Origin of the sequence: Halomonas daqiaonensis, from assembly GCF_900109725.1 — a bacterium.
Taxonomy (GTDB): Bacteria; Pseudomonadota; Gammaproteobacteria; order Pseudomonadales; family Halomonadaceae; genus Halomonas; species Halomonas daqiaonensis.
The window spans coordinates 1-112,301 of sequence record NZ_FOBC01000011.1 but is presented as its reverse complement, the minus strand read 5'-3'; the positions used below and the strand labels follow the sequence as shown (position 1 = coordinate 112,301).

Annotated in this window: 105 protein-coding genes, 1 tRNA gene, 3 pseudogenes and 1 riboswitch (1 of these 110 running past the window's edge); of the genes and pseudogenes, 48 read left to right on the top strand and 61 right to left on the bottom strand. The window is 64.3% G+C overall.

Features of this window, described 5'->3' with window-relative positions; genetic code table 11:
* The 14 genes from der to BMY30_RS10585 form a co-directional block, all read right to left on the bottom strand.
* Positions 1-396, bottom strand: partial view of a ribosome biogenesis GTPase Der gene (gene der, locus BMY30_RS10650; protein WP_089713426.1) — the 5' end (the start) only. The gene continues 1,014 nt to the left of window position 1, outside the view; only the first 396 of its 1,410 coding nucleotides appear in the window; its start codon is at positions 394-396; the stop codon falls past the left edge of the window.
* Positions 393-1,553, bottom strand: coding sequence for an outer membrane protein assembly factor BamB (gene bamB, locus BMY30_RS10645; RefSeq protein ID WP_089713424.1), 1,161 nt, complete (start codon positions 1,551-1,553; stop codon positions 393-395). The genes der and bamB overlap by 4 nt, the downstream gene beginning before the upstream one ends.
* A complete protein-coding gene (locus tag BMY30_RS10640) occupies positions 1,550-2,206 on the bottom strand; it encodes a YfgM family protein (protein ID WP_089713422.1) in 657 nt (218 codons plus the stop codon). The genes bamB and BMY30_RS10640 overlap by 4 nt, the downstream gene beginning before the upstream one ends.
* A 28-nt stretch (positions 2,207-2,234) precedes the next feature.
* Positions 2,235-3,563: a histidine--tRNA ligase gene (gene hisS, locus BMY30_RS10635; RefSeq protein WP_280140889.1), complete on the bottom strand. Its 1,329-nt coding sequence runs from the start codon at positions 3,561-3,563 to the stop codon at positions 2,235-2,237.
* Positions 3,564-3,595: 32 nt separating this feature from the next.
* Positions 3,596-4,711, bottom strand: a complete 1,116-nt coding sequence (gene ispG / locus BMY30_RS10630; RefSeq protein WP_089713421.1) for a flavodoxin-dependent (E)-4-hydroxy-3-methylbut-2-enyl-diphosphate synthase — start codon at positions 4,709-4,711, stop codon at positions 3,596-3,598.
* 10 nt (positions 4,712-4,721) lie between these two features.
* On the bottom strand, positions 4,722-5,741 hold the full coding sequence (locus BMY30_RS10625) for a RodZ domain-containing protein (protein ID WP_089713419.1): 1,020 nt from the start codon (positions 5,739-5,741) through the stop codon (positions 4,722-4,724).
* Between the two features lie 48 nt (positions 5,742-5,789).
* Positions 5,790-6,518, bottom strand: a complete 729-nt coding sequence (gene pilW, locus BMY30_RS10620; protein ID WP_089713418.1) for a type IV pilus biogenesis/stability protein PilW — start codon at positions 6,516-6,518, stop codon at positions 5,790-5,792.
* A 121-nt stretch (positions 6,519-6,639) separates the two neighbouring features.
* Positions 6,640-7,767: a dual-specificity RNA methyltransferase RlmN gene (rlmN, locus tag BMY30_RS10615; RefSeq protein WP_089713416.1), complete on the bottom strand. Its 1,128-nt coding sequence runs from the start codon at positions 7,765-7,767 to the stop codon at positions 6,640-6,642.
* Positions 7,768-7,828: 61 nt separating this feature from the next.
* On the bottom strand, positions 7,829-8,257 hold the full coding sequence (gene ndk, locus BMY30_RS10610) for a nucleoside-diphosphate kinase (protein ID WP_089713414.1): 429 nt from the start codon (positions 8,255-8,257) through the stop codon (positions 7,829-7,831).
* Positions 8,258-8,445: 188 nt separating this feature from the next.
* Positions 8,446-8,772: a HesB/IscA family protein gene (locus tag BMY30_RS10605; RefSeq protein WP_089713411.1), complete on the bottom strand. Its 327-nt coding sequence runs from the start codon at positions 8,770-8,772 to the stop codon at positions 8,446-8,448.
* 25 nt (positions 8,773-8,797) lie between these two features.
* Positions 8,798-9,955, bottom strand: a complete 1,158-nt coding sequence (locus BMY30_RS10600; RefSeq protein WP_089713409.1) for an aminotransferase class V-fold PLP-dependent enzyme — start codon at positions 9,953-9,955, stop codon at positions 8,798-8,800.
* A 57-nt stretch (positions 9,956-10,012) separates the two neighbouring features.
* Positions 10,013-10,480, bottom strand: a complete 468-nt coding sequence (gene iscR, locus BMY30_RS10595) for a Fe-S cluster assembly transcriptional regulator IscR (RefSeq protein ID WP_089713407.1) — start codon at positions 10,478-10,480, stop codon at positions 10,013-10,015.
* A gap of 82 nt (positions 10,481-10,562) precedes the next feature.
* Complete coding sequence (gene cysE, locus BMY30_RS10590; RefSeq protein ID WP_089713405.1) at positions 10,563-11,441, bottom strand: serine O-acetyltransferase; 879 nt, start codon at positions 11,439-11,441, stop codon at positions 10,563-10,565.
* Positions 11,442-11,523: 82 nt separating this feature from the next.
* Complete coding sequence (locus tag BMY30_RS10585) at positions 11,524-12,270, bottom strand: RNA methyltransferase (protein ID WP_089713403.1); 747 nt, start codon at positions 12,268-12,270, stop codon at positions 11,524-11,526.
* Positions 12,271-12,415: 145 nt separating this feature from the next.
* On the opposite strand from BMY30_RS10585, the gene BMY30_RS10580 reads away from it, so the two are divergent.
* Positions 12,416-13,210 carry an inositol monophosphatase family protein gene (locus BMY30_RS10580; RefSeq protein WP_089713401.1) on the top strand — a complete coding sequence of 265 codons (795 nt, stop codon included), beginning with the start codon at positions 12,416-12,418 and terminating at the stop codon, positions 13,208-13,210.
* 193 nt (positions 13,211-13,403) lie between these two features.
* Here BMY30_RS10580 and secF read toward each other — a convergent pair whose 3' ends face one another.
* The 5 genes from secF to queA form a co-directional block, all read right to left on the bottom strand.
* The gene (secF, locus tag BMY30_RS10575; protein ID WP_089713399.1) at positions 13,404-14,327 is read right to left on the bottom strand and encodes a protein translocase subunit SecF; all 924 of its coding nucleotides are present in this window, start codon (positions 14,325-14,327) and stop codon (positions 13,404-13,406) included.
* A gap of 9 nt (positions 14,328-14,336) precedes the next feature.
* Complete coding sequence (gene secD, locus BMY30_RS10570) at positions 14,337-16,187, bottom strand: protein translocase subunit SecD (protein ID WP_089713397.1); 1,851 nt, start codon at positions 16,185-16,187, stop codon at positions 14,337-14,339.
* A 150-nt stretch (positions 16,188-16,337) separates the two neighbouring features.
* Complete coding sequence (yajC, locus tag BMY30_RS10565; protein ID WP_089713395.1) at positions 16,338-16,673, bottom strand: preprotein translocase subunit YajC; 336 nt, start codon at positions 16,671-16,673, stop codon at positions 16,338-16,340.
* 66 nt (positions 16,674-16,739) lie between these two features.
* Positions 16,740-17,858: a tRNA guanosine(34) transglycosylase Tgt gene (gene tgt / locus BMY30_RS10560; protein WP_211607303.1), complete on the bottom strand. Its 1,119-nt coding sequence runs from the start codon at positions 17,856-17,858 to the stop codon at positions 16,740-16,742.
* A 66-nt stretch (positions 17,859-17,924) separates the two neighbouring features.
* Entirely contained in the window at positions 17,925-18,980 is a 1,056-nt protein-coding gene (gene queA / locus BMY30_RS10555; RefSeq protein ID WP_089713391.1) for a tRNA preQ1(34) S-adenosylmethionine ribosyltransferase-isomerase QueA, read from the bottom strand.
* Between the two features lie 139 nt (positions 18,981-19,119).
* Here queA and BMY30_RS10550 point away from each other — a divergent pair.
* From BMY30_RS10550 to BMY30_RS10540, 4 genes are all read left to right on the top strand, one after another.
* Positions 19,120-19,206 (top strand) — tRNA-Leu (locus BMY30_RS10550).
* Between the two features lie 262 nt (positions 19,207-19,468).
* Positions 19,469-19,630, top strand: coding sequence for a hypothetical protein (locus tag BMY30_RS18175; RefSeq protein ID WP_244516186.1), 162 nt, complete (start codon positions 19,469-19,471; stop codon positions 19,628-19,630).
* Positions 19,631-19,634: 4 nt separating this feature from the next.
* Positions 19,635-19,802, top strand: coding sequence for a type II toxin-antitoxin system RelE/ParE family toxin (locus tag BMY30_RS18170; RefSeq protein ID WP_244516185.1), 168 nt, complete (start codon positions 19,635-19,637; stop codon positions 19,800-19,802).
* Positions 19,799-20,104, top strand: a complete 306-nt coding sequence (locus BMY30_RS10540) for an addiction module antidote protein (RefSeq protein ID WP_089713389.1) — start codon at positions 19,799-19,801, stop codon at positions 20,102-20,104. The genes BMY30_RS18170 and BMY30_RS10540 overlap by 4 nt, the downstream gene beginning before the upstream one ends.
* A gap of 132 nt (positions 20,105-20,236) precedes the next feature.
* Here BMY30_RS10540 and BMY30_RS10535 read toward each other — a convergent pair whose 3' ends face one another.
* The 3 genes and pseudogenes from BMY30_RS10535 to BMY30_RS18485 all read right to left on the bottom strand — a co-directional run.
* Complete coding sequence (locus tag BMY30_RS10535; RefSeq protein ID WP_089713387.1) at positions 20,237-21,310, bottom strand: sensor domain-containing diguanylate cyclase; 1,074 nt, start codon at positions 21,308-21,310, stop codon at positions 20,237-20,239.
* Between the two features lie 176 nt (positions 21,311-21,486).
* Entirely contained in the window at positions 21,487-24,471 is a 2,985-nt protein-coding gene (locus BMY30_RS10530) for a bifunctional diguanylate cyclase/phosphodiesterase (RefSeq protein WP_244516184.1), read from the bottom strand.
* A 64-nt stretch (positions 24,472-24,535) separates the two neighbouring features.
* A pseudogene (locus BMY30_RS18485) lies at positions 24,536-25,126 on the bottom strand (PAS domain-containing protein); the annotation flags it as partial.
* Positions 25,127-25,590: 464 nt separating this feature from the next.
* On the opposite strand from BMY30_RS18485, the gene BMY30_RS10520 reads away from it, so the two are divergent.
* On the top strand, positions 25,591-26,979 hold the full coding sequence (locus BMY30_RS10520; RefSeq protein ID WP_089713382.1) for a hypothetical protein: 1,389 nt from the start codon (positions 25,591-25,593) through the stop codon (positions 26,977-26,979).
* Positions 26,980-27,115: 136 nt separating this feature from the next.
* Here the strand turns inward: BMY30_RS10520 and BMY30_RS10515 are convergent, their stop codons facing one another.
* The 9 genes from BMY30_RS10515 to BMY30_RS18155 form a co-directional block, all read right to left on the bottom strand.
* The gene (locus BMY30_RS10515; RefSeq protein WP_139195513.1) at positions 27,116-27,829 is read right to left on the bottom strand and encodes a trypsin-like serine protease; all 714 of its coding nucleotides are present in this window, start codon (positions 27,827-27,829) and stop codon (positions 27,116-27,118) included.
* 9 nt (positions 27,830-27,838) lie between these two features.
* Positions 27,839-29,224 (bottom strand): trypsin-like serine peptidase, encoded by a 1,386-nt coding sequence (locus BMY30_RS10510; protein ID WP_139195512.1) that lies wholly within the window; start codon positions 29,222-29,224, stop codon positions 27,839-27,841.
* Between the two features lie 343 nt (positions 29,225-29,567).
* Entirely contained in the window at positions 29,568-31,790 is a 2,223-nt protein-coding gene (locus BMY30_RS10505; protein ID WP_089713375.1) for a hypothetical protein, read from the bottom strand.
* On the bottom strand, positions 31,787-32,545 hold the full coding sequence (locus tag BMY30_RS10500) for a hypothetical protein (RefSeq protein ID WP_139195511.1): 759 nt from the start codon (positions 32,543-32,545) through the stop codon (positions 31,787-31,789). The genes BMY30_RS10505 and BMY30_RS10500 overlap by 4 nt, the downstream gene beginning before the upstream one ends.
* A 20-nt stretch (positions 32,546-32,565) precedes the next feature.
* The gene (locus BMY30_RS10495) at positions 32,566-34,839 is read right to left on the bottom strand and encodes a VWA domain-containing protein (RefSeq protein ID WP_089713371.1); all 2,274 of its coding nucleotides are present in this window, start codon (positions 34,837-34,839) and stop codon (positions 32,566-32,568) included.
* 84 nt (positions 34,840-34,923) lie between these two features.
* Positions 34,924-35,298, bottom strand: a complete 375-nt coding sequence (locus BMY30_RS10490) for a hypothetical protein (RefSeq protein ID WP_089713369.1) — start codon at positions 35,296-35,298, stop codon at positions 34,924-34,926.
* A 162-nt stretch (positions 35,299-35,460) separates the two neighbouring features.
* Positions 35,461-36,177, bottom strand: a complete 717-nt coding sequence (locus BMY30_RS10485) for a Crp/Fnr family transcriptional regulator (RefSeq protein WP_089713367.1) — start codon at positions 36,175-36,177, stop codon at positions 35,461-35,463.
* A 223-nt stretch (positions 36,178-36,400) separates the two neighbouring features.
* Positions 36,401-36,832 (bottom strand): Crp/Fnr family transcriptional regulator, encoded by a 432-nt coding sequence (locus BMY30_RS18160; RefSeq protein ID WP_244516182.1) that lies wholly within the window; start codon positions 36,830-36,832, stop codon positions 36,401-36,403.
* Positions 36,780-37,121, bottom strand: coding sequence for a cyclic nucleotide-binding domain-containing protein (locus BMY30_RS18155; RefSeq protein ID WP_244516181.1), 342 nt, complete (start codon positions 37,119-37,121; stop codon positions 36,780-36,782). Before BMY30_RS18155 ends, BMY30_RS18160 begins: the two co-directional genes overlap by 53 nt.
* Positions 37,122-37,446: 325 nt before the next feature.
* Here BMY30_RS18155 and BMY30_RS10475 point away from each other — a divergent pair, with 325 nt between their 5' ends.
* The 6 genes from BMY30_RS10475 to BMY30_RS10445 all read left to right on the top strand — a co-directional run bounded on the left by BMY30_RS10475 (position 37,447) and on the right by BMY30_RS10445 (position 46,578).
* Complete coding sequence (locus tag BMY30_RS10475) at positions 37,447-39,330, top strand: sensor domain-containing phosphodiesterase (RefSeq protein WP_089713365.1); 1,884 nt, start codon at positions 37,447-37,449, stop codon at positions 39,328-39,330.
* Positions 39,327-40,853, top strand: coding sequence for a GGDEF domain-containing protein (locus tag BMY30_RS10470; protein ID WP_211607302.1), 1,527 nt, complete (start codon positions 39,327-39,329; stop codon positions 40,851-40,853). Before BMY30_RS10475 ends, BMY30_RS10470 begins: the two co-directional genes overlap by 4 nt.
* Positions 40,854-40,948: 95 nt before the next feature.
* Positions 40,949-43,378 (top strand): sensor domain-containing protein, encoded by a 2,430-nt coding sequence (locus BMY30_RS10465; RefSeq protein WP_089713361.1) that lies wholly within the window; start codon positions 40,949-40,951, stop codon positions 43,376-43,378.
* A 137-nt stretch (positions 43,379-43,515) separates the two neighbouring features.
* Positions 43,516-45,162, top strand: a complete 1,647-nt coding sequence (locus BMY30_RS10460) for an ATP-binding protein (RefSeq protein ID WP_089713359.1) — start codon at positions 43,516-43,518, stop codon at positions 45,160-45,162.
* A gap of 223 nt (positions 45,163-45,385) precedes the next feature.
* A complete protein-coding gene (locus BMY30_RS10450) occupies positions 45,386-45,661 on the top strand; it encodes an Hpt domain-containing protein (RefSeq protein WP_089713357.1) in 276 nt (91 codons plus the stop codon).
* 44 nt (positions 45,662-45,705) lie between these two features.
* Positions 45,706-46,578, top strand: a complete 873-nt coding sequence (locus BMY30_RS10445; protein WP_089713355.1) for a diguanylate cyclase — start codon at positions 45,706-45,708, stop codon at positions 46,576-46,578.
* Between the two features lie 31 nt (positions 46,579-46,609).
* Here BMY30_RS10445 and BMY30_RS10440 read toward each other — a convergent pair whose 3' ends face one another.
* Both BMY30_RS10440 and BMY30_RS17845 read right to left on the bottom strand, forming a co-directional pair.
* Positions 46,610-47,215, bottom strand: a complete 606-nt coding sequence (locus tag BMY30_RS10440; protein WP_089713354.1) for an exopolysaccharide biosynthesis protein — start codon at positions 47,213-47,215, stop codon at positions 46,610-46,612.
* Entirely contained in the window at positions 47,205-47,360 is a 156-nt protein-coding gene (locus tag BMY30_RS17845; protein WP_170840117.1) for a hypothetical protein, read from the bottom strand. Before BMY30_RS17845 ends, BMY30_RS10440 begins: the two co-directional genes overlap by 11 nt.
* 176 nt (positions 47,361-47,536) lie before the next feature.
* Here BMY30_RS17845 and BMY30_RS10435 point away from each other — a divergent pair, with 176 nt between their 5' ends.
* Together BMY30_RS10435 and BMY30_RS10430 are read left to right on the top strand one after the other, a co-directional pair.
* Positions 47,537-48,154 (top strand): LysE family translocator, encoded by a 618-nt coding sequence (locus BMY30_RS10435; RefSeq protein WP_089713352.1) that lies wholly within the window; start codon positions 47,537-47,539, stop codon positions 48,152-48,154.
* A gap of 91 nt (positions 48,155-48,245) precedes the next feature.
* A complete protein-coding gene (locus BMY30_RS10430; protein ID WP_089713351.1) occupies positions 48,246-49,478 on the top strand; it encodes an EAL domain-containing response regulator in 1,233 nt (410 codons plus the stop codon).
* On the opposite strand, the gene BMY30_RS10425 is transcribed toward BMY30_RS10430, so the two are convergent.
* Entirely contained in the window at positions 49,418-51,070 is a 1,653-nt protein-coding gene (locus BMY30_RS10425) for an isovaleryl-CoA dehydrogenase (protein WP_089713349.1), read from the bottom strand. The genes BMY30_RS10430 and BMY30_RS10425 overlap by 61 nt on opposite strands.
* Positions 51,071-51,191: 121 nt before the next feature.
* Here BMY30_RS10425 and BMY30_RS10420 point away from each other — a divergent pair, with 121 nt between their 5' ends.
* The 5 genes from BMY30_RS10420 to BMY30_RS10400 all read left to right on the top strand — a co-directional run bounded on the left by BMY30_RS10420 (position 51,192) and on the right by BMY30_RS10400 (position 56,271).
* Positions 51,192-51,740, top strand: a complete 549-nt coding sequence (locus BMY30_RS10420; protein ID WP_089713347.1) for an NUDIX hydrolase — start codon at positions 51,192-51,194, stop codon at positions 51,738-51,740.
* Positions 51,737-52,663: an AAA family ATPase gene (locus BMY30_RS10415; protein ID WP_089713345.1), complete on the top strand. Its 927-nt coding sequence runs from the start codon at positions 51,737-51,739 to the stop codon at positions 52,661-52,663. Before BMY30_RS10420 ends, BMY30_RS10415 begins: the two co-directional genes overlap by 4 nt.
* Positions 52,660-53,616: a DUF58 domain-containing protein gene (locus BMY30_RS10410; RefSeq protein WP_170840116.1), complete on the top strand. Its 957-nt coding sequence runs from the start codon at positions 52,660-52,662 to the stop codon at positions 53,614-53,616. The genes BMY30_RS10415 and BMY30_RS10410 overlap by 4 nt, the downstream gene beginning before the upstream one ends.
* Complete coding sequence (locus BMY30_RS10405; protein WP_089713343.1) at positions 53,613-55,724, top strand: transglutaminase TgpA family protein; 2,112 nt, start codon at positions 53,613-53,615, stop codon at positions 55,722-55,724. The genes BMY30_RS10410 and BMY30_RS10405 overlap by 4 nt, the downstream gene beginning before the upstream one ends.
* 61 nt (positions 55,725-55,785) lie before the next feature.
* On the top strand, positions 55,786-56,271 hold the full coding sequence (locus BMY30_RS10400) for a glutathione peroxidase (protein ID WP_089713341.1): 486 nt from the start codon (positions 55,786-55,788) through the stop codon (positions 56,269-56,271).
* Positions 56,272-56,313: 42 nt separating this feature from the next.
* Here the strand turns inward: BMY30_RS10400 and BMY30_RS10395 are convergent, their stop codons facing one another.
* The gene (locus BMY30_RS10395) at positions 56,314-56,703 is read right to left on the bottom strand and encodes a DUF7079 family protein (RefSeq protein WP_089713339.1); all 390 of its coding nucleotides are present in this window, start codon (positions 56,701-56,703) and stop codon (positions 56,314-56,316) included.
* A 195-nt stretch (positions 56,704-56,898) separates the two neighbouring features.
* Between BMY30_RS10395 and fabV the strand changes: the two genes are divergently transcribed.
* The 3 genes from fabV (at position 56,899) to BMY30_RS10380 (ending at position 59,460) form a co-directional block, all read left to right on the top strand.
* Complete coding sequence (gene fabV / locus BMY30_RS10390; protein ID WP_089713337.1) at positions 56,899-58,095, top strand: enoyl-ACP reductase FabV; 1,197 nt, start codon at positions 56,899-56,901, stop codon at positions 58,093-58,095.
* A 66-nt stretch (positions 58,096-58,161) separates the two neighbouring features.
* Positions 58,162-58,374, top strand: a complete 213-nt coding sequence (locus tag BMY30_RS10385) for a hypothetical protein (protein ID WP_089713335.1) — start codon at positions 58,162-58,164, stop codon at positions 58,372-58,374.
* Between the two features lie 108 nt (positions 58,375-58,482).
* Positions 58,483-59,460 carry a GlxA family transcriptional regulator gene (locus BMY30_RS10380; RefSeq protein WP_170840115.1) on the top strand — a complete coding sequence of 326 codons (978 nt, stop codon included), beginning with the start codon at positions 58,483-58,485 and terminating at the stop codon, positions 59,458-59,460.
* Here BMY30_RS10380 and BMY30_RS10375 read toward each other — a convergent pair.
* Complete coding sequence (locus BMY30_RS10375) at positions 59,432-60,088, bottom strand: class I SAM-dependent methyltransferase (protein WP_089713333.1); 657 nt, start codon at positions 60,086-60,088, stop codon at positions 59,432-59,434. The two genes, BMY30_RS10380 and BMY30_RS10375, sit on opposite strands and share 29 nt — an antisense overlap.
* A 233-nt stretch (positions 60,089-60,321) precedes the next feature.
* Between BMY30_RS10375 and BMY30_RS10370 the strand changes: the two genes are divergently transcribed.
* The 7 genes from BMY30_RS10370 (at position 60,322) to BMY30_RS10340 (ending at position 68,551) form a co-directional block, all read left to right on the top strand.
* Positions 60,322-61,536, top strand: a complete 1,215-nt coding sequence (locus tag BMY30_RS10370) for an aspartate aminotransferase family protein (protein WP_089713331.1) — start codon at positions 60,322-60,324, stop codon at positions 61,534-61,536.
* Between the two features lie 50 nt (positions 61,537-61,586).
* On the top strand, positions 61,587-62,675 hold the full coding sequence (locus tag BMY30_RS10365; RefSeq protein WP_089713329.1) for an arginine N-succinyltransferase: 1,089 nt from the start codon (positions 61,587-61,589) through the stop codon (positions 62,673-62,675).
* Positions 62,675-63,721 carry an arginine N-succinyltransferase gene (gene astA, locus BMY30_RS10360; RefSeq protein WP_089713327.1) on the top strand — a complete coding sequence of 349 codons (1,047 nt, stop codon included), beginning with the start codon at positions 62,675-62,677 and terminating at the stop codon, positions 63,719-63,721. The genes BMY30_RS10365 and astA overlap by 1 nt, the downstream gene beginning before the upstream one ends.
* Positions 63,721-65,190 (top strand): succinylglutamate-semialdehyde dehydrogenase, encoded by a 1,470-nt coding sequence (astD, locus tag BMY30_RS10355; protein ID WP_089713325.1) that lies wholly within the window; start codon positions 63,721-63,723, stop codon positions 65,188-65,190. The genes astA and astD overlap by 1 nt, the downstream gene beginning before the upstream one ends.
* A complete protein-coding gene (gene astB / locus BMY30_RS10350; protein WP_089713323.1) occupies positions 65,187-66,566 on the top strand; it encodes an N-succinylarginine dihydrolase in 1,380 nt (459 codons plus the stop codon). Before astD ends, astB begins: the two co-directional genes overlap by 4 nt.
* Positions 66,567-66,680: 114 nt before the next feature.
* Positions 66,681-67,433 carry a trimeric intracellular cation channel family protein gene (locus BMY30_RS10345; protein WP_089713321.1) on the top strand — a complete coding sequence of 251 codons (753 nt, stop codon included), beginning with the start codon at positions 66,681-66,683 and terminating at the stop codon, positions 67,431-67,433.
* Complete coding sequence (locus BMY30_RS10340; RefSeq protein ID WP_244516180.1) at positions 67,430-68,551, top strand: DUF3541 domain-containing protein; 1,122 nt, start codon at positions 67,430-67,432, stop codon at positions 68,549-68,551. The genes BMY30_RS10345 and BMY30_RS10340 overlap by 4 nt, the downstream gene beginning before the upstream one ends.
* Here BMY30_RS10340 and BMY30_RS10335 read toward each other — a convergent pair.
* From BMY30_RS10335 to BMY30_RS10310, 6 genes are all read right to left on the bottom strand, one after another.
* Positions 68,542-69,354, bottom strand: coding sequence for a PEP-CTERM/exosortase system-associated acyltransferase (locus BMY30_RS10335; RefSeq protein WP_089713320.1), 813 nt, complete (start codon positions 69,352-69,354; stop codon positions 68,542-68,544). The genes BMY30_RS10340 and BMY30_RS10335 overlap by 10 nt on opposite strands.
* A 54-nt stretch (positions 69,355-69,408) precedes the next feature.
* Positions 69,409-72,237 carry a bifunctional diguanylate cyclase/phosphodiesterase gene (locus BMY30_RS10330; RefSeq protein WP_089713318.1) on the bottom strand — a complete coding sequence of 943 codons (2,829 nt, stop codon included), beginning with the start codon at positions 72,235-72,237 and terminating at the stop codon, positions 69,409-69,411.
* Between the two features lie 33 nt (positions 72,238-72,270).
* Positions 72,271-73,494, bottom strand: coding sequence for a hypothetical protein (locus tag BMY30_RS10325; protein ID WP_244516179.1), 1,224 nt, complete (start codon positions 73,492-73,494; stop codon positions 72,271-72,273).
* Positions 73,463-73,906, bottom strand: a complete 444-nt coding sequence (locus BMY30_RS10320) for a hypothetical protein (protein WP_211607300.1) — start codon at positions 73,904-73,906, stop codon at positions 73,463-73,465. The genes BMY30_RS10325 and BMY30_RS10320 overlap by 32 nt, the downstream gene beginning before the upstream one ends.
* A gap of 370 nt (positions 73,907-74,276) precedes the next feature.
* A complete protein-coding gene (nhaD, locus tag BMY30_RS10315) occupies positions 74,277-75,704 on the bottom strand; it encodes a sodium:proton antiporter NhaD (protein WP_425283436.1) in 1,428 nt (475 codons plus the stop codon).
* 180 nt (positions 75,705-75,884) lie between these two features.
* A complete protein-coding gene (locus tag BMY30_RS10310) occupies positions 75,885-79,322 on the bottom strand; it encodes a hypothetical protein (protein WP_089713312.1) in 3,438 nt (1,145 codons plus the stop codon).
* 141 nt (positions 79,323-79,463) lie between these two features.
* On the opposite strand from BMY30_RS10310, the gene BMY30_RS10305 reads away from it, so the two are divergent.
* Positions 79,464-80,171 (top strand): DUF3581 domain-containing protein, encoded by a 708-nt coding sequence (locus tag BMY30_RS10305; protein ID WP_089713310.1) that lies wholly within the window; start codon positions 79,464-79,466, stop codon positions 80,169-80,171.
* Between the two features lie 9 nt (positions 80,172-80,180).
* Here BMY30_RS10305 and BMY30_RS10300 read toward each other — a convergent pair whose 3' ends face one another.
* Positions 80,181-81,077 carry a universal stress protein gene (locus tag BMY30_RS10300; RefSeq protein ID WP_170840114.1) on the bottom strand — a complete coding sequence of 299 codons (897 nt, stop codon included), beginning with the start codon at positions 81,075-81,077 and terminating at the stop codon, positions 80,181-80,183.
* Positions 81,078-81,257: 180 nt separating this feature from the next.
* Here BMY30_RS10300 and BMY30_RS10295 point away from each other — a divergent pair, with 180 nt between their 5' ends.
* Together BMY30_RS10295 and BMY30_RS10290 are read left to right on the top strand one after the other, a co-directional pair.
* A complete protein-coding gene (locus BMY30_RS10295) occupies positions 81,258-82,226 on the top strand; it encodes a magnesium transporter CorA family protein (protein WP_089713306.1) in 969 nt (322 codons plus the stop codon).
* Between the two features lie 95 nt (positions 82,227-82,321).
* The gene (locus tag BMY30_RS10290; protein ID WP_089713304.1) at positions 82,322-83,554 is read left to right on the top strand and encodes a DUF3422 domain-containing protein; all 1,233 of its coding nucleotides are present in this window, start codon (positions 82,322-82,324) and stop codon (positions 83,552-83,554) included.
* An 88-nt stretch (positions 83,555-83,642) separates the two neighbouring features.
* Here the strand turns inward: BMY30_RS10290 and BMY30_RS10285 are convergent, their stop codons facing one another.
* The 5 genes from BMY30_RS10285 to BMY30_RS10265 all read right to left on the bottom strand — a co-directional run bounded on the left by BMY30_RS10285 (position 83,643) and on the right by BMY30_RS10265 (position 87,793).
* On the bottom strand, positions 83,643-84,680 hold the full coding sequence (locus tag BMY30_RS10285; protein WP_170840113.1) for a GGDEF domain-containing protein: 1,038 nt from the start codon (positions 84,678-84,680) through the stop codon (positions 83,643-83,645).
* Between the two features lie 216 nt (positions 84,681-84,896).
* On the bottom strand, positions 84,897-85,670 hold the full coding sequence (locus BMY30_RS10280; protein WP_089713299.1) for a DUF1499 domain-containing protein: 774 nt from the start codon (positions 85,668-85,670) through the stop codon (positions 84,897-84,899).
* Between the two features lie 79 nt (positions 85,671-85,749).
* Complete coding sequence (locus BMY30_RS10275; protein ID WP_089713297.1) at positions 85,750-86,367, bottom strand: TPM domain-containing protein; 618 nt, start codon at positions 86,365-86,367, stop codon at positions 85,750-85,752.
* A gap of 62 nt (positions 86,368-86,429) precedes the next feature.
* The gene (locus BMY30_RS10270; protein ID WP_089713295.1) at positions 86,430-87,176 is read right to left on the bottom strand and encodes a TPM domain-containing protein; all 747 of its coding nucleotides are present in this window, start codon (positions 87,174-87,176) and stop codon (positions 86,430-86,432) included.
* Entirely contained in the window at positions 87,173-87,793 is a 621-nt protein-coding gene (locus BMY30_RS10265) for a LemA family protein (protein WP_089713293.1), read from the bottom strand. Before BMY30_RS10265 ends, BMY30_RS10270 begins: the two co-directional genes overlap by 4 nt.
* A 178-nt stretch (positions 87,794-87,971) precedes the next feature.
* Here BMY30_RS10265 and nfsA point away from each other — a divergent pair, with 178 nt between their 5' ends.
* Positions 87,972-88,703, top strand: a complete 732-nt coding sequence (nfsA, locus tag BMY30_RS10260; RefSeq protein ID WP_089713454.1) for an oxygen-insensitive NADPH nitroreductase — start codon at positions 87,972-87,974, stop codon at positions 88,701-88,703.
* Positions 88,704-88,712: 9 nt separating this feature from the next.
* Here nfsA and BMY30_RS10255 read toward each other — a convergent pair whose 3' ends face one another.
* From BMY30_RS10255 to BMY30_RS10235, 5 genes are all read right to left on the bottom strand, one after another.
* Positions 88,713-89,240, bottom strand: a complete 528-nt coding sequence (locus BMY30_RS10255) for a YgjV family protein (protein ID WP_089713290.1) — start codon at positions 89,238-89,240, stop codon at positions 88,713-88,715.
* Positions 89,241-89,296: 56 nt separating this feature from the next.
* The gene (locus BMY30_RS10250; protein ID WP_139195510.1) at positions 89,297-91,942 is read right to left on the bottom strand and encodes a hypothetical protein; all 2,646 of its coding nucleotides are present in this window, start codon (positions 91,940-91,942) and stop codon (positions 89,297-89,299) included.
* Positions 91,943-91,967: 25 nt separating this feature from the next.
* Positions 91,968-92,831 carry a fimbrial biogenesis chaperone gene (locus BMY30_RS10245; protein WP_211607298.1) on the bottom strand — a complete coding sequence of 288 codons (864 nt, stop codon included), beginning with the start codon at positions 92,829-92,831 and terminating at the stop codon, positions 91,968-91,970.
* An 86-nt stretch (positions 92,832-92,917) separates the two neighbouring features.
* Positions 92,918-93,388 (bottom strand): DUF4402 domain-containing protein, encoded by a 471-nt coding sequence (locus BMY30_RS10240; RefSeq protein ID WP_089713286.1) that lies wholly within the window; start codon positions 93,386-93,388, stop codon positions 92,918-92,920.
* Positions 93,389-93,647: 259 nt separating this feature from the next.
* Positions 93,648-94,208 (bottom strand): DUF4402 domain-containing protein, encoded by a 561-nt coding sequence (locus tag BMY30_RS10235; protein ID WP_170840112.1) that lies wholly within the window; start codon positions 94,206-94,208, stop codon positions 93,648-93,650.
* Between the two features lie 132 nt (positions 94,209-94,340).
* Positions 94,341-94,429: riboswitch (cyclic di-GMP riboswitch) on the bottom strand.
* 622 nt (positions 94,430-95,051) lie between these two features.
* Here BMY30_RS10235 and BMY30_RS10230 point away from each other — a divergent pair.
* Entirely contained in the window at positions 95,052-96,758 is a 1,707-nt protein-coding gene (locus BMY30_RS10230) for an OmpA family protein (RefSeq protein WP_139195508.1), read from the top strand.
* A gap of 228 nt (positions 96,759-96,986) precedes the next feature.
* On the opposite strand, the gene BMY30_RS10225 is transcribed toward BMY30_RS10230, so the two are convergent.
* Entirely contained in the window at positions 96,987-98,519 is a 1,533-nt protein-coding gene (locus BMY30_RS10225) for a WG repeat-containing protein (RefSeq protein ID WP_089713280.1), read from the bottom strand.
* 55 nt (positions 98,520-98,574) lie between these two features.
* Positions 98,575-99,177 carry a hypothetical protein gene (locus tag BMY30_RS10220; protein WP_089713278.1) on the bottom strand — a complete coding sequence of 201 codons (603 nt, stop codon included), beginning with the start codon at positions 99,175-99,177 and terminating at the stop codon, positions 98,575-98,577.
* A 224-nt stretch (positions 99,178-99,401) separates the two neighbouring features.
* On the opposite strand from BMY30_RS10220, the gene BMY30_RS10215 reads away from it, so the two are divergent.
* The 3 genes from BMY30_RS10215 to BMY30_RS10205 are packed head-to-tail and all read left to right on the top strand — an operon-like array spanning position 99,402 to position 101,340.
* On the top strand, positions 99,402-100,427 hold the full coding sequence (locus tag BMY30_RS10215; protein ID WP_089713276.1) for a DUF3137 domain-containing protein: 1,026 nt from the start codon (positions 99,402-99,404) through the stop codon (positions 100,425-100,427).
* Complete coding sequence (locus tag BMY30_RS10210; RefSeq protein ID WP_089713273.1) at positions 100,428-100,952, top strand: metallophosphoesterase family protein; 525 nt, start codon at positions 100,428-100,430, stop codon at positions 100,950-100,952. It begins immediately after the preceding gene.
* A gap of 43 nt (positions 100,953-100,995) precedes the next feature.
* Positions 100,996-101,340 (top strand): hypothetical protein, encoded by a 345-nt coding sequence (locus tag BMY30_RS10205; RefSeq protein ID WP_089713271.1) that lies wholly within the window; start codon positions 100,996-100,998, stop codon positions 101,338-101,340.
* Positions 101,341-101,377: 37 nt separating this feature from the next.
* Here BMY30_RS10205 and BMY30_RS10200 read toward each other — a convergent pair whose 3' ends face one another.
* From BMY30_RS10200 to BMY30_RS10175, 6 genes and pseudogenes are all read right to left on the bottom strand, one after another.
* Positions 101,378-102,379: an ion transporter gene (locus BMY30_RS10200; RefSeq protein WP_089713269.1), complete on the bottom strand. Its 1,002-nt coding sequence runs from the start codon at positions 102,377-102,379 to the stop codon at positions 101,378-101,380.
* A gap of 101 nt (positions 102,380-102,480) precedes the next feature.
* Positions 102,481-103,335 (bottom strand): sirohydrochlorin chelatase, encoded by an 855-nt coding sequence (locus tag BMY30_RS10195; protein ID WP_089713267.1) that lies wholly within the window; start codon positions 103,333-103,335, stop codon positions 102,481-102,483.
* 108 nt (positions 103,336-103,443) lie between these two features.
* Positions 103,444-103,731, bottom strand: coding sequence for a sll1863 family stress response protein (locus BMY30_RS18565; RefSeq protein ID WP_089713451.1), 288 nt, complete (start codon positions 103,729-103,731; stop codon positions 103,444-103,446).
* A gap of 12 nt (positions 103,732-103,743) precedes the next feature.
* Positions 103,744-104,061 (bottom strand): annotated as a pseudogene (gene hmuQ / locus BMY30_RS10185) (heme-degrading protein HmuQ); the annotation flags it as partial.
* A gap of 159 nt (positions 104,062-104,220) precedes the next feature.
* Positions 104,221-105,381, bottom strand: a complete 1,161-nt coding sequence (locus BMY30_RS10180; protein ID WP_089713265.1) for an MFS transporter — start codon at positions 105,379-105,381, stop codon at positions 104,221-104,223.
* The gene (locus BMY30_RS10175) at positions 105,378-105,944 is read right to left on the bottom strand and encodes a TetR/AcrR family transcriptional regulator (protein ID WP_089713263.1); all 567 of its coding nucleotides are present in this window, start codon (positions 105,942-105,944) and stop codon (positions 105,378-105,380) included. Before BMY30_RS10175 ends, BMY30_RS10180 begins: the two co-directional genes overlap by 4 nt.
* A 180-nt stretch (positions 105,945-106,124) precedes the next feature.
* On the opposite strand from BMY30_RS10175, the gene BMY30_RS10170 reads away from it, so the two are divergent.
* The 11 genes and pseudogenes from BMY30_RS10170 to BMY30_RS10130 form a co-directional block, all read left to right on the top strand.
* A complete protein-coding gene (locus BMY30_RS10170; protein ID WP_089713261.1) occupies positions 106,125-106,373 on the top strand; it encodes an HP1242/YdcH family protein in 249 nt (82 codons plus the stop codon).
* Between the two features lie 50 nt (positions 106,374-106,423).
* On the top strand, positions 106,424-107,131 hold the full coding sequence (locus BMY30_RS10165) for an aspartate/glutamate racemase family protein (RefSeq protein ID WP_089713259.1): 708 nt from the start codon (positions 106,424-106,426) through the stop codon (positions 107,129-107,131).
* An 82-nt stretch (positions 107,132-107,213) separates the two neighbouring features.
* On the top strand, positions 107,214-108,452 hold the full coding sequence (locus tag BMY30_RS10160) for a Fic family protein (RefSeq protein ID WP_089713257.1): 1,239 nt from the start codon (positions 107,214-107,216) through the stop codon (positions 108,450-108,452).
* Positions 108,439-109,584, top strand: a complete 1,146-nt coding sequence (locus BMY30_RS10155) for a GGDEF domain-containing protein (RefSeq protein ID WP_089713256.1) — start codon at positions 108,439-108,441, stop codon at positions 109,582-109,584. The genes BMY30_RS10160 and BMY30_RS10155 overlap by 14 nt, the downstream gene beginning before the upstream one ends.
* Before the next feature lie 196 nt (positions 109,585-109,780).
* Positions 109,781-110,038 (top strand): virulence RhuM family protein, encoded by a 258-nt coding sequence (locus BMY30_RS18150; protein ID WP_244516178.1) that lies wholly within the window; start codon positions 109,781-109,783, stop codon positions 110,036-110,038.
* A gap of 5 nt (positions 110,039-110,043) precedes the next feature.
* Entirely contained in the window at positions 110,044-110,265 is a 222-nt protein-coding gene (gene rhuM / locus BMY30_RS18145; protein ID WP_244516177.1) for a RhuM family protein, read from the top strand.
* Between the two features lie 75 nt (positions 110,266-110,340).
* Positions 110,341-110,601 (top strand): type I restriction endonuclease subunit M, encoded by a 261-nt coding sequence (locus BMY30_RS10145; RefSeq protein ID WP_089713253.1) that lies wholly within the window; start codon positions 110,341-110,343, stop codon positions 110,599-110,601.
* A gap of 82 nt (positions 110,602-110,683) precedes the next feature.
* Positions 110,684-111,013 carry a DUF427 domain-containing protein gene (locus tag BMY30_RS10140; protein WP_089713252.1) on the top strand — a complete coding sequence of 110 codons (330 nt, stop codon included), beginning with the start codon at positions 110,684-110,686 and terminating at the stop codon, positions 111,011-111,013.
* 95 nt (positions 111,014-111,108) lie between these two features.
* Positions 111,109-111,573, top strand: a complete 465-nt coding sequence (locus tag BMY30_RS10135; RefSeq protein WP_139195507.1) for a hypothetical protein — start codon at positions 111,109-111,111, stop codon at positions 111,571-111,573.
* Positions 111,574-111,667: 94 nt separating this feature from the next.
* Positions 111,668-112,021: a hypothetical protein gene (locus tag BMY30_RS17635; protein WP_139195506.1), complete on the top strand. Its 354-nt coding sequence runs from the start codon at positions 111,668-111,670 to the stop codon at positions 112,019-112,021.
* A gap of 100 nt (positions 112,022-112,121) precedes the next feature.
* Positions 112,122-112,301, top strand: a pseudogene (locus tag BMY30_RS10130) (IS1634 family transposase); the annotation flags it as partial.

Below are 112,301 nucleotides of genomic sequence, written 5' to 3'. Positions count from 1 at the left end.
GTCGGCCATGGCGCTGTGCTCTTCCAGGCCGTCGACCTTGTTGACCACCAGCCAGGTCTTCTTCTGGTTGACCCGCAAATGGTTGGCGATGGCCTCGTCGGCGACGTTGAGGCCGGCACGAGCGTCGACCATGAACAGCACGATGTCGGCCTCGTCGATGGCCACCAGCGACTGCTCCGCCATGGCCGCGTCGATGCCCTCCTCGTCACCGCTGATGCCGCCCGTATCGATCACGGTGTAGGCCTTGTCGCCGAGCATGCCGTTGCCGTACTTGCGATCGCGGGTCAACCCGGGGAAGTCCGCCACCAGGGCGTCCCGTGAGCGGGTCAGTCGGTTGAACAGCGTCGACTTGCCGACGTTGGGGCGGCCGACCAAGGCGATCACCGGCGTCGTCATGGACGAAGCTCCAGGGCTTCAAGGGTGCCGTCGTTGGCCAGCGCATAGATGCGGCGGCGGTCGGTTAGCGGGCGCACGCCGATCCCCGAACCGTCGACGCGAGTGCGCCCGACGATCTCGCCCTCGCGGGCATCGATCAGGTGCAGGTAGCCCTCGACGTCGCCCACCACCAGGTGGTCGGTGGCGAAGGCGGGTGCGGTGAGAGCGCGCCCCTCGAGTGATTCGTTGCGCCATATCTCGCTGCCGGACGCGGCATCCACGGCGATGACGTGACTGGCCTCGTCGACCACGAACAGGAAGTCCCCCACGAGGATCGGGGTGTGGTAGCTGGAAAGCTCGCGTGACCACTGCATCTCGCCGGAGCGGGCATCGAGGGCGGCCAGGCGGCCGTTGTAGCTGGTCACGAAGAGCCGGCCGTCCTGGGTGAGGACCGGCTGGCCGGCCAGGTCAACCAGGCGGTCGATCTCGCTGCGCCCCTGAGGGATGGCGATGCGGCGCTCCCAGAGCGGCTGGCCGCTGCTGTTTTCCAGTGTCACCAGGCGGCCGCTGGCGAAGCCGGCGAAGGTGACCGGGTCGATCACCGTGGGTGTGCCGGTGCCGCGCAGGGTCAGCGAGGGACGCGAGCCATTATAGACCCAGCGCTCGTCGCCGTTGGCACGGTCTAGGGCGGTGACACTGCCATCGACCGCCTGGACCACCAGCAACTGCTGATTGGCCTGGGGTGCCGCCAGCACCTCGCTGGTGACCCGCGCGCGCCACTGGACCTCGCCGTCGGCCTGGTCCAGGGAGAGCACCTCGCCGTTGCGGGTGGCCAGATAGAGGCTGCCGGCCACGGCGGTCAGGCTACTGGAGACCGGGGTGTCGAGCTCGACCTCCCAGCGGGAGTTGCCGCTGTTGGCATCAAGGGCTTCCACCAGGCCACGGCCGTCGGCAGCGAAGAGGGTGTCACCGTCCTGGGCCGGCGCCACCGGGTAGCCGGCCTCTCCCAGTCCCTTGCCGACGCGCTCGCGCCACAGGGTCGTCACCTCGGTGGTGGCGTTCAGGGACTGCAACTCACGCTGGGGGTACTCGGGTTCGGCCTTGCCGGCACAGCCGGCCAGTAGGGCCAGGGCGGTGGTGGCGGCAATCAACAGGCTCGGTCTCAGGGTCGATCTCATAGGGTGGCCTCCTCGGCACCGAGGTCATCCAGCTTGAGCTGGACGCCGTACAGCGGCTGGTCACGTTCATCGGCGAGCGTCAGGGCCTGGCGCCAAGCCTCACGGGCCTGGTCAGCGCGCCCCAAGGCATGCTGGGCATTGCCCCGTACCTCGGCGCGCTGGGCCGCCAGGGCCTCGGGTACGCCCTCCAGGGTGGTCAGGGCCGTCTCGGCGCTGCCCTCGGCGAGCTGAAGGCGGGCTAGGCGCAGCCTCGCCAGGCCTGCGATGTAGTCGCGTTCGCTGCCCTCGGCTACTGTCTCCAGGGCGGCCTGCGCCTGGGCCCGGTCACCCGCATCGACGGCCAGGCGGGCGTCGAGCAGCCGTGCCAGGTCGGCGTAAAGGGTCGTGCCGTGCTCGGCGGTGATCTCCCTGACCAGCTCGTCGGCACGCTGTCGGGCCTGCTCGTCCAGGTTATCCCGGCCGGTGAGGTCGAGCAGCTGCTGGTAGCGCAGGGAGGCGGCCTCGGCCTTGCTCGCCTGATAGTCCTGCCAGGCGTTCCAGCCAAATACGCCGGCCCCGGCAATGACCACGCCGGCGATCAGCGAGGTACCGTTCTCCTTCCACCAGCGCTTGATCGCCTCTAGCTGTTCTTCCTCGGTCTTCAGCTCCGCCACGGGCGGTCTCCTCTGATGCAGGTGTCCGTCAGGCGAAGGATTCGCCTTCCAGCAGGGATGTCAGGGTGTCGGTGAGCTCTGCCAGGGAGAGGCGCCGTTGCTCGCGCTCCTCGCGCAGGAACTTCAGGGCCACGCTGCCTTCGGCCAGCTCGTCCTCACCGAGCAGCAGGGCCAGTCGGGCGCCGCTGCGGTCGGCCTTCTTCATGCGGCTCTTGAAGCTGCCGCTGCCGCAGTGCATTTGCAGTCGCAGCTCGGGGAGGCTTTCGCGCAGGCGTTCGCCGAGCAGCAGGGCGGCGGCGGTGGCCGCCTCGCCCATGGGCAGCAGATAGACGTCCAGCTCATCATGCACGGTGTCGGGTACCAGCCCCAGGGTATCGAGCAGCAGCACCAGCCGTTCGATGCCCATGGCGAAGCCCACCGCCGGGGTCGACTTGCCACCGAGCTGCTCCACCAGGCCGTCGTATCGGCCACCGGCGCACACCGTACCCTGGCTGCCCAGGGCCGTGGTGGTCCACTCGAAGACGGTGCGGCCGTAGTAGTCCAGGCCGCGCACCAGCCGCGGGTTGATCACGTAGTCGATGCCGGCGGCATCGAGCAGCGCACAGAGTTGCTCGAAGTGCGCCCGGGATTCGTCATCCAGGTGGTCCATCAGCTGCGGCGCGGCATCGAGCATCTCGGCCATGTCGGGATTCTTGGAGTCGAGGATGCGCATCGGGTTGCTGGTCAGGCGCCGGCGGGAGTCCTCGTCGAGCAGAGCATGATGCTGCTCGAAGTAGGCCACCAGGGTATCGCGGTAGGCGGCCCGTGCCTCGGCTGAGCCCAGGGAGTTGAGCTCGAGGGTGACATGCTCGTACAGGCCAAGGACCTTCCAGAGGCGGGCCGAGAGCAGGATCGTCTCGACATCGATGTCCGGTCCCTCGAGGCCGAAGGCCTCCACGCCGACCTGATGGAACTGGCGGTAGCGGCCCTTCTGGGGGCGCTCGTGACGGAACATGGGGCCCTGGTACCACAGGCGCTGGGTCTGGTTGTGCAGCAGGCCGTGCTCCATGGCGGCGCGCACGCAGCTCGCCGTGCCCTCGGGGCGCAGGGTCAGGCTGTCGCCGTTGCGGTCATCGAAGGTGTACATCTCCTTCTCGACGATGTCGGTGACTTCACCGATGGAGCGCTTGAACAGCGCGGTCTGCTCGACGATGGGCGTGCGAATTTCGGCGTAGCCATAGCGCTGCATCAGCGCATGGACCTGACCCTCGACGTACTGCCACAGCGCCGACTGTTCCGGCAGCAGGTCGTTCATGCCACGGATGGCCTGGATCTTCTTCTTGCCGGGTTCATTCTGACTGGCTGGGGACTTGCTCAATGCTTGCTCCTTGTCTTCTCGCCGGACGCCGTTCAGGCGTCCCGGGCGATGACATCCTGTTCGGCCTGCTGCTTCTCGCGGACCTTGTCACGGATCATCCGCTCCAGGTCGTCCACCAGGTGGTCGTTGCGCAGCTTGCTCGCCGGCTTGCCGTCGATGTAGACGAGGTTGGCGGGGCTGCCGCCGGTGAGGCCGATATCGCTCTCCTTCGCCTCGCCCGGGCCGTTGACCACACAGCCGATCACCGAGACGTCGAGTGGCGTCATGACGTCCTCGAGACGCTCCTCGAGGGCGTTCATGGTGGCGATGACGTCGAAATTCTGGCGTGAGCAGCTCGGGCAGGCGATGAAATTGATGCCCTTGCTGCGCAGCCGCAGGCTCTTGAGCATGTCATAGCCGACCTTGATCTCCTCGACCGGATCGGCCGCCAGCGAGACGCGGATGGTGTCGCCGATGCCGTCCATCAGCAGCATGCCCAGCCCGATGGACGACTTGACAGTGCCCGAGCGCAGCCCACCGGCCTCGGTGATGCCCAGGTGCAGTGGCTGCTCGATGCGCGTGGCCAGATCACGATAGGCGGCCACGGCCATGAAGACGTCGGAGGCCTTGACGCTGACCTTGAAGTCGGGGAAGTCGAGGCGGTCGAGGTGGTCGATATGGCGCATGGCAGACTCGACGAGGGCCGCGGGCGTGGGCTCGCCATATTTCTTCTGCAGGTCCTTCTCCAGCGAGCCGGCATTGACGCCGATGCGAATCGGGATACCGTTGTCGCGGGCGGCCGAGACCACGGCGCGAACGCGCTCTTCCTTGCCGATATTGCCGGGGTTGATGCGCAGGCAGTCGACGCCGAGTTCGGCGACGCGCAGGGCGATCTTGTAGTCGAAGTGAATGTCGGCGACCAGCGGCACCTCGACCTCGCGCTTGATGCGCCCGAAGGCCTCGGCGGCGTCCATGTCGGGCACCGAGACGCGCACGATATCGGCGCCGGCGGTCTCGAGCTGGCGGATCTGGGCCACGGTGGCGGCCACGTCCAGGGTATCGGTATTGGTCATGCTCTGGACGGAAATGGGGGCATCGCCCCCGACCGGCACCTTGCCGACATGGATCTGGCGCGATTTGCGGCGAACGATGGGGGATTGTGCGTGCATGGTGACGGAATCATTCTCCCAGGGTGAAGCGGGCGACATTGTTGGCACCGGCGCGGGCCTCGAGGTCCACGGGCTCGCCTTGCCAGACCAGCTCGACGCCGGTGGCGTTGCCCACGGTCATGCGGAACGGCGGTTCGCCTTCGACGCTGGCGGTGGTGCCAGGTTCCTGCAGGCCGACGAAGATGCGCTGGTTATTGGCGTCGAAGATCTCGGTCCAGGACTGCTCGTTGAAGGTCAGCTCCAGCAGGCGAGGGTCCGGCTCCGGGGCGGTCGGCTCCTCGGGCGCACTTTCCTCCGTGGCACTTTGCTCTGTGGCAATTTCCTCCGCAGCACCCACCTCGGCGGCGTCCTCGTCCACGGCCGTTTCGGCGAGGCCGGTATCGACCTCCTCGGTCGGGGCGGGGTCGGGGCCGGCGTCATCCTGCGGCGTCTCGGTGGCGATCGCCTCCGTGCCGGTGATGGCCTCGATGTCTTCCTCAGGCAGCGGCGGCAGGCTCTCCGGCTCGGCTTCGGGGGGCGGATTGGCGGAATCGGTAACGACGCTGGAGCCATCGAGTCTATCGACGGCTACCGGATCGCTATCACCGATGCCCGGTGGCTCGTTGCCGCCGCGGCTCTGCCACCACATCAGCGTCAGGCCGATCAGGCCGGCCAGTACCAGCAGGGTCATCAGGCGGAACAGCCAGACGCCCAGGCGCGAAGGCGGCCGGGTGACCTGAACCGGGGTGACCTTGCGCTGGATGGCATCATCGCTGCCGTAGAGGGTGCGATAGGCCTCCAGCACCGGGGTATCATCGATGCCCAGCAAGTTGGCGTAGGCGCGTAGGTAGCCTCGACGATAGGTGGCAATCGGCACCTCCTCGTAGCTGTCCTCTTCCAGGCTACGGATCACCGCCGGCCGCAAGTTCAGGGCGGCGGCGACCTCCTCGCGGTCGAGCCCCTGGACTTCGCGCTCGCGATGCAGCATCTCGCCCGGCGAGGCCTGGCGTGGTGCGGTCTCGGCGGCATCATCGGTGTGAATGTCGCTCATGGCTGAGCATCCTTGGTCAGAAAACGGTGGTCAGAGCCCGGCATGGGATCACTCCAGCTGGTCGGCATAGAAGCTGGCAGTGGCCGGGTCGCCGCGATCCCGGGCGATGTCACGGGCCAGGCGCAGGGCCTCGGCACGAGGGCCTGCCAGACGCATATAGGTTTCGAGCTGCTGCTCGGCGCGCTCGAGGTTGCCCTGGGTGTACTCGAGTTCGGCTAACAGCAAGTAGCTGCGCGATCGACGCGGGGCGATGGCCTGGGCGCGGGCCAGGCTCTCGCGGGCGGCCTCGATGTCGCCCATCTCGAGCCGGCACTGGCCGAGGTTGGCGAACAGCTGGCCGCGGTTGTCGTACTGGGTATCGCGGGAGGCCTGTTCGAGCTGCTCGCAGGCCTCGGCCAGGCGGCCACGATCATACAGGAAAGCGGCGTAGTTGTTGCGTGCCCGGGTGAACGACGAGTCGGCCTCGACGGCGCGTCGGAAGGTCTCGCCGGCCAACTTTGTCTCGCCCTGGCGCTGGTAGACCATGGCCATGGCCTGCAGAGCCTCGGCATCGTGGGGTTCGATCTCCAGGGCACGATCCAGGGCATTCATGGCGCGCTGCAGGTTGTTGCGTTCGAGGTAGGCGACACCGAGACGGGTATAGGCCTCGGCGGCCTCGTTGCCGCTGCTCCCGGCCAGGTTGGTCTGGGTGGCGCAGCCGGTCAGCCACAGCGAGGCCAGCAGCATGGTGGCGGCGGGTATCTGCCTCAGGCCGATCATGTGCTGGCGACGAGTCATGGCATCCTCTCCGGGTGGGCGCGGAACCGGTCGCCGTGGTTGGCTCTCGACACGCGGCCGGCGGTGAAAAAAGGCCCGTCCATCAAAGCGCCGAGCCCGGTTGAAGTCAAGGCGCCCCCGGTCAGTCGGCGTCGATCTGGATGGACTGGATATAGCGTTCGTGGCGCTTGGTGCGATCCTTGACGCGGCCCACCAGCTGGCCGCAGGCAGCATCGATGTCGTCACCGCGGGTGGTGCGGATGGGTGCCGTGTAGCCCAGCTCATAGAGCCACTGCTGGAAGCGCATCAGCTGGTTGCGCGACGGTTTCTCGTATCCCGAGTGCGGGAAAGGATTGAACGGGATCAGGTTGATCTTGCACGGCAGCTCCTCGAGCAGGGCGGCGAGCTGCTCGGCGTGCTCCTGCTGGTCGTTGACGTCCTTGATCACGGTGTACTCGATGGTCACCATCCGCGTGTCATGGCACTTGGCCAGGTAGCGTTGGCAGGCGTCGAGCAGGGAGCGGATGTTGTACTTGCGGTTGAGCGGTACCAGCTCGTTGCGCAGCTCGTCGTTGGCGGCATGCAGCGAGATGGCCAGGCTCACGTCGAGCTCGTCGCCGAGCTTGTCGATCATCGGCACCACGCCCGACGTGGAGAGCGTGACGCGACGCTTGGAGAGGCCGTAGCCGTCGTCGTCGAGCATCAGCTTCATCGCCGGCACGACGTTGTCATAGTTCAACAACGGCTCGCCCATGCCCATCATCACCACGTTGGTGACGGGGCGGTTGGCAGTGTTGCGGCGCGGGCCCACGCTGCGCTGGGCCACCCATACCTGGCCGATGATCTCGGCAGCGGTGAGGTTGCGCTGGAAGCCCTGCTTGCCGGTGGAGCAGAAACTGCAGTCCAGCGAGCAACCGACCTGGGAGGAGACGCACAGGGTGCGGCGCTTGCCGTTGTCGGCGGGAATCAGCACCGTCTCCACGTAACTGCCGTCCTCCACCTCGAGTACCCACTTGCGGGTGCCGTCGCTGGAGCTGCCCTCGTAGACCACACCCGGGCCGCGGATCTCGGCGACCTCGGCCAGGCGCGAGCGCAGCGCCTTGGAGAGGTTGGTCATTGCCGCGAAGTCATCGCAGCCCTCGATATGGATCCACTTCATCACCTGGGCGGCACGGAACTTCTTCTCGCCGATGGAGAGAAAGAAGGCTTCCATCTCCTCGCGAGTCATGCCGAGCAGGTTGGTGAGAGCGGGAACAGTGGTGGCGGTCATGGCGGTCAGCGAGTCGTTGGAGCAAGGCGGGGGTGAGGCCACCCCCGCGGGAGAGGCATGATCAGCCGCGCGGGCAGATCTCATCAGCCTCGAAGAAATAGGCAATCTCGCGCTCGGCGGATTCCGGGGAATCGGAGCCATGCACGGCGTTGGCGTCGATGGTCTCGGCGAAGTCGGCGCGGATGGTGCCGGGTGCGGCTTCCTTGGGGTTGGTGGCACCCATCAGGTCGCGGTTCTTGGCCACGGCGTCCTCGCCCTCGAGCACCTGCACGACCACCGGCCCGGAGGTCATGAAGCCGACCAGGTCCTTGAAGAAAGGCCGCTCCTTGTGCTCAGCATAGAAGCCGCCGGCCTTTTCCTCGGAGAGCTGCAGCATCTTGGCGGCCACGATCTTCAGGCCGGCCTTCTCGAAGCGGCTCTCGATCTCGCCGATCACGTTCTTGGCGACGGCATCGGGCTTGATGATGGACAGGGTGCGCTGGTTGGCCATGGGGGCATGTCTCCGGTTGGCTGGATGAAGTTGCTATGGATGCAGGTGCGATGGATAGCGACGCACCGCCCTAGGCTCCGCAGGGGAGAGGGCGGCACTGCAAATCGGATAAGATGGGCCGGCGTGTCTGCAGCGGTCGCCGAACCGGGCGGGGAGTATAACGCCCCGGGCCGGCGTTGAACAATCGTTCAGACGCTGAAGCTCTCGCCGCAGCCACACTGGTCCTTGACGTTGGGGTTGTTGAAACGGAAGAAGCGGTTGAGCCCCTCCGAGACATAGTCGACTTCGCTGCCATCGAGCATCTCCAGGGCCTCGGGGGCGACGAAGACCGTCACGCCGTGTTCCTCGAAGGTCACGTCGTCATTGGCCGCCTCGTCGGCGAAGTCGAGCACATAGCTGTAGCCGGAGCAGCCGCTGGGCTTGACCGAGACCCGCAGGCCAAGGCCGTGGCCCCGCTCATCGAGCACCCGATGGATCTGCTCGGCGGCGGCATTGGTGATCGAAAGGTGCGCCATGGTCTCTCTCCTGAATGGGGTAGGGTCAGACCGCCCGGCGACGCAGCCCTCCCAGGGCGTGTCGCAGGGCATCCAGTGTGCGATCGATGTCGGCCTCGGTGGTGAAGCGGCCGAAGCTGAAGCGTAGCGAGGCCAGCGCCAGGGGGCGCGGCAGGCCGATGCCCTTCAGGACATAGGAGGGCTCGACGCTCGCCGAGTTGCAGGCCGAGCCGGTGGACAGCGCGATGTCGCGCAACGCCATCAGCAACGACTCGCCCTCTATTCCCTCGAAGGCCAGGTTGAGGATGTTGGGGACCGCCACCTCGACCGCCGTGTTGTGGTGAATGCCGTCGAGATTGCCGAGCCCCTCGAGCAGGCGGTCGCGCAGCGCGGTGATGCGCGCCTGGTCGGCCCCGCCTTCGGCAGCGGCGATGGCGAAGGCCTGGCCCATGCCGGCGATCTGGTGGGTGGACAAGGTCCCGGAGCGCATTCCGCGTTCGTGGCCGCCGCCGTGGATCAGCGCTTCCAGGCGGATGTCGGGGCTGCGCCGCACGTAGAGGGCACCGATACCCTTGGGGCCGTAGGCCTTGTGGCCGGAGAGTGACATCAGGTCGATGCCGAGCCGGCTGACGTCCAGCGGGATGCGGCCCATCGCCTGGGCCGCATCCACATGGAAGGTGGCACCGAAGGCATGGGTCACCTCGGCCAGCGCCGCCAGATCGTGGATGACGCCCAACTCGTTGTTCACGGCCATCAGCGAGACCAGCACGGTATCGTCGCGCATGGCCTCGCGCAGCTGCTCGGGCGTGACACGTCCGTCACGGCCCGGTGTCAGCCAGGTCACCTCGAAGCCCTCGTCTTCCAGCGCCGAGGCGGTGTCGACCACCGCCTTGTGCTCGACGATGGAGGTCACCAGGTGGCGACCACGAGCGCGATTGGCCCGCATGAAGCCGGTCAGCGCGAGGTTGTCGGCCTCGGTGGCGCCGCTGGTCCAGACGATCTCGCGGGGGTCGGCAGCGATCAGGTCAGCGACCTGGCGGCGGGCACTCTCTACGACCTGCTCCGCCTGCCAGCCGAGCATGTGACTGCGCGAGGCGGGGTTGGCGAAGATGCCGTCGAGGGTCAGATATTGGCTCATGACCTCCGCGACCCGCGGGTCGACCGGGGTGGTGGCGGCATAATCGAGGTAGACGGGTGCGATCATGGGTTCGCTGTTCTGCTATGCAATCGGGCTGCGGGAAGGGGTGACAGTGACGGCGATTCAGGTGGTGGAAGCAAGGATGCCGTCATCCCACCGGCCACGCTGGCGGTTGGCGATGGCCTGGATCTCCCCGCGCCCGGCCAACTGGGCCAGGGTGACCTTCTGCAAGAAGTCGTGGATGTGCTCGGAGAGTTCGCACCACAGGTGGTGGGTCAGGCAGGTGTCGCCCTGTTGGCAATCCGATAGCCCGCCGCAGCGGGTGGTGTCCACGGACTCGTTCACCGCTTCGATGACCTGGGCCACGGTGATGCCCTCCGCTGCCTGGGCCAGCAAGTAGCCGCCGCCCGGGCCTCGCACGCTGTCAACCAGCCGGGCACGCCGTAACCGCGCGAACAGCTGCTCCAGGTAGGAGAGCGAGATCTCCTGACGTTTCGAGATGTCGGCGAGGCTGATGGGGCCGGTGTCGGCATTCATGGCCAGGTCGAGCATGGCGGTGACGGCGTAGCGTCCCTTGGTGGTCAGGCGCATGAGGAACTCACCTCGGCACCGACACGCGGGTCGGCAGTCAATGAACGTGATCCGCCATTATGGTAAAGACCGAGTATCGCGGTCAACCATTGTGCCGGCGAGGGGCCGCGTCCTGGTCGCCCTGAGCCGAGTCATCCGCGCTCCGCTCGTCCTGCTCTTCTCGGGGTGGGCAGCAGCTGTCCACGTCGGCGAGGATCTCGGCGAAGTCCTCGTCGCGCAGCTCCGGCAGGCGGCCGTCACGGTAGTTGGCGTCGACCTTGCGCAGTGTCGAGCACATGCGCTCGATTCGCTCGTCCACGGCGTGCATGTGATCGAGCATCGCCTGAATGGAGCGGGCCACCGGGTCGGGCATGTCCTGGCTGACGCCGTAGGCATCGAAGCCGAACTTGCGCTGCATCGCCTCGCGACGCGCCGGATCCACTTCCAGCTCCTCGGCCTGGTCCGGATCGACGCGCTGCACCACCTTGCCGGGAATGCCGACCACGGTGGCGCCGGCAGGCACTTCCTTGGTGACCACGGCGTTGGAACCGATCTTGGCCCCGGCACCCACGCGGAAGGGGCCCAGTATCTTGGCGCCGGCACCGATGATCACACCGTCTTCCAGGGTCGGGTGGCGCTTGCCCTGGTTCCAGCTGGTTCCGCCCAGGGTCACGCCCTGATAGAGGGTGACATCGTCGCCCACCTCGGCCGTCTCGCCGATGACCACGCCCATGCCGTGGTCGATGAAGAACCGTCGGCCGATGGTCGCCCCGGGGTGGATCTCGATGCCGGTCAGCCAGCGTGAGAAACTGGAGAGGCTACGCGCCAGCCACTTGAGGTTCTTCCGCCACAGCCAGTGACTGCAGCGATGGATGAGCAGAGCATGCAGGCCCGGATAGTTGGTCAACACTTCCAGAAAGTTGCGTGCCGCCGGGTCGCGGGCGAATACGCTGTTGATGTCCTCGCGCAGACGTTCAAGCATGCAGCGGTCCTTGGGTGGCGGGGCGAAGGGGAATGGCCTTCATAGTGGGGGCGCGGTGAGCCGGCTTCAAGTTGCGTCTGCTCTAGTCGCGGCGTTCGGCATGCTGCTCGGTGGCGGTGAGGATGCCGCGCAGGATGTTGAGTTCCATGCGCTCGGGGCGGGCCCGCAGGGTGAAGCGACGCAGCCGGGCCATCAGCTGACGCGGGGTGGCCGGGTCGTGAAAGCCAATGGCGACCAGGGTGCGCTCCAGGTGCTCGAAGTAGTTCTCTAGCTCCTGGTGGCTGGCCAGCGGCTGGGCCGGTGCCATGTCGGCCTCACCGGGCATTTCCTGCTGCGCAAGCCAGGCCTGTCGGCATTCATAGGCCAGCACCTGCACCGCGGCGGCCAGGTTCAGAGAGCTGAAGTCAGGGTTGGTGGGGATGTGCACATGGGCATGGCAGCGCTGCAGCTCCGCGTTGGAAAGGCCACTGTCCTCGCGGCCGAAGACCAGCGCGACACGTGCCTCGGAACTGGCCAGCTCCGTAGGAAGTCGGTCAGCCAGGGCGCGGGGGGTGATCATCGGCCATGGCAGGGTGCGCGAGCGGGCGCTGGCCCCGACGACCAGGGTGCAGTCGCTGGCCGCCTGCTCCAGGGTTTCCACTGTTTGGGCGCCATGCACGATGTGATCGGCGCCCGAAGCGCGGGACACGGTATCGGCGGTGAGTGGCTCGCAGCGCGGCGCCACCAGGGCCAGGTCAGCCAGCCCCATGTTGTGCATGGCGCGGGCCGTGCCGCCGATGTTGCCGGGGTGGCTGGTGCCGATCAGGACGATGCGAATGCGCTCGAGCATGGTGGGGCCTGTAGATCCTGGAGAGAGGCGAAAGCGAACGATTCTATCACGCCGGCCGGGTGCGTCGAATGGCGCGCCCCGCGCGCTTCTGCTAGGATGCGCGCCGTCCCGTTCTTTAACACCACCGACTCCCCAAGGCCCGATCATGCATCCGATGGTCCAATTCGCGTTGCGTGCGGCACGCAGCGCCGGCGAACAGTTTCTGCGCATCCGCGAGCGAATCGAGAACTCCCACCAGGAGCACAACCTCGACCGCCTGCTCGAGGATGCCGCCCGCAATGCCGAGACGCTGATCGCCCGTCAGCTCGCCCGCGGCTACCCCGAGCACGGCATCGAAGGACGCTTCACCCCTCACCGCGCCGGTGAAGGCGAGGGCGCCGACACCCTATGGAGGATCGAACCCTTCCACGGCTACTCCAACCTCAGCGTCGCCGCCCCCGGCTTCGCGCTGTCGGTGGTGTGTCTCGTCAAGGGCCGCCCGGAGCATGCGGTGGTGATCTGTCCCTTCAGCGATGACGAATACCTGGCCAGCCGTGGGCGCGGTGCCCAGCTCAACGGCAAGCGTCTGCGCGTGTCGAAGAACACCGCCGTGGACGGTACCCGGATCGCCATGAGCCTGCCCGAGACCTGGCTGCGCTCGCGGTTCCTGCCCTCCTACCTGACCCTGGTACAGCAGCTTGGCCCGCAGATCGAGCTCCAGCGTGCCTCGGGCAGCGGCCTTCTCGACATCGCCGAGCTGGCGGCAGGGCGTGCGGATGCCGCCTTCGTGCTGGGCCTGGAGGAGCAGGATCTTCACGTCGGCTCGCTGCTGCTCAAGGAGAGCGGCGCCCTGATGGGCACACCCGATGGCCAGCCGAGTGTCGAGATCGAGGGCCGCCTGATGGCCGCCGGACCGCGCCTCTACAAGGCGCTGGTGCAGCAGCTCAAGCCGCACTTTTAAGCTCCAAGCGCCGAGCTAAAAGCGCCAAGGTAAGGAAAACCCCCATCGGATAGGCTCCGGTGGGGGTTTTCGTTGGTGATCACGATAATCGAGGCATCATTCTGCGGCGCTCGGCGCTCGGCGCTCGGCGCTCGGCGCTCGGCGCTCGGCGCTCGGCGCTCGGCGCTCGGCGCTCGGCGCTCGGCGCTCGGCGCTAGGGCAATTCCTCTGCCTCGGGATCTTCCTTCTTCGCCGGGATCAGGTCCTCGCGATCCAGATGCACGGTCAATAGCAGCGCTGAGGCCACGTAGATGGACGAGAAGGTCCCCACCACCACGCCGGCGATCAGGGCGATGGAGAAGAAGTGGATCATGTCACCGCCCAGGAAGAAGAGCGCGAAGAGCACCAGCAGCGTGGTGCCGGAGGTCGCCAGGGTCCGCGACAGGGTCATGTTGATCGCTTCGTTGAAGATCGCCGGCATGTCATCGATGCGTGACTTGCGGATGGTTTCGCGGATGCGGTCGTAGACCACGATGGTATCGTTGAGCGAGTAGCCGATCACTGCCAGCAGGGCGGCGAGTACGGTGAGGTCGAACTCGAACTGGAACAGCGAGAAGATGCCGACCACGATGACCACGTCGTGCAGCAGCGCCAGCAGCGCGCCGATGGCGAACTTGTACTGGAAGCGGGCGGCCACGTAGAGCATCACGATGCCCAGCGCCACCAGTAGGCCCATGCCGCTCTGATCGCGCAGCTGGTCGCCCACCTGGGCGCCGACGAACTCGGCACGCACCAGCTGCACATCGTCACCGAGGTTGCGCAGCAGGCTTACCACCTGCTCGCCGACATCCGGATCGAAGGCCTGTTGCAGGCGGATCAGTACCTCGGTGGAGGCACCGAAGGTCTGCACCGAGACGTCGCGGAACCCGCTGCTCTCCAGGGTCTGGCGAATGGCATCCAGCGAGGGCGCCACCGCGTAGCGGACCTCCACCAAGGTGCCGCCGGTGAAGTCCAGTCCCAGGTTGAGTCCCTGGAACAGCAGCGAGGCGATCGACACCAGCAGCATCAGGCCCGAGATCGCGAAGGCGATCCGGCGCTTGCCCATGAAGTCGATCTGTCGGTTGACGAGGGATTTCATTGCTACCTCTTATATCCAGAGCTTCTTGACCGGCTTGCCGCCGTAGGTCAGGTTGACCATCGCCCGCGTCACCATCAGAGCGGTGAACAGCGAGGTGAGGATCCCCAGCGAGAGGGTCACGGCGAAGCCCTTGACCGGCCCGGTGCCGATGGAAAACAGGATCACCGCCACCAGCAGCGTGGTGATGTTGGCATCAATGATCGAAGTGAAGGCACGCTCGTAGCCGGCCGAGATGGCCTGCTGCACCGACAGCCCCGTGCGCAGCTCCTCGCGTATGCGTTCGAAGATCAGCACGTTGGCGTCCACCGCCATGCCCAGCGTCAGCACGATACCTGCGATGCCGGGCAGGGTCAGGGTGGCCCCGAGCAGCGACATGGCGGCGATCAGCAGGGTCACGTTGAGCGCCAGGGCAATGTTGGCGAAGACGCCGAACACCTTGTAGCGCACCAGCATGAACAGCACCACCAGCAGCAGGCCGATCTGCACCGACATCACGCCGCGCTCGATATTCTCGGCGCCCAGGCTGGGCCCGATGGTGCGTTCCTGTACGAAGTAAATGGGCGCCGCCAGTGAGCCGGAGCGCAGCAGCAGGGCGAGTTCGGCGGCTTCAGTGGGCGAATCGAGCCCGGTGATGCGGAAGCTGTTGCCCAGGGCGCTCTGAATGGTTGCCAGGCTGATGATGCCGCGCTCGGTGTAGGGCTCGCGCTCCACGACTTCCTCGCCGTCCACCGTCACGGTAGTGTCGCGGGTCTTGTGCTCGATATAGACCACGGCCATGTTGCGGCCGATATTGGTGCGGGTGGCGCGGTTCATCAGGGTGCCGCCGGTACCGTCCAGGTCGATGTTGACCTGGGGACGACCGTTCTCGTCGAAGCTGTGATTGGCATTCGAAACGCTGTCGCCGGTGATGATCACGTCGCGCATCAGTTCGGCCGTGCGATTGGGACTATTACGGAACGGGATCGTCTCGGTCTCGTTCTCCGGGGTGTCGGGGCGCGCCTCGAGGCGGAACTCGAGGTTGGCGGTGGCGCCGACGATGCGCTTGGCTTCGGTCGTATCCTGCACGCCCGGCAGTTCGACGACGATACGGTCCGGCCCCTGCCGCTGCACCAGTGGCTCGGCCACGCCCAACTCGTTGACCCGGTTACGCAGGGTCGTGAGGTTCTGGTTGATGGCGTAGTCCTGGAGTTCCTGAACGGCCTGGTCGCTCATGGTCATGACCAGGCGGGCGCCGCGGTCCTCGCCTACGCTCTGGTAGTCGAAGTCGGGGAACTCGCGGGCGATCAGGCTGCGCGCCTCGTCGCGGTCCTCGGCATTGGCGAAGGCCATGGAGATGGTGCGCTCTTCGATCTCGGTATCGCGATAACGGATCCGTTCGCCGCGCAACTGTTCGCGCATGGCGCTGGCGTTGACTTCTAGGCGCTGCTCCAGGGCGGCGTCCATGTCGACTTCCAGCAGGAAGTGCACGCCACCACGAAGGTCGAGGCCCAGGGTCATGGGCGAGGCGGAGAGCGACTGCAGCCAGGCTGGCGTGGACTCGGCCAGGTTCAGCGCCACCACGTACTCGTCACCCAGCATGTCACTGATGCGGTCGCGGGCCCTGAGCTGGTCGTCGGCATCGGAGAGGCGGATGAGCGCGCTGCTGGGCTGCTCCTCCACGGCCTGGATGTCGATACCGGCTTCGCCGAGGGAAGTGCGGATGCGCTCCAGCTGGCGCGCATCGATGGTGGCGTCGCCCCGTTCGCTGCTGATCTGGACCGCCGGGTCCTCGGGGAAGAGGTTGGGAAGGGAATAGACCAGGCCGGCGAGAAGCACGACGAGTATCAGCAGATACTTCCACAGGGGGTAACGGTTGAGCATGGGAGCCCTGACCTCAGGTTGCGGACGTTGGAGGTTGACGAGGCGACCGGTGAGGGCGGGAGCCGGTCGCGCGGCTCCTGCCGCAGCGGCCGCAGGGCGGCCCCGCCGCAGCCCGGAAGGGGCCGCGGTGGAGGCGGGAAGACGCCCGGGTCAGATGGACTTGAGCGTGCCCTTGGGCAGTACGGCGGCCACGGCGTTCTTCTGCACGTTGACCTCGGTGCCTTCGGCGATTTCCATGCTCAGGAACTCGCTGTCGTCGCTCACCTTGGTGATGCGACCCAGCATGCCGCCGCCGATGACGATCTCGTCTCCCTTGGAGAGGTTGCCGATCAGCTGCTTGTGCTGCTTGGCACGCTTGGCCTGGGGGCGCCACAGCAGGAAGTAGAAGATGGCCACGAAGCCGACCAGCATGACGATCTGGGCGATGCCGCCACCGGCGGCGCCGGCGTCCTGGGCCATGGCCGGGGAAATGAAGAAGTCCAGCATGTATGACAATCTCCTGAGTGATGAAAGCCGTATGTTCTACGGCCGGCCTTGCGGGCCGGCCGTGGGTCAATTTGGTGTGGGAGGAACAGGCAGGCCGCGCTGCGCATAGAAGCCTTCCACGAAGTTCGCCAATGTACCCGCTTCGATGGCACCGCGCAAACCGGCCATCAGGCGCTGGTAGTGGCGCAGGTTGTGAACGGTATTGAGCATCGAGCCGAGCATCTCTCCGCAGCGATCGAGATGGTGCAGGTAGGCACGCGAGAAGTGCCCGCAGGTGTAGCAGTCACAGCCCGCCTCCAGCGGTCGAGTGTCGAAACGGTGCTTGGCATTGCGGATCTTGACCGTGCCCTCGGCGGTGAAGAGGTGGCCGTTGCGGCCGTTGCGGGTAGGCATCACGCAGTCGAACATGTCGATGCCGCGGCGCACGCCCTCCACCAGGTCCTCAGGCTTGCCCACGCCCATCAGGTAGCGCGGGGTGTCATCAGGCATCCAGGTGGGCAGGTAGTCCAGGACCTCGTTCATCTCGTGCTTGGGTTCGCCCACCGAGAGGCCGCCGATGGCCAGGCCATCGAAGCCAATCTCCAGCAGGCCCTTGAGCGACGCCTCGCGTTGCTCGGGGTACATGCCGCCCTGGATGATGCCGAATAGCGCCGAGGGAGAGTCGCCATGGGCCTCCCGGGAGCGCTTCGCCCAGCGCAGCGAGAGCTCCATTGAGCGGGCAGCCTCGCGCTCGGTGGCTGGGTAGGGGGTGCACTCGTCGAAGATCATCACCACGTCGGAACCCAGCGAGCGCTGCACGGCCATGGACTCCTCGGGACCCATGAACACCTTGGCGCCATCCACCGGTGAGCGGAAGTGCACGCCCTGCTCGGTGATCTTGCGCATGGCGCCCAGCGAGAAGACCTGGAAACCGCCGGAGTCGGTGAGGATCGGCTTGTCCCACTGGGCGAAGTCGTGAAGGTCGCCATGGGCCTCGATCACCTCGGTGCCGGGGCGCAGCCAGAGATGGAAGGTGTTGCCGAGGATGATCTCGGCGCCGATCTCCTCCACGGAGACCGGCGTCATACCCTTGACGGTGCCGTAGGTGCCCACCGGCATGAAGGCGGGGGTCTCCACGGTGCCGCGGGGAAAGGTCAGTCGACCGCGGCGCGCCCTACCATCGCTGGCCAGGCGCTCGAATGTCATGAAGCTTTCGTCTCGCATGAGAATCTCAATGTCTGGCAAGGGGCGCCCAACGCCGCATGATCGATCTCAGCGTTCCTTGCGGGTCAGGAACATCGCATCGCCATAGCTGAAAAAGGCGTAGCGCTCGGCCACGGCTTCGCGGTAGGCCGCCAGGGTCGTGTCGAATCCGGCAAAGGAGGAAACCAGCATCAACAGCGTCGACTCCGGCAGGTGGAAGTTGGTGATCAGCGCATCGACGCAGCGCCATTCGTAGCCCGGGTAGATGAAGATATCGGTCTCGCCGCAGTAGGGGGCGATCTGGCCATCGTTGCTCTTCAGGCAGGCGCTTTCTCTAGCCGCACTTTCCAGGCAGCGCACGCTGGTGGTACCCACGGCCACGACCCGGTTGCCCCGGGCGCGGGCGGCGCGCACCTGCTCGCAGGCGGTCTCGTTGACCTCGATCCACTCGCTGTGCATGTGATGCTCGCGGATGTCGTCGGCGCGCACCGGCTGAAAGGTGCCCGCCCCCACATGCAGGGTGACATAGGCGCTCTCGACGCCCCTGGCGGCCAGGGCCTCGAGCAGCGGCTCATCGAAGTGCAGCCCCGCCGTGGGGGCGGCCACCGCGCCGTCGCGGCGCGCATAGACGGTCTGGTAGCGCTCGCGGTCGGCCAGCTCGTCCTCGCGGGTGATGTAGGGCGGCAGCGGCATGTGCCCGTGCTGCTCGAGCAGCGCGATCAGTGGTGTCTCGCCCAGGAAGCGAAGCTCGAAAAGCGCCTCGCGGCGACCCTCCACCACGGCGCGGATTCCCCCCTCGAACTCGATCTCGGTACCGGGTTTCGGCGACTTGCTGCTGCGCAGGTGAGCGAGGCCGCGATGGGCGTCCAGGGGGCGCTCGAGCAGCATCTCCACCTTGCCGCCGCTGGCCTTGTGGCCGTGCAGGCGAGCGGGAATCACCCGGGTGTCGTTGAACACCAGCAGGTCGCCGGGCTCGAGCAGCTCGAGCAGGTCGGTGAAGCGACGGTGGGCCAGCTCGCCACTCGCGCCATCGACGCACAGCAGACGACAGTCGCTGCGCTGCTCGGAGGGGTAGCGGGCAATCAGCTCCTCGGGGAGCGCATAGTGGAAATCGGCGCGTTGCATGGGGCGTTTCGGTCCGGCTCTAGGCGTGTCTGGCGACTCGGCGAGCCGCACAAAAGCCCGACAGGATACCTTCTCGAGGCAGGGAAGTCAGCCGGCCGATTGACCTGCACCGGCGCCCACGTATAATGCCACTCGCGTTGCCGGCGTGGCGGAATTGGTAGACGCAGCGGATTCAAAATCCGCCGGGTGCAAGCCCTTGTCGGTTCGAGTCCGACCGCCGGTACCAGCCTTAAACCGTATTTGAAACAGCCGCCTATGGGCGGCTGTTTGTATTGTTACTTGCATGCCCGTGTGCTTCGCAACAAGTGCTCCGAGCAAAGCGTCAAGTGCATCGAGGTGTCTTGGTCTCGAGCGTTTATTACGAAGGTGCTTGCGACGCTCCACCGGGACCAGGGGACGCTGACGCCCGGACTCTTGCTATGTGTGAGCTGATCTGAGTTCGTTTCGTTGCCGTTTCCTTCTGTAGCTTTTAGGCTACAATGCTCTTGATGATGGAGCTAACGCACTACCTGACCGCTGATTGCCATGACTCCTTCCAAGCCTGGCTGGATACGACCAAGGGCAAGGATCGTCAGGCCGCCATGCGGGTACTGACTCCCCTGAACCGCCTGGCCGCTGGCAATGCCCGGCGATGCCAAGGCCGTTGGTGACGGAGTGCAGGAGCTGCGAATCGACTATGGTCCTGGCTACCGCGTGTACTACGCCAAAGTGGGCAGGCGCCTGGTGATGTCGTTGATCGGCGGCACCAAGAAGCGCCAGCAGGCCGACATTGAGCAGGCCAAGGCGTTTCTAGCTGACCATCGAAGGAGAGCACGGACATGAAAAGCCACGACACCGCTGTGATTGAGATGCTGCGCGACGATCCTGACATGGCGCTCGATTACCTTCGCACTGCCTTCGACGAGCTGGACGAGGAGGGTGGAGAGTCTGCCTTTCTGATGGCGCTGCGCCATGTGGTGGAAGCCCAGGGCGGTATGGCTGCCGTGGCTGAGCGTGCCAAGGTCTCACGCGAAAGCCTCTACCGAGCGTTGTCACCCAAGGGCAACCCTACCCTGCGAACCATGACCGCCGTCATAAAGGCGACAGGCATTCACTTCCGCGACCTGACGCATCATGCCTCATGAGGAAGCCGACGAGTGTGGCAAGAGGTGGTATCCCGTATCGCCCAAGTACATTTCAATTATTCGGATAGGTATTGGGGTTTTCGTCGTTGCCGTTTACAGCTTACTGCTTGAATTCAAGGGTATAAGGGGCATTCACTGCTCCTCGCAGACCGTACGGTTGCGGCCCTGCTCCTTGGCTTGATAGAGAAGCTCGTCGGCTCTGAGCAAGCACTCATCCAGGGTGCTGGAGCCGGTCAGTGAGCAAACTCCAGCGCTGGCGGTGATATAAAGCGGCGGAGAGGTGTCCTCCAGCATTGGCGTGGTGGCCAGGAGTTCGTGAAACCGCTCGGCGGCTTGCTGGGCTTCCGCCAAGCTGGAGCCGGGCAGCATGACCACGAATTCCTCGCCGCCCCAGCGACCAATCACATCGCTCTGTCGGAATGCTTCCCGACACAGTTCGGTAAAACGCAGGAGGACGTTATCCCCCGCCTGGTGCCCTAGGGTATCGTTGACCTTCTTGAAGTGGTCCAGGTCGATCAGGATCAGGGCAGCCGGGGGAGCGCCACGCTGAATCAGTGCCAATTCCTGGTTGAGGCGCTGCTCGAAGTCCCGACGGTTGAGCAGGCCGGTGAGCGGATCGGTGGCGGCGCGCTTGGCCAGCTCGTGTCGCGTTGTCTTCAACTCAAGTATCAATTCGGCCTGTTCGCGATGGGCCAGCATCAATTCCAGATGCGCCATCACCTGGTTGGCGAGGGCTTGGAGAGCGAAGCATTGGCGTTCGGTCAGCTCGCGGGGCTGATAGTCGAGTACACAGAGCGTCCCCAGCGGATAGCCATCATGGCTTTCCAATAGTGCGCCGGCATAGAAGCGCAGGTGAGGTTTGCCGGTCACCAGGGGATTGTTGGCGAAGCGCGGATCCTGGGTGGTGTCGGGTACGATGAACAGGCCCGGCTGGAGGATGGCATGCTTGCAGATCGAGACATCCAGCGGGGTCTCTCGTACGCCGAGCCCCTTTTCCGACTTGAACCACTGCCGATCACGATCAACGAAGTTGACCACCGAGATGGGCGCTTCGCAGATGATCGAGGCCACCTCGACGATTTCATCAAACGCCGATTCCTCCGGCGTGTCGAGGACCTGGTAGTTGGCAAGTGCCTGTAATCGCTGCTTCTCGTACTTGGACGAGTAAGTGTCGACGTTGCTGGGCATGGTGGTTGGGCTTGGCATGGGCGGGAACGCGCTCCGATAGGGCAAACATGGCGTTCATGGGTGCCGGTGTGAGGACAGTGGTCTTGCAGCAAGTCACAATGGAGGCCAGCCAGTGCCTGTCATTGTATCCCTCCTGTGGCTGGGCAGCAGCAAGATGGCCAGCGTAGCCCGGCTCTGGCCCAGGCGAGCTACCGTCATTCAGACTTGGAGTTCGCTGGATCATCAAGGTTCTGCAGGTAGCGTTCGAAATCTTCCGCTGGCACGGGCCGACTGTAGAGATAGCCCTGGAAGACACGACAGCCTTCCTGTATCAGAAAATCCTGGACTTCCGCCGTTTCTACGCCCTCAGCCAGCACGTCGAGACCCAGGCTGTGGGCCAGTGCGATGATGGTCTGGACGATGGCGACATCGTTGCTGTCGTCAGGCAGATCCTGAACAAAACCTTGATCGATCTTGAGAACATCGAGCGGTAGCTGCTTGAGATAGGCAAGAGAGGAGTAGCCGGTGCCGAAGTCATCCAGGGCGAAGCTGATGCCCAGATTGCGCAAGGCACTCATCTTTTCCACGGTCTGGTTCATGTCATCGAGAAGGAGCGTCTCTGTCACCTCCAACTGAAGCCTGGCAGGATCGATCCCGGTCTCCTCGACGATGGTGATGACCTCGTCGACGAACCCCCTTTCATGGAACTGTCTTGCGCTGATGTTGACGGATATTGCCATTCCATCTAATGCATCCAGCTTCGTCCAGTGAGCCATCTGCGCACACACTTGCCTGAGAACCGACTGGCCAAGCGCGTTGATCAAGCCGGTCTCCTCGGCGATGGGAATGAACTCGCCGGGCGAGATAACACCCCGCTCATGATGAATCCATCGCAGCAAGGCTTCTGCCCCTACACAGCGGCCCTCACTGTCCATCTTGGGCTGGTAGTAGGGAATGAATTCGTTCGTCTTGATACCCGCTGGAATGTTGCGTTCAAGCCATGCCCTGGCATTCGCCTCGGCTTGCAAATCCGGATCGAACAGGCTCACCGCGTTGCGGCCGCGATGCTTGACATCATAGAGAGCGAGATCGACACGCTTCATCACCTCTTCCATGCTGTCACCCTCTGGATCTACCAGCGTTATTCCGATACTGCAGGTGCGCTGCAGTCCGAGATTCTCGGACTCATAGGGTTTCCCGAGCAAGGCCAGCACTTTTTCGGCAACACGTTTCAGCCGGAAGGCCGCCTCTTCCAAGGAAGGAGGGAGATGCTCGAGCAAGATAGCGAATTCATCACCTCCCAGGCGTGCTGTATGGAACCCTTCCTCCTCGAGGGATTCGAGACGACGAGCAACCGCCTTGAGAAGCTGGTCTCCCCGGCTATGTCCCAAGGTATCGTTGAGAACCTTGAAGTGGTCTAGGTCTATGAGCATCACGCCGGCGTTTGCTGGGGCCTCCTGGCTTGTCGCGATAATCCTTTCAAGCCGTTCCTGAAAGAGTCTCCTGTTGGGAAGATGCGTCATAGGGTCCTGGTACGCCAGGAATTCTATCTTGTCCGCGCTTCTTTTCCGCTCAGTTACGTCTCGAAAATAGACGGTAAGCCCTTCCTCTGTGGGGTAGATGTGATTCTCGAACCAGGTATCAAGTGGGGCGTAATATTGCTCGGAGGTTAGACTGATACACTCGGCCATGGCTCGGCGATATCTCTTTTCGAGCTCCGAACCAGAAAGTTCGGGGAAGACTTGCCAGATGCTACGGTTCAGGACCTTGTCTCTCGATTTTCGCAGCAAGTGTTCCGCTTCAAGGTTGAAGTATGTGAAGTTCCAGTTCCTGTCAAGTGTGAAGAAACCGTCGGTAATGCTCTCCAGTGTCCGGCTCAGTGTATCGGCCGCCTGAGTAAGCTCTTCCTCTAGCACTTTACGATCATGGATGTCCAGCGTGCTGCCATACCACTTGTAAACCTGACCCTGTTCATCACGAACTGGATCGGCGTTGACTCGATACCAGCGGTAGTCGTCTTCGCTCTTGTGATACAGGCGAAAATCAATGTCATAGGGCTCCTGTTTCGTGATGGAATTCCTCCACTCCTCCATGCACCTGACTACGTCATCGGGATGCAGGGCATGGACCCAGCCATCCCCCGGAAAGACGTCATTGGTGATGCCGGTAATAGCGTGAAAACGCCGGTTGGCGTAATCCAGTTGTCCATTTTTGTCTGCAGTCCATACGATACCGGGCATGGCATCGGAGAGTTGCCTGAACTGCTCGTGGCTCCGGGCCAGGCGCTTCTCTATGTGTCGCTGATCGGTGATATCCTGAAAGGCCCCCTGAACCTCACGGACGTCATTGGAGGTACCACTGACGGCATTACCGATGACTCTGACCTGCCGTCGATTGCCCATGGCGGTTAGGATCTCGGCTTCTTCATCGAAGGACATGCCAGCTCTTGCGCAGGCTTCGACGAGTGAGACGATACGCTCTCGATATTCAGGGAGATAGAAGCTGAGTGCCTCTTCCCCGGTTAATCTGCAGCCCGAAGGCAGTTCATGGATGGCGCATACTTCATCGGACCAATGGACTTCCGTGCTATGCGGATCATAGCTCCAGCCTCCCAGGTTTGCCGCGCGACCGGCAATCAGGCGCAAGTGATCCGCTTGCCGCATTTCTCTTTGGTCACGCTCCCGCCGGGTAGCCGAGGCCAAGGTATCCGCCAGGCTCGAAAGCCCTTGTAAACAGGCCTCACTGAGGATGACCTGATCACTCTGGAATACATATAACAGGCCCCAGCATCGGTCAGGCTCGTTTACCGGGATACACAGGGTCTGAAGGGGCTGAGTCCAGCCTTTCATCGTCTCATCCAGCAGGGGCGGGAGTTCGCCGATGGCGGGTTCTCCCCTTTCCATCGCCAGCCTGGCCAGGTTGTCGCGACTCAATGGCAGGGCGTCGGGCCAGTGCACGTCCGGCTGCCCGGTGCTGGTGATGCCTGCCACCACGTTCCCTTCCTCGTTCGATGACTGAACCTCGATCAACAGGGCCGCTTCGAAGCCCAGGGCATCGATGGCCAGCTCGACCGTCTGTCGATAGAGTTCTTCGAGGGAGGCGCCTTGGCCCGCCCGACCAAAGGCCGCCAGCGCGGCTTGCAGGCGGGTGTGAAACGCCATCGCCTGCTCTGTCTGCTTGCGCTCGCTGATGTCGCTCACCGAGGCCAGTGTGTGTCACACCGTCGATGACAACAGGGGCCAGGCCGACTTCCAGGGGAAAGCGACTCCCGTCTCGACGCTGTCCCTGGAGTTCTCGTTCAGGCTTCATCTGGCGAGTCTCGGGTGATCGAGCGAAGTCCTGACGATGGTCGACGTGTTTAGCCCTGAGTTCATCGGGTACCAGGATATCGATCGGCTGCCCTTTGAGCTCATCGGGCGGATAACCGAAGGTCTGCTCGGCGACGCGGTTGGTTGTCTCGATGATGCCGCCGGGTCCTGTCAGGAAAATACCGACCGGGGCTGCCTGAAGTATCGCTTCCATGTGCAGCAGGCGAGCCGAATCCGAATTAACGACGCGCTGAAGGGAGACGAAAAATTCAGTATTGCCTTCCTCACCCTGCACGTGGGAGATGCTCCACTCGACTTGATAGGGAGTCCCATCCTTGCGGTAATTGATGGTGGAGCCGATGAAGGGGTCCTGATGCACCAGAGAATCGCGCAATGCCTGCAATACGCCGGGGTCGGTATCGGGGCCCTGAAGAAGGCGAGGAGTCTGCCCGAGGAGCTCCTCTTCGCTATAGCCGGTCATTCGGCAGAAGGCAGGGTTGGCATAGAGGATCTGCGGACCCGGCAACTCGAGCTCGGCCGTGGTCACGATCACCGCATCGAGCGAGTGCCAGATAGCTACATCAAAAAGCGAGCGAGTCCAGGCGGGAAGAGCGTGATCAAAAACTGAGTTCACTTAGGACCTATCGGCAGGTAAGGGTTCGACCACTGGCCCGGAGTAGGATGATGGGCATACCCGAGAACAGGTTGCTTTTTTTAATAAAAACAATAGTTTATATCAAGAAAGGCAGCCAGTTTCTTGAATCTTTGAACTTTGTCATCCTACTTGATGCTTGATCATCAGGGAAACACGTCATAAAACCCGCCGCCGTTGCCTGTTTGTCCCAGCCAATCTGGCACTGGCAGGGTAGTGACAGAGGCTCGCTGGAAGCGAGTGTATTTTGAACCGGTTCGTAAGCCGGGTGACGGGCTGGCCGGTAAAACAGCTAGCGGCGGTGGTCTGATATTGGTTCCTGAAGCCGCCAGCACCGGCAACGGGAGCCGGAGGATGTGATGACCAACACGAGCCGAGCTTCACGGCTGGTCAGACGGTGGGCGTTCCAGTTCCCGGACAGGCTGATGAGCAGTCTGTTCGCGCTGGCAATAAGTGCCTGGCTATCGGTGACGTACAGCGCCGACAAAGCCTGTCATGTGGCGTATATAGATGCGCGGGCCAATCCGTCAGCCAATATGCTGGCGTGGCGAGCCGCCGATCGCTTGGCGTCGGGTTTTGACTGCAGTAACGAGCCGCTGGGGGTGGGCGACCGAAGTGCAGCTGTCTGGTATCTGGAGTCGGCGATGGGTTGCGTGCGTCCAGATTCCCAGACATTGAGGCCCGATGATGCCGAGCAGCAGGGCGGTGCCGCCACCAGCAGCAGCGCTTTGGGCCAGGAGGCCGAAGACGATACCAGCGTTCTGCTCCTGAGCCTGCGCACCGGAGAGAGCTACCGCTCCCTTCTCCTGTCCCGCGCCCCATCCGTCCCTTCGGGACAAGGCGCAGAACAGGGCGCGGATATTTTTCCGATTGAAGGGATGATCGTATCCCCACAACCACAGGGCTTGATGCGCCTCCAGACGTTGACGGTCCGATTGCCCCGGGGCTGCACGGGGGAGGGCTGTCGCGGAACGTCCCGCGACGTTTACGCCGCTCGGTGGGGACAGAAGCTGATCCCGGGCAACGCCCACCAAGCGATACGCCAGGAGATGGAAGCGGCCATGCAGCGTGGTGGGACGGACAGCCGTTACCGCCGCGAGACACTGGTGCTCACGGTCGCCGAGGGTATTGTCTGCGGGCATACGCGGGCACGGTGGGAGTCCGGCGCGCCCCATCCTACGCATATAGACCGCCGCGGCTGTGTGCCGCTCACCACAGGCCGCCTGAGGCCCACAGAGAACCCTTTGCCCCCTGAGTATCTGCTTTCCGAAGCGCAATTGGAGCAGGCGCGCGAACGGATCAAGGATCGCTACAGTTCGGGAAAGTTCGAAGATGAACTGTCGCCTCAGGCCCTGCAGGCGGTGGGCGATCTGGATCTGTCTGGCATGCGCCTTCTGCTGGACCACCAGGTGGGCGCTCTCTACGCTTTCGTCCTGGCGGACGCCTCCGCGCCTTACGCGCTTTCGGCGACCTACGACCTGCAAGTTAACGTCCCCGCGGGCTTGGCCCCTCAGCCGGCGGCACAAACCGGTGCGGCCGCAGGCAAATCGGACGAGCGTACCGATGCAAGCGCCCGGCACACCTTTACCAGCCCCGACCAGGCGCTGCAGGTCGTGCTCGGCGCCGAACGGCTGCGCTTGATAGACCCGTCGTCCGGCACGGTAATCCTGCATCGGGAGCTGGCCTGGGACGACGTGGTGAGCGCCGCCTGGATCAGCGGCGCACAGGCGCAGCGCTTGCGGCAATAGCTCTCGCACACGGCAGACCGTACCGATGTTCCTGACAGACTGCTCAGGAACCGTGGATACCGCAGATGTTGCACGTATCGCTTGAATTCCGGCGTCGCGAACGAAACCACAGGACTCTCTGGAGGAGAAGAGTCCATCATCGATCAACCTCCTCCGCTACAGTTGCCACATGGCGCTCTATCCAGTCTCTGACAGGTGCGAAGCGAACGAAAACGGAGCTGCCGGGACAATCGGGGCTGCCACCGATGAGCAGGCCGTGAAGGGATGGCTTTTCGCCTCTAATCGAAATTAGTGCGGCACCGGAATCTCCACGCATCGGACAGTCTTGCCCGACTTGCATGCGGATAACTGGCCCATCCACCTCGACTTCCGCAACGGTGATTTTCGAGCGGATCCAGTCTGACACGTCGATTGGCAAGTCCGGCGGCGCCATCGTCCAGATGTGATAGGGGTCGGTCGATGCCGGTTCGATAGTGGGCGGCTCTTGTGGTGCGCCACATGCGTCCGCCCCTGAAATCCGGAAAAGGGCAATGTCGTGGGAGGGATGAAAGACGATCCGGTCCACTCGCACCTTATCGAGGGCCACCCCTGTGCCGGCATGACAGGCCAATGTGAGTTCTTCGCCGATTCCCCACAGGCAGTGCCGGGCCGTTATGGCGACGTTGGACGCTAGATGGGTCGCACCGCACATCCGCTCGATAGTCTCCCCGCGATCATCGGCGTGTGCGATGAAATGGAAGTCGTAAGAAGACTGGGCCAGAGCATTGCCGGGAAACAGGAAAAGAGCGGCGGCGCCCATGAGAAACATGAGCACCGCCTTGTCAGAATAGCGAAAGCCGGGGGTTACCATGGCCCGCCGCTATCGCACGGAGTTGATGAAATCGAAGAACTCAGGTGTGATCCGTCGTCCAAAGCTCGGAGTGCGACCGCGGCAGTTCTGCCGGCAATTCCGCTCGGCGGATGTGACCCCGTAAACATACGGGTAACCGTTTCTGTAGTAGTACAGGCCGGATCCGCTATCCCCGGGGTTGGTGTCTGAGCTGAATCGGAACTGGCGCGGCCAGCCATCTGAATCCCTGAAGGCAAAGAATCGATTGAAGACGTCGCCATCGCCGTAGAGTGCGTTTGTCGTGCACCCGGAGGGGCTGTGCGGCGATCCACAGCCAGGGTAGCCTCGGCGGTAAGCATTGTGTCCGTTGAGGAAGCCTTTCCTGCGATACCCCCAGCCCATGCCAGCCGGCGGTGTCGCGCCTCTGTCAGGGCGGGCGAATATCAGGGCGATATCATGGCGGATGCAGCCCCCGCTGAAACTGCTGTCGCAATTATTGTTCAAAAACTGGGGATAGTAACCATAGCCGTAGACCGACCAGGAGCCCCAAGTGGGGGATGTTCCACCGTCACGACGTGGACGGATCGAAGCGTTCGAGATGTTGCCGCTGGACGTGAAGACACAGTGCGCTGCCGTGATGGCGATCATGCGCCTGGAATTGGCGACCAGTACGTTGGCTGAACAGCCGCCATAATCGGCGATGCGCTGGTAGATCGAGTGCCTGTCCGAAAAGCCGTCCGCGATGGCACGCCGGATCCGGTTATCGGTTCTGTTGCTCCAGGCCTTCTCGATGCGGCTTTCCTGCTCGATCATCTCGTCCGAGACGGGTTTGCCTTCTGGGTTGGTCTCGTCTACCAGCTCATTGACCTCGCGCGCGAAGGCAGCGAGTCTGGCGCGCGGCGACACGACCTGGAAGGAGCGTCCGGAGCCCATGTCGTAGAACTCGAAATCCACGAGGCGGGCCTGCTGTCTCAGCTCACCCAAGTCCGGCGGGGTGAGTCTTTCTTCGTCGATATCCTCATCATTATCGAATTCGACCGATGGCATCAGTTGCATGTCTTGGGTGTCAATCGAGGTGCGGCGCGGGCGATCGATCACGAATGACTGCTTTGAGATGTCCTGAATGAGCGGAGTCTTCACTAGCCACTCGGGAAGCTCGTTCATCGAGATTTCTTTGCGCCCGGGGCCTTCGGGGTCCATCTCTGGCATCGTGTGCAAGTCGGGAGATTGAAGCTTCGGCTGGGTCCTGAGAGCGTCACGATTGATCTGGGGTGTCTGTATCGACGGCATTTCCAGCTGTGGATTGAAGGTCGTTTGCTGATCGTCCTGATTCTGGGCAAACGCTACAGGAAGACCAAGACTCATCGATACCGCTGCGGCTATCAAGCTTGTTGTGTAGTTGTGCCGTTGTCGCATGATGCTGTCCCCTCTTCTCGGAAAAGGCGACGGTCAACGCCTCAAGGGAGCGAGGCCGAAGCCGTCGATCCGTCAAGTCCCGGTCAGGATCGCCATTGGTCGTACCGAACCATTCCCGACCGGGCCTAGCGCATTCTAAGCGTAGTCAACATAAATCCTCTTTTCCTCCGACATCCGCTCACCTTTTGCTTCATCAAATGCGCTAACAGAAAGGTAAGTAACTCGCGTTTGAAGTCCGGCACCATCTCGCCCTCGTATAGGAAGCGGTGTTCACCACGTCTTGAATTCAGGAAAACACACACTTCCTTCGGTCGGGTTCTACTGAAAGGGCGCAGGGCGTTCGTTACCGGCTGGGTGTCGAGCCGTCGTCCGTGCCTGTGCTCTCGTCCGTCGCAACCCGGGCGGGACGGACGAAGACGCCCCCGCGCATGCGCTGCCGACCCTCCTCCTGCGCGGGGATCGTGAACTCGGCCTCAATGGACACGGGTTCCATGGTCACCTCTCCCTCCCAGGAGAAGGAGGGCGTCGCTTCGCCGGTCTCCTCCATCGTGTGCTCGACCCGCGCCATCTCTGCCTCGCCTTCGAGCAGGAGCCGGCCCGAGACTCGCCCCCCCTCGATCGTGTCGATCCAGACGGTCCCGGCGAGCGGGCCGGCGTTGGCGAACTCGCTCCATCCGGTGAAGGCCTCCTGATACGGGAAGTAGGGGTGAAATTCGCCCTCGTAGCGCGACCATATCGGGAAGAAGCCGGTCCGCTGCAGGCCGAGGAGGCGGGCAGGATAGCTCGAGCCCGCCTCGAGCTCTTCCGGCGCGACGCCCGGCAGGCGAAGGTGGAGCTGGAGCTGGGCATTGGCGGGCCAGCCCTCCCAGCCGTCATGAGCGACGATCATGGCATCGTAAGTATTCATCGTCGCCGAGGGTCCTGGCGTGTAGAAGCTGAGGGCGACGTCGCGCGCAGACGGCTCGTCTGAGCGCTGCACGGCGGCAAGCGGATCGGCACAGATTGCGCCGCCGGCCTCGCGCCCGCCTATCACGATCGAGAGCTCGCCGGTTGCGGGGGAGAGTGCCGGGTCCGCCGGTTCGTTCGCACCGGTCAGGGCACCGAGCATCTCCATCAGCTTCCCCGGCATGTCCCCATCGCCGAGGCCAAGCGCGTCTCCCATCTGCCCGATCGCCTCCAGGCTGCGCGGGTTGGTCATCGCCGTCATCAGATCCGGCGTACACTCGCCGACACTCGTCAGCGTGACCTTCACCCGAACCTCCTCGGGTTCGAGACTATCGAGGCTTTCTGGCGCAGCCGCGGCCGCGACGTAGATCTTGCTCAGTTTTGGAACCGACTCGACGATCTTCGTCCAACGGGGCAGGTTGAAGTGGTCTCGACGCGGCTTGCCGTTCACCAGGAGGTGCACGTCGCGAACGGCGGCCGCATCCACCGGTTCGACCTCGACCTCGATGCGGACCCGATGATCCGGTGCCGCCGGCAAGAACACGGTGAATAGCTCCGTCGCCAATGGACGGACCACGACCACCTCGCTCGCAATGGTCTCGCCAAGCGCGGCACGGATCGGCGCCTCCTCCGTGAAGAAGACCCGCCCCCGCGTCTGGCCGCCTATCTGGCGCGTGAAGCCGGCAGCGACCGTCGGGTAGGCCTCGTAAAGGCCGCGCGGGAACCAGGTCCGAAGCGTCCGGTCGAGCGCCTGGACCACGCCGAGACGGTCTGGCTCGGCCTGGATGCCCGGGGGGAGGGAGCGGGCGATCTGCAGGAGCGAGTTGAGTTCGAAGTCGAGATGCCCGGCGCCGCCGTACACCAGGCCCGCCAGCCGTGTGAAGAAGAGCGCATTCGGTTGTCCCAGGGCGCGCGTCAAGTCCGCCGTGGTGATCTCACGTGAAAGGTTGAAGCCGGCTTCGGTCTGACATCCCGGATCCTCCTCGCCCGAGCCGTCGAAGTCCCAGGGCGTGTGAAGCGACAGGTCCAGGTAAGGATGGAAGCCGGTCCCCATCCGTAGCCACCGATCGGCGACGTCAACGCCGTCAAGCCGCTCTGCCGCCAGGCTCCCGAAGGCCTGGGCCAGGCCGCCGCGCAGCCATCGGCCGCAGGGGTTACGCCAGTCGCCGGCCGGCATCGCTGCAGCCGAGTTCAGCCACATGAAAATCGGCAGCTGCGTGATTGCGACGTCATCACCGAGAATGTTCGCGTCCGGCGGGAAGACGCCGTGAACGATGGTATCGATTTCGGTGCTGGAGAGCGTATTGGGCCCAAGAGGCGTCTTGGCTTTTTCTCCGTCACTCAAGAGTTCGATGTAGTAGGCCTGCGCGCTGCGGTGCGGGACAGTCGGGATGACCGGCGGCGGCGCCCGGAGCTTCTCGAGCCAGTCGGCGGATTCTTCGACGAGCCATTTCGTCGTATCTACGACCGGCTGGCGCTCGCCCTGCTCGTAGCACCACTGCGGCTCGACGAGATCCGTCCCGGGCTTGTCGCAGGACCAGACAAGGGGGTGCGGCCAGTCGGCATGGGCGGCGGCCGCTGGAATCAGGAGCGCAACCACCGCGGGAAGCAGATATTTCATTCCACGATGAACTCCGTTCGAGAGACAACCGTCTCCTCGGGAATCGCGAGATACTCGACTCGGTAGACGCCTGGACGCTCGGGGGCGGTCAGCTCGATCTGGCCGAGGTCGCCGCGCACCTGCGTGGCGCGCCGCCCCGGTCCGCCACCCACGATCACCACGAGGTCGTTGCTCCAGTTCGCGACCGCCGGGAGGCGTACCGAGAAGCTGGCGCCGGGTGCAAAGGTGCGGACGATCTCGAGCGGCGCGATCGTCTCCGGCGCCAGCGCGGGTGCCGCCTCCGATCTGGGCGTGTCGAAGGAGGGTGGCAGCGCGGCGGAGCCCGCCGTGGAGCGCTGATCCGTGTCACTCGCCGAGCGGGGCGTGGGCAACGTGGGTTCAGTCGCCACCGCGGGGGGTGGTGAAGGCTTGGAGGGCTCGGGTTCGGCCGGGATCACTCCGGCGGCGCTTGGCGAGAGGAGCGCGGCTACCGCGGCCGTCCCGCTCTCCGGAACCTGAGCGGTGAAGCTGGTGGCCGCGCGCGTCTCCGCCTCCCAGACGACCACTTGCCAGCGCCCCGGGGCGAGGTCGAAGACCGCCAGAGGTGATGCCTCGCGCGCCTCTGCGAGCTTGGCCCCAGGCCCTTGCAGGCGCCACTCGAGTTGGCCCTCAGGCGGGCGCGTCGCGAAGCTCTCGGGGTCGAGCACGGTCAGTGTGACCTCGAGTTCGCCTGCTGTGGCGTGCCCCGCCCAGAGCGCTGCAAGCGAAGCCAGCATCGCTAGCGCCGCCCGGGCCCTCATGGCGCAGCCACCGTCAGCGGCGTCCGCGCGATGACGCGCTTGCCCTGGCGCATGACATAGCGGAGCTCATACTCGCCCGGTGCCTCGGGCAGGGTGAAGGTCGCCGTCCCCGGCTCTCGCGCATAGACGTAGCTCTCGTAGCGCCCACCGTCGTCGCCGGGACGGGCGATTGCGAGGTAGTCGCCGTTATAGGCGGGGCCCCGCCACATGACCTGGAGCGTTCCGCCAGCCGGGGCCGAGGGCGGGGCGGCGATCTGCGCCTCGACCGGGCCGACCTCGATCGGCTGGCGAGCGATGACTCGCCCACCCTCGCGCTGGATGTAGCGTATCTCGTAGGTACCTGGCTCGGCCGGCATCATCAGCGGCGCCGGCGAGCCCTCACGCGTGTAGACGTAGTTCACGTAGCGCGTCGGCGCGTCGTCTGGCGTGGCGACCGAGAGGTAGTCCTTGTCGCTGTCGGGGCCGGTCCAGGAGATCTCGACCGTCGAGCCGGCGACGACTGTCGCCGGGGCGTTCACGCCCGCCTGTGCCGTCTCGACCCGGATCGGCCGCGTCGCCAGCACGGCGCGATCCTGGTCGAGCACGTAACGGATCTCGTAATCGCCGGGATTGGCCGGCATGACCAGGCTCGCGGGCGAACCATTCCGCGTGTAGACATAGTTCTCGTAGTCGCCGCCCTTCGCCCCCGGCAGCGCCACCGTGAGAAAGTCGCCGGGCCGCGCCGGCCCCGTCCACTCGACGGCCACCGCGGTCCCGGCCGTGGCCGTTTCCGGCGCGGCGAGCGTCGCCTCGGCGCCCCTGACGATAAGCGGCGCGCGTGCCATCACCTTCGCCCCCTGGCGCTGGATGTAGCGAAGCTCGTACTCGCCCGGTTCGCCCGGAATCTGGATCTCGATCGGTGAGCCGCTCTCGACATAGGCGTAGGTAAGATAGCGGCGGTCTTCCATGCCGAGCTCGGCGACCGCGATATAGTCGCCGTCATAGCCGGGCCCGGTCCACGCGACGGCGGCCGTCTCGCCGACCACGGCGGACTCGGGGGGCGTCACGCTTGCGGTGACCGGCGCTATCTCGATCGCAGCGGCGGCGAGCGCCGCACCGCTCGCGGAGAGGACATAACGAATCTCGTAGCGTCCGGGCTCGGGTGGCATCAGGAGTTGGAGGGATGAGCCCTCGGACGTGTAGGTGTAGGCGGTGTAGTTGCCTTCCTCGGGAAATACCGCGAGATAGTCTTTCTCGGCGTCCGGCCCTGTCCATGCCACCTCGACCGTCGCGCCCGCCGGTGCGCTTTCCGGTGCATCCACGCTTGCCTGTGGCAATGGCCGCTCGAAGCTGACCAACGCCTGGATCGGCTCTCCGCCGGGTTCGATCTCCACGGTCACGGAGGCGTAGGCTTCGGCATCGATCCACAACGCCTCGGCTTCGTAGCGACCGGGCGCCAGCTCATGGCGGAGCTCGGCCTGGATGGCGTTCTCGACCAGAGCGGCGTCCGTGCCGAGGTCGCGAAGCGTCCAGACGAGCCCCTCGGTGATCGGTTCGCCCGTCCCCGCGATCTCGGCGGTAAACGTGGCCGGGACGGGGTCCGGTGGCGCGCTGACGCGCTCGAGTGCCGCGGCGAGCCCCTCGGCGTCGTCGGCGGCGAGATAGAGGCCACCGGTGTTCTCCGCGAGGCAGGCGAGGCCCGCACCCGTCTCCTCTGTGACGCCGAAGCCGACGACGTGGGCGGTGAAGCCTACGCCCGTCTCCTCGAGCCGGCGGCCGACCTCGCAGGGATCAAGGTTGCAGGTCTCCTCGCCGTCCGAGATGAGGACGACCGTAGCGATCTCCTCCTCGTATTTCAGCCGCTCGGCGGCCTTGAGCACCGCCGCAGAAAGCGGTGTCTTGCCCTTGGGCGACATTGCCTCGACCGCCGCACGGATCGCCTCGGCCGAGCCGGTGGCCGGCTCGACCAAGGTCTCGATGTCGCCGCAGTCGCCTTTCCGGCGGTGGCCATAAGCGACAAGGCCGAGCGTCTGGTCGGTCGGCAGTGTATCGAGAAGGTCACCAACGACGCGCTGGGCGATCGTGATCTTCGGCTCCCCGGCGATCTGGCCCCACATCGAACCGGAGGCGTCGAGGACGATGATGCTCCCCGGACCGGCCTCCTGGGCGGTGGCGGCCCCGCCGATTAGCAGGCCAGCGGTGAGTGCGGCAGCCAGGGGGAGCGCTCCAAATACCTGTTCTCGACCTTGAGTGCCGGGCCGGGCTGTGGAGGGTTTGAGGATCGAGAACATGGACGAGCTCCTTGAAACGCAACATTGCCACACCCGACTCGATCGTTGATGATTCGGGGCTCCTGCGTTGCCGACGCCTTTGGATCAGTCGCTGCAGTCCAGCGAGAGCTCGGCCTCATAGCGATCGCCTGTCGCCTTGTTGCTGAAGGTGCTGGCGACCTCAAGCTTCTCGCCCGGTTCTTCTATCCCGAAGAGCAGTTGGTAGCGCTTCTCCTCCGGCTTGTAGGTAATGGCCAAGCGGTTCATTTCGACGAAGAGCATCGCGTCAAAGAGCAGATCCGCGTCTGGGCCGGTCGAAGTCGCCGACATCATCGCGCCTTGCCAGCCCGAGCAGTCGAGTTCGACGTCAACGTCATGGCCGTCGATGGTGCCGGAGGCGCGGCCGGCGAAGGCGGGATCGGCTACGAGAGGGACGGTTGTCGCGAGGAGCATAGCGGCGAGTAAGCGCTGCGGTTTCATGCGAGGATCCTTATTGGAATTTTGGGTAGACCAACAAGCATGAGTGTAGCCGCTTTCAAGACGTCGCTACTGAGCGTGCGCGGCGCAACCGAAAAATTACGATAGGCGTTCGCGACGCGTTTTTCGTCCTAGGGGAGGGGGAGAGATGTTTCGCCTTCGCGATCAGGCTAACCGTTCGATCATCTGCCCGTAGGTTTTGCGATCGGTGGCGTAGCAGCGACAGGAGGCCGCCTCCAGGCCGGGGCGATCGTGTACGGTGATCCTGCCCCGTTGGTAGTCGATCAGGCCGCGCCTCTGCAGTGCCTTGGCTGCCAGGGTGACGCCGGCTCGCCGCACGCCCAGCATTCCGGAAAGAAATTCGTGGGTGATACGCAACTCGTCTCCGCGGGTCCGGTCGTGGGTCATCAACAACCAGCGTGCCGTGCGCGCCTCCAGGCTGTGGTAATGGGCACAGGCCGCGGATTGGGAGATCTGGCTCATCAAGACATTGAGATAGCGCTTCATCAGCCTCTCCAGCGCGGGACTGCGCTCCAGGTGGTCCTGGAAGCAGGCCGACGACATGCGCAGAGCCGCTCCTGCCCCCTGGACGACCGCCTGAAGCGAGCTCTTCTCTGCCCCGAGCATCAAGGGGAACCCCACCATGCCTTCGTTGCCGGCCATGGAGACTTCCAGCCGACCGCCGCTCTCCAGGGTGGCAATCAGGGAAACGAGGCAGTCGATGGGGAAGAAGGCATAGGAGATCGTTTCGCCCGGCTCGGCCAACTTCCGGCCGAACGCCAGATCCACGATCTCGCAGTCGGCGAGAAAACGTTTTCTGTCCTCTTCCGGCAGGCTGTCGAGAAGTCGATTGCTATATGAAGGGGAAGTGGTGCAATCCATGTTGCGGCTCCTGGCGTGAATAATTGCCATCGGCACATGGAACAAACTAAGTGAAACTCCGATGTCAGAAACCGACGAGAAAACCTCGTTCTCCGTCGGCGACATCTGAAAGCGTAACACTCTCCCCTTTATTCAGTCGGTACGGTGCTGTACATAAACAGGAAAAATAATTATTTAAATACCCCTTTATTTCTTGTTTTAAATTTAATCGTGAAGAATGAAGTCAGGTGGAATGAGAATAGGGAAGCAATCGATCGTATTCCTTCTTGACAACCTCGTAACATTCACAGACTCGCGATTCCAGCCCCTTTCGATCGAGGATGGTGATGCGCCCGCGCTGATAGTTGATCAAGCCCGCCTTCTGTAATTTTCCGGCCGACTCGGTAACGCCCTCTCGGCGCACGCCAAGCATGTTGGCGATCAGTTGCTGGGTCATGAGCAGTACGTCGGTCGGCAAGCGATCCAGGCTCAGCAACAGCCAGCGACACAGCTGTTCATCGAGGCTGTGATGCCGGTTGCATACCGCCGTCTGTGCCATCTGGGTGAGCAATGCCTGGGTGTAACGCAGCAACAGGCCCTGCATGGGTCCTGACTTGTAGAACTCATGCTTGAGTAGCTGTCCCTTGAGGCGATAGGCGGTGCCGGCACTCTGCACGATGGCACGGCTGGGGGGTGGTTTCACCGCCCATGAACAGCGAGATACCGACGATACCCTCGGCACCGACGACGGCAATTTCCGTCGAATCCCCCTCTTCCATGACGCACAGCAGCGATACGATGGAATCTGTCGGGAAATACACATATTTCATCTTCTCCCCCGACTCGACCAGCGACGCGCCCAGCGTCAAGTCGACCCGCTCCAAGTTTGGCTCCAGGCGCTGGTATTCCTCCGTTGTCAGGGCCTCCAGCAAGTTATTTCGACGGGGATCATGTGGTTGGGCCATGACGTTTACTCCTGTAACGGTGGAGCCACCCTGACAACAGGGCACGAAAAGCGGAGGTGTCCATCCCCGATCGCCCACACCCGCGGCAGGAATGGATCCTGTGTACGCTAGCGCACGGAAGCAGCGCTGTCACGCCATTAGGCTGGCTGGGTACTGGGAAAGCCCCAGGGCCCGGATCAGGCATGACCTACCGACCCGGGCTCGACTGCAGGCGGAACAGGAAACCGGGTGGCATGAATGAACTCAGCGGCACCAGCTCGCATGACAACGACGGCAGGAAACCTGCCAGCACCGCAGACGTGGTGCGAGATCTAGGAGGATTGTCATGAACGAACCTGACATCAGCTTCACCCAGGCCCTGGACGAGAGCTCTACCCAGCCTCCCGAGTCCAGCCACTCTCCCGAGGCCACCCGGCCCCGCGACGAGAAGGCGCGGCTTGCCGAACTCCACTCCCTCGACATCCTGGACACCTCGGCGGAGCGATACTTCGATCGCTACACCCATCTCGTGGCAGAGATCTTCAAGGTGCCCATGGTCGCAGTGTCGCTGGTCGACGAGGATCGCCAGTGGTTCAAGTCATCCATCGGGATGGAGGTGTGTGAAACGCCCCTCGAGGAGTCGTTCTGCGTCCATGCCATCGAAGAACAGGAGATGCTGGAGGTCCCCGATGCCCTGGAAGACGACGTCTTCCGGGATCACCCAGCTGTGGTGGGCAGCCCCCACATTCGCTTCTACATGGGTACCGTGCTGCGCGGCCCTACCGGCCAGCCTCTCGGCACGCTCTGCATCATGGACACCCACTCTCGCTATCTCACCCGAGCGCAGCGTACCTGGCTGGTAACCTTCGGCCACCTGGTGGAAGAGCTGATCAATCACGACCATGCCCTGACCGCTGCCCGTCAGCAGGGCAATCAGAACGGCCAGCGCAATACCCGTACCGGCCTTCCCGACGAGACGCTGTTCGGCGATACCCTCACCCACCTGCTGCGCATGTCGGAGAAGGAGGGGCATTACCTGGCCGTGCTGCATCTGCGCCTGAACAGGGTCGACGAGATCAGCCGCGTCAATGGGCGCCGCACCCGGGACGCCATCCTGCACGCCCTGGCCGAACGCCTGACCGCGACCGACATCAAGGTGCTGGCCGCCGGCCACTTGAGCAAGGCCCGCTTCGGCGCCGTGGTGCCGCTGCATTCGGTACGTGATCTCTTCGACGTCATCACGCCCATCGTCAACAAGCTCTCCGGCCCCATCAAGCTGGACGAGGTGACGATTCGTCCGGACATCGACGTGGGCATCAGCCTGTCCCCCCTCGATGGCCTGACGCCGGAGGACCTGCTGGAAAGGGCACGTGCCGCCCTCAGTGGGCCGAAGTCCCATGAAGGCGTGCATGTCTTCAGCCACGAGGCAGAGGAAACGGCCCTGCGTCGACACACGATCGAACAGTTTCTGGAACCGGCACTGCTCGAAAATCGCCTGATCAAGCACTACCAGCCCCTGGTCGCCACCGACGGCAGCCGCATCGTGGGTTTCGAGGCGCTGGCGCGCTGGCAGCATGACGAACTGGGTAGCGTGAGCCCCGGCGACTTCGTGCCCATTGCCGAGAAGAATGCCCGGCTGTCACGGCTGATGACGGAATGGTCGATCAGGACGGTCTGCGAGAGAGCACCGCACTGGCCCATCCAGCCCAGTGATGCGCCCCTGCGAATCGCCATCAACATTCCCGCCGGGCAGTTCTACCAGCAGGACTTCCTCGATCGCGTGCTGCGCACCCTCGAGGAGCATGAGCTGGCCCCCGAGCGCCTGACCCTGGAGCTCACCGAGGAGAGCCTGCTGGCCAATGTCGACAAGGCGATCCAGACCATGCGCGAGCTCCGCCGTCACAAGATCACCGTGGCCCTGGATGACTTCGGTACCGGCTATTCGTCGCTGAGCTATCTAAAGAGCCTGCCGATCGACACCCTCAAGATCGACAAGAGCTTCATCGACGACCTGCCCAACGATTCGCGCGCCGTCGACCTGGTCGACGGCATCATCCGCATCGCCCATGGCCTCGAGTTGCAGGTCGTCGCCGAAGGGGTCGAGCATGAGTCGCAGCGCACTCTGTTGCATCAGGCGAAGTGCGATGTGGTGCAGGGGTACCTGTTCAGTCGTCCGCTGCTGGCCGATGATGCCCTGGCGTTACTCAAAAGCTGGCCACAAGTGTCATGAAGAAGGGCATGCCCTGGTGGAACCGGCTACGGACGAGCCGGCTCCTGATGCATGGCGGCTCGGCGGCTCAGCGATTCGTCGATTCATGGAAACGCGACGCGGAGGCGGATACCGAGAGACAGGCCGATGCCGTCATGCGGCGGCTGACGGGCGTCTATCTGTACCTGCTGGGGGTACTGGTTGCCCTGGTGCCGCTGATGGCGATCGGCTATCTGACGTTCTTCCAGGACCCCGCGCTGCGTTTCGAGGCCCATGGCCTCTACGAAGCGACCTCCATGCTGGCCATCGTCCTGGGCGCCTTCGTCACCTATGTCACATGGCGCTGCTATCTCACCTCAGGCGAGGTCTTTTTGCGCTGGCTGACCCTGGCGTTCCTGGGCTTCACCCTGATCTACCTGCCCCATGCCCTGCTCAGTCAGTTTTCCGACGAGATGATGCACCTGTTCATCGCCTATGGTCCGGCCTCGCGCCTGGCCATGGGCGCCTGCTTCCTGGTCGCGCTGGAGCGCCTCGGCGCGCCCGCGGATCCCCCCGAGGCACGCCGGCGCCCCACCACCTGGGGAATGGCCCTGGGCATCATTCTGGCCATCGATCTGGGCTTGGCGGCCCTCATCCTGGGTTCTGTGGTGCCGGCAGAAAGTGTGATCCAGGGAATGGAAGCCTTGGCACTCGCGCTCCTCGTGATGGGTATCATGGTCATTACCCTGCGACGCATCCGCCTGCCGCTGATGATCATCTACCTGCTCTCCATGGCGGTCTTCGCCCAGGCATCGATCGCCTTCATGATCTCCGACCTGTGGAGCCATCTGTGGTGGCTGGCCCACGCCATCTTCATCGCGGGGTTCTTCCTGCTCAGCTACGGCGTCGTTCACGCCTTCCATACCACCCGCTCCTTCTCCACCGTCTACAGCCAGGCGGAGGTGATGCAACAGCTTCGCGAGCAACAGACCCGGACCCAGGATGCCCTGGGGAAACTGGAGACAACCAATACCCGCCTGAGCCAGCAGGCTGCCACGGACTGGCTCACCGGCGTGGCCAATCGACGTCAGTTCGTGAGGCAGGCGAAGCGGGAGCTCGCCCGGGCCAAGCGCTATGGCACATCCCTGTCGCTGCTGTGCCTGGATCTCGATCACTTCAAGAAAGTCAACGACGCTCATGGCCATGAGGCCGGTGACCAGGTGCTCAAGCAGGTTGCCTCGGCCATGCAAGAGAGCCTGAGACCCCACGACCTGCTGGCACGGGTGGGTGGCGAGGAGTTCCAGGTCCTGCTGCCGGAGGCCGATATTCACCAGGCGGGCGAGGTCGCCGAGCGTATTCGTTCGACCCTTCACGACCTGCAGATCCGGCTGCGTGACAAGGTGGTGAAGATCACCGTCAGCCTGGGCTGCGCGCAGATGGGCCAGGACGGCGACGACATGGATTCACTCATGCGTATCGGTGACCAGCGTCTCTATGAGGCCAAGGCCCTGGGGCGTGATCGGGTGGTAGCAGGAACTGATGTCTTGCATTCGGTACAAGGCTGAACTGTTCGATTGGAGCGGATGGAAAACGGTGACTGATGATCCCGAAAGCAGACTCCTGCGATGTATGAACCTGCTTTCATGCTCTGCGAGATGCCATGAAAATTTCTGAATTACTGCTCGAGCAGGACCCCTTCTTCACCCTGTCCCTCGACCTCTTCGCCTGGGTGGATCGGGCAGGAAACTTTATGCAGGTCAATCCTGCCTTCAAGCGCTTCCTGGGTTACGAGCTCGAGGAGTTGAAGGGTAAATCCTATGCCTACCTCGTAGTGGCTGAGGATTGCCCACTGGTCGAGGAGGCACTGGCGCGCCTGGACCAGGAGCGCCCCGTGCGGGAACTGGTCGTGCGGGTCGAGGATTCGTGGGGACACCTGCACTGGATCGAGGTCAATGCCGCCCTTTGTGCGGAGGCCCTGATCCATATGGTGGCCCGGGATATCACCCACAACAGGCGCCTGAGCCAGGAGGTCGACCGCCTGGCCGAGCGCCTCATCACCACCCTCGACAGTATTACCGACGGCTTCTTTACCCTGGATACCCAGTGGCGGTTCAGCTACCTCAATGCCACCGCGGAACGCCTGCTCGAGCACGACCTGAAGGAGCTAGAGGGCGTGAGCCTATGGGACGCCTTTCCCGAGTGCCTCGGCACCCCGTTGGAGCGGAAGTACCGGCGCGCGTTCGACGACAACGTCAGCGTCTCCTTCGAGACCCGCTACCCGGATAAGGGACTCTGGTTCGAGGTCAATGCCTACCCGTCCCGGGAAGGGCTCGCGGTGTATTTCCGCGACATCAGCAGTCGCAAGTCTACCGAGAAGCAGCTCAACATCCTCGAGCGCAGCATTGCGGCGAGCACCAACGGCGTGATCATCGCCGATGCCGGCGAGGAGGATCAGCCGATCATCTATGCCAATCCGGCGTTCGAGCGGCTTACCGGCTACCGGCGCGAGGAGATCCTGGGGCGCAACTGCCGCTTCCTCCAAGGGCCGGACACTGACCCCAAGGCCGTTGCCGAGGTGCGGGCGTGCATCCGCGACTGCCGGGAAACCCGGGTGGTGCTTCGCAACTACCGCAAGGACGGCACGTCCTTCTGGAACGAGCTGAACATCTCACCGGTGCCTGACGAGGAGGGCCAGGTCACCCACTTCATCGGGGTGCAGCACGACATCACCACCCAGCGCGACAACGAGGAGCGCCTGGCCTTCAGCGTTACCCACGATCTGCTGACCGGGCTGCCCAACCGCAACTTGCTGGAAGAGCACCTGAAAGAGGAGGCCCTCGATACGCCAGATGACTGCCTGCTTGGGGTTCTCTTCGTCGATCTCGATGGCTTCAAGCCCATCAACGATACTCTGGGCCATCAGATCGGCGACATGCTGCTCGAGCAGGTGGCCGTGCGCCTGTCCCGACAGGCCGGGCCCGGCAACAGCGTGGCCCGCTTCGAGGCTGACGAGTTCGTGGTAGTGATGGGGGCTTGCACGGGTGAGGCAGCGGTGCAGGCCATGGCCGAGGAGATTCTTGCCGCCATTGCCCGGCCCTACCGCATCCGGGGAAACGAGCTGCGCATCACCGCAAGCATCGGTGTCGCCGTGAAGGAGGGCCTTCTGGATTCGCCGATGATCCTGGTGCAGCGGGCCGACATGGCGATGTATCGGGCCAAGCGCCAGGGTCACAACACCATCTATTGGTACCGCCATGAGCTCGCGATAAAGGCAAGCGAGAGCGTTTCACTACGCCGCGACATTCAACAAGCCATCGATAACGGACAGTTCGAGCTTCACTATCAGCCCCAGCTGCACGGCCCGAGCGGGCGGGTCACCGGCTTCGAGGCGCTGATCCGCTGGCAGCATCCTGAGCGCGGTTTCGTTTCGCCTGTCGACTTCATCGGCCTGGCCGAGAGCACCGGCCAGATCATTCCCATAAGCGACTGGGTGCTCGAAACCGCCTTCCGAGATGCCCGAGAACTCAATGCCCTGGGCATGAGCGACTTCACCATGGCGGTCAACATCTCGCCCATGCAGTTCCAGCGTACCCATTTCGTGAGTGACCTTCTCCGTATGCTCGAGAAAAGCGGCCTTGCGCCCGAGCTGCTCGAACTCGAGCTCACCGAGGGCGTGCTCATGGAGAATGCCGCCTGGGCCGTCGAGACGCTGGGGGTCCTGCGTCGGGAAGGCCTTCAGTTGGCCATCGACGACTTCGGCACCGGCTTCTCGAGTCTCAGCTACCTCAAGCACCTGCCGGTGAGCAAGGTCAAGATAGACCGCACCTTCATCAATGATCTCGTCAGCGACCATCGTGATGCCGCCATCGTGAAGGGGATCATCGCCATGGCCCGGGCGATGAAGCTGCAAGTGCTGGCCGAGGGGGTCGAGACCCATGCCCAGTACGCCTATCTCTCGCGCCATCAATGCACCCTTTACCAGGGGTTCCATTTCGCGAGGCCCATGCCCCTGGCCCGGTTGAAAGTATTTCTCGATGAGCATCATCGGGCGCAGAAGGCCACCGTGGCCCAAGCCGGCGGAAACACCTAGCCCATGCTTGTGTCGGCGTCCGCCATCGCGGCGCAAAGTCAAGCCCCGGCGCTGCTGATGCGATGGCCATTTCCCCTTGTCGAGATCCGGAGAGCGAGCATGAACGAGTTGGCTGATTGGTCAGGGAAGACGAAGCAATGAGTTCCGAGGCACGCATCCAGGAGATGCAGCGTCGTATCAGGCGCTGGATCGACAAGGACGGCGACGCCGGGATCGATGGAACCCTGGAGGGGCTCGATGCCGATGTCATCACCCTGGAAGAGGAGCTGCAGGCGTTCTTCCCCGCCAGGGGCTCGACCTCCGATATCTTCGAGGCGCTCAAGGAGCAGGCCATCTTCCGTACCGTGCTGGAGTCCGTTGTCGAAGGGGTGGTGGTGAGCGACACGCAGGATCGGTTGCTCGTCTTCAATTCGGCCGCCAGGAAGCTCCTGGGCAGGGGGCCCGTCGAGAAGGAAGATGAAGGCTGGAGTGAGATCTACGGCTTCTTCCGCCCGGACGGCATCACACCCTGCCCCTCCGAAGAGCTGCCCCTGGCCCGTGCCATGCGTGGGGAAGCCGTGGATGACGAGGAGCTGGTGGTGAAGACACCGGGGCGTGCCCACGATGTCCATATCCTGTCCACGGCCCGGCCAATCAAGGACGGCGCGGGAGAGCAGATCGGCGGCGTGGTGGTATTCCATGACATCACCCAGGCCAAGGCAGTGGAAAGGGAGTTGCGCCAGGCCCGCAACGATGCCGAGGCGGCCTCCCGCACCAAGAGCGAGTTCATCGCCAACATGAGCCACGAGATCCGCACGCCGCTGACGTCGGTGCTGGGTTTCGCCGATTTGCTGATGAGTGCGAATCTCAGCGAGAGCGACAAGCTCAACTATATCCAGGCCATCCTGCGCAACGGCCATCACCTGCTCGGCCTGATCAACGATGTGCTGGATATGTCGAAGCTGCAGGCGGAGAAGATGACCGTCGAGACCATCGACTGCTCCCTGCACCAGTTGCTGAACGAGGTGACTTCGATCATGCAGGTTCGCGCCCACGAGAAGGGCCTGGTATTCGATGTGCACTATGCGACCGCCATCCCGAGATATGTCCGAAGCGACCCCATGCGCCTCCGCCAGATCCTGCTCAACCTGCTGAGCAATGCCATCAAGTTCACCGCGGAGGGCGAGGTCAGGCTGACCGCTCGCTGTCTCGACCTAGGCAGCGTGGCCGCCCGGGTGGAACTCGCCGTGAGTGACAGCGGGATCGGCCTGGACGCGGCGGAGATCGAGACCCTCTTCCAACCCTTTCAGCAGGCCAATCCATCGACCAGCCGCCAGTTCGGCGGCACCGGCCTGGGGCTGGCGATCTGCCGGTCCTTGGCCGAGGCCCTGGGCGGCGAGATCCAGGTCGAGAGTTCTCCGGGCAGGGGCAGCACCTTCACCTTCGTGCTTCGCCAGCCGATCGACGCCGGGACGGAAATGATCGCAGAGCACTACCTGGCATCCGATGCGCTCCAGGAAGAGCCCGGCAGGACGAAGGCATCGCATCAGCTCTCCGGGCGGATACTGCTGGCGGAAGACGGCATCGACAACCAGCTGCTGATCGCCACCATCCTGCGTCGGCAAGGGCTGGACGTGGAGATCGCCGACAATGGCGAAGTCGCCGTCAAGAAGGCACTGGAGGCGCTGGTTGACGCCAGACCCTTTGACCTCATCCTTATGGACATGCAGATGCCCCGGCTGGATGGCTACGAGGCCACGACCAAGCTTCGAAGCAAGGGCTACGTGGGCCCATCGTCGCACTGACGGCACACGCCATGGCAGGGGAACGCAGGCGCTGTATTGCCGCCGGTTGTGACGACTTTCTGACCAAGCCCATCGAACGCCCTGTGCTGCTCGAGGCTGTGGAGTCGCATCTGCAGCGCATCCGCGGTGGGGAAGCCCCCCGGCAACGGAGACATCCGCCGCGACGGACACGCCGCAAGAGGCTTCCGGGCTCCTCTACAGCGACTTCGCCGACGACCACGAGATGGACGAGCTGGTTGCCGGTTTCGTCGAGCGCCTGCCCGCTACCATCGAGGGTCTGCGCACGGCGCTGGAGCAGGGAGACCTCGAAGGGCTGCGTCGACTGGCCCACCAGCTCAAGGGTGCGGCAGGTGGCTACGGTTTCATGCCGGTCAGCCGCGATGCCGCTGCCCTGGAGACGGCCGTACGCAGTGAGGCTGCGCCCGGCGAGCTCACGACGGCCCTTGAACGCCTGGTGCATACCTGCTCCCGGGTACGCCATGACCCGGAACAGGAGTGACGCGATGCCACCTGAACACCTGACCCAGACGGTACTCGTCGTCGATGACTCCCCGGACATCCACCGGCTCGTGGGGGCGCGCCTGGCCTCCGAGGGGTTGGCTATATCTGCATGCGCAGGATGCGACAGAGGGGCTGCAGGCCACCAGGGACCATCTCCCCGACCTGATATTGCTCGATCTGGACATGCCGGGAACCGATGGCATGACCCTGTGCCGCCAGTTCAAGGAGGACCCGGACCTGGTACCCATCCCGGTGATCTTCCTCACCGGCACTCTGGATGTGGCGACCAAGGTCCAGGCCTTCGACCTGGGTGCCATCGATTACGTCACCAAGCCCTTCGATACCATTGAACTCAAGGCGAGAGTCAGGGCGGCCCTGCGCACCAAGCGCTATCATGACCTCCTGACCACCAAGGCGCGGATCGATGCATTGACCGGCCTGTGGAATCGAGGGTATCTCAACGATCAGCTGGCCATGGAAATCTCCCACCTACAGCGCAGCGACCTTGCGCTGTCCCTGGCCATGGTGGATATCGATCTCTTCAAGCCGGTCAATGACACCCATGGGCATCCCTTCGGTGACAGGATAATCCAGGGTGTCGCCGGCGCGCTGAATCGACTCTCCCGCGATACCGACGTCGTCTGTCGCTACGGCGGCGAGGAGTTCGCCATCATTCTCCGGGATACCTCGAGTTACGGAGCGAGCGTCATTGCCGAACGCATGCGGGCAGAGATAGAGACGCTCTCGTTCAGGTTGGGTCGCGAGTGCATTGCCGTAACGGTGAGTATCGGGGTGGCCGGCGGCGATCGCTTCGTTGAGACGGCCGAGCTGACGGGTGACGCCCTGCTGCAGGCCGCCGACAAGGCGCTCTACGAGGCGAAGAATCAGGGGCGCAACCGGGTGGTGACGGGCTAACACGGCCCTCCGTATGACGGGGCCTAGCCGCTCAGACCAGGTTGAGGATCACCAGCGCCAGGGTGCTACCGGTCAGGAGGTAGCCCAGCAGGGCCATCAGGCCGTCGTTGGCGAGCAGCGCCAGGGCGAAGAGTGTCAGCGCCAGGCCGGCCCCGTTGGCGGTGAAGGGCACTACCTCCATGGGAGGCATGGCCAGGGCGATCAGCAGGCAGGTCAGGGCCACGGGGAAGTGGGCCGGTGGCCGCGTGAGCCAGACGAGTCGCTGCTTGAGCAGGCGGTCGACCCAGCGTACCGGGCGCTGCATCAAGCGGGTGGCCTTGGCGAATCGTTCCCGCGAGACCCGTCGTTCCAGCAGCCAGGCCGGCAGCCAGATGTGGTCCCGGCCAACCAGCAACTGGCCGGAGGAGAGGATCACCAGGGTGGCCATCAGGGTAGGCACGCCGGGAATGTCGCCGATCAGCGGGGCCAGGGTGATCAGCCCGGCGATCAGCAGGAAGGGGGCGAAGGAGCGGCGCCCCACGCTTTCTAGGATGGCGCCCAGGCTGACGCTGTCCCGGCGCTGACCGGCCTGCTGGACCCTGTCCAGCAGGCCGGTCAGGGGCGCTTGCTCCGGTGGGTCGCTGGTGTCACCGGCCATGCTGTCCCCGGGTCCAGAGGAGCAGGGCGCCGAGCAGCAGCAGCGCCGGTCCCACGAAGGCGACCGGGCTCGAGGCCCACCAGCCGATGATGGGCAGCAGGGCGCCGAGGATCAGCAGGGCGATGGCGAAGGTCCGGACCGTCATGGGCAGCGTCTCTGTCGAGGTGTGCCGACAGTGTAGCGCCGTGGCCCGGGGCTCTGCAGCCCCGCGGGCTGTTGCCTTGCCCCGGGATGGCGTAAGGTGGCGGCAATACAGTCCTTCCCCCGTGCTCGGGTGGAGGGCTGTTTTCATTGGTTATCCCGCTCACTGGAGATCCCTGCATGCCCCTCTCGCTCTGGCTGTCACTGGCCGCGGTCTGTGCCATGGGGGCCATGTCGCCCGGTCCCAGCCTGGCCCTGGTGTTGCGCCATACCCTGGGGGGAGGGCGCCTGCCGGGCGTCGCGGCGGCCCTCGCCCATGCCCTGGGCGTAGGCTTCTATGCACTGCTCACGGTGTGGGGGCTGGGGGCGCTGATCGTGCGCTTTCCCCTGCTGTTCCAGGCGATCACCTGGGGTGGGGCGGCTTACCTTGCATGGCTGGGAATCAAGGCCCTGCGTGCCGGGCGGGGCGGCGCCCTGCATGCCTCGGCCATGGCCACCAGCCGTCGCCAGGCGGCGCGCGAGGGCATGTTGGTGGCGCTGGGCAACCCCAAGCTGATCCTCTTCTTCATCGCCCTGCTCAGCCAGTTCGTGACCCCCGGGATGAGCCTGGCGGCCAAGGCACTGGTGGTGCTCACGGCGATGGTCATCGACGGCGGATGGTACGTGCTGGTGGCGGTGGGCCTCTCGCACTCGCGGGTGCTGCCCTGGCTGCAAGCCAGGGCTCACTGGATCAATCGCATCACCGGCGTGCTGCTGTTGGCCCTGGCGCTGCGGGTAATAGCTGGGCCCATCTTCTGAGCCTTGCGTTGACGTATGTCATACCGTGTTCCTTGGCCCCAGGCGTATTGCTGATACGCTTAAGCCCAGTGCCCTGACGGGAATCCCCGGGATGAATGACCTGACGATGCAGACCCAGCGACTGGCGGTGGTACTCGAGGAGGATCCCGAGGCCGCCGCCACCCTGTCGCTGCAGCTGCGTACGCTGGGCATGGAGTCCCGCTACTGTCGACACGGTCAGCATCTGATCGGCGAGGTCATGGCGCGCCGCCCTCAACTGGTCATCATGGCCCTGGAGTTCGGCCAGCAGGATGGTATTTCCATGCTGCGCCGGCTGGCCGAATGCGGCTACCGCGGCCACGTGCTGCTGCTCAGCGGGGTCGAGCGCAAGATCGTGCGCATCGCCGAGCGGCTCGGCCAGGCCTTGGGGCTGGAGATGCTGGGCTCGCTGGACAAGCCGATGCGGCTCATCGACTTGCGTGAGTGTCTCGAGGCTCTGGCCATGGTCCATCCGCCGGATGTCGCCTGCCCCGACACGCCACCCTGTCGCATCGAGGAGCTCGACCGGGCCTTCGCTCGCCAGGAGATCACTCTTTACTACCAGCCCCAGTTCGAACTCGCCAGCGGCCGCCTCAGTGGTGTCGAGGCGCTGGTCCGCTGGGCTCACCCTGAGGCGGGCCTGCTGGTGCCCGGTCGCTTCCTGCCCCTGCTGACACCCGACCAGAATCGTCACCTGACGCGCCGCGTGCTGCAGCTGGCGCTTGAGGATGCCGCCCGCTGGCGCGAGGCCGGCCTCTCCCTGTCGCTGTCGGTCAATGTGACCGCCGATGACCTGATGAGCCCGGAGCTGCTCTCCCTGGTTAGCGAGGGGCGATGTTCGGCGGGGGACACCCCCGTGATACTCGAGATCACCGAGTCCGCGGCCATGGAGGACGAGCTGCTCGGCAGCGAGGTTGCAGCCCGGCTGCACCTGGGGGGCCTGGAGGTCTCGGTGGATGACTTCGGGGTGGGCTTCTCGTCACTGGCCCGGCTGCAGTTGCTGCCGATCAGCGAGCTCAAGGTCGATCGCAGCTTCGTCAGCCGCCTACTCGAGGATGCCCAGGATGCTGCCATCGTCGAGGCGGTGGCGCTGCTGGGGCGCCGGCTGGGTATCCGGGTGGTGGCCGAGGGGATCGAGGACCTTGCCTGCCTGGCCAGCCTGGAGCGCTACGGCTGCACCCATGTGCAGGGCTTCGGCCTGGCCCGGCCCATGCCCGCGCCGGATATCCTGGAATTGGCCAATGCTCAATCGCCGATGCGTGCCAGCAGTGCCGCCAGCGGGACATCTCCGGGCAGCACGCCGTAGGCCGGTCCGCTCTCGTCACCCAGCCGTGAGCGGCAGAAGGTCTCGGCCACTTCCGGCGGGGCATGGCGCAGCAGCAGGGCGGCCTGCAGGCACTGGGTCAGCCGCTGAGCCAGCCAGCGGGCACGCGGTTCCAGCGATTCCGGCGGCTCGGCCAGCTCGGCCTCCAGCAGGGCCAGGGCGCGGTCGAGCTCGGCCTGCTGGCCGCGAACTGCGCCGAATTCGGCCTGCAGCGCCTCCAGCGATTCCGGGTGACGGCCCAGCACGCGCAGCAGGTCCAGGCAGATCACGTTGCCCGACCCTTCCCAGATCGAGTTGACCGGTGCCTCGCGGTAGAGACGGGCCAGCGGCGTCTCCTCCACATAGCCGATCCCGCCCAGGCATTCCATGGCCTCGGCCATGAAGGCCGGCGTGCGCTTGTTGTGCCAGTACTTGGCCAGGGTCGGCAGCAGCCGTGACAGGGCCTGCTCTCGGGCATCGTCACGGGCGGCCCCATCGAAGGCCCGGGCGGCGCGCATCACCAGCGCCAGGCCGGCCTCCACCTCCAGGGCCATGTCGGCCAGCAGCACCTGCATCAGTGGCTGCTCGGCCAGTGCTCGGCCGAAGGCATGACGCTCCCCGACATGCTGCCAGGCCTCGACCAGGGCCTGGCGCATCATGCCCACCGGGGCGGTGGCGGCATCGAGTCGTGTCTGCTGGACCATCTCGAGGATAGTGGCGATACCGCGGCCGGGCTCGCCCACCGGCTCGGCCCGAGCGCCGCGGTACTCGATCTCCGCCGAGGCATTGGCGCGGTTGCCGCACTTCTCCTTGAGGCGCTGCAGCTCAATGGCGTTGCGCTCGCCCTCCGGCGTGAATCTCGGTACCAGGAAGCAGGTGAGGCCCTCGTCGGTGCGGGCCAGAGTCAGGAAGGCATCGGACATGGGAGCGCTGCAGAACCACTTGTGACCGGTCAGCCGCCAGCCCTCAGCCGTGAATTCGGCACGGGTGGTATTGGCGCGTACGTCGCTGCCGCCCTGCTTCTCGGTCATCGCCATGCCGAAGGTCAGCCCGCTCTTCTCTCCCGCGGGCAGCACGCGTGGGTCGTAGTCCCAGGCCAGCAGCCCCGGGGCCCAGTGCGCCTCGATGGCGGGCATCTGGCGCAGCACCGGCATGGCGGCATGGGTCATGGTGACCGGGCAGCAGAAACCGGGCTCGGCCTGGGTCAGCAGGTAGAGGGCGGCGATATGGGCTTGGTGGCCGCCGCGCCCCTCCTCCTGCCAGGCCACCGCATGCCAGCCGTTGTCGATGGCCAGCTGCATCAGCTCATGGTAGGCGGGGTGGTAGACCACCTCGTCCAGCCGTCGGCCGTGACGATCGAAGAGGCGCAATTCGGGCGGGTGACGGTTGGCAGCCTCACCCAGGGCCTGGACCCGAGCGCTACCGACCTCGCGCCCCAGAGGAACCAGGCGCCTGGCGACCCACTCCGGGGCCTCCCGGGAAAGGGCTTCCTGCAGCGGGGCATCCCCGGCGAGCAGGTCGCGGTCCGGCGGTGGCGAGGGCTGGTTGGTCACCTCATGGGTGGCCAGCCGAGTGCGGGGAGCAGGGTCGGACATAGTCGGGCTCCGTGGTAGAGGCCTGCCATGAGCATGGCCGTCGCCCCGGGTGCGGTCAACGCGCGGCGTGACGCTGCCGCCGTGACTGGGTAGGCTGAAGGCATTTCCCCGGGAGTCCTCCATGAGCGCCGACGTTTCCCTGCCCGAACCGCTGCCCGCGCCGCATATCGCCGACGAGCAGATCCAACTGGTGGATGCTCGCAATCGCCCCTGCGGCAGTGCGCCCCGGGCCGCCATGCGTCGCTTCCGGTTCTGGCACCGGGCCACCTATGTGGTGGTGCGCAACCGCCACGGCGAGCTCTGCGTGCAGCGTCGCACCCTGACCAAGGAGGTCTTCCCCGGTGGCCTGGATCTTGCGGCCGGCGGTGTGGTGGGGGCCGGCGAGGCGGTCCACGTGGCGGCTCGCCGTGAGCTAGCCGAGGAGCTCGGCATCCAGGGCGTGCCGCTGCGCCATCTGGGCGAGTTCGTCCACGATGCGCAGGGTAACCACATCTTCGGCAGCCTCTTCCTGGTCGAGCACGACGGCCCCCTGACATTGCAGGCCGAGGAGGTGGCCGAGGCCTTCTGGCTGTCGCCCGACGAGGCCCTGGCTCTGGACGGTGTGACCCCGGATACCCGACAGGCGGTGCAGGTCATGCTGGGCTATGGAGAACGGGAGGCGGGACGATGAACCGGGCGGAGCGGCTTCCTGACCTGGCGTCGGTGCTTGCCGCCCTGGAGGGGGTGGTGCTCGGCAAGTCCCGGGAGGTTCGCCTGTCGCTTTGCTGCCTGCTCGCTCGCGGTCACCTGCTGATCGAGGACCTGCCGGGGCTCGGCAAGACCACCCTGGCCCAGGCGCTGGCGCGGGTCACCGGCCTGGATATGCAACGCCTGCAGTTCACCAGCGACCTGCTGCCCGCCGACGTGCTGGGGGTCTCGGTCTTCGACCCGCGGGAGGCGCGCTTCCACTTCCATCCCGGGCCCGTCTTCCACGGCCTGGTGCTGGCCGACGAGATCAACCGCGCGACTCCCAAGACCCAGAGTGCGCTGCTCGAAGCGATGGAGGAGGGGCGGGTGACCGTGGAGGGCGAGACCCGGGCGCTGCCCGATCCCTTCTTCGTGATCGCCACCCAGAACCCTCAGGAGCAGGCCGGGACCTTCCCCCTGCCGGAGTCGCAGCTCGACCGTTTCCTGATGCGCCTCTCGCTAGGCTATCCGGCCCCCCGGGCCGAGCGCGAGATCCTGCGCGGCCAGGCCGGGCGAGTGAAGCTCGATGCGCTGATGCCCCTGCTCGATGCCGAGCGCCTGCACGGCTGGCAGGCACGGCTGGACGGGATTCATGTGTCCGATGCCCTGCTCGACTACGTCCAGGCCCTGGCCGCCGCCAGTCGCGAGCATCCCGAGATGGCCTGGGGGCTCTCCACCCGCGGTATCCTGGCCCTGCTGCAGGCGGCCCGGGGCTGGGCACTGCTCGACGGGCGAGACCATGTGCTGCCCGAGGATGTCCAGGCGGTCTGGGTCCCGGTGGCGGGCCATCGGCTGAGCAGTGGCCCGCGGGAGGAGGGCGAGGCGCTGGCTCGCCACCTGCTCACCCGCGTGACGGTGATGGGGTGAATGTGGCTGGTCTGGCCACTGTCGGCTTTAGCCACCGTGAACGGTTGCACCACTGGTGGCTGCGTCGCCTGGCCGCCTCGGTGGAGCAGCCTCTTCCCCAGCGCCAGCTGTTCCTGATACCCACCCGCTTCGGCTTGGGCTGGGCGGTGCTGGTGGTGGTGCTGCTGCTGTTCGGTATCAACTACCAGAACAACCTGGCCTACGGGCTGGCCTTCTGGCTGTTCAGCGTGGGTGTGGTGGTGGTGCTGCGCGGCTGGCTCAACCTGCTTGGCGTGACCCCCGGCCTGCGCCTGCCCCGCGAGGCCTTCGCCGGAAGCGAGGCCCGCCTGGGCGTGGTACTGAAGGCGCGCAGCGACCGCACGGCCCTGGAGCTCCGCTGCGATGGCGCCCGGGGGCGGGTGGATATCGTCGATGGCCTCGGCGAGACCGAGTTGGCGCTGCCGACTCCCCGACGGGGTATCCAGGCGCTGCCCTTGCTGCGGGTCGAGACCCGTTGGCCGCTGGGACTGGTCCGGGTGGTGGCCTGGGTCCGCCACGATGCCGAACTGCTGGTGTGGCCGCATCCGGTGGAGGAGGACGAGCCGGTCGCGCACCACGCCGGCGCGGGCCTGGAAGCCGTCGACTTCGCGGGCCTGCGGCGTTTCCAGCCCGGCGACAGTCCGGGCCGGGTGGCCTGGAAGCAGTGGAGCCGCACCGGCGTGCTGACCACCAAGGTATTCAGCGTTCCACCGCGCCAGCAGCTGTGGCTGGACTACGAGGCCTGTCGCGGCGACCCGGAGCGACGCCTCTCGGTGCTCTGCGCCCGGGTGCTGGCCCACCATCAGGCCGGTGATCGCTATGGTTTGCGCCTGCCGGGCCTCACCCTGGCCCAGGGCGAAGGCGAGGCCCAGCGTCGCCGGGCCCTGGATGCCCTGGCGCGCTTCCCGGCGAGCCGGTCCGAGGGGCAAGCATGAGAGCCCTGCGATCCACCCGGCTGACGATGCCGGCCGTGCTGGCGGATGGCCGTGGATTGAGCGGGGGGATGCTTCGCCAGCTGTTCATCGGCCAGTGCCTGGTGCTGGCCCTGCACCTGGCCTGGATGCCGGCCTGGCTGGTAGGACTGGCCCTGCTGGTGGCCGGCTATCGGCTCGTGCAACTGCGCCGCGGCCTGCCGCGCGCCGGCATCCTGCTGCGGCTGGCCGCGGTGGGCAGCCTGGTGCTGGCGCTTTGGCTGCAGTTCGGCACCCTGGGCAGCATGGACGGGCTGGTCGGCCTGCTGCTCGGCGTCTACCTGCTCAAGCTGCTCGAGACCCATGACCGGCGCGACGCCCGGGTAGTGGTGGTGATCGGCCTGGTGGCCACGACCGTGGCCTTCCTGCATGACCAGGGAATTCCCATGGCCGCGGGCGCCCTGCTGGCGGTGGCCTGGTTGCTGCAATCGCTGGTCTGGCTCTCCGGTGCCACCGGCCTTCGCCAGGCCTGGCGAGAGACGGCCTGGCTGCTGGCGCTCTCGGCGCCGCTGATGGTCGTGCTGTTCGTCACCTTCCCGCGTTTGGGGCCGCTGTGGAGTATGCCCCAGATGGACCGGGCCTCCACCGGCCTGACCGACCAGATCTCCCCGGGTGACATCGCCCAACTCTCGCGCAGCGATGCGCGCGCCTTCCGCGCCAGCTTCGAGGGCCGCGACCCCGCTCCTGGCGAGCGCTACTGGCGGGTCTATACCCTGTCGCACTTCGATGGCATCCGCTGGTCGCGGGCCACGCCTGAGCAGCTGGCGGCTACCCTGGATCGCCCGGTCGATGCCTTCGTCCGCGAGGCGGTACGCTCCCCCTGGCAGTCGCCGGAAGGCGCGGGCTTCAGCGCCGAGCTGCTGCTGGAGCCCGACAACCGCCCCTGGCGACCCTCGCTGGGCACGCCGCTGTCCAGTGAGGAGCTCCAGCGCTACCTGGCCGATGGCACTCTGGAGGGGCTGACCCCGCTGAGCTCGCGCAGCCTGATGAGGCTCTCCAGCAGCGGCTCGCCACCGACCAACTCGCCCCCCGCCGGAGAGCGCTGGTACCGCCTGCTGCCCGAGGACGCCAACCCCCGCACCCGGGCCCTGGCCGAGCGGCTGTGGCGGGAGAGCGGCAGCGATCCGGATGCCTATCTCGAGGCGATGATGGCGCGTTTCGGCGAGGCCCCCTATCGCTATACGCTCTCGCCGCCGCGCCTGGTCGGCGAGCACCGCGTCGATGACTTCCTGTTCGACAGCCAGGCCGGCTACTGCACCCATTACGCCTCGGCGGCCGCCGTGATGGCGCGCATGGCGGGCATCCCGGCACGGGTGGTGGCGGGCTTCCTGGGCGGCGAGCGTAACCCGGACGGCCACTTCACGGTGCGTGACTATGATGGCCACGCCTGGGTGGAGGTGTGGCGTAACGGTGCCTGGCAGCGTCTGGACCCCACCGCGGTCATCGCCCCGGAGCGCGTCGAGCAGGGCACCCAGGCGGTCGACGACGGTGCCGAGGCTTTCCTGGCCGATGCCCGCTTCTCCCCGCTGCGCATGCGCGAGGTGGATTGGGCGAACCGCCTGCGCCAGGAGTGGGAACGGCTGGAGTATCGCTGGCAGCGCGGGGTAATCGGCTACCAGCGCGAGTCGCGTCGCTCCCTGATGGCACAGCTGGTCAGCTGGTGGCGCGAGGCCTGGGCCCGACTGGATGCACTGCTGCCCGGTCGGGGGAGCCTGTCCACCGCGCTGAGCCTGGTGACGACGCTGGTCGTGGCGGCGGGCCTCGCCCTGCTGGCCCACCGGGGCTGGCGACACCGGCGACGCCAGGGTGACGAGCGATGGCTGGTGGGCCATCTGCAGGGCTGGCTGGCGCGGCACGGCCTGGCGGCCCATCCCGGAGAGTCTCCCGCTTCCCACCTGCGGCGCGTCGCCCCCCAGGCAGGGCCGGCGGGACGGGCGCTCGAGGAGTGTGCCCGGGACCTCGAGCGGCTGGCCTATGCGCCCCTCGAGGAAGCCGAGCGGCACCAGCGTAGGCGTCGGCTGTCGAACCGGGTGGCGGAAGTGTGTCGGCGCCTGGGCCGTCCCCGGCGCTGAGGGGTGGCGCCGCCGCGGGCGGCGTGGCATCTTGAAATACAACGACCAGTAAGGCACCAGCATGTCCATTCACGACCACCAGTGCCGCACCGCCCAGGGCGAGCCCTTCAACTTCGGCGCGCTGCGCGGGCAGGTGCTGCTTATCGTCAACGTCGCCAGTCGCTGCGGTTTCACGCCCCAACTGCGCGAGCTCGAGCGTCTCTATCGTCGCTATCGCGACCGGGGATTCACGGTCATCGGCTTCCCCTGCAACCAGTTCGCTCGCCAGTCGCCGGAGTCGGCGCTGGATTTCTGTACCCTGAGCGTTCGCGATTATCAGGTCAGCTTTCCGCTGATGGAGAAGGTCAGGGTCAACGGCAGTGGCGCCCATCCCCTGTTCGCGGAGCTCAAGCAAGAGGCACCCGGGGTGCTGGGAACCGGCATGATCAAGTGGAACTTCACCAAGTTCCTGGTGGGGCGCGACGGTAGGGTGATCCGCCGCTTCTCGCCACGGGAGGGCGAAGCCGAGTTGCGTGAAGCGCTGGAAACTGCCCTGGACGAGGCCTGAGCTCCCCCTGCGGTTCACGCCGGGGAAGGGGGCTTCAGATCGTCAGTGGGGAATCTCGCCGCGCTCGACCAGTACTCGCCCCATCAGCTCGTTCCAGCGATGGCGTGTCATCATGGTGGTCAGTCCCGAGAACAGCATCCAGCTCTTGCGACGCCAGCCGTTGAGACGCAGGTTGTGGCCCACCAGCTGCTTCATCAGCTTGTAGTCGTCGAACGAGCGCCATTCGCCGGCCACCGACATCTGGTGACGCGCGAGCACAGGGGCCAGCTCCAGGCGGAAGATCCACTCCAACTCGCGAAGGGTCAGGTCGTGGCGCTGGATGACGGCGACCATGTGCGCGTAGTCGGTCTCGCGGGGTTCGCGCTCAAGCCACAGTGGGGCCAGTGTGAGCCACAGTTCGCCGCGCTCGTCGACCAGTGTCTGAGCATCCATCGTTACCCTCCTGCCACGCTCGTTACCCGGGAGAAGCATCCTGCACCAGCCCTGCCGTGGTCTCAAGGGCGGACAGCCGCCGTCGGGGCCGCTAGAATGTCGCCCATTGCCCCTTCGATCCAGGCATCCGGCTCATTCATTTCCCATGCGGACGAAAGCGGTTTCCCCGTCCGCCGGACAACAACGAGGTCTGACGTGATCATCAAGCCCAAGGTACGCGGTTTCATCTGCACCACCACCCACCCCGTGGGTTGCGAGAAGAACGTGCTCGAGCAGATCGAGGCGACCCGCGCCCGCAGCCTCGACAAGACACATGGACCGAAGAAGGTGCTGGTAATCGGTGCCTCCAGCGGCTACGGACTGGCGGCGCGCATCACCGCCGCCTTCGGCTATGGCGCCGATACCCTGGGCGTGTTCTTCGAGAAGCCCGGCACCGAAAAGAAGCCCGGCACCGCCGGCTGGTACAACAGTGCCGCCTTCGACAGGTTCGCCAAGGCCGAGGGGCTCTACAGCAAGTCGATCAACGGCGACGCCTTCTCCCACGAGGCCCGCGACAAGGCGATCGAGCTGATTCAGCAGGACATGGGGCAGATCGACCTGGTGGTCTACTCGCTGGCCTCGCCGGTGCGCAAGCTGCCCGACAGCGGCGAGGTCAAGCGTTCGGTGCTCAAGCCGATCGGCGAGACCTACCGTGCCACCGCCATCGACACCAACAAGGACGCCATTATCGAGGCCGAGGTCGAGCCCGCCACCGAGCAGGAGATCGAGGATACCAAGGCCGTGATGGGTGGCGAGGACTGGGAGCTGTGGATCGAGGCCCTCGACCGCGCCGGCGTGCTGGCGCCCGGTGCGCGCAGCGTCGCCTTCAGCTACATCGGCACCGAGATCACCTGGCCGATCTACTGGCACGGGGCCTTGGGTAAGGCCAAGGAGGACCTGGACCGCGCCGCCGGCGAGATCGATGACCGCCTGGCCGAGCGCCACGGTGGCGCCAACGTGGCGGTGCTCAAGTCGGTGGTGACCCAGGCGAGCGCCGCCATCCCGGTCATGCCGCTCTACATCGCCATGGTCTACAAGGTGATGAAGGAGAAGGGACTGCACGAGGGCACCATCGACCAGCTCAACCGCCTGTTCGGCGAGCGTCTCTACGGCGGCAACTTCGAGACCGATGAGGCCGGTCGGCTGCGTCTGGACGACTGGGAACTGCGCGATGACGTCCAGCAGGCCTGCAAGGAGCTCTGGCCCCGGGTGACCACCGAGAACCTCTTCGAGATCACCGACTATGCTGGGTACAAGCACGAGTTCCTGAAGCTGTTCGGCTTCGAGCGTGACGACGTGGATTACGATGCGGACGTGAACCCGGTAGCGGACTTCGATGTCGTGAACCTGTAAGTCCCCGCGATTTCCTGGATACTCGGGGAGACGCGGCAAGCAGATCCAAGCCAAAGGAGGTGCGCCATGGATAATCGTGAAAGCAAGACGCCGGAAGAAGAGCTGCAGCATTTCAAGGAAGTCAGCCAGCCCGAGGACTTCGACGAGCCCGAGCCGGACGCCGAGCAACCCGAGGCGAAGAGCTCTCCCCATGGGCTGCATCGTGTGCTGCCCATCGTCATCGTGGCGGTCGGGGTGCTGGCGGCGATCATGCTGTTTCTGAGCGGCAACTCCAACTAGGCTGCCCGCCATTGCCCTGTCCTCGCGGCGGGGCTGTGGATTCGCACGACCTTGGGTAGGATGGGGGACCTCCCAGTGCCCCCGGCACCGATCCAAGGTCACACCCGCATGCCCGAGCCCAACGTTTCTCTTCATACGACGTCACTGACGCGGCATGTGGGTATCGTGGTGCTGCCGGGTTTCTCGTTGCTGGCCCAGGCCTGTGCCACCGAGCCCCTGGCGGTGGCCAACCGCCTCGAGGGACGTTCTCTCTATCGGCTCACTACCCTAGCCACTGTTGTCGGCCCCGTGGCCAGTGCCTCCCATCAGGTGCTGATGCCCCAGGCCAGCCTCGGCGAGGTGGATGATCCCCTGGACCTGCTGCTGGTATGCGCGCCGGGCCCACTCTCCGGCAGTGTCCCCCTTCCCCTGATCGATTGGCTGCGCCGGCTGGCCGGGGCGGGTGTGCCACTGGGAGGTGTCGGTGGTGGCACCGAGGTGCTGGCCCGGGCCGGGGTGCTGGATGGCTACCGGGCGACGCTTCCCTGGCAGCGTTTCGATGCCTTCTCCGAGGCCTTCCCCCGTGTCCGTCTCTCCCGCCAGCTCTTCGAGATCGACCGTGGCCGCCTGACCTGCGGCGGCGGGACCGCCGCCATGGACATGATGATGACCTTGGTGGGCAGCCAGCACGGTCCCCGGCTGGCCGAGCGCATCTCCGAGCACTTCGTGCTGGAGCGTATCCGCATGGGCGACGAGCCCCAGCTTGTGCCGCTGCGCTCGCGGCTTGGCCATGCGCCCGAGAACCTGGCCGAGGCGGTGGCCCTGATGGAGGCCAACGTCGAGGAGCCCCTGAGCACCCACGAGCTGGCCGAGCATCTGGGCATCTCCCGTCGCCAGCTCGAGCGACTGTTCAAGAAGTACCTGCAGGCGGTGCCCAGCCGCTATTACCTGGACCTGCGCCTGCAGCGGGCGCGTCGTCTGCTGCGAGAGAGCGACTGTCCCGCCGGCGAGATCGCCTTGCAGACCGGTTTTTCCTCGGCGGCGCATTTCTCCACCGCCTATCGCAACCACTTCGGCATCACGCCCCGCGAGGAGCGGCTGAGGTAGTGGGCGCATCGTCTCGCTGGCGCGCCAGCAGGGCGCGGACCAGCGAACCCATCATCACCGGCGTGTCCTGCTCGATGACGAAGCCGGCCGCCTCCAGCAGCGGCCGGGCCTGGCGGGTAATATCGGTGGCGATGGCCGAGGTAAGGGCGTTGAGGCCGCGTCGAGCCAGGCTGGCCGGGTGGTCGTCGGCCTGGAACTTGTCCATCACGCAGAGTTGGCCATCCGGCTTCAGTACCCGACGGGCTTCGGCGAGACCCCGCGCGGGGTCGTGCATCACCGCGAGGATCAGGTGCATCACCACCACGTCGAAGTGGTCGTCGGGGTAGGCGACGCGCTCGGCATCCATGACTTGGGCCTGGACATCCCGGCCCTGAGTCTCGGCACGCTGCTCGAGGCGCCTGACCATGGCGGGTGACAGGTCGCTGGCATGTAGCTCGACGTCCCGCGGCAGCCAGGGCAGATCGAGCCCGGTGCCGGCGCCGACCAGCAGTACCCGCATGCCGGGCTGCCAGGCCACCTGGCCAAGGGACGTACGGCGGGCGCCACGGAAGGCGCGCTCGGCCACCAGGTCGTAGACCGGGGCGTAGAGTCCGTAGCGGATCCGGTTCCAGGCCGTGGTGTTGAACATGTCGGACTCCTTGTCGGCGTATCTCTCAAGACTAGGCCATCCAGCCTACCCCATTCGGCTTCTCCCATCCTGCGGCACGCCCGGGACGGCCTGGCAGCTGCCTTTTACACAACTCGCCGTCCCATTGTTGAAAGCTTCCCGCGGTAGCCCTCCCTATACTCGAGTGTTAGTTGACCTGCGTATTCATCGACCCGAGTGATAGTTGATCCGTCATGCCAGAAATGGAGAGCGACATGAGCCAGACCCCGACCCGCGCCGACTTCGACCACTACATGGTCCCCAATTACGCCCCCCAGCAGGCGATTCCGGTGCGTGGTGAGGGGAGTCGCCTATGGGATCAGGAGGGCCGCGAGTACATCGACTTCGCCGGGGGCATCGCCGTCAATGGCCTGGGGCACTGCCACCCGGTGCTTGTCGAGGCCCTCACGGCCCAGGCGAACAGGCTCTGGCACCTCTCCAATGTCTACACCAACGAGCCGGCCCTGGCCCTGGCGCGCAGCCTGGTCGAGCGCACCTTCGCCGACAAGGTCTATCTCTGCTCCTCCGGGGGCGAGGCCAACGAGGCGGCCCTCAAGCTGGCGCGGCGCTGGGCCCATGACCACCACGGCGAGCACAAGCACCGTATCGTCTCCTTCGCTCAGTCCTTCCACGGCCGCACCTTCTTCACGGTCAGCGTCGGCGGCCAGCCCAAGTACTCCCAGGGCTTCGGCCCGGTGCCGGGAGGCATCGTCCATGGCCAGTTCAACGACCTCGACAGCGTGCGCAACCTGATCGACGACGACACCTGCGCGGTGATGGTCGAGCCGATGCAGGGGGAGGGCGGTATCATCCCCGCCGACCCCGAGTTCCTGCAGGGGCTACGCGACCTGTGCGACGCCTTCGATGTGCTGCTGATCTTCGACGAGGTGCAGACCGGGGCGGGGCGTACCGGTTCGCTGTATGCCTACCAGCAATACGGCGTGACCCCGGACATCCTGACCAGCGCCAAGTCGCTGGGCGGCGGCTTCCCGGTGGGCGCCATGCTGACCACCGACCGGGTGGCCCCGGCCATGGCCATCGGCACCCACGGCTCCACCTACGGCGGCAACCCGCTGGCCTCGGCCGTGGCCCTGGCCGCCGTGGAGTACATCGACACCCCGGAGGTGCTCGAGGGCATCAAGCACCGCCATGACCTCTTCCGCGAGCATCTCGAGGCGATCAACCGCCAGCATGGCGTGTTCAAGGAGATCCGCGGCATGGGCCTGCTGGTTGGGGCCGAGATGGCGCCGGCGTACGAGGGGCGGGCCAAGGACATCCTGCCGCTGGCCCTCGAGGAGGGGCTGATGGCGCTGGTCGCCGGCCCCAATGTGTTGCGCATGGCGCCTTCGCTGGTGATCCCCGAGGCCGACATCGCCGAGGGCATGGCGCGCCTCGAGCGGGCAGTGGCGCGGCTGGTGGCAGGGCAGTGAGCCCCGCTTCGCCGATGCGTGACGACTCATCCTCTTCCGGAGACCCCGCCATGCTGGTCATACGCCCCGTCCACCCGGCGGACCTGCCTGCCCTGGAGCGGCTGGCCGGCAGCGCGACGCCGCGGCTGACCAACCTGCCGGCCCACCGCGATCGCCTGGAGGAGCGTATCGCCCGCTCCCGGCAGGCCTTCGCCGCCGAGGTCGAGGCACCCGGCGATGAGCACTATACCTTCGTGCTCGAGGACCTGGCGCGCGGCGAGGTGGTGGGTACCGCCACCATCCGTGCCCAGGCTGGCGCCCGCGAGGCCTACTACACCTATCGCCAGGAGACGCTGATCCATGCCTCCCAGCAGCTCGACGTGCGTCGCGAGGTGCCGATCCTGTCGCTTTCCCACGAGGTCTCCGAGGCGACCCTGCTCTGCGCCCTGTCGCTGGATGCCCGCTACAAGGGCACCAGCGCCGAGAGTCTGCTGCGCCGCGCGCGTCTGATGTTCATCGCCCAGTACCCGGAGCGCTTCGCCGGCATCCTGGCCATGGCCTTTCCCGGTTTCCTGGAAGAGCAGGGTCAATCGCCGTTCTGGAACAGCGTGGGGCGTCACTTCTTCGTGCGCGACTACCAGGAGATCAACTACCTGGCCGGGGTGCGCTCGAAGAGCTTCATCGCCGAAGTCATGCCGCAGTTCCCGCTCTACCTGGCGCTGCTCACGCCCCAGGCCCGGGCCGCCATCGGCCGAGAGCATCCCGACCACGAACCGGCCTTGGCCGAGATGCTGGCCGAAGGCTTCCTGCGTTCGCGCCACGTGGACATCTTCGATGCCGGTCCAGTGATCAAGGGCGAGCGCGAGCGCCTGGCCAGCTTCCGCAAGGCCGCCTGGCACCCGGTTCGTATCCGACCCACCCAGGCGCTGCCCGATGCCGAGCCGGCCATGGTCGCCAACCAGCGCCTCGGCGACTTCCGCTGCATGGTGGCTCGCTATGCCCTGTCACCCACTGGCCAGCTGATGCTCTCCCCGGAGCATGCCGAGCGGCTGGGCGTGGAGGAGGGGCGCGCCGTGCTGGCCGCTCCCCTGGCGCTGCCCGGTATGGGCGACGGGAGCGTCGACGAGCACGATCCCGGCTATGACGAGGGAGAACTGTGATGCGCATTCGAGCGATCGCCGAAGGCGACCTGGACGAGTTGCAGGCCCTGGCCCGGGAGACCGGAGTGGGCTTCACCTCGCTGCCCGACAACCGCGACTTCCTGGCGGCCAAGATCGCCTCGACGGTGGCCGCCTTCGAGGAGCGCACGCCGCAGGACCAGCGGCTCTATTTCTTCGTCCTCGAGGACGAGGCGAACGGGCGGCTGGCCGGCTGCTGCGCCATCGAGGGCCAGGTGGGGCGCGAGATCCCCTTCTACCATTACCGTCTGGGGACCCTGGCCCACTCCTCGGTGCAGCTCGACCTGCACCGCACCATCGATACCCTCTTCCTGAGCTCCGACCATACCGGCGATGCCGAGGTGGCCTCGCTGTTCCTGCGTCCCGAGTACCGCGGCGCGGACCGGCGCCACGAGCGCAACGGCGCACTGCTGTCGATGATGCGCTGGCTGTTCCTGGCCGAGTTCCGCGACCGTTTCCCCGACAAAGTGCTCGCCGAGATGCGCGGCGTCTTCGACGAGCACGGCAGGAGTCCCTTCTGGGAGTGCCTGGGCAGCCACTTCTTCCCGCTCGACTTCGCCGAGGCGGACAAGCTCACCGGGCTTGGCCAGAAGAGCTTCATCGGCGAGCTGATGCCCAAGTTCCCGATCTACACCCCCTTCCTCAGCGAGGCGGCACGCGCCTGCATCGGCCAGGTCCATGAGCACACCCGCCCGGCGCTGGCCATGCTCAAGAAGGAGGGCCTGCGCTGGGAAGGCTTCATCGACATCTTCGACGGCGGCCCCACCGTGGAGGCCTATATCGACGATGTGCGCGGCGTGCGGCTGTCGCGGCACTGTCGGATAGAGGTCAAGGCCGGCACGCTTGAGCACTCGCCGCGGCCGCGCTGGATGGCGGCCACCACCGGGATGGCCGGCTTCCGTGCCGCCTGGCTGGGGCGAGGGCCCGACGCCGAGGGCGTGGTCACGCTCGACGAGGCCGAGGCGCGTCTGCTGGAGGTCGCCTCCGGCGATACCTTGCGCATACTGGATACCGAGGAGGAAGCGTGATGAGGGCAAGACGACAGCTGCTGATCGGTGGCGCCTGGCAGGCGGGCGAGGGCGAGACCTTCACCAAGCATGACTCGGTCTCTGACGAACGCCTCTGGGAGGGCGCCGCCGCTGCCGACGCCCAGGTCGACGCCGCAGTGGCGGCCGCCCGTGGCGCCTTCCCGGCCTGGGCGCGCACTGCCTTCAACGAGCGCCAGGCGCTGGTGGAGCGCTTCCGCGAGGTGCTGGAGCGTCACCGCGAGGATCTGGCAACGGCCATCGCCCAGGAGACCGGCAAGCCTCTCTGGGAGGCCCGCACGGAAGTTGGTGCGATGATCGGCAAGGTGGCGATCTCGATCAGCGCCTACCAGGAGCGCACCGGCGAGCGCAGCCGCGACCTGGGAGATACCACCGCCGTTCTGCGCCATCGCCCGCACGGGGTGATGGCGGTCTACGGCCCCTACAACTTCCCCGGCCACCTGCCCAACGGCCACATCGTGCCGGCGCTGCTGGCAGGCAACTGCGTGGTGTTCAAGCCCAGCGAGCAGACCCCGCTGACCGCTGATCTTACCCTGCAGTGCTGGCAGGAAGCGGGGCTGCCGAATGGGGTGATCAACCTGGTGCAGGGCGCGGCCGGAACCGGCCAGGCGCTCTCGTCGAACCCCGGCATCGATGGCCTGCTGTTCACCGGCAGCGCCCGGGTGGGTGGCATCCTGCATCGCCAGTTCGCCGAGCAGCTGGACAAGATCCTGGCCCTGGAACTGGGCGGCAACAACCCGCTGGTGGTGAAGGACGTTCCCGACCAGGAGGCGGCCGTGCTGAGCATCCTGCAGTCGGCCTTCCTCTCCGGTGGCCAGCGCTGCACCTGTGCCCGGCGCCTGATCGTCCCCGAGGGCCAGGTGGGGGACCACCTGCTGGATGCCCTGGTCGAGGCCATCTCGCGGCTGCGGGTGGCCGGCCAGTTCAGCGACCCCGCACCCTTCTATGCCGGCCTGGTGAGCGTGGCGGCCGCCGATGGCCTGCTCGAGGCCCAGGACGACCTCGAGGCGCTGGGTGGCACCGTGCTGGCACGCATGGCGCGCATCGAGCCCGGCACCAGCCTGCTCAGCCCGGCACTGATCGACGTCACCGGCCTGGCGGTGCCCGACGAGGAACACTTCGGTCCGCTGCTCAAGGTGCATCGCTACCGTGACTGGGACGAGGCGCTCGCCCTGGCCAACGACACCCGCTATGGGCTCTCCGCTGGGCTGATTGGCGGCGAGCGACATGACTGGGACGACTTCCTGCTGCGCATCCGCGCCGGTATCGTCAACTGGAATCGTCAGACCACCGGCGCCTCCGGCGACGCACCCTTCGGCGGCGTGGGCGAGAGCGGCAACCATCGCCCGAGCGCCTATTATGCTGCCGACTACTGCGCCTACCCGGTCGCCTCCATGGAGAGCGAGGCGCTGGTCCTGCCCGAGACTCTGCCGCCAGGAGTGACGCTATGAGCCAGTCGGCCCCGGACGGGAGCGAGGTCAACGTTCTCGAGGTCAACTTCGACGGCCTGGTCGGCCCGACCCATAACTACGCCGGCCTGGCCCTGGGCAATGTCGCCTCCATGACCCACGGTGGCCTGGAGGCCAATCCCCGCGAGGCCGCGCTGCAGGGCCTGGGCAAGATGAAGGCACTGATGGAAGCCGGCTACGCCCAGGGCGTGCTGCCGCCCCAGCAGCGCCCCGATCTGTGGGCACTTCGCCAGCTCGGCTTCACCGGCAGCGATGCGCAGGTGCTGGCCCGGACGGCGGGCGAGGCCCCGCAGCTCCTGCGCGCGGTCTGCTCGGCCTCGAGCATGTGGACCGCCAATGCCGCTACGGTGACGCCCTCCGTGGACGCCCCGGATGGCCGGGTACACTTTACCGCGGCCAACCTGCAGTCGAGCTTCCACCGCTTCCTGGAGCCGGCGACCACCTCCCGGGTGCTGACGGCGATCTTCCGCGACGAGGCGCGCTTCGCCCACCATCCGGTATTGCCGGCGACCCCGGCCTTCTCCGACGAGGGCGCGGCCAACCATACCCGCCTCGCCGGTGACCACGGCGAGCCCGGCGTGCATCTGTTCGTCTATGGTCGGGCGGCTTCGGGTGCGGGAGCGGAGGAGGATGTGGTGTCCCGGCGCTACCCGGCGCGCCAGACCCTGGAAGCGAGCCAGGCGATTGCCCGCCAACATGGCCTCACGGAGTCCCAACGGGTGTTCGCTCAGCAGCACCCCGAGGCCATCGATGCCGGCGTCTTCCATAATGACGTCATCAGCGTGGGCAACGGTCCGGTGCTGCTCTACCACGAGCGGGCCTTCCTCGACGAGCAGGCCACCTTGGACGAGCTGAGGGCGAAGATGGCCACGCCACTGATCCCGATACGGATTCTCGAGGAGGCGGTCAGTCTCGAGGACGCCGTGGCTTCCTACCTTTTCAATTCCCAACTGCTCTCCAACCCGGATGGCAGCATGACGCTGGTGGTGCCCGGGGAGTGCCAGGAACGCGAGAGCGTGTGGCGCACCATCCAGGATCATCTGCTGGCCGGCCACAATCCGATCGCCGAGGTGGTGGTCAAGGACGTCAAGCAGAGCATGCGCAATGGCGGCGGGCCCGCCTGCCTGCGGCTGCGGGTGGTACTCTCTGCGGCCGAGCGTGCGTCCCTCTCCGGGCGCGTCCTGCTCACCGAGGCGCTGCACGGTGAACTGACCACCTGGGTCGAGCGTCACTATCGTGATCGCCTGGCCCCGAAGGACCTGGCCGACCCGCAGCTGGCCGAGGAGAGCCTGGTGGCGCTGGACGAGCTGACGGGAATCCTGGCCATCGGCGCCGTCTACCCTTTTCAGCGGGGTTGAGGTGGCCTCATCCGTGCATGGTTCCAGCCTGCCAGGCAGCAGGCCGGATGCGCCGAGATCGATTCAGCCGCCCGATACCCTATTCTTCAGGCCAGCTGACAAGGGAGAGACGAAGTGACGGGCGTGGTCTACTGGCTGGACATAGCGGGGGTGATCGTCTTCGCCCTCTCGGGCGTGATGCTCGCCTGCCGCTCGAGGATGGATCCCTTCGGCATGCTGGTGCTGGCGGCGGTGACCGGGATCGGTGGCGGTACCCTGCGCGACCTGGTGCTGGGCGTGCGCCCGGTGTTCTGGGTGACGGACCCTACCTACCTCTGGGTGATCCTCGCCACGGTGGGGCTGTCGATGCTCAGCTTCCATTATATCCATCGCCTCTCGCGAGGCTTCCTGCCGGTGGCGGACGCCTTCGGCCTGGCGCTGTTCACGGTGATCGGGGCTCACAAGGCACTGATGCTGGAGGCGCCGGGCGTGGTGGCGGTACTGATGGGGCTCTTGACCGGGGTGGCCGGTGGCATGGTCCGCGATGTGCTGGCGCGTCGGATGCCCATGGTGCTCAGGCAGGAGGTCTATGCCACCGCCTCGATTGCCGGTGGCGTGGTCTTCGTGGGCCTGGAGGCACTCGCCGTGCCCCTGGCCGTCTCGATTGCTTCAGGACTGGTGGTCACCCTGGGGTTGCGACTCTCGGCGATCCATTGGCACCTGTCGCTGCCGGTGTTTGCCTGGGTGGTGGTGCAGCCGCCAGCGACACCTCAGAACCTTGAACAGGACGGGTCGGAGAGGACGACGGTGACATCCCCTCGGCGAACCAAGGTCAGGGTCAGGCTGATTCCGCCGGGCCGAACCAGGCGAGGAGGAAAGGCGAAATGAACATATCCCTGATGGGGCGAAGGAGGGCGGCCCCGACACTCCCTACGCTTCTGAGCGGGCTGCTGGTGGCGGTGCTGTCGATGGCCGGCTGTGCCTCGCTGCCCCAGGACCTTCAGCAACGGGACCTCCAGCAACAGGAGCAGGGGCTGGGCCATGCGGTAGTGGCCGAGGCGATTCGCGAGCGTTATGAGCAGGCGCTGCCGGATCTGCCCCCGAGCAAGCAACGCCATTACGCCCAGCGACTCTACCGGGTGACCGGAGACGCCCGCTATCTGCCCCTCAACCATGAGTATGGTCGCCGCCTTGTGGATAGGGTTCGCGATGAGATCGAGGCATTGGCAACGCCGGGGCATGCTGAGCGTCGGGCCCGAGAGAAGGTGGCGGCCTATCCGGTCAACAGCGAGAAACAGCGTCGCCGCAAGCAGATGCTTGCCGAGTGGGGAGAGATCGCCTATGCGAACGGCCTGGCCTTCGACCTGACCCAGGCGAAGTACCATGGCTTGCTGAACGAGACCGACCTCCCCGGCCATGACCGAGTGCTGGAGTACCTGGCAAGCGTCGATTTTCGCACCTTCCTGCTCGATCCCGAGGTGATGGCGATCTATGCCGCCCAGGTGGCCAACCTGGTGTATTACCTCGAGGATCTGGGCGTCACCGACCTGCGAGAAGAGGTCATCACGGCCTTCCGGGAACAGTACCCGCCGCAGCGCGATCCGAGGCTCTCCACGGCCGAGTACCGCAACAAGATCTACGGCATGACCCATTTCGTGATCGCCGCCAGCGACTACTACCAGCAGCCGGTGGCAGCCGAAGAGTTCCGCTGGGTGCTGGACGAGTTCACCGCCAGCCTGGATCGCATCCTCGCGGATACCAAGGAAGACATCTACACGGAGGTGGGGATCAGTTTCCTGCTGGCCGGGGAGGAGGATCATCCGGCGGTTATGCGCCTGCGGGATGCGCTGGTCGCGGCTTATGACCCCGAGGCGAGGATGGTGCCGTCAGAGCGGGGACGCATTGATCTTGCCAGCGGAGAGCACCGTAACGTGCTGGCCATCATGCTGCTGGACTGGCCGGACAGGCTCCATCCCGGACCAAAGCTTTATTCCCTTCAGGAATAGGAAGCCCAGGTTTCACTTATCGGAAGTTCTTCCAGCTGGGATGAAAGCTCCTTGCGAATATGCTGGTAGAGTGGCATCAGGTCTTCATGCATTTCCTGTTCAGCTTTCCGGTGATCGATGTAGAAAGCGTTTCGGGTGCCGTGCATCTCGATACTCTCCCCGACTTTCGTGAAATGGAAGCCTGACATCGACAGGAGTCGGGGTAGCCTAGGTTCCATCATTGCAAACACGTGACGCTTGTCCATAAGGCCGACGAGTGCATAGGTTGCAAGGAATAATGCAATGATTATCAAGGAGAACGTCTTTTTCTCTTCAGGTGTGAACTCATGGATTGTGGCGTCCACATCAAGAGTTTCATGCTTTATAGGTTTGTGACGAAATGCTCTGGCAATTGCAAATCTCGATATTTCGCAAATGCTATCGTAGGGGAGCTTGGCAGGGTGGAGGGTTCCATGCGAGAGGCTCTGCTCGCCATATTCTTGAAGAGGAAGTCTGTGGTTCTTTCCTGCAGACATAGATGCTGGCAACACTAGCCTGAGGCAGCCAGCTGCAAGCCCAGATCTCCGGTGCTCAACCAGACAATGAATGGAATGTGAATCGTGAGCATCGATCTCTATGTTTTTCGGGGCTGTTCCGGGCGGGTGATAGCCGATTTCCTGACAATAAACCTCATGACGAAGTTTATATATTCTATTCTTTTCCGCATCACTGATTGCAACATTAAAGGAAAAGTCTTCAATGAAGGACGCAAATAGATCGGAAGTCGAGCTTTGGCTGTGCTTCATTTTGGGAGATGCTTCCATCTAGAGCCTTCCTTATCAAGCGGTAACCGGTGGTTAAATTGAATGCTAAAATATTCAAATGTCATCGCTGAAAGCCATTTGGATCGGGACTGGGCGTCCTAGGTAAAAGCCTTGGCCATAGGTGATGCCATAGGACTTCAGTATCGGCAGCAGAGATTCCTGGTCGACGAATTCGGCGATCGCCTGCTTGCCGAAGCCGGTGGCAATATCGGCAATGGCCTGGACGATGACGCGGCTGTCGGGGCTGATCGTCAGACTGCGGATGAAGGAGCCGTCGATCTTGATGTAGTCCACTGGCAACTGCCCCAGGTAGTGGAAGCTGCTGAATCCCACGCCGAAGTCATCCAGAGCGGTTCGGCATCCGAGGTCGCGGACCGCCTGCAGCACGCCGCGTGCGGTGGAGAAGTCGGTGACGGCGGCGGTCTCGGTTACCTCCAGGATGAGGTAATGGGGATCGGCACCGCTCGTGGCCAGCTCCTGGGCCAGGTACTGCTTCAGTCCTTCATCATGCAGGGACTGGCCGGAGAGGTTGACCGCCAGGCTGATGCCTCGCTCCTGCAGTCGACTGAGCATCCGCAGGCTGTGGCGCAGCACCCAGCGATCGACCTGCACGATCTGCCCGCTGCGCTCCGCGACCGGGATGAAATAGGAAGGAGCCACTAGGCCGCCGTCGACATCGCGCATGCGAAGCAGCACTTCAAAGTGCTTCACGTCGCGATCCTCCAGCCGCATGATCGGCTGTACCATCAGCTCGAAGCTGTCCTCTGCCAGGGCGCTGCGTACACGCTCGACCCAGTAGACCCGCTCCTGTAACTCGTCCTTGGCATTCTCGGCCCTGGAGAGCAGGTGCCAGTGCTGGATACCACTCTCCTTGGCCTTGTACATCGCCACGTCGGCACTAGCCATCAGGTCCGCCGGTGTCGCGCCGTGTATCGGGAAAAGGGCAATGCCGATGCTTGCGGTGACCCGGTGTCGATGTCCTGCGGCCGTGAACCCCAGGCTGTCGAGCAACTGGTCGATATGAAGGGCAACCTGTACCGCCTGGTCCCCGTCGGCATGCGCCAGCAACAGCGAGAATTCGTCACCTCCCAAGCGAGCGATGACGCCGCGATGGCCTAGGTTCAGCAGGAGGGTCTCGGCCACTTCTTGCAGCAGACGGTCTCCGACATGGTGACCGCTGAGTTCGTTGACCTCCTTGAACTGGTCCAGGTCTAGCAGCAGCACGGCGCCGCGGGACTCTCGCCACATTGCCTTCTGCAAGGCGTCCTGGAAGTAGCGCCGATTGTAGAGCTCGGTCAGGGGATCACGCTCGGCCAGCCAGGTCAGTCGAGCTTCCGCGGCCTTGCGTTCGGTGATGTCCAGCCCTACCGAGATCCGCGACATGCTGCCGTCGGTGCCGGACGGCAGCGGTGCATGGTACCAGGCGATGGTATGGAGGCGTCGATCGGGCGTCTGGAGGTTGCGCTCCTCCTGCTGCGGGGTATCGAAGGTACCGACCAGAGAGGGACTGCCCGCCTCGAACACGTCCACGAAATGGCGGCCAAGCAGGGAAGGCTCGTCCAGTTCCAGCATCTTGCAGGTGTAGTCGTTGACCAGGCTGATCCGTCCCCTGCCGTCCTGAGCGATGATGAACACCCTGGCGGTATCCAGCAGGCTGTTAACGAAGTCCCTCTCCTGGGCCAGCTCCTCGACCCGCTCTGCCAACTGGTCGCCGCGTTCCTGAACCTCCTGTTCCAGCATCTCGAGCTGTCGCGCGAGCTCCACTGTAGTGCCTTCCAGCACGTCGATCTCGTCCGGCAGGCGGTGGCGAGTGGAAGGAATCGCGGCCTTGATATCGTCGAACCCGCCGCTGGCCAGTGTCGGCAGCAAGCCGGCGATCCGACGCAGGCGAGCCATGGGGCGCAGCAGGATCATCAGCAGCAGCAATTCCGCGGCGATCCAGCCCACCAGGCCGACCCCCAGAAGGATTCGTGTGTCCTCGTTGATGGCCCTGATCTGGGCCGAGATGTCGGAGATCAGCAGGAAATAGCCGGTGCTGCGTCGGTCTGAGTCCTCGTCCATACGGACCGCGCTTAGCTCGAGGTACTGGCCTTGGGCTTGCAGTTGAAAGGGGGTTTGCAGCAGAGCGCTGATCGGTCCGAGTTCGGCGACCCGTTGCAAGACAGGCAGGCTCTCTTCCTGGCGCGTCAGAGCCAGGAGATAGCCATTCCAGGGGGCGAGATGGCGATCCTCGGAAAGGTCGCGGCTCTCCAAGGGATTGGTCACCAGCAGGGCCACCTCGGCATTGGAAACCTCCCGGGCCTGTCGAGTCACATCGGCCAGCGACCGGGAAAGCACGACCAGGCCGACGCTCTCGCCACTGACCAGCACCGGAACGGCGGCATACTGCCGGCAGTCCGTCGTACAGCGCAGTGCCGTGATAGGCAACTCGGTGTCCATGATCCGCTGCACCCAGGCCTGGATCGGCAGCTTGCTCTCCGGCTGGGTGGAGCCCCAGCGACCCATGGGCCGTCCCTGGGTATCTACCACCAGTATCTCGTCGATGCCGGCCTCGAGTTGCAGGGTCGGCCACTGGGACGCCAGTGCCTTCTCGACCTCTTCCGCATTACCTGCCTTGAGGGGCGAGCCGAGGCGTGGCGAGGCCGCGGCCAGGCCCGCCAGCTGACGAAGGTTCTCCGCCGAGCGCTGGAGGGCCAGACGGATTTCTCGCTGCTGACGTTCATGGTGCTGGTTGCGGCTCTCCTGGAACTGGCGGGTCAGATTGTTGTGGCCCAGCCAGGTGAACAGCACCACCAGACCGACCAGCAGCAAACTGCTCAGGGCGATGACCCGCCATGTCAGGCTGAGTCGGTGGCGAGTCCGGAGGGACGCGGGGAGAGTCATCTCTGCAGGGTCCTGGCCAGGAGCATGGAGACCTCAGAAGCGCAACGACAGCTGGAAAAGCAGCATATTCCAGCGACGACTGGTCTCCGAGGGGTCCGGGTTATCCTGGACAGGCAGCCAGCCGGTCCCATCGACATGGTGGTATTCGCCGGCCAGCATGACTCGAGGATGAGGGGTCCACTGAAGTCCCACCGTGATGTCATCGGCAAACTGTGAATGGGCGGGCACCCTGCCACCGGTAAATTCCTCGAGGCCCTTCCCCGAACGGTCATCCCTGTTGCTGGTCAGACTGTCGTAACGAACCAGCCACTGCCAGTCATCAAGGAAGCGCCGGGTATATTGGATATACCAGCTTTCGCCGGTGACATCGTTGAGCCAAGGATTGTCTACCCCCCTCAACTTCGTTGGCCGCATCGCAAATTCACCAGTAAGGCTCCAGAGCTCTTCGTTGTACTGTAAAGACAAAACAACGGGACGAAAGCGAAAGGTGATATCGGATTGCTGAGGCGTATTCGAGTCGAATCTTGCCTTTGCTTGGGCGGCACTCAGAGCTGCAACGATACGACCTCCATCATGTTCATATCGAACCTGGCCGATTGCAGATTGCTTTGGATCCAGGGATCCAGGGACATTCTCCAGACGAAGCGTACGCCGCAGGTCATCCCCTGCCTGAGCTTGTCCAACACCAACCTGTGTTCTAAGCACTCCATTCGACAGCCTTTCCTCGTGATAGAGGCTGACACCATCACCGGACAGGCCCAAGGATCGGGTGCGATCGAAGTAGATGGACTGGGGCAGCAGGATGCTGGGGCGAGTAAAGGCCACATCGCGGGTCTGGTTGTAGAAACCGAAGGGATTCTTGAAGCGGCCGACCTGGATGCCGAAGGTGCGTTGCTGGTCGGAGAGCATCTGGTAGTCAATAACGCCATAGTCGAGAACCGGGCGGGCATCATCCCCATCTCCCCCGGCGCGCCGGCTCAGTACCTGGGCGGCCAGTAATACATCCTGATGGGGCCGTAGCGAGGCATTGGCACCGATCTCGGTAAACTTGAAGCTGCCCTCGTCCTCGCTGCTGGGGCCGAAGAAGTCGTTGTCTTCGCTAATGATCAGCGCCTGGCTCAGGAAGCCATGCACCTGGAGGGTATCAAGCACGCCTTCGTCACCCCGGACCTGGGCTGACAAGCCCAAGACCAGAGCGGCAGCCATGGCAGTTATGGAGCGAGGATCACTCCATCGAAATGACTTGGACACGATCATCCAGGTACTCCCTTTCAAGATATCCCAGAGCGCCGGGCGTGGTAGCGACCCGCTCGCGCATCTCCACCTGATTGCGAACACGGTCGGGTGCCTGACCGGTGCCCGAGAACACCATGCGATCCCAGGCCAGCTGCAGCTGGTGCGGATAGACGGCGAGTTGCTCCTTGGCAAACCGCGCATGCACAGGGTGATTGTTGCCGAGCACGAAGACCCGCACGGCCTGACCGTCGGGCCAGGTGCGCTGCCTCATGGCGAAGATGGCGCGAGTGGTATCGCGCTTCAATTGGCGGGTATTCACATCGGGATGTGCCACCAGCAGGATCGGTGCCTCTCGGGCAATGGCCGGTGTGCCGGCCAGCGACAGGCTGGCCAGCAGCACGGAAGCCAGGGCCAGGAGGCTCAGGCGAAGCATTGAGCACCTCCCCCTGGCTGGCGGACACGGGCAGCCTCCAGCGCCGCCAGGGAGCGGGTCAGGACAGTTGATGGCATCGGGGGTTATATTCCCGTTGTCTGATGAACGTCAGGTTCATGCACCATGCAGGCGTGGTCTGCACTTCACGTGTGTATGAGTCGATGACGCCTTCTCCCTGCAGCCCCTGGGGGCATTTTCTTTTTATGCCCAGCGAGTGTCAGTGATTACCCACGACAGACACCAGGAAAACCATTGTGCCATTTCGGCACAGGTCATTCTTATACGCTACATCACTTTAATGAAATGTACAGGTCGGAGTATCAACGCGGGGAGAAAACCCGGCGGCAGATGATGGCCGCCGGGGCAGGGATCAACCGAAGACGTGGAAGCTTTCGGCATTGAGCCACAGGTGGGCCATCACGCTGGCGACATAGCCCAGGGCGATCACCGGGGTCCAGCGCAGGTGGCCCATGAAGGTATAGTTGCCACGAGCCTGGCCCATCAGGGCGACGCCGGCCGCCGAGCCGATCGACAGCAGGCTGCCACCTACGCCGGCGGTCAGGGTGATCAGCAGCCAGTGGCCATGGGACATATCCGGCTCCATGGTCAGCACGGCGAACATCACCGGGATGTTGTCGATCACCGCCGAGATCACCCCCAGGGCAATGTTGGCACCGGTGGCGTTCCAACCGGTATAGAGGGCCTCGGAGAGCATGCCCAGGTAGCCCATGTAGCCGAGGCCACCTACGCACATCACCACGCCGTAGAAGAACAGCAGGGTGTCCCACTCGGCGCGGGCCACGCGGTTGAAGACATCGAAGGGAACCACGCTGCCCAGGCTCTCGAGCTTCTTCCAGTCACCGCGCTGGCTGTAGCGGGTACGCTTGCGCTCCAGGGAACGCGGCAGAGTGCGGCGCAGGTAGTAACCGAAGAACTGCAGGTAGCCAAGGCCCGTCATCATGCCCAGCACCGGCGGCAAATGCAGGAATACATGGTAGGCCACGGCGGTGGCGACGGTGAGCAGGAAGAGGGCGATGATGCGTCGGGAGCCGCGTTTGAGCCAGACGTCCTCCTCCAGGCTGGCCGGCTTGCGGTTCTGGATGAAGAAGCTCATCACCACGGCCGGGATCATGAAATTGATCAGCGACGGAATCAGCAGGTCGAAGAATTCGTAGAACTGGACGATGCCGGCCTGCCAGACCATCAGGGTAGTGATATCGCCGAAGGGGCTGAAGGCGCCGCCGGCATTGGCCGCTACCACGATGTTGACGCAGCAGAGATTGATGAAGCGCTTGTCGCCCTCGGCGACCTTGGTCACCACGGCACACATCAGCAGCGCGGTGGTCAGGTTGTCGGCGATCGGCGAGATCACAAAGGCCAGCACGCCGGTGATCCAGAAGAGCTGACGGTAGCTGAAGCCCTTGCGGACCATCCAGGAGCGAAGCGCGTCGAACACCCGGCGTTCGTCCATGGCGTTGATGTAGGTCATCGCCACCAGCAGGAACAGCATCAGTTCGGTGAACTCGAGCAGGGTCATGCGGAAGGCATGCTCCGACTCGGCGGGCATGCCCGCCTTGACATAGACCCAGCCGATCAACGCCCAGATGATGCCGGCTGCGACGAGCACCGGCTTCGACTTGCGCATGTGGATCTTCTCTTCGGCCATGACCAGGGCGTAGGCCAGCACGAAGACGGCGACGGCGAGAAAGCCCACGAAGGAGCCGGTCAGGTCGAGCTCACCGGTGACGGCGAACACGGGGCTACTGGCGAGCATCGTGAGTAAGGCGAGCACGAACATCCCCGGCCAACGGGCGAATTGCCGTGGCCGGGGAGGTATACGACAGGTTGTCAGCATGGCTGCGATCATCCTGAGGCAGGAGGTGGGGGAAGGGTCAAAAGCGGCAGAATCTTATCACAGCGTGTTGCAATGCAGTATGCCACTTATTTATTACCCTCGATTTTTTTGGTGAGGGAGAGGTCAGTCGGGGTTTTCGGAGGGCCTAACCTGGGCGTCCAGGGCCCGCTGCCACTGGCTCACGGTGGCCTCCTCCAGATCCTCTTGCGGTGAGGGGCGGTGGCGTTCATACCACTGGCGTGGACGCAGCAGGCGAACCTCGGGATCCCCCTCCTCAAGGGATACGCCGGCGGCGAGGATTCCCAGGCGCGCAAAGAGCGATCCTTCCGGCACCTCGTCACGAAAGACCAGATCCGCGAGCATCTCCAGGGAGTCGCCCGTCAGGCGCGCCTCGCGCAACTGGAGGGTATCGTCGTCGAGGTGGAGCATGGCGTTACCACGGATGTTGTTAACCGTCAGGCGCCGCCCCAGCCACGCCCACTCCCGGGCGCGGGACAGGAACAGGCGCGCCAGCAGGCCGCTGTCGCGCATCGCCAGGTCGAGCCGCGCATCCAGTTGCAGGGGACGGGTCCAGTCAAGATGGCCCTCGGTGATGTCCAACTGCGCCCACCAGCCTGCCTCGCCGCGCGTCTGCTCGTCCCGGCGCTGGATGTTGTCCAGCCTCAGCCGTGAGCCGGAGGCATCGAAGCGACGGGTGACCAGGTTGCCATCACGCAGTCGGGCCTCGAGTCGCAGGTCGCCATCCAGGTGCTGCTCGCCGAATCGGATGGTCGTGTCGAAGGCCTGGAGAGTGACGTCGCCGCGGGCCTGGAGTCCCTCCAGGTGCAGGTCCACTTCCAGCCCGGCGCGGCCTCCCAGCAATGTCAGCCCCGACCCGTCCGGGAGGTAGGCATTGTAGCGAGAGAGGTCGTCCACCTCGGCGATGGGTAGCTGAATGCGAGTGGTGAAATGCTGCAGGGAGCGCTCGTCGTGGTCGAGGCCGAAGCGCGGTGTCTCGGTCTCGAGGCTGAAGTGGCGGCCCTCGACGTAGGCTTGCGTTTCGCCTGTCCGGTTCAGGCTGAAACGGGGCAGCGTCAGGCTCAGTCGGGCTCCCGGCGTCTCTTGCTCGCCATCGATCTCGGTCTCGAGGCGACCCTGGCCCTTGGCCTCGTACTCGAGGAAGCCGATTGCCAGGTCGTCTGCCTCGACCCGGAGCTGGCTACCCGGACGAAGCTGGCCATCCGAGACGTGAAGGCTGGCCCTGAAACGGCCGTTACCGGCTAGGGTCAGGCCGTGGGCAGAAGGCAGGAAGTCGTCGAGGAAGCCAAGGTTGGCGACCATCCCCTCTAGCACCATGTCGCCGTCAAGCGCCGGCGCTGGTCCTTCTCCGCCCAGCATTGGCAGGGGGCCGAGTCGTGCCTCGCGGGCCACGATCCGGGTGCGCAAGGTTGGGCCCGAGGCAGCCGCCTGCATTGCCAGCCGTGACCCGGAAAGGTCCAGGCGACCATTGGCCAGGTTGGCTTCCCGCACTTGCAGCTCCAGCGCCAGTTCCCCTTCCACCTCCCTCTCGAGCAGCCGGCCGACGGTATGTTGCCCGGTCAGCTCGATCTGGCCGCGGGCCAGGTGGTCCTGGATATCGATTCGGCCGTGAGTGATCGCCCTTCCGGAGATTAACGTTCCCGGTACGGCCGCTGGCAGGTAGGCCTGCAGCACCGCGACATCGGGCATCGTGGCGTCGTGCCAGGAAACTGACAGCCGCGGATTTGCCACCTTGGTACCGGCGTTGGGGGTATCGCTCTCGGCTGTCAGGACCAGTCGTCCATCCCCCATCAGCAGCCCACCGTCGGAAGATCTCGATACACTGGCCTCCTCCAGGCTGGCGTCCAGCCGGGTAAGGGGACCGTCCGGGGCATCCTGCCAGCTGGCCGTGACGCTGCCGCGTCCCCGGGCTTCCAGGTCGAACAAGTGAGCTGCCAATGACTCGGTGGTCACCGCCAGGCGGCTGCCCGAGGCCACACGGCCCCCTTCCAGTTGCAGGCTGGCAACCAGGTCGCCACCGCCTTCCAGCGTCAGGCCACCGTCGACGGTGTGAACCAGAAAGTCATCGAGGACATCGAGCCGGGCCACGCGTCCCCTGACGACGACTCGGCCCTCAATCGGTGGCGCTCCTTCTTCTTTGATGAGCCTGGCCAAGGGGCCCAGTGAGGTCAGGTTGGCCTCCTCGAGAGTGATCTCGGTGGTCAACGGCACTTCGTCTCCCTCTCCCCGAGCCGAGACCGCGAGATGGGTGCCCGTCAGGTCCAATCGACGCCGGCGTGGATCGATCTCGGGCAGTGCCAGGTCCAGCATCATGCTGCCTTCCAGCGGTCGTCCGGCCAGGGTCAGGGCCACCTGGTCGCCGGCCAGGAGGAAATTGCCCTCGAACAAGCCATCCCGATACGCCAGGTATCCTTCCAGTCGGGCACTGCCGCTCTGCAGCGTCAGTGGTCCCTCCTCCGGCAGGTAAACCGACAGGGCGCCGACGTCGGGCAGGCGGGCTTCCTCCCACTCGAGTCGAGCGGAGGTCAGTTGCCACTGGGTGTCGGCGAGACCGGTGCCGAGCACGCGGGTGGAGAGGTGGAAGCGCCGGCTGGTCATGAAAGGGTGGTTCAGGCCTGCCCGCAGCATCTCCATCCTGTCGAGGGTCACCGCGAGTTCCATGACCGGTCCCTCGTCGCCTTCCACGACCCGGCTGATGACCCGGCCGTCGCCACTGAGTCGAAGGCGGTCCATCTTGGCCTCGGCCAAATCCCGGGATTCCTCGGATGGCGACAGCAGTACCTGCTCGTCCAGCTCCACCAGCAGCGACGGAGAGTCCAGGGTGAGTTCACTCCCCGGGACGAGCTCGCCGCGCTCGAGTGACAGCTCCCCGGTCAGCCTGCCCCGCCCGGACAGGTCGAGCCAGTCCAGTTGGCGCAGGTAAGGAGTGAAGACGTCCCAGGCATCGGCCGTGGCTTCCAGAGACAGCGTTCCCGAGACGAAACGTGCCGCTGCCAGGCCGGGATGTTCGTTAAAGTCGAAGGGTGCCACCTGCAGGTAGGTCGCCAGGCGGATATCGTTGGCCAACACCGTGTTGTCGCGCCTGACTCGGGCCGTCTCCATGCCGAGTTCGAGCCCCTGGATCGATATCTGGCCATCGTTCAGCGTCAGGTAGGACAGTGCGACCTCGCCATCCCCCTCCAGGTTGAGCTCGTCAAGGCCGAAGCGGCGTAGCCCCTGTGCCGTAAGGCTGGAAACCGCCAGACGTCGCTGGAGCAGAGCAGGCAGCGATATCCGCAGACGGGCCTGGTCCACCGCCAGCCGAAGGGGCGGGTTGTCGCTTTCGACCTGCAGCCCCTCAAGGGCAATATGGCCGGGGAAGGCGCTCCAGCCCGCCTCCCAGCGGATCGAGATGTCGGCCCTCTCGGCCAGCCACGCCTGGGTTTTCGGCAGGTTGATCAGCCCGTTGGCCACGACCAGGTAGAGGATGAAGGCTAACAAGGGAAAGGCCATCAGCCAGGCCAGGCGACGACGTCCGGGTGAAACAGCATTCGGGTGCTGCATGCGGTTTTCTCGAGCTGCGGTGTCCGGGGTCATGGTACACGGCCTCGTCAGCCTGCGTTGTCGTGGGGTTTTGTGGCATCATCTGCCTTCCCGGCAACCGCCGGCAGGGTACAGACCGCCAACGACGCAGGCATAGAGTGCATGTTTCTCGATGACTTCCATACGCTTACGGATGGGCGTATCCGCATTTCCGCACAGCAGGCCAGCCAGTTCGCCAAGCGCATTGCCGGCGACTACAACCCCATCCACAATCCGGATGCGCGCCGCTTCTGTGTGCCCGGCGATCTGCTCTTTGCGCTGGTGCTGGCGCGCTTCGGCCTTTCCCAGCACATGACCTTCCGCTTTCTGAACATGGTCGGGGACGGCACGCCGCTATGCTTCGACGAGCAGGACGATGGCCGGATTCTCGTCCTCGACGAGAGCGGCAAGTGTTACCTGGACGTCGAGCGCAGCGGCGAGACGACCCGCGATGAGGCGGTGGTGGAGGCCTTCACCCGCAGCTATGTTGCCTTCTCGGGCAAGAACTTCCCCCACTATCTCAAGCCGCTGATGGAAGAGAAGGGGGTGATGTTCAACCCGCGCCGACCGCTGGTGATCTACGACAGCATGGGGTTCTGTCTGGACCGCCTGGATGCTCCTGCGCCGGGCCTGAAGTTCGTCGATTCCTCTCTGGAGGTGACCGGCAAGCGCGGCGATGCGCTGCTCGAGTTCCGCATCCTGGCAGGTGACGAGGCCATCGGCACCGGCTCCAAGAAGCTGGTGGTCAGTGGACTCTGTGACTATGACGCCGAGGCCATGGATGAGGTGGTCGCCGAGTTCTACCGCCTCAAGGCCGCCTACGAGGCCTAGGCCTGAATCTCAGGTCACCACGGTGACCGGGCAGGGCGCCAGGTCGATGACCCGGTGACTGACGCTGCCCAGCAGGGATGACTGCCACTTGCCCAGGCCACGGCGACCCATGACGACCATCGGCGCCGCTTCGGCGTGATGCCGGGCCCGAGCGACGATAGCCTCCGGGACGTGCTCTCCCTCGCTTACCACCTCCTCGATGCCGTGCGGCACTTCGCCCAGGGCCTCCCTGGCCCGCCGGAAGGCCTCGCCGGACGGGCTGTCATCCTTCTCCTTGGTGCCCGCAGGGCGGCCGTCCGGCCGGCAGAAGACCAGTTCCACCGCCACCTCGGCGTGACGGGCCAACTCGCCTGCCAGGGCAGTTGCCTTCAGGCAGTGCGTGGAGCCATCCACCGGCACCAGCACCTGCCCCAGGCGCGCCGCGTCGGACAGGCCAGCCTTGGCATGCACGATGGTCACCGGGCAGCGGGCCTGGTGCACCACTTCGTTGCTGATGCTGCCCTTCATGAACTTGCCGACGTCACTCAACTGTCGGGCCCCCAGCACCAACAGGCAGCCGGCTTGCTGATCGGCGTGCTCGAGGATGGCGCGGTCGGGATGGCGGACGAAGCTGGCGTCCTCGAGCAGCACCTCGTCAGGTGCCTGCGCCAGGCCCGGGTCCAGCGCCTTTCGCGCTCGGGCAAAGGCCTCGGTGGCCTTGTCCTGGCGTCGTGCCCTGTCGTGGTCGGCCTCCGCCTGGCGGTTGGCGGGGATATCGCTAAGCTCCGCCGGGTTGAGCGGCATCACGTGCAGCAGCTGCAGCGGCGTCTCGAGCAGCCTGGCCAGCAGGCTGGCATGACGCGCCGCCGCCTGCGACGACGGTGATCCATCCACGGGCACGATCACCAGCGAGATCGGCTCACTCATCGACATCCCCTCCCCGTTTCATAACCGCGATCATGCAGATACTGTAATCGACAGCCGGTGTCGAGGGGTAGGTCCGCCAGGTTCGCGCTGGTGTTGCGGCATCGCGCCGGCCGGTGCTGGGCAAGGGCGGTGGCCGTGCCGTAAGGTTCGGGAATTGTCTCGCCAGAGGATGACGACCCGATGATGCGTACGCTGCTGCTGGAGGCCGATGGCCGAGTGACGAAGGGCGGGGAGGAGCTGATTGCGTGCTGGCGCGACGATGCGGGAAGCCGCATCTGGATCGACCTGCAGGGCGAGGGCCAGGTGCGCGAGCGCGAATTGCTCGAGGCCTTCGACTGCCACCCCCTGGCCATCGACGACGCCCAACGCGAGCGCCACCCGCCCAAGATCGAGGAGTTCGAGACTCATACGTTGATCCTCTATCGCGGCATCTCCTCCTTCGATGCCGAGCTCAATTTCACGCCTCAGCAGGTTGCCTTCTTCGTCGGTCAGCGCTCGCTGATCAGCCTGCACCCCGGCACCGCACTGAGCATCGACCGCGTGCTGGGCCATGAGGGCGAGACGCTGCTGCGTCGTTCCCCCGAGCACGTGGCGCTCAAGGTCATGAACGTCTCCGCCGGCTACTATCTCGACAGCCTGCTCGAGTTCGAGAATGCCCTCAGTGACCTGGAGGATGCGCTGCTGGAGGATGGCAGTGACGCGCTGATGCGCAGGGTCATCGCCTACCGCTCGCGGCTGGTGAAGATGCGCCGGGTGTTCCGCTATCACGTCGGCATCACCCAGGAGCTCACCGCCTACGACTACGAGCATCTGCCACGCGACAACGATGACACCTTGCACGCCATCAACGACGTACACGAGCGCTTCGAGCGCCTGTATAGCCTGACCCAGATGTATTACGACATCTGCGGCGACCTGATCGACGGCTACATCTCGCTCTCCTCGCACCAGCTCAACATCACCATGCGGGTGCTCACGGTAATCACCGCCATCTTCGTCCCGCTCACCTTCATCGCCGGCGTCTATGGCATGAACTTTGCCCACATGCCGGAGCTTGCCTTTCGCTGGGGCTACTTCGTGGTACTGGGGATCATGCTCGCCATCGGCTTCGGCCTGCTGTGGCTGTTTCGGCGCAGGAAGTGGCTTTGAGCCTGGCGGCCCGCGTGGCACGTTGACGCGGAACACTTGGCCAGAACAAAACTAGCCTTTAGTCTCATGGGACTTTCTTCATTTCTGGCCCCGACATGCACCCACAGCGCGCCCGACTGCACAACGAGCTCCATGCCCGGCCCTCGATCTACTTCGAGGAGCCAGCGCACCTTCACCACTACGCCTTCCTCGATGGTGACGGCATCGCCGCGGACATCCTCGGCCGGGTTGCCGAGGTATCCGGCAGGACCCCCGACATCGAGGCGGCCCAGGAGATCCTCGAACTCGGCGACCAGACTCTGAAATGGGAGCGTCATACCGAATTCTTCACCCTGACTCTGCTGGTACCGAGGCCTGACCGCGGCGAGCCCTGGCCGGCGCCTCCGCCGCTGCTGGCGGAGGTCGCCGCCGAGCACAGTTGGGCGCTGATCAGCGCCACCCTGATCCTGGTGGAGGCCGAGGCCTCCTGGGGCGGCGACGCCGAGGCCTTCGGCTTTCGTGACCCCGCCGGGTCAAGTGTGGGCGATGGTGATGCCACCGTGTGGAGCGACTTCCGGCTCACGGCGGCAGGCGTCAACCGCCTGCTGCTGGTCAATCGCGGTCTCAATGCCTTCCGCCTTGGGCGCATGACCCGACGGCTGCTGGAGATCGAGACCTACCGCATGATGGCCTCGCTGGCCCTGCCGGTGGCCAAGCAGATGAGCCTCGAGCTGCGCGACTACGAGCTCGAGCTCAGCGAACTCTCGGAGCGCAATACCGAAGACGGGGAGGAGACCTCTCGACCGCTGCTGGCGGCCATTTCCGCGCTCTCGGCCCAGCTGGAACGCGCCGGTGCCCGCTCGCGCCAGCGCTACAGTGCCACCGAGGCCTATGCGCGGATCGTCTTCAATCGCATCGACGAGCTGCGCGAGGAGCGCCTCGGTGATCGCCCTCGGCTGGGGACCTTCATCCTTCGCCGCTTCCGGCCGACGGTGCATTACTGCGCCGCGATTAACCAGCGCCAGGAGAGCCTGGCGGAGAGTGTGGCGCGGCTCAACGACCTGTTGCGGACCCGTGCGCAGGTAGAGATCGAGGCGCAGAATTCCGAGATCCTGCAGAGCCTCAACGAGCGCACCAGCAGCCAGCTGAAGATCCAGAAGGCCGTCGAGGGGCTGTCGGTCATCGTCATCAGCTACTACCTCTTCAGCTTGTTCAAGCTGGGGTTGCAGAGCCTCGGCGCCCTCGGCGTGATGATCGAGCCTATCGTTGCCGCCGCTGTGTTGGGACCGCTGAGCCTGGGCATCATCGGCCTGCTCGCCTGGCGGATACATCGCGTCAAGAATCACTGACCACAGGGCCACTCGACCCCTGCCGCAGCCTCCCGCGATGAGGGCTGCGTTCTCTGCAGGTCGCTGCCCTACGGCCCCGGGGCTCTGCTCAGGCCACGGCGCGGATCGATACGCGATTGCCGCCCGAGGCCTTGCTGAAGTACATGGCGTTGTCGGCGTGGTCGAGAAGCTCTTCGAGCGACTCACCCTGCTCGGGATAGGACGCTACCCCCACACTGATGGATAGCTTGTCGTCCTTCACAGCATTGACGAGACGCTGCATCATGTTCCTGCCCCCGGCTGCATTGGTATCAGGGAGCAGCATCACGAACTCGTCCCCGCCGTAGCGAGCCAGGACGTCGCTGCTGCGCTTGCACTCCACCAGCCGTTGCGTCAGGCCCCGGATGGCCTGATCACCGGCGCCGTGTCCCTTGGTATCGTTGATGCGTTTCAGGCCATCCATATCCATGGCGATCACGCAGTAGGGGCGCCCCGAACGCCTGGCCATCAGGTGGATCGGCTTGGCCAGGTCGTCGAAGGCACGTCGGTTGAACAGGCCGGTCAAGGCATCGCGGCTGGCCATCTTCAGCAGGGTACGGTTGGAGACATGGATGGCATCGACCAGTGCCGCGGTCAGGTAGCCGACGATCAGCAGGGCGACGATGCTGGTGCCGACCGGCGCCAGGTTGGCAGTAGTCAGGATGTGGGTGCCCAGGAGATGGAGCAGCAACAGCTGGCAAGCCGCAATAGCCGCCACCTCGAGCATCGTGACCAGCACGCCCAGGGTCAGGGCGCTGGTAACCACCGCCAGCAGGTAGAGACTCGCCAGCGGACCGGTCACACCTTCCGTGTTGTAGAGAAACCAGGTGATGAAGACGATCATGGCCCAGGTATGCAGGGCCAGCAGCCAGCGCTGCTTTTCCCCGAAGAAGTACAGCCGGCTGGCCAGCAGGCTGAAACCGAAATAGCCGAAGGTCGCGGTCAGCACGCCCAGCCCCCCTTCGTCGGGAAGGCCCATGATCACCAGATAAAGCATGACGATGGTGACCAGCAGCCATTCGATCTGATAGAGACCAGCGGAAAATCCCTGGATCTGCACGCCTTGGGGATCCCACTCCAGGGGCGGCAAGGGGTCTTGATCGGACATCGCGTTGTCTCGCTGGTCTAGGGCGGCCATGGTGTCACGCTACCCTAAACTTCATTGAGCTTCACCTGAATTAGCCATTGGGCTTGCCGTGGATCAATTCGCCGCGGCGTGTCGCCGGCGTCACTTCAGACCTCCTTCCGCAGCGGCGCCTGCTTGACGCGGTAGCGGTTGCGATAGAGGGCGCGGCCGGCCAATTCTCGGCGAGGGCGAGGCCGGCTATTGCGGCGTGAGGCGTCTTTCCAGCGCCTTCAGGAAGGCCCGGATACGGGCCGCGTTGGTGCCCACGTCGCCGCGGCCTAGCCGCGAGGCAGACCGCATATCGACCTGCACGCCGTCAGGCGTCTCGGTCAGGCGGATCACCACATCGTCCTTGAAGCCGAACCAGGTGGTGGTGGCGGTGGCCTCTATCCGGGTATCGTCCACCGCGGCGATCTCCCAGCCGGCGTCGCGTGCCTCGGCCTCGGCGGCGGCCAGTACCTCGGGGAGCGGAGCATCCAGCACCAGCGGCTGGATCGCCGGGTAGGCCTCGCGCTGCTGGCGGGCGGTTGCCTCACCGGGGTAGTCCACGGCATTGGGGGCGGCTTCCCGGGCCTGCACCAGGGCGTCGAAGGCGGGCGGGTCCTGCATATCGGTGGTGATGTCGTGGATGGGCGGCACCGCCTGGGCCTGCTGCAGCTGCATCCAGGGCACCGTGACCAGCACGAGGCTGGCCAGGATCACCAGCCCGCTGAGCAGCGCCGGTAGTGCGCGACGGGTGAAGGCGGCGATGAGCAGCGCCAGCAGGCCCAGCCCGGCGGCACCCAGGGCGATGTAGGCGCCATAGCGAAGCATGCTGAAGGCATCGCCCAGCGAGAGCAGCCCGGTACGATAAGTCGGCCCCGCGCCGGCCATGGACAGGGCCGCCAGGAGGGCCAGGATGCCCCCGGCCAGCGCCAGCTTGAAGGCCAGTCCCACGCCTCGATGGCCCGATGTCATGTACTCTCGTGTCATGCCGGTTCCTCGCGTCGGTCAGCGGTGTCCCCTTAAAGGGAGTAGCGCTCGTCATGCCCGGGGCATGGGCAGACGAGGGTCAATCCAGCACGATCAGGTGATTGGGCAGTTCGTTGCGCTCGTGGGTGGCCGGCACCTGCTCCTTGAGATGTTCGCCGCAGGCCTCGATGCACGTCAGGAAACCCTGCAGCGTCTCGCCGGCCTTCACCTGCCGGGTGAACGCCGCCACGATGGATTGCCAGGCCTCGTCACTCACGCGCTCGGAAATGCCTCGGTCGACCAGGATTTCCACGTAGCGTTCGGCTTCGGAAACGAAGATCAGCATCCCCGTTCCCCCTTCGGTATGGTGCAGCTCCTGCTCCAGGAACTGCCGCCGGGCGAGGTTGGCCGCCCGCCAATGGCGAATCGATCGTGGGATCAACTTGGTGGTGATGGTGGGGATGCGGAACACCAGCCCCAGCACGATGAAGGTCGCCCACTGCACCAGCGTCAGTTCGTAGGCCGTCAACCAGCCGGGAAAGTAGTTGATCGCACCGGGCACCACCAAGGCCAGGAGGCCGGCCCAGAGCAGCGGGATATAGGCATAGTTGTCCGCTCGCGGAGCCAGTACGGTGACCAGCTCGGCATCGGTATCGCGTTCGACCCGATGGATCGCCTCTGCGACCTGACGTTGCTCGTTTTCACTCAATAAAGCCATGGGGGTCGTGATCTCCGAATCTTGATTGTCGTGTCGGTGCCGCCACCGGCCGGAATGCCGGGTTACCAGCCGCCGGAAGCGCCACCGCCACCGAAGCCGCCGCCCCCACCGCCGAAACCACCGCCGCCGCCGAGGCCGCCACCACCGCCGCGCGACCCGCCGCCGAGCGCACCGCCCAGCAACATACCGGCAAGCAGGCCGCCGCGACCGCCGCGTACCAGGGTCATGACGATGGCCATCATCACGAAGAAGAGTATCGAGGCTGGTCCTTCGGGTTCCTGACCCCGAGCCTGGGGGCTGGCGGCGTCGCTGGTATCCATCGGCTCGCCGCCCAGCACCTTGATGATCGCCTCCACGCCCTCGGTGATGCCGCGGGCGTAGTCGCCCTCGCGGAAGGCTGGCGTCAGGATCTGGTTGACGATCACCGAGGACTGGGCGTCGGTCAGTCGACCCTCGAGGCCATAGCCCACCTCGATGCGGACCTTGCGCTCATTCGGCGCGACGATAAGCAGGGCGCCGTTGTCCTCCTCTGCCTGGCCGATACCCCAGTGGCGCCCCAACTGATAGCCATATTCCTCGATGGTGACGCCCTGCAGGTCGGGCAGGGTGGCCACGACCAGTTGCTCGGTGGTCGCCTCTTCGTGGGCCGCGAGTTGCTCGCTCAGTCGTGATTCGGTGGTCTCATCCAGCAGCTCGGCCTGGTCCACCACGCGACCGGTCAGTTCGGGAAAGTCAATTTCCTGGGCCTGAAGGCCGACCGCCGCCGACAGCAGCAATACCAATAACGGAATGCGCAGAAGATCGCTCATTCAAACTCCACCTGAGGGGCCTGGTCCGCGTTCTCGGTCGTGGCGTCGAAGGTCTCGCGAAGCGGCATGTCGCTGTAGAGGATGCTGTGCCACAGGCGGCCGGGGAAGGTGCGGATCTCGGTGTTGTAGCGCTCGACCGCGGTGATGAAGTCGCGGCGCGCCACGGCGATGCGGTTTTCAGTGCCCTCCAGCTGCGACTGCAGGGTCAGGAAGTTCTGGTTCGACTTCAGCTCGGGGTAACGCTCGGACACTGCCATCAAGCGGCTCAGTGCCCCGCTGAGTTGCTGCTGAGCCTGCTCGAACTGGCGCAACTTTTCCGGATCGTCCAGCGACTCGGCATCGATCTGGATGGACGTGGCCTTGGACCGTGCCTCCACTACGGCGGTCAGGGTCTCCTTCTCCTGCCGGGCAAACCCCTTGACCGTCTCGACCAGGTTGGGCACCAGGTCGGCGCGTCGCTGATACTGGTTCTCCACCTGGGCCCAGGCCGATTTCACCTGCTCGTCATAGGTGGGAATGTTGTTGATGCCGCAACCCGTCAACAACATCGCCATGATCAGCACAATCGCCAATCGCCAGACGCGAGGGTCGGGAAGCGTGGTATGTCTCGTCAGCATGGGGCGGTCATCCCTGTCATTGATTCGATGAGGTCCAAGGTACAGCTCAGGTTGGTGTGAAGGAAGCGATGCCATGCCGACACGCTGCCTGGCAGAGAACAGCACGGCCCTGGGTGGTGCAAGGCGTTGCGTAGTGATAGAGAATGTGACACTGATCGGCACCCTGCAACGAGGCCCCATGAATTCCACCATCGAACTTCTGAAGTCCCACCGTTCCATCCGCAAGTTCACCGACCAGCCGGTCTCTCGCGAGCTGCTTGAGGCGCTGATCGAGGCCGGCCAGGCCGCGGCTACCTCCAGCCACGTCCAGGCCTACTCGGTCATCCATGTGAAGAATCCCACCAACCGCGAGACGATCGCTGAGCTGGCCGGCGGCCAGTCCTACGTGGCCACCGGCGGCGCCTTCCTGGTCTTCTGTGCCGACATGAAGCGTCCCACCGAGGCCGCCGAGCGTACCGGTGCTCGGGTGGTGCGAGGCATGACCGAGCAACTGCTCGTGGCCAGCGTGGATACCGCCCTGATGGCTCAGAACGTGGCCATCGCCGCGGAATCCGAGGGGCTGGGCATCTGCTACATCGGCGGGGTGCGCAACAATCCCCAGCAGATCAGCGACCTGCTTGAGCTGCCGGACCACGTCTTCCCGGTGTTTGGTATGTGTCTCGGCTATCCGGCCCACGATCCGGACGTGAAGCCGCGCCTGCCGGTGGCGGCGATCCTCAAGGAAGACACCTACCGCGACAACCGCGAGCAGGTGGAGGCCTTCGACGAGACCATGAACGCCTACTACCAGTCGCGAAAGGGCGGCAACAAGGCGAGCACCTGGTCGCAGAACCTCTCCCCGCTGTTCGACACCAAGCTGCGCCCCCACATGCGCGAGTTCCTGGTGAAGCGCGGCTTCGAGATGAAGTGAGTCACCGCCTCAGCCGTGGATGTAGCGTAGCCGGGCATCGCGGCGCATTCGCAACATGGTGATCACATTGGTCAGGAAGATCAGGCTCTCGGCGATGGTACCGCCGATCGAACCGGCCAGCAGATTGCTGATCACCCAGCACAGCGCTGCGATGGCCAGGGCGGCGCGCATGGCGATCCCGCTCAGCATGAACATGCCCCAAGTGCCCAGCAGCCCTGCCGTCAGTGCGGGGATGTCCCGTGGGCCGCTCCAGGTCAGCGCCGCCACCGCCAGGGTGGCGGCCAGCATCACCAGCATGAGCACGAGGTGGCGTGGAAAACGGCGCACCAGGGCGATGCGCAGTACGATCAGCGCCGAGATGCCCGCTGCCACCCAGCTTTCGAACAGCGCAAACTGCGCGGCGAAGGCGACATTGGCGAACAGCAGCAGCACGAACAGCTTGTCGTCGCGCTTGCTGGCGAAGGCCACCAGGCACAGCGCCAGGGCCACCAGGCTGACGCCCTGGCCCAGCAGCCATCTCAGGCCGATCTCTTCCATGGAAATATCCGCTGTCGAGATGAGGATAGGTGGGATTACGCCATGCTATCACGCCGCTATGGCGATGCTGGCGATACCGTCAGATTGACGCCGCTGATGAAGGCGCCGTCGCCCGACACACTCAGTTCCATTGTGCCGCTATCGATCAGGTTCAGGCGTTGCAGTTGCTCTGGTGAAATTCTCAACCGGTATTCCCCGGCGATGACGCCTGGCACAATATAGAAACCGTCCCAGCTGCTTGTCGTGCGGGCCAATATCTCTTGCCGGTTGTTGAGCAATTCCAGCTCTATATCTCCGACACCGCGCTCGACACCATCTTCCAGCAGGTAGACCGTGCCATCGATTTCCGTGCTCATGCGCACCGGGAACTCCAGGCTGGTCACGTTGCCCGGGCGCGGCACCAGTCTCAAGCCTTCGATTGCCGGCGCCCATTGCGGGTCTACCAGCGTCGCGGTGTCTATCCCGATGTCGAGATGCTGCTTCACCGGCAAGTGATCAACATAGGCGATACCTTCCGCATCCGTGCGGGCCCGGTGTCTGCCGCCGTTGACCATGAATCCAGCCCCCGGCAGCGGCTCCTCATTGGCGCCCATTACGCCATCGTTGTCCTCGTCCAGGAACACTCGCACGGAAGCGGCGCCGGTGTTCGCCATGGGCTTGGCATCGAAGCGCCAGTCGGAGCGCCTGTCATCTCGACCCATGGCAATGAACAATTGCGCCCCGAGAGCGATATCTCCTGTGTCTGCATAGCTGGCATTAACGCCCAACCCGAAGCGGCCCAGGTTTTTGGTAAAGCCGGCGGAATATTGGGTTTCGGGGGAGGCAAAGGTGTGGGCGATGCCCAGGGTCCCGCGGTAGCCGTTTGCCAGATATTTCTCGGCGGAGAGGGCTAACGAGGAGATGTCACTCTCCGAGCCCAGCTGGTAATCGATCTGGCTGCGCAAACTCATGTCGCGAACACGGCGGCTGACCTGCAGGCTGCCGTCAGTGTGCTCGCTGTCATCGGAGGCGCGCCAGCGAAGGGTGTTGGTGAGGGCCGTGCGATACACATAAGCGGAAACCCGGGCGCTGACATCGGTACTGGTCCTGCCGGACTCCCGCTCGTCGCGCCTGGCCTCGAGGGTGACGGGCATGCGCGAGCGCGCCAACAGCGGAAGGGTGCCGGTGAGTCGAAGCGCATCACGGGTGAGAATGGGATCGCTGGTGTCAGGAAACAGCTCACTGGTGAAATCGGTCAGCAGAATGCGGCTCGCGTCCACGGCCACGCCGCCGATACGGGTCTGGACATCGAGCTCGGCCAGCGAGCCACCGTCCATCGCCTGGACAAGGCCCCCGCCGAGGCTCAGCGATTGCCAGAAGGTGCGTACCCCCAGGGTGGAATAGAGCTCCTCGTCGCCGTCCACCGGTGCCCGGATCAGCCCGGCCGAGGCGGTCAGCGCGCGCGCGAGACCCAGGTCGAACTGGGCGATGGTTCGAGATTGCCCGTCGTCGTCCCGGTGCTCGGTCACGCTGTACTGGAATTCGCCGGGGAGAACCATGGATTGATCCAGGGGGAAGCTGTATGGCTCTACCCGTGTCTCGCCCAGGGGACCATGGAAAATCAGCCGGAAGTCATTGCGGCCATAGCTCAGGGGCTGGTCCTCGAAACGATAGCGGCCATCGGCATCGGCCTGGGTGAAACCCACGAGGGCACCATTGTAATAGAGCTCCACGTCCCATCCCGGCGGCAAGTCGCCCTCGAACGTCTGACTATCGAAGCTGGTGGGCCGTGTCAGGGGGCGATTGCTCAACGTCACCCCCTCGCCGCTGATACCGCGGGAAATATTCTCGACGCTGGGGGTCGAGAGACTGCCGAACTGGAAAGACCGGGCATGCAGCGGGCCCAGCAGGTTTCCGCCGGGGTCGTGGCGCCCGAGCGTGGCGCGTATCTCCGGCGAAGGGTCCTGCAGGCCGCTGGAAAAGTAGAGCGAGGATTCCATGCCCAGCAGATCCCCGGTGAGGAAAGCGGTATAGGTCGCGTCGCTCTGGGTACGGCCATTGTTTCGCTGCAGTTCGGTGGTCAACGTCTGATCGATGAATGGCATGCTCCACAGCCGGTATGGCTGCTCGTGGTGGGGATAGCCGGGATCCTCATAGCCACCCGGCATTCCGACACGAGCCCCGAGACCTTCCCGAGCCAGGCGGGTCTGCAGGGGCAATGCCTCGAGGGCATGAGCGCGCAGGAAGAGACCGGCACGGTCGATCTCGAGTGACAGCGGAAGCCAATCTTCGAGCAGGGACACCGCCACATAGATATCGTCCGGCTCTACCAGCACCAGCGCCGGATCGAAGCTCTCGGTCTTCCCGGCCAGGGTAACGCTGGCGCTGTCCAGGTTCAGGCTGAACCCGCGATCCTCGCTGAGGATAAAACCGCTGGCGACGCCTTCTCCTGGCTGAGTCTGGATGGCGATGGTCAACAGCCTGGCCAGTTCGCCCAGCGGCAACAGGGTATGCTCACCCACCTCATAGGCCGGAATGGCGCCTGACAGGATAGCCTGGTCCAGGCGCACTTCCAGGATCAGGAGCTCCGGTTCTACGGCCGGTTCCTGGGCCGAAAGAACCGGGGCGTAGACCAGTACGCAGGCCAGCAGCACTAACAACAACACCAGCCTAGACGCCAGCACGGCCAACGTACTGGCACGATGGGCGATAGCGGATGTCATTTACGTGCGCCATGCAGCCAGGAGGCTATAGCGATAACGCCGCCTCGGCCAGCAAGTCGCCACCGTCCTCTGCCTGTTCGCGATAAGTGACGCGCAGGGTGCCGTTGCTGAGGGGCAGTCCACTCGGCGGTTGCAGTGCAATGCCCGCGTTGCGCAGGGGGTTGGGCGTATAGACGGCCACCCCATTGGCGCGGCCGATGACCTGCTCGGCGCCGCTTTGCGGGGTGAAGCTGACGGTCAGATCGCCGAAGACAGATTGCGTACCGCTGCGCTGCATCTGGAGGGCAAGCAGCGGTAATCCGCTTGCGGATCGCTGAAGCTGGAGCTGGGTCAAGGCAACATTGGCGTCTGTCGCGCCATGACGCACGATCACCGGGACAGAAGCGCCGACCAGCGCCGTCAGTTGAATGCCTATCTCGCCATCGGCGGCAGAGCCGGACTCGATGCTCCGACGTCCACTGGTGTCTGGCTGTTGCGCGAGCAGCAGGTGTGATCGATATTCGCCGGCCGCCAGATTGCCTGGCTTGCGTACCATGATACGAACCGCCTGACCGGCACCGGGCTCAAGGGTCACCTGGCGCGGCGAGTATTGCAGTAGAGACTCGGCAAACTGTTCACCCGGCAGAGGCGAAGCGATTTCAGAGAACTCACCGGTTTCACCCATGCGGCGGTTGACCAGGGAAATGCGATAGGTGGCGGTTTCGGTGCCATTGTTGATCAGCTCCAGCTGGGCCGAACGCTGGTTGCCCTCGAAGACGACTCGGGTGGGATACAGCATCAACTGGGCTAGCGCATGGCTCGCCGGCAACATGAACAGCAGGGCGCACAGGGTGGAGCGGGAGAGGAGCGTCATGCCACGTGCTTTCAGGGTCAAGGTCTTGGGAATCATTTTGGAATCCATTAATCGTTTGTTTCGTGAGTACCGGAAAGCATGTGGAACGATGGGCGCCACCCGGTCGAGACGCTCGAGAGACATCAGTTGTAGTTGACGATTACGCTGAAGGTGCCCGCGTAATCCCCCGGTCCTTGAGCAATACCGACATTGAGTGTCCCTCCGACTGTCAGGCTCTGGGACCCGCCCGCGCTGAGCTGGCCGCCGGCGCCGGAAGGGGCACTGGTAAAGGCGTTGATGAACATATCGCTGCCCGGGCCCGTGAGTGTCACGAAATCGTCGCCGGGTAACTGGATCGTATAGGTCGCTTGGGTATCGCCCGTTACCGTAAACTCGGCGGCAATGCCCTCACCCGAGCGGATCAACAGCACATCGCCGCCGGCACTGCGCTGGCCGCTAGGGCTGACCGCAACCGAGCCGCCACTGCCCGCCACGAAGCTGCCGAACGACAATCCCCGGTTATTCTGGATCACCATCTCCTGCGCCCAGCCATGGGAAGCCACGAGAGTGGCCAATAAGGCGCCAGCCGTGATCGCTGCCCATTTACGCTTCATCGCAATACCCCTGGATTGTTAATCTTGGTCTAGTTGTAGATGTAGACCTGAATTCATGAAATAAGTGCATCACCTGTTTTTATTCTATGAATAAATAGAAAGGCGATTCCCCGGGCTTGCCGGAAGATGCTTGCTTCAGGAGGAAAGTAACGCTGACATGAGTCAGCGCTTAATCAGGGTGGAGCCTCCGAAAGTTCCTTTCATAAGCCCACCCTGGTCTTCACCGGGCTGGCGCCCGGCTCGACATGTCGGTTATCGGTTAGTTGTACTCTACTGTTGCTGACACAACACCTGAGTAATTTCCGGCGACCTGAGCGGCACCCACTGACAACGTTCCGCCCAGATAGATGGTTTGATCACCCGCTGCGCTTAGGGTGCCTGTTAACACGTCCGCCGAGGCACCGCCGGTGCCGGTGAGGTCACTGATTTTTGCCAGTGCCATGGTCTCAGCTCCCGCTCCGGATGTGTTGGTCAGCACAGCGCCTGTCCATGAGATAGTGTAGGTTGCGTCAGCACCCCCGGTGACCAGGAATTGGGCAGCGGTCGGAGTGGGGCCAACGGTCGGGAGAATGGCATCCCCTGTTGCGGTTCGACTACCGTCAGTGTCAACCTTTACGGTACCTACAGCGGTGCCCGGGACGAATCGTCCAAAATCCAAGTTCACCGGGTTGGTGATCGCAATGGGCGCAATGACGGTTCCCGTAGCCGTGGTGTCCGTGGTTGCAGCAAAGCTGTTGGATGCCCCGAACGCACCAAGCGCGACGACGGAAGCCAGTACGGTAAGGCGGAAATTCTTGCGAATGAAAGAAGATGTGTTCATTTTCAATCCCCTATAAGCCATTGCCACGATGGTTTTGCGTGGGCAACTACTTGAGTTAACACCAGTTAGGGGAACCGTTCACACTGCGATGGGAAGGCATGAAGAATAACGTGCCCTGAACCAAGGTGGGGTGTTGGCGGTCCCGCTGTCTTGGGGCTGTTACACCCTTTAGACCGGTTACTTTGCGTCCCCGCCTTTCGACGGGTTTGCCTTTTTCTTTCTTACTAACTTCTTTTTCTTTACACTTTTGTGCCGACAAGTTGGGAAACTTCGTTCTGTCGGAGGCCGTATCACCCTTCCTTGGGTGAGTTGACCTGGGTGCATACTGGCTCAAGGCAGAGATTTCCACAAGAGGTTAATTCGAAAGGTATCCAATCAAAAACATGAATTGATTGCGTTGACTGTTATCCGATTGTTTTATAGGTAAGTTTATTTTGTGTCGAGTTATAAAACAGCGTTCTCTGATATTTCTAAGCCATCAATATCATGAAAAATTTGTCCAATGCCCACTTTGACACGACACGCCCTCTAAAACCCCCTATGTGTGCTGTCGTACAGATGGACGGGATTTTATTACCTACAATGTAGTCAAATAACATGAAGGTGAAAACGCCTGGATCTGTATCGGTTCGCCATATCTAGCCTTTTGACGGGAGAGCGCTGCTCACAAGGAACCCCCACCTTCCTGATCGGATCCATTTCCCATCAAGCCTAGCGCATCAGTATCAGCTAGCCCCGCCGGGAATTCCTCAATCACCAACATCGTGAATAAATCCGCGCTGGCAGTGTTTACTTTAGGCAACCGTCTTCATGGCCGGTCAGTGCTGATTCGGGAGAAACGATATGAAACAACGCATGCGTCTTTTCAGGAAGCACGCTGTGATCCTGGCCTCTCTGTCATTGATGACCCCTGGCTTTGCCCAGACGACAGAGTCGTCGGCCACTGATACAGAGATTATCACACTCGCTCAAGTTGCTGACTCTGTTGATAAAACAGAGGAGGAGCTACTGGCCGAGCAAGAGGCCGCCGCTCAGGCCGAAGCCGATGCCCAGGCCGAGCAGGAAGCTATCGCCCAAGCAGAAGCCGATGCCCAGGCCGAGCAGGAAGCCATCGCCCAGGCCGAGGCAGACGCCCAGGCCGAGCAGGAAGCCATCGCCCAGGCCGAGGCAGACGCCCTTGCCGAGCAGGAAGCCATTGCTCAGGCCGAAGCCGAAGCCCAGGCCGAGCAGGAAGCCGCTGATAAGGCAGAGGCAGACGCCCTGGCCGAGCAGGAAGCCATCGCCCAGGCCGAGGCAGACGCCCTTGCCGAGCAGGAAGCCGCTGATCAGGCAGAGGCAGAGGCCCTTGCCGAGCAGGAAGCTATCAAGCAAGCGGAGGCAAACACCGCCGCCGAGCAGGAAGCCATCGACAAGGCCGAAGCAGATGCCGTCGCCGAGCAGGAGGCCAGTGACAAGGCTGACGCCGAGGCTCTGGCCAAGGCCGAGGCAGACGCCCTCGCTGCGGTTGCCGGCCTGGATTCCCAGGAAGCCAGCATGACATCCGAGACGGTCGTGACCACGGAGTCCACCCGTACCAGCGATGAGGAGGTCAAGGCCGTGCCGGCGTCAGCAGAAGATGATGACGACAACCAGATGTGGAAATACCTCGGAGCCGCCGCGGCGGGTGCCGTCGTCGGGGCCCTGGTTCCGCAACTCGGTGGACGGGTCGTCGACAATCAAGGCGACCGCATGATCGTCGAGCGCGACGGCGAGTTGCATGTGCGCAAGGACGAGAACCTCCTGCTGCGTCGCCCAGGGGTAACCGAGACGAACGAATCCTTTGACGATGGCATCACCCGCTCCACCATCACCCGCGATGATGGCACCCGGATCGTGACCGTTCGAGATTCCGGTGGCTTCGTCCTCAAGCGCACGCGCTATCTGCCCGATGACACCGCTATCGTGCTGATCGACGAAACGAGCAAGGATGATAACTGGAGGTCTTCCGTCGACGTTGACGAATCCCTGCCTTCGCTTCGTTACGACCTGCCGGAAGATCGCTACGTGGTCGATTACCGGCGCGCGGATGAGGAGATCCTGCGCGAGGCATTGCTGGCACCACCGGTTCAGGAGTTCGATCGAGTCTTTACCCTGCGCCAGGTACGCGAAAGTTCTCGTGTCCGAGCCATGATGCCGCGCATCGATCTCAATGTTGTTCAGTTCGCGACCGGCTCGTCGGCCATTCAGTCCTCCGAGGCCGAGGCGCTGACTCTGATGGGTAACACCATGGCCGAGGTCATCGAAGAGAACACGGATGAGATTTTCCTGGTCGAAGGCCATACCGATGCTGTTGGATCGGACGTGATGAACCTGGTACTGTCCGACCGGCGAGCAGAAGCCGTCGCCCTGGCACTGACCGAATACTTCGCCATTCCCCCGGAAAACCTGATTGTACAGGGCTATGGTGAGCGCTATCTGAAACTGGAAACGCAGGGACCCAGCCAGGAAAACCGCCGCGCCAGTGTTCGGCGGATCACCCCATTGATCGATACCAGTATGTCCCGCCTCTAAGAAACCAAGGCAACGAAAAAGCCGACAGACACTGTGTCTGTCGGCTTCACGTCCTACTTTCATGGACTCTGTGGCCCATGCTACTCGACGGGATCAATCCGGACTTCCGCCTTTTGTTCCCGGCAATGTTTGACAGGTTGCCGTAGCGGCTCGTCACCCTGTCCGTAAAGACCCACCGTCAAGGTCCGGCGCAAAGGGTCGCCAATCAGGCGACCCGGCGATGCGGTGCTATTGCTGCTCCTGGCGCAAAGCTATACGCCCTTCGGTATCGAGGTAGACATAAACGGCGTGATCGTACTCCGCCAATCCGCTCAGGTAACGCTCCTCACCACAGCTTTTTCCATCCTTGGCAACAACGAGGCGGACAAGGCCGTTGTGGTACTCGGACAACTGCCTGGGGTCGCAGACCGCAATGCCGTCGATCTCGTTGGGCACGAAGGCCACCTGGCCATCGGGCTTCACATAGACGAGATCGCGGCCGGCGGAAAAGTCGGTGACGATCGGGGCCAGGCCATCCTGGAATCTGCCTGCTGTATCAATTGCCGCATTGGCTGCTTTTTTGCCTGGTTCTGCACCGAATGTGACGCTGTCGAAAACGAAGTCGTTGCGGTCCATGAAGGCGATATCGAAGGGTCCCGTCCAGACTTTCGCCAAGCCTTCCGAAAAGGCAGTTGTATTGTCCAGAGTCCATTTGCGCGGCAGTTGCAGTTGGCCATCCGGCGAGATGAAGCCGGCCTGACCATCGGCGACGCTTGCCGGGGCCAATCCGCCGGAAAAGGGGCCCGCTTCCGTGAAGTCTGATTCAATGGCCACGTTACCGGTGGCATCTATCCAGCCGTAACGGCGAGCATCGAATGACTGACCCACCTGAAACCACGCCAAGCCTTCGGAGAAGGTACCGAAGTCGCGGATGTCGCGCGTCTGGAGGGATTCAGGCAGTTCCTCGCGCCAATAGGTTTTACCGTCGCGGTCCACGAAGAACGATCGCTGCGGCTCATTGGTGAAGATGGCCGCGACGGTGCAGCCCTCTGAATACGCCACGAACGGGGACGTACCCCACCGCCGGCCATTGAACTCAAAGAGGGATCCCGACTCGTAGCGCGGTTCGACGACATAGTTGCCGGCGCGGTCGATAATGCCCCAGTCCTGCATGCCGCCGACCGCTGCCCTACCTTCGTGGAAGGCATGAGCCTGATCCCACTGCGGCGCGATGTGCCAGTCGCCGCTTCGGTCGACATAGCCCCATTTTCCGTCTTTCGGCATGGGATAGAGCGAGGCCTCGTCCGCTTCGGTCGGTTCTCTGCCGCAGGGAAACGGACCGTCGCCCGCGACCAGCGTCCCCGATGAGGCGGTGTCATTCCCAACCTGTGCAACGAGTGCGCCGCTGCACCCGTAATCTTCGGTGCTTCCGGTCAGACAACTTTTCACCGCCCCGAGAAGCATGTCTTTCGATGCTGCGTCGGGGTCCACCAGGAAAGTAAGCGATTGATCGACAAGGGCGGGATTGGGGTTTTCGGTGAAGGAGAACCCGATCCGGCAGGCACTGCCTTCCTGGCCGAGTACCCTGTATCTGGCTGCGGCGCCAAGCCCTATGCCGTCGCGGATCCCGTAGGTTGCGCTTGTGCAAGATCGCACTGCTTCGACGAAACACTCGCCATCTGCGCATGTTTCCTGGGTCTGTGCGTCGGCCTTGCCGCTTGAAAGCCCGGCAAACCCGGCAAGCGTCATCGCGGTGGTTAGAAAGACAACGTTGCGTGACATGAAACCCTCTTCTGGTGGTTACCCTTTCCGCCCAGCTCCCCTATAGGCTGATAGCTCAACTGTGCATCACGATCGGGCGGCGTTCCACGATGGAGTGACCGCCGGCGATGCCGTGCACCTGCTGAAAACCATAGATCAGATCCGGGTCGACGACTATCAGACGGAGCGTATAGGTCATCGACGTGCCCTCGACCATCAAGCTGTCAACTCCGACGAGGCGTGGCAGTTCATTCACGGGGCATCCCGCGACCACAGCGAGTTCGTCGTCGTCGATGTCCAGCTCGGGAACATTTGTCGCATCGTTGCCTTCGGGCAGCGATGGCTGCTTGCCAAAGCTCCAGTCGACCCCCGTCTCCCAGTCGAGAGAAAGATCTATTCCCTCCGGGTTGTCGGGAACGATGGTCAAGCGCCCATCGCGCATCTCGAGACGTCCTGTCTTCGGCGCCGGGGCAGCTGGGTGGGGCATCACCATCGGGCCCATCACCACGTATCCCGCCTTGGCTTCCGAGATCCATTTTCCCTCCAGCTGGCTCGCGACCTCTTCCAACGTCGAAGCATCGGTGACGCCACAGAAAGCTTCGTCATCCTGCGCCGCGGCGGGCACCGTCAAAACGGTGAAGAGCCCGATTGCTGCGAGTACAAGTTTCCTGATTACCATGCTTCCCTCCATAAGGCGGTGGGCCTGGTTACTTCACATCGCGGCGCAGCGGTATTTCAGTGTCCCGGGCTGTTCCGGTCCGACCAGCCAGCTGACTGACTGCTTGTTGTTCGGCCTGTTTAGTTGTGTATTATCGATTCAACTTTCGTGAGTTGGAGAACTGAGGTCAAGAGCCGGGCGCTTCAGTAACCCATTTTTCCAGGCAATATCAAGGGGAGAGAGTATTGACTAATTTCACCGAATGCAGCCCCATCGAGGCCGGTTTCTCTGAGGTCTACGATGCGCGTATCGCGCCCCGTCTGAGCGAACTGGAGCAGGAACGCCAGACGGTTCTGGCGGTTGCGAAACGGCACGCCGGGATCGCTCTGGCAGCGGGTGCGGTGCTCGGCCTGCTGTTCCTTTTTTTCGGCTCCGGCTCGGACGGGCTGGTGGGCGCGCTCGTGGGGTTCGGGATTCCGCTGGCATTCGGCGCGGTTGCGGCGCTGCTGCTGTGGAAACGCCAGGCCGCGAAATGGAGTGGTTCGGCCGCAGAGACGGTGATGCCGGTGGTCTGCGACTTTCTCGGAGACCTGACCCATGACCGCGAGGCGTTGAAGGGCTTTCCACTCGAGCGAATGCAGAAGCTGGGTGTGATCCGTCGCTTCAGCCGGGCGGAAATCAGCGATCGGCTGGAAGGAACCTACCGCGACGTGCCTTTCGAGATCGTCGAGGCGAAGCTGATCAACGACAAGAGAAAGAAGAGCACCAACGCCGACAACGATCATTCCAACAATTCCCCTACGACCCAGTTCAAGGGGCTTTTGATTCGCGTCGGCGTACCCGATCCGATCCCGGCGCGTATTCTCATCGCCCGAGACTATGGGCCGGGCAACAAGTTGATGAGCATGTTCGGCGGCGTGGGTCGTGACCTGCCGAGGATCGAGACCGGGCATGACGCATTCGAGAAGCTGTTCGAAGTCCATTCGGACAATCCCGACGCGGCCAGGCAAGTGCTGACACCAAGGTTTCTGGACAATTTTGTAAGGATTGCCGAGGCCGAAAGCGGGCGTCGTGGTGCCAAGGGGGTTGAAGCGGGATTTCACGATGAGTCATTCTTCATGGCGCTCGAACGCGAGGGTGACTTCCTGGCGTTGGGCAAGCTCACCACTCCAGCCGACGAGATCGAGGAAGAACTTCACGGTGTCTTCGACGACATCGCCACCGCTCGCCGAATCATCGACCGGTTACATGGCGATCACCCGGAAACCTGAGTGAAGAACGCCAAGAAAGGATTACCCCATGACGACCCTGGAAATCGCTGCCAACGGCCAGATCGGCCGATCGGCGTCATCAGCGATACCCACGGGCTGCTGCGTCCCGAGGCGCTGACGCTGCTGGAGGGCTGCGAGCTTATCCTGCATCTGGGTGACGTGGGCAGCCGCGACCAGGATGCCGCCATCCTCGAGCGGCTGGGTGAGCTGGCGCCAATGGTGGCTGTACGCGGCAACATCGATACCGCGCCCTGGGCCGACTCGCTGCCGATGACCCACGACTTCACCATCAACGGCTGGCGCCTGCACCTGGTGCATATCCTGGCCGAGTTCGACCCGGCTACCCCCTGCGATGCGGTGCTCCACGGCCACTCCCACAAGCCACGCAATGAATGGCAGGACGGCAAGCTTCTGTTCAACCCCGGCGCGGCGGGCAAGCGCCGCTTCCGTCTGCCCATTACCCTGGGCAAGCTGTGGGCCGACGAGCGCGGCCTGCGCGGCGCCATCCTGCACCTGCCGTTGTGAGTCTCAGCAACGGCAAAGGACCGATGACACAGAAGCGGGGAGAATGAGTGTGACGGAAGAAAGCAACTTGGCCCCCCGCCTGCGCGAGCTGCTGACGGGTCTGCCCGATGCGGCCGTGCCGATCACCTACCAGCAGGCCGCCGAGGCGCTGGGCTTGACGCCGCCGGGCACCATCCAGCGCGTCGCCCTGGCCCTGGAAGCGCTGATGCGCGAGGACGTTGCCGCCGGCCGCCCGATGATCGCCGCCCTGGTGGTCAGCCGCCGTGGCGACATGCCGCGGCAGGGCTTCTTCGAGCTGGCGGTAGAGCTCGACCGCTTCCCCGTCGACCCGGCAAGCCAGGAGGCGGCCTATCGTCGGGAGCTGGAGCGGGTCATGGAAGCACGATGATGGAATACCCCCGGGTTTCCCCCGGGGCGGGATGAATTCATTCGTACTTGTGCTTCCAGTCCTTGACCGCGACCTGCACCTTGAGAAGCTCCAGCATGTCCAGCAGCACCTGCTCGGTGACCTGTTCGGTATGAGGGTCGGTGCGTAGCCAGGCATCGAAGCCGCTATCGGCCAGGTGCTCCACCAGCGTGGAGAACTCCGGCGATTGCAGCCCTTGCAGGGCCTCGTTGACCAGGCGACAGGCCAGGTCGGAGATCGAAGCCTCGAGCCCCCGGGTTAGCTGGCTGCCCAGCGGCAGGCGTTCCAGCCGGCGAATCTCGGGGCTCTCCGCCAGGGTGCGGCCGACCAGGCCGCGCACGTAGCGTAGGATGTCGGGTCGATTATGTGTGTAGGCGTTTCCGGCCATGGCCTCCAGTCGCTGGCTGATCTCGTGGACCAACGCCTGCTGGCGGGGGCGTACCACCTGTTCCACCAACCCGCTGGAAAGCGAGTCGCTGGAGCGGATCTGAGACTGAACGTTATCCAGCAAGCGGATGGCGATGCGGTCGGTGAGCTCCTCCAGCAGGATGTCGTAATACTTGGCGACCACGCTGTAGAGGTACCAGCGGCGTACGTCGATCAGCCCCAGCCGCTGTAGCCGGTACAGCAGCGAGATGACGCGCAGGACGCGCAGCAGCCGGAAGCCGCTTACCGGGATGCAGCCCAGCACGTCGTACCAGTGCACGAAGGGATAGAAGAACCAGCGGTGGTAGCGTCGCTCGACGATGGCCACCGCCCAGCCCAGCAGCACGTCGAGCAGGAAGATGGCCACGAACCCCAGGTCGATCGCCAAGAAGCGAGCATGGATGTGCTGGTCGTAAGCGTCATACAGGCCGGGCGCCACGGCCTCGAATCCGGCGTTCAGGGGCGGCAGCAGGAAGAGGCTGTCGAACAGCAGCAGGGTCAGGTTGGCGATCACCAGCACGATGATGAACAGGTCCCACGCCAGATGGACCCGCTCCAGGCCGGTGCTGAGGGATCTCTTTCGGGTATCAGGCATGGCACCTCCTTGAGCCCTGTGCCGCAATGACTCCTCCCAGCCTAGAACGCTGGTCCGTCGGCGGCACTCTCTTCAAGCGACCTCCAAGCGACTTCGCCGTCTCAGCGGTTGGCCGAGAGTTCCAGCAGCAGCGGGGCGCCGGCAATCCCCTGCGCCAGGCGGCTGGCGAGAATCTCCAGGATGGCGTCATGTTCACCCGCCAGCCGTGTCGTGCTGACGCGCAGGCCGGGTGACTTGGCCATCGCCTGCTCGCAGATCTCTGCAATGTCGCCTCCTTCGCCGGCATGTCGCCCCGGCGAGAGGAACAGCATGGCGAGAATCACCTCGCTATCGGCCATCGCCTTTGAGCCCAGCAGGTCGACCAGCAGCGGTTCGTTGAAGCGGTAGGCCTCGCCGTCACGACGCTCCATGGAGGCAAAGGTGACGCAGCTGGCTTCCTGATGCAGCAACACGCTGAGTTGTCCGGCCAGATAGTTGCGCACCGCCGTGACCTCGGGGATCGGGCTGCCGTGGTCGACCAGCACCACCTTCGGCTTCGACAGACCTTCCATCCGCTCGCGCACGTTGTCGGCCAGCAATTGCGCCAGGCGCAGGTCCAGCGGCGCCTGACTATCCACTAGTGGCAACGCCACCTTCACGGCGAGCCGCGGATAGCGGGCCTGCACCTCGGCCAGGCGCTCGGGCAGATAGCGGGTCAACGCCTGGCTGGGGCCGAAGAAGAAGGGCAGTACCACCAGCTCGGTTGCGCCCTGCTCCGCCAGCTGTTCGGCCAGCGGCCCCAGCGATACCGCCTTGCGCCCTTCGAGGTCTTCCGCGGGAATCTTGTAGGAATGCAGCAGGGACGCGGCTTCGACCTCCTGGCCGGTGGCCTGGCCCAGGGCCTGTGCCAGGCGGCGCAGGTTGAGCGTGGCCTGGGCACGCAGGGAGCCGTTGTCGACGAGCAGGATCTTTCGCATGGAGGCCTCTTTGGCGCGGGACGAGGACCGAAGCAGACGGCACCAGGAGCCGTCACACTACCGGCCGGGCGCCGCCTGACGAGGCACCCGGGGGAAGAGAGGCGCTGTTTATTTGAAGCGAGAACGTGCCTTCTCGAGGGATTCGCTCAGCGAGGCCCAGGCCCGTTCCGCGCCGGCCTTGATGTCGTTCCAGGCTTCATCGCTGGAGTTGCGCAGCTCATCGAGCTTCTGGCGCAGCTCCTCGCGCTTCGCCTCGAGACGTTCGGCCTCCTTCTCGTTCTCCAGGCGGGCATCAGCCTCGGCGCCCTTGGCCTGGGCCCTCAGCTTGTCGATCTCGGCCTGCCACTCGTCCAGCTTGGCCTGCAGTTTCTGCTCGTAGGCTTCCTTGTTGCTCATGTCGTTGTCCTCGTTGTTGATTGTCTGGATGACCTCGAAACCCTCGAACGTCGGCGGGCCCAGATAGAGCCCCTCGCGTCGGCTCTGGCCGGCATTGGCGTGTGCCGCACGAAACGCCTCGGAGTGCGTCCAGGCCTCGAAGTCCTCGCGCGAACGCCAGACGGTGTGAGAGGCGTAAAGCACGTGATCCTCCTTCTCGGGGCCACGTAGCATGTGGAACTCGATGAAGCCGGGCAGGCCCTGCAGGTGCGTCTCCCGCTCCAGCCAGATCTGTTCGAATTCCTCCACTCTTTCCGGGTTGACCCGGAAGCGGTTCATGGCGATGAACAAGGAATTTTCTCCCATGGCCAGGTAGATGGTCGTTATCTGTTGACGATGACACCTTGCCCCGGGACAGGCAAGCAGGCGCAAGGGGACGGCGCGGAGTCCTGTCACGCCGAATTCGGCCAGCCCCCTCGGTTACGCCCGAGCGTTCGATGCAGAAGCCCGCTAGCGACCTCGCTCTTTCAGTAGCCACGCCCCCAGCCCGGCAACGGCGAGTCCCACGATGGCGAAGAGCATGAAGGTGGCCACATGGCCTTCGGCCCCGACAAGCCAGCCGGCCAGCGGGGAGCCGGCGACCTGGCCAATCGAAGTGGCGAGCAGCGGCAGCACCGGGGCGAAGGAGGGTGCCTCGGTCATGATCTGGGTGCTCCTGACCAGGTAGAAGCCGCTGAGAGTCATGTAGCCGGCACCGAACAGGGCCGCGGAGACCAGGGCGAGGGCGAAGTTGCCGGGGTCCAAGGCCAGCAGCGCGAGGCTGGCGGACGTCACCACGAGGCCGGCAGCGTGGCTTGCGGCCGGCCCGAAACGCGAGATGAGATCACCGGCACCAGCACCCAACAGCCCGCCGAGACCCACCGCCAGCCACATCCAGGCGGTCTGGCTCGGCAACAGCCCCCCGGCATTGATCACCGCATCGGGAGCAAACACCCAGTAGGCCGCGCTTACGCCCCCCATGCCGACGGCCAGGCCGCTCAGCCGAGCGATCCCGAGCCACTGCTCTCGGCTCGCCTGCAGGGCGATCGGGCGGGGTCCCGATGCTGAGACACGGTCTTCCTTGGGCAGATACAAGAGGGCCGCCAGGGTGCCCAGTGCCGCCAGGGCGGCAAAGGCGATATAGGCGCTGCGCCAGGCCTCCGCCCAGATCAGCACCGCCGGCATGGCGATGGCGATGCCCAGGCTGGTACCCGCATTGATGGTGGCATTGACCCGCCCGCGCAGGGCGAACGGCACGACCTTGTGAACCGTCTCCGCCATGACCGGCGACGACAGACCGGTGCTGATCCCGCAGATCAGCACGCCGATGGCCAGCAACAGCGATGACGGTGCCAGAGCGATCGTCACCAGCCCGACCCCGGCCAGGCCGGCGGCCGTTACGCCCGTGCGGCGAATCCCGAGGTGGCGCGTCACCCAGGTGGCGGCGAGGATCGCGAAGACGAAGCTCAGGAAAGGCAGGGCGCCTATCACCCCCGCCATGGTCGGGGAGATCGTCAGCTCGTCGCGCATCGCGGGCAGGAAGAGCCCGAACACGAAGCGGGCCAGTCCGTAGGTGATGCCAATGATCCCGCTTCCGAGTGCCGCCATGCCGAGGGGGGAAAGGGGCCTCATCGGGTCTCGCTCCGTGCTGTAATGAGGAGGGTGTCGACCACCGCCCGAGTGTCGGACAGGGCCGTCTGCGCGCCCAGCAGGGCCACCGCCGTATTGCTGCCTTCCAGTACCAGGAAGACGCTACGCGCCAGGCCGGCGTGGTGACTCAGTCCGTCGCTTGCCACGGCGGCTTCCAGGCGTGCCAGCAGGTCGGTCTTGGCGGCCGCCGCCAGGGCATGGATCTCGGCGCTGTGCTCGGCGAACTCGCCCATTGCCTTGGCCATGATGCAGCCGTGCTGGCTGTAGCGTTCCAGCCAGTCGCCATGCGCATCGACCAGGGCTCGCGTCGCCTGGCCCGACGAGGCGGCGGCCGCTGCCGCATCGAGGCTGGCCATGAAGCGTTCGTGGCGGGCCGCCAGGACGGCCGCCACCAGAGCCTCCTTGGAGGCGAAGTGGTTGTAGAGCGTCATGCGCACCACCCCGGCGGCCGCCACGATGCGGTCGATCCCGGTGGCGTGGAACCCCTCTTCATAGAAAAGCTGCTCGGCCGTGGCGAGCAACTGGTCATGCTTGGAGGTGGGCATCGATGGCTGTTCCTATATAGACTGATCTATCTAAATGAAGCCCATATAAATCCAGGCCATGCGGTGGTGTCAAGCGATGCGGCACTTTGGCTCCGTGCCTACTGATTGGCTGACAGGCCATGGTTGCTGATAGGGTGCGGTAGAACTTTGTATACTCACAATATTCTTCCAGGAGTCACCATGAGCCATACGCCGCACGAACTTGCTGAAGAGTTTCCCCAGCATGCTGACCGCATCCATGACCTAAAGCAGTCTGACGCCCATTTCGCGAATCTGGCCGAGGATTACCATGAGATAAATCGGCAAATCCATCGAATGGAGACGGAAGTCGAGCCGGTAGCCACCCACATAGAAGAAGAGGCCCGCAAGGAGCGTCTCGCCCTCAAGGACAAGATCGCGGCGTACCTTGAGCAAGCTGTTTCGGCCTAGGTCCAGCCCGGGTGTTCACGTGGCCTCTATTCACTTGAACGAGTGATCGCATGCAGACCATCGGACTGATCGGTGGCATGAGCTGGGAATCGACCCAGACCTATTACCGCCTGATCAACCAGCAGGTGAGAGAGCGGCTGGGCGGCCTGCACTCGGCAAGGCTGGTGCTTTACAGCGTCGACTTTGCCGAGATCGAGGCCCTGCAGCACCGCGGCGACTGGGATGCCACCGCCGAGATACTGGGCTCGGCGGCCCAGGCGCTCGAGGCTGCCGGGGCTGACTTCCTCGTACTCTGTACCAATACCATGCACAAGGTCGCCCCACAGATAGAGAGCACGGTCGCGATTCCCCTGCTGCATATCGCGGATGCCACGGCCAGCCTGTTGCTCGACGACGACGTGACCCGCGTAGGGCTGCTGGGAACCCGCTTCACGATGGAGCAGGCGTTCTACCGCGAAAGGCTCGAAGCGCGCGGTATCGAGGTGCTGGTGCCCGGCGATGCGCAGCGGGAGGTGATACACGACGTTATCTACCGGGAGCTCTGCCAGGGGGTGATCACGCCGGAATCAAAAGCCGCCTACCTCGGTGTGGTGGACACCCTGGCCCAGCGAGGCGCCCAGGGAGTGATCCTGGGTTGTACCGAGATAGGGCTGCTGATCCAGGCGGGGGATACCGACGTCTCGCTCTACGACACCTCGGCCATACATGCCGAGCAGGCGGTGCACCGGGCGCTTCCGGCAGGGTCGCTTGACCCTTGAGCCGAATCGCCCGATGACTCGGCTCAATCAATGAGCCGAATTATCTCCCTATTCGGTTCACCGTATCCTTCGGGTGCCGCCGATGAATGCTTCCTCTACGACGCCGACCTGGATCTGGCAGGAGCCCGACTGGCCTGAATTCCATTGGCGGGCCGTCGTGATTCAGCCCCGGCTCCAGGAGGCATGGCGGTCTCTCGGTATCCTGTTAGGGAGAGTAGGCTCCCTTCCCTTTGGCAATGATCCGGCAGTGATGCTGGATACCCTGTTGCAGAACATCATCACTTCCTCGGCCATCGAAGGGGAGCGGCTCAATGCGGCGTCGGTGCGCTCCTCCTTGGCGAAGCGGCTGGGCGTGAAGGAGACGGGGAGAGCGGTATCACCGCGATCGGAAGGGCTGGCCGAGATTATGATGGATGCCATCGGCTCGCCCAACGCGGTGCTGACTCGCGAGAGGCTCTTCCAGTGGCATCGCTGGCTGTTCCCTGATGCCGAGGCATCGCTGGCCAAGCTTCGGGTGGGCCAGTGGCGAGGCGAAGAACCGATGCAGGTGGTTTCCGGGTGTCTCGACAAGCCCAGATTACACTTCGGGGCCCCACCAAAAGGGATTTTGGAAGACGAAATGGCTGCCTTCCTGACGTGGTTCGAGGAGAGCCGCCACGATCCCGCTCTGGATCCCTTGCTGCGCGCCGGCATTGCCCACTTCTGGTTCGTCACCCTGCATTCCTTCGAGGACGGCAACGGTCGCCTGGCTCGTGCCATTGCCGACTGGGCACTGGCCCAAGCCGACCGACAGAGCATTCGTCTCTACGCCATGTCGGCGGCGATCCTGGCCGAGCGCCAGGACTACTATCGGGTGCTCGAAGGCAGCCAGCGCGGCACCACCGATCTCACCGACTGGCTGGCCTGGTTTCTCGACATCCTGCTGCAGACCCTGACGGATGCCCTGGCCGACATCGACCGCACCCTGGACAAGACACGCTTCTGGCATCGCTTCGCCGATGCCGGCCTGTCATCGGAGCAGATCAAGGTGCTCAATCGGTTGCTGGATGGCGGCGAAAGGGGTTTCGAGGACGGTATCAGTGCCGCCCAGTACCAGAAGGTCGCGAAGGTCAGCAAGGCCACCGCCACTCGGCACCTTTCTGATCTACTAGCCAAGGGCTGCCTGGAGAAGTTGCCTGGGGGAGGGCGCAGCACGCGCTACCGGGTAGCCCTCAAGTTGGATGGTCGTATCCGACCGACGATGACACCTCGCCTCCGCCGGGGCAAGATGGACCAGGCGAGCCCATCACGGCAACGGAACCCCTTTGATGACCGCTTATGAGCAGGCACCGGCCACCCCGTGCCGTTTGACGCTGCGCTTCAAGGACCCCGCCCTGGAGCGGGCCTTCCTGCGTGACTCCCTGGAGAGAGTCCGCCTGCATGGGCGCACGGCGATCGGCGTCGGCATGCTGGTCTACCTGCTCTGCGGCCTGCTGGATATCTGGCATGTGCCAGGGGACGCCCTGGGCGGAGTCTGGGCGACGCGGCTCACCGCCCTGACGGTGCCCGCCCTGGTGCTGCTGGCGACCTTCACGCCGCTGTTCGCGCGCTTCTCCCAGCTGCTGCTCTCTTGCGTCTGCTTGGCCGCCGGTGTCGGCCTGATCGCTATCCAGGCGCAGTTGCCCGTCGAGAGCGCACACTACTATTACCCTGCCCTGATGATGCTCACCTTCTATACCTACAACTTCATCGGGCTGCGCTTTCCCCATGCGCTTGCCATCGATGTGGCCCTGCTCGTCGCCTACAACCTGGTGTGCGGCGTCTGGCTGGACTACCCGCCACACATCCTCCTGGGCCACGACATCTTCATCGTCTCCTCCAACCTGATCGGCGGCACCACCGGCTACCTGGTGGAGCAGCAGCGTCGGCTGCTGTTCCTCAGGACCCGCGAGCTCCGGCAGCAGCGTCAGTACCACCTTGAGCGCTCGCAGCACGACTCGCTCACCGGCCTGCCCAATCGCTACCTGCTCCACGAACGGATCGAGCAAGCGATGGCCGGCAGCCAGGGCCATGACATGCGCCATGCTGGCTGCTTCATCGACCTGGACGGCTTCAAGGCCCTCAACGACCGTCTCGGTCATGAGGTGGGGGATCGTCTGCTGACCCAGGTGGGGGAGCGGCTGAAGGCCTGCGTGCGCAAGGCCGACACCGTGGCGCGACTCGGCGGCGACGAGTTCTTCGTGCTCGCCATCGGTTTGGAGAGCGAGCGCGATGCGACGGTACTGGTGGAAAAGCTGCTGGCGGCCTTGCGCGAACCTTTCCCCGACGTGCCGGACGACCTCCGCCTGCATGCCAGCGTCGGGGTCTGCCTCTTCCCCTACCCGGGCATGAGCGTGTCGGGGATCATCCACCACGCCGACATGGCCATGTATCGGGTGAAGGCCGGAGGCAAGGATGGCTACCACATCGCCTGACCGGCCCGGATTCCTCGTTAACCTCTTGCAGGCCCTGCCCGATGTCTTGGCCGACAGCGACCGAGCCCAGGCGAAGCCCCGCTCCTGACAGCGATTCGCCGATGCTGCCCTATCGAAGTAGCCCTGGGGAAGGCGCAGCATGCGCTACCAGGTAGCTCCATGGTGGTAGAACCTTCACAGCGAACAGGGAGGCTGCATGAGTGAGATCGTGATTTTCGAGGATGCCAGCCAGCCGGTGGAAGTCCGCCTGGAAGGCGAGACGGTCTGGCTCACGCAGAAGCAAATGGCAGAGCTGTTCGGGACCACGCCGGAAAATATCCTGATGTACCTCAAGAATGTGTATCGGGAGGAAGATCTGTCGGAATCGGCAACTGCTAAGGATTTCATAGTAGTTCGCCAGGGGGGAGGCGCCAGGTCCGGCGCAGGCTCAAGCACTACAACCTCGATGCGGTGATCTCCGTGGGCTATCGGGTCAGTTCCTGGCGCGCCACCCGGTTCCGCCAGTGGGCCACCCGCGTCCTACGCGAGCACCTGACCCAGGGCTACAGCCTCAACGAGCACCGCCTGGCCCAGCAGGGCCTGGCCCAGCAGGGCCTGGCCGAGCTGGAGCAGGCCGTGGAGCTGCTCGGCCAGACGCTCACCAGGCAAGAACTGGTTTCCGATGTGGGCAGGAGGTGGTGAGCCTGATCCTCGGTTACGCCCGTACCTGGCGGCTCTTGCAGGACTACGACGAAGGAGCGCTCGGCGTACCTCCGGGTGCTCGGCCGGCCCGGCGAACGCCATAAACGCCAGGAGACCTGGAGCGAGGCCAATCCGGAAGGCCGCTGGCGCCGCTACAGCCGGGAGGAAATCGTCAAGCGCGACAAGACCAGCCTGGATATCTTCTGGCTGCGCGACCAGTCCCAGGGCGACTTGGAAAACCTGCCCGAGCCCGACGACATCGCCGCGGACATCATCGAGAACCTGGAATCCGGCCTGGAAAGCTTCCGGAGCGTCCTGTCGACGCTGCAGGCCTGAATGCCGCCATCGAGTGCAGGGCGCGCCGGGTGCATCGCTGCTACCCTGTGTGAAACATTAGAATAACCAACAGGGAACGATCATGGACGATGCCCCGGAGCCGCACATTACCCTGCACCCGCACTCCCGCCAGGCGCAGGTCATCATCGACGGCACCCTGCTTGCCGACACTACCCACCCCGTCGAACTCCGAGAACGCGGCTACCCGCCGCGCCAGTATATTCCCCGCGACGACGTGCGGATGGGTCTTCTTACCCTCTCCGAGACCGTGACCCACTGCCCGTTCAAGGGCGATGCCCGCTATTTCTCCTTTGGCGAGCACAAGGATGTGGCGTGGAGCTATCAGCGGCCGAAAGAAGGGATGGAGGCGATTGCGGGGATGTTGGCGTTTTACGAAGGGGTGAGCGAATGACGCTTATCGACCCAAAGCGGATGTGCCGGAAAATGCATCCGACGCTCGTACCTTGCGTGGCTGGTGGCTGTTTCTATGCACCCAAGAGAGATTAGATGGAATTCCTAATAAAAATTGCACCGGGAATAATCACGGCAATACTTGGCTCATACTTGGCAGCAAGATGGTCAATGAAGAAGTTCTATTCGAAAAAATGGTGGGATAGCAAAGAGCATGCATATGCAGAGATAATTGACGCACTCTATGACGTGATCCAGTACTGTGAGATAAAGAAGGAAGACTATGGACAAGGCAACGGCTACCCTTTAGAAAAAGAGTCTGAGTTCTCATCAAACTATACTGCTGCGTTCTGGAAGATTAAGAGAGCTACCGATGTTGGCGCTTTCGTAATATCGGCCGAGGCACAGAATGTACTCGAAAATCTTAGGGAGCGCCCGAAGCTTAACTGGGAAGATAACCCTTCTTGGGACATCTATGAAGAGGACTATGAGGCTCACCTAAATTCACTCAATAAGATCGTTGAACTGGCAAAGAAGGACTTGGGTGCCAAAAATGCATAACAAGGCCAGCCACGGCGACGTCTACTACATTGCGGCTTCGCCTCCATTTCTTAGCCACGCGAGCTGAGCGGCATTAGCTGCTGTGAGTTCATACATGACGATTCCTGAAATTATTTCGACAGTTAAAGACATCTTGCTGGGTGCCGCTGCCGTAACAACGGCAACAGTTGCCGTTGTTGGCTTGAAAAACTGGAGCCGCGAACTCCGCGGAAAAACCGAGTTCGAAGCTGCGCGGAATCTGATGAAGACGACCTATCGAGTAAGGGATGAATTACTATACAGCCGATCACCTTTCGTCGGCGCTGGGGAGTTTCCTTCAGACTATCCGGGGCCACAAACCGCAAAAGCAGATCAAGAAGCACAAGCCTGGAACTATATATACATGCACCGCTCCCGAGTTCGACACTTCCAGTCCGATTTTGGCCAGAAATCCGCACCTGTGGTCTGAGAATTCAGTAGCTTAGAGAATTCTGGCCGCATTCTTTGTAGTGACACGTTTTTCTAGTGGCACCTTGCCATTCGTAGCGCCTACGGTCTATCGTGATGACATGTTCGTCAAAGTCACCAAATCCGGCCCGCGCCGCTACGTCAAACTCGTCGAGTCCTTCCGGGACGAGGCCGGCAAGTCGCGCCAACGCGTGATCGCGACACTGGGTCGCCTCGAGGCCGTCACGGCCGGGGAATCCAGCGCGCTGATCAATGGCTTGCTGCGTGTCTCTGGCCAGCCG

What these genes read in the sequence shown, in the direction of transcription:
- bamB (WP_089713424.1), bottom strand. Translation starts at nt 1,553, where the DNA reads ATGAGATCGACCCTGAGACCGAGCCTGTTGATTGCCGCCACCACCGCC.
- ispG (WP_089713421.1), bottom strand. Translation starts at nt 4,711, where the DNA reads ATGCACGCACAATCCCCCATCGTTCGCCGCAAATCGCGCCAGATCCAT.
- BMY30_RS10625 (WP_089713419.1), bottom strand. Translation starts at nt 5,741, where the DNA reads ATGAGCGACATTCACACCGATGATGCCGCCGAGACCGCACCACGCCAG.
- pilW (WP_089713418.1), bottom strand. Translation starts at nt 6,518, where the DNA reads ATGACTCGTCGCCAGCACATGATCGGCCTGAGGCAGATACCCGCCGCC.
- rlmN (WP_089713416.1), bottom strand. Translation starts at nt 7,767, where the DNA reads ATGACCGCCACCACTGTTCCCGCTCTCACCAACCTGCTCGGCATGACT.
- ndk (WP_089713414.1), bottom strand. Translation starts at nt 8,257, where the DNA reads ATGGCCAACCAGCGCACCCTGTCCATCATCAAGCCCGATGCCGTCGCC.
- BMY30_RS10605 (WP_089713411.1), bottom strand. Translation starts at nt 8,772, where the DNA reads ATGGCGCACCTTTCGATCACCAATGCCGCCGCCGAGCAGATCCATCGG.
- BMY30_RS10600 (WP_089713409.1), bottom strand. Translation starts at nt 9,955, where the DNA reads ATGATCGCACCCGTCTACCTCGATTATGCCGCCACCACCCCGGTCGAC.
- iscR (WP_089713407.1), bottom strand. Translation starts at nt 10,480, where the DNA reads ATGCGCCTGACCACCAAGGGACGCTACGCCGTCACCGCCATGCTCGAC.
- cysE (WP_089713405.1), bottom strand. Translation starts at nt 11,441, where the DNA reads ATGCTTGAACGTCTGCGCGAGGACATCAACAGCGTATTCGCCCGCGAC.
- BMY30_RS10585 (WP_089713403.1), bottom strand. Translation starts at nt 12,270, where the DNA reads ATGCTCGAGCGCATTCGCATCGTCCTGATCGGCACCAGCCACCCCGGC.
- BMY30_RS10580 (WP_089713401.1), top strand. Translation starts at nt 12,416, where the DNA reads ATGCATCCGATGGTCCAATTCGCGTTGCGTGCGGCACGCAGCGCCGGC.
- secF (WP_089713399.1), bottom strand. Translation starts at nt 14,327, where the DNA reads ATGAAATCCCTCGTCAACCGACAGATCGACTTCATGGGCAAGCGCCGG.
- secD (WP_089713397.1), bottom strand. Translation starts at nt 16,187, where the DNA reads ATGCTCAACCGTTACCCCCTGTGGAAGTATCTGCTGATACTCGTCGTG.
- yajC (WP_089713395.1), bottom strand. Translation starts at nt 16,673, where the DNA reads ATGCTGGACTTCTTCATTTCCCCGGCCATGGCCCAGGACGCCGGCGCC.
- tgt (WP_211607303.1), bottom strand. Translation starts at nt 17,858, where the DNA reads ATGACATTCGAGCGCCTGGCCAGCGATGGTAGGGCGCGCCGCGGTCGA.
- queA (WP_089713391.1), bottom strand. Translation starts at nt 18,980, where the DNA reads ATGCAACGCGCCGATTTCCACTATGCGCTCCCCGAGGAGCTGATTGCC.
- BMY30_RS18175 (WP_244516186.1), top strand. Translation starts at nt 19,469, where the DNA reads ATGATGGAGCTAACGCACTACCTGACCGCTGATTGCCATGACTCCTTC.
- BMY30_RS10540 (WP_089713389.1), top strand. Translation starts at nt 19,799, where the DNA reads ATGAAAAGCCACGACACCGCTGTGATTGAGATGCTGCGCGACGATCCT.
- BMY30_RS10535 (WP_089713387.1), bottom strand. Translation starts at nt 21,310, where the DNA reads ATGCCAAGCCCAACCACCATGCCCAGCAACGTCGACACTTACTCGTCC.
- BMY30_RS10520 (WP_089713382.1), top strand. Translation starts at nt 25,591, where the DNA reads ATGACCAACACGAGCCGAGCTTCACGGCTGGTCAGACGGTGGGCGTTC.
- BMY30_RS10515 (WP_139195513.1), bottom strand. Translation starts at nt 27,829, where the DNA reads ATGGTAACCCCCGGCTTTCGCTATTCTGACAAGGCGGTGCTCATGTTT.
- BMY30_RS10510 (WP_139195512.1), bottom strand. Translation starts at nt 29,224, where the DNA reads ATGCGACAACGGCACAACTACACAACAAGCTTGATAGCCGCAGCGGTA.
- BMY30_RS10505 (WP_089713375.1), bottom strand. Translation starts at nt 31,790, where the DNA reads ATGAAATATCTGCTTCCCGCGGTGGTTGCGCTCCTGATTCCAGCGGCC.
- BMY30_RS10500 (WP_139195511.1), bottom strand. Translation starts at nt 32,545, where the DNA reads ATGCTGGCTTCGCTTGCAGCGCTCTGGGCGGGGCACGCCACAGCAGGC.
- BMY30_RS10495 (WP_089713371.1), bottom strand. Translation starts at nt 34,839, where the DNA reads ATGTTCTCGATCCTCAAACCCTCCACAGCCCGGCCCGGCACTCAAGGT.
- BMY30_RS10490 (WP_089713369.1), bottom strand. Translation starts at nt 35,298, where the DNA reads ATGAAACCGCAGCGCTTACTCGCCGCTATGCTCCTCGCGACAACCGTC.
- BMY30_RS10485 (WP_089713367.1), bottom strand. Translation starts at nt 36,177, where the DNA reads ATGGATTGCACCACTTCCCCTTCATATAGCAATCGACTTCTCGACAGC.
- BMY30_RS18155 (WP_244516181.1), bottom strand. Translation starts at nt 37,121, where the DNA reads ATGGCCCAACCACATGATCCCCGTCGAAATAACTTGCTGGAGGCCCTG.
- BMY30_RS10475 (WP_089713365.1), top strand. Translation starts at nt 37,447, where the DNA reads ATGAACGAACCTGACATCAGCTTCACCCAGGCCCTGGACGAGAGCTCT.
- BMY30_RS10470 (WP_211607302.1), top strand. Translation starts at nt 39,327, where the DNA reads ATGAAGAAGGGCATGCCCTGGTGGAACCGGCTACGGACGAGCCGGCTC.
- BMY30_RS10465 (WP_089713361.1), top strand. Translation starts at nt 40,949, where the DNA reads ATGAAAATTTCTGAATTACTGCTCGAGCAGGACCCCTTCTTCACCCTG.
- BMY30_RS10460 (WP_089713359.1), top strand. Translation starts at nt 43,516, where the DNA reads ATGAGTTCCGAGGCACGCATCCAGGAGATGCAGCGTCGTATCAGGCGC.
- BMY30_RS10450 (WP_089713357.1), top strand. Translation starts at nt 45,386, where the DNA reads ATGGACGAGCTGGTTGCCGGTTTCGTCGAGCGCCTGCCCGCTACCATC.
- BMY30_RS10445 (WP_089713355.1), top strand. Translation starts at nt 45,706, where the DNA reads ATGACTCCCCGGACATCCACCGGCTCGTGGGGGCGCGCCTGGCCTCCG.
- BMY30_RS10440 (WP_089713354.1), bottom strand. Translation starts at nt 47,215, where the DNA reads ATGGCCGGTGACACCAGCGACCCACCGGAGCAAGCGCCCCTGACCGGC.
- BMY30_RS17845 (WP_170840117.1), bottom strand. Translation starts at nt 47,360, where the DNA reads ATGACGGTCCGGACCTTCGCCATCGCCCTGCTGATCCTCGGCGCCCTG.
- BMY30_RS10435 (WP_089713352.1), top strand. Translation starts at nt 47,537, where the DNA reads ATGCCCCTCTCGCTCTGGCTGTCACTGGCCGCGGTCTGTGCCATGGGG.
- BMY30_RS10430 (WP_089713351.1), top strand. Translation starts at nt 48,246, where the DNA reads ATGAATGACCTGACGATGCAGACCCAGCGACTGGCGGTGGTACTCGAG.
- BMY30_RS10425 (WP_089713349.1), bottom strand. Translation starts at nt 51,070, where the DNA reads ATGTCCGACCCTGCTCCCCGCACTCGGCTGGCCACCCATGAGGTGACC.
- BMY30_RS10420 (WP_089713347.1), top strand. Translation starts at nt 51,192, where the DNA reads ATGAGCGCCGACGTTTCCCTGCCCGAACCGCTGCCCGCGCCGCATATC.
- BMY30_RS10415 (WP_089713345.1), top strand. Translation starts at nt 51,737, where the DNA reads ATGAACCGGGCGGAGCGGCTTCCTGACCTGGCGTCGGTGCTTGCCGCC.
- BMY30_RS10405 (WP_089713343.1), top strand. Translation starts at nt 53,613, where the DNA reads ATGAGAGCCCTGCGATCCACCCGGCTGACGATGCCGGCCGTGCTGGCG.
- BMY30_RS10400 (WP_089713341.1), top strand. Translation starts at nt 55,786, where the DNA reads ATGTCCATTCACGACCACCAGTGCCGCACCGCCCAGGGCGAGCCCTTC.
- BMY30_RS10395 (WP_089713339.1), bottom strand. Translation starts at nt 56,703, where the DNA reads ATGGATGCTCAGACACTGGTCGACGAGCGCGGCGAACTGTGGCTCACA.
- BMY30_RS10385 (WP_089713335.1), top strand. Translation starts at nt 58,162, where the DNA reads ATGGATAATCGTGAAAGCAAGACGCCGGAAGAAGAGCTGCAGCATTTC.
- BMY30_RS10380 (WP_170840115.1), top strand. Translation starts at nt 58,483, where the DNA reads ATGCCCGAGCCCAACGTTTCTCTTCATACGACGTCACTGACGCGGCAT.
- BMY30_RS10375 (WP_089713333.1), bottom strand. Translation starts at nt 60,088, where the DNA reads ATGTTCAACACCACGGCCTGGAACCGGATCCGCTACGGACTCTACGCC.
- BMY30_RS10370 (WP_089713331.1), top strand. Translation starts at nt 60,322, where the DNA reads ATGAGCCAGACCCCGACCCGCGCCGACTTCGACCACTACATGGTCCCC.
- BMY30_RS10365 (WP_089713329.1), top strand. Translation starts at nt 61,587, where the DNA reads ATGCTGGTCATACGCCCCGTCCACCCGGCGGACCTGCCTGCCCTGGAG.
- astA (WP_089713327.1), top strand. Translation starts at nt 62,675, where the DNA reads ATGCGCATTCGAGCGATCGCCGAAGGCGACCTGGACGAGTTGCAGGCC.
- astD (WP_089713325.1), top strand. Translation starts at nt 63,721, where the DNA reads ATGAGGGCAAGACGACAGCTGCTGATCGGTGGCGCCTGGCAGGCGGGC.
- astB (WP_089713323.1), top strand. Translation starts at nt 65,187, where the DNA reads ATGAGCCAGTCGGCCCCGGACGGGAGCGAGGTCAACGTTCTCGAGGTC.
- BMY30_RS10340 (WP_244516180.1), top strand. Translation starts at nt 67,430, where the DNA reads ATGAACATATCCCTGATGGGGCGAAGGAGGGCGGCCCCGACACTCCCT.
- BMY30_RS10335 (WP_089713320.1), bottom strand. Translation starts at nt 69,354, where the DNA reads ATGGAAGCATCTCCCAAAATGAAGCACAGCCAAAGCTCGACTTCCGAT.
- BMY30_RS10330 (WP_089713318.1), bottom strand. Translation starts at nt 72,237, where the DNA reads ATGACTCTCCCCGCGTCCCTCCGGACTCGCCACCGACTCAGCCTGACA.
- BMY30_RS10325 (WP_244516179.1), bottom strand. Translation starts at nt 73,494, where the DNA reads ATGATCGTGTCCAAGTCATTTCGATGGAGTGATCCTCGCTCCATAACT.
- BMY30_RS10320 (WP_211607300.1), bottom strand. Translation starts at nt 73,906, where the DNA reads ATGCTTCGCCTGAGCCTCCTGGCCCTGGCTTCCGTGCTGCTGGCCAGC.
- nhaD (WP_425283436.1), bottom strand. Translation starts at nt 75,704, where the DNA reads ATGTTCGTGCTCGCCTTACTCACGATGCTCGCCAGTAGCCCCGTGTTC.
- BMY30_RS10310 (WP_089713312.1), bottom strand. Translation starts at nt 79,322, where the DNA reads ATGCAGCACCCGAATGCTGTTTCACCCGGACGTCGTCGCCTGGCCTGG.
- BMY30_RS10305 (WP_089713310.1), top strand. Translation starts at nt 79,464, where the DNA reads ATGTTTCTCGATGACTTCCATACGCTTACGGATGGGCGTATCCGCATT.
- BMY30_RS10300 (WP_170840114.1), bottom strand. Translation starts at nt 81,077, where the DNA reads ATGAGTGAGCCGATCTCGCTGGTGATCGTGCCCGTGGATGGATCACCG.
- BMY30_RS10295 (WP_089713306.1), top strand. Translation starts at nt 81,258, where the DNA reads ATGATGCGTACGCTGCTGCTGGAGGCCGATGGCCGAGTGACGAAGGGC.
- BMY30_RS10290 (WP_089713304.1), top strand. Translation starts at nt 82,322, where the DNA reads ATGCACCCACAGCGCGCCCGACTGCACAACGAGCTCCATGCCCGGCCC.
- BMY30_RS10285 (WP_170840113.1), bottom strand. Translation starts at nt 84,680, where the DNA reads ATGTCCGATCAAGACCCCTTGCCGCCCCTGGAGTGGGATCCCCAAGGC.
- BMY30_RS10280 (WP_089713299.1), bottom strand. Translation starts at nt 85,670, where the DNA reads ATGACACGAGAGTACATGACATCGGGCCATCGAGGCGTGGGACTGGCC.
- BMY30_RS10275 (WP_089713297.1), bottom strand. Translation starts at nt 86,367, where the DNA reads ATGGCTTTATTGAGTGAAAACGAGCAACGTCAGGTCGCAGAGGCGATC.
- BMY30_RS10270 (WP_089713295.1), bottom strand. Translation starts at nt 87,176, where the DNA reads ATGAGCGATCTTCTGCGCATTCCGTTATTGGTATTGCTGCTGTCGGCG.
- BMY30_RS10265 (WP_089713293.1), bottom strand. Translation starts at nt 87,793, where the DNA reads ATGCTGACGAGACATACCACGCTTCCCGACCCTCGCGTCTGGCGATTG.
- nfsA (WP_089713454.1), top strand. Translation starts at nt 87,972, where the DNA reads ATGAATTCCACCATCGAACTTCTGAAGTCCCACCGTTCCATCCGCAAG.
- BMY30_RS10255 (WP_089713290.1), bottom strand. Translation starts at nt 89,240, where the DNA reads ATGGAAGAGATCGGCCTGAGATGGCTGCTGGGCCAGGGCGTCAGCCTG.
- BMY30_RS10250 (WP_139195510.1), bottom strand. Translation starts at nt 91,942, where the DNA reads ATGACATCCGCTATCGCCCATCGTGCCAGTACGTTGGCCGTGCTGGCG.
- BMY30_RS10245 (WP_211607298.1), bottom strand. Translation starts at nt 92,831, where the DNA reads ATGATTCCCAAGACCTTGACCCTGAAAGCACGTGGCATGACGCTCCTC.
- BMY30_RS10240 (WP_089713286.1), bottom strand. Translation starts at nt 93,388, where the DNA reads ATGAAGCGTAAATGGGCAGCGATCACGGCTGGCGCCTTATTGGCCACT.
- BMY30_RS10235 (WP_170840112.1), bottom strand. Translation starts at nt 94,208, where the DNA reads ATGAACACATCTTCTTTCATTCGCAAGAATTTCCGCCTTACCGTACTG.
- BMY30_RS10230 (WP_139195508.1), top strand. Translation starts at nt 95,052, where the DNA reads ATGAAACAACGCATGCGTCTTTTCAGGAAGCACGCTGTGATCCTGGCC.
- BMY30_RS10225 (WP_089713280.1), bottom strand. Translation starts at nt 98,519, where the DNA reads ATGTCACGCAACGTTGTCTTTCTAACCACCGCGATGACGCTTGCCGGG.
- BMY30_RS10220 (WP_089713278.1), bottom strand. Translation starts at nt 99,177, where the DNA reads ATGGTAATCAGGAAACTTGTACTCGCAGCAATCGGGCTCTTCACCGTT.
- BMY30_RS10205 (WP_089713271.1), top strand. Translation starts at nt 100,996, where the DNA reads ATGAGTGTGACGGAAGAAAGCAACTTGGCCCCCCGCCTGCGCGAGCTG.
- BMY30_RS10200 (WP_089713269.1), bottom strand. Translation starts at nt 102,379, where the DNA reads ATGCCTGATACCCGAAAGAGATCCCTCAGCACCGGCCTGGAGCGGGTC.
- BMY30_RS10195 (WP_089713267.1), bottom strand. Translation starts at nt 103,335, where the DNA reads ATGCGAAAGATCCTGCTCGTCGACAACGGCTCCCTGCGTGCCCAGGCC.
- BMY30_RS18565 (WP_089713451.1), bottom strand. Translation starts at nt 103,731, where the DNA reads ATGAGCAACAAGGAAGCCTACGAGCAGAAACTGCAGGCCAAGCTGGAC.
- BMY30_RS10180 (WP_089713265.1), bottom strand. Translation starts at nt 105,381, where the DNA reads ATGAGGCCCCTTTCCCCCCTCGGCATGGCGGCACTCGGAAGCGGGATC.
- BMY30_RS10175 (WP_089713263.1), bottom strand. Translation starts at nt 105,944, where the DNA reads ATGCCCACCTCCAAGCATGACCAGTTGCTCGCCACGGCCGAGCAGCTT.
- BMY30_RS10170 (WP_089713261.1), top strand. Translation starts at nt 106,125, where the DNA reads ATGAGCCATACGCCGCACGAACTTGCTGAAGAGTTTCCCCAGCATGCT.
- BMY30_RS10165 (WP_089713259.1), top strand. Translation starts at nt 106,424, where the DNA reads ATGCAGACCATCGGACTGATCGGTGGCATGAGCTGGGAATCGACCCAG.
- BMY30_RS10160 (WP_089713257.1), top strand. Translation starts at nt 107,214, where the DNA reads ATGAATGCTTCCTCTACGACGCCGACCTGGATCTGGCAGGAGCCCGAC.
- BMY30_RS10155 (WP_089713256.1), top strand. Translation starts at nt 108,439, where the DNA reads ATGACCGCTTATGAGCAGGCACCGGCCACCCCGTGCCGTTTGACGCTG.
- BMY30_RS18150 (WP_244516178.1), top strand. Translation starts at nt 109,781, where the DNA reads ATGAGTGAGATCGTGATTTTCGAGGATGCCAGCCAGCCGGTGGAAGTC.
- BMY30_RS10140 (WP_089713252.1), top strand. Translation starts at nt 110,684, where the DNA reads ATGGACGATGCCCCGGAGCCGCACATTACCCTGCACCCGCACTCCCGC.
- BMY30_RS10135 (WP_139195507.1), top strand. Translation starts at nt 111,109, where the DNA reads ATGGAATTCCTAATAAAAATTGCACCGGGAATAATCACGGCAATACTT.
- BMY30_RS17635 (WP_139195506.1), top strand. Translation starts at nt 111,668, where the DNA reads ATGACGATTCCTGAAATTATTTCGACAGTTAAAGACATCTTGCTGGGT.